The sequence below is a fragment of the Micromonospora cabrerizensis genome (genome assembly GCF_022230955.1).
Taxonomy (GTDB): Bacteria; Actinomycetota; Actinomycetes; order Mycobacteriales; family Micromonosporaceae; genus Micromonospora; species Micromonospora cabrerizensis.
Genome location: NZ_JAKKFI010000064.1, coordinates 1 through 93,754 on the forward strand (window position 1 = coordinate 1; position 93,754 = coordinate 93,754).

Genomic DNA, 93,754 nt, shown 5'->3' on the forward strand with positions numbered 1-93,754 from the left:
GGGGGGGGGGGTGCGGGCGGGGTGCGGGGCGGGCGGGGGGGGGTGTGGATCGGGCGGGTGGGCTGGCTGCGGAGCGTTGCGGCGGGGCTCTGGGGGCTGCGGACCGGCGGGCGGGCGCCGGCGGACGGTGGTCGGGGGGGGCTCCGGCGACCGCGGGCCTAGCTGACCGTCGGCCGCGTGCTGTTCCTCGCCGCCGCGCTCGCGGTCGGCTGACCCGCCGCGCGGCCTGATCCGCCGCGGCCTGACCCGCCGCGCGGCCTGACCCGCCGCGCGGCCTGACCCGCCGCGCGGCCTGATCCGCCGCGCTCGCGGTCGGTTGGCCCGTAGGCGCCGCCCGCCGAGCTTGCCCTCCGCATCTTGATCGACTCGGTTTTCAGGAAGTCGCGGTGTCCGGGTTGGCGCGAAACCACGGTTTTCAGGAAACCGAGTCGATCACCGCCGGGCCCGACCGCCGTCGGGCTGACCGCCGGGCCGAGTCGCCGCCGGGCCGGCGCGCCCGCCGCGCTGGCCCCGTGCTGGCCGTGCATCCCGCGCACTCCGCACCCGGGGGTGGGTGAACGGGCGAAGGGCGTACACTGGCCAACTGGCGACCGCCTCGTGCGGTCGACCTCGCGCGCCCTCTTCACGAATCGTCGTGGAGCGACGGCCTCCCTGGTCCCGATCCTGATCGGGAACACCATGGGTCGGCGACCAGGCGCCAGGACGCCCGGCCACCGGCCGGGCGTGACAACCAGGGATCTTGAGGAGTACCCCAACCATGGCCGTCGTGACCATGCGCCAGCTGCTGGAGAGCGGTGTCCACTTCGGGCACCAGACCCGGCGCTGGAACCCGAAGATGAAGCGCTTCATCATGACCGAGCGCAACGGCATTTACATCATCGACCTGCGCCAGACCCTCGAGTACATCGAGAAGGCGTACGAGTTCGTGCGTGGGACCGTCGCCGAGGGTGGCAGCATCCTGTTCGTCGGCACCAAGAAGCAGGCCCAGGAGGCGATTGCCGAGCAGGCGACCCGGGTCGGCCAGCCGTACGTCAACCACCGCTGGCTCGGTGGCATGCTGACCAACTTCCAGACGGTGTACAAGCGGCTCCAGCGGATGAAGGAGCTGGAGGGCCTGGGTGACCTCAGCGGCACCGCCGCCGGTTACACCAAGAAGGAGACCCTGCAGCTCTCCCGCGAGAAGATCAAGCTGACCCGCACCCTCGGTGGCCTGCGGGACATGCAGAAGCTTCCCGCCGCGGTCTGGATCGTCGACACCAAGAAGGAGCACATCGCCGTCGACGAGGCCCGCAAGCTGGGCATCCCGGTGATCGCGGTGCTGGACACCAACTGTGACCCGGACGAGGTCGACTTCCCGATCCCGGGCAACGACGACGCGATCCGCTCGGCCGAGCTGCTGACCAAGGTCGTGGCCGCCGCCGTCGCGGATGGTCTGATCGCGCGTTCCGGCCGTCGCCGGGGCAACGACGAGAAGCCCGAGGGTGTCGCGAGCGACGAGCCGCTGACCGAGTGGGAGCGCGAGCTGCTGGAGCCGAAGAAGGCCGACGAGTCGGCTGCCCCGGCCGCTCCGGCCGCCGCTGCCGCTCCGGCCGAGCAGCCCGCCGCTGCCGCCGCCGAGCAGCCCGCCACCCCGGAGCAGCCGGCGCAGGCCGCCACCGAGCAGCCGGCGGCCGCCACCGCGGAGTGATCGCACCGTCGCTGCCCGCCGTCCGTTTTCGCGAACGGCGGGCAGCGGCGGTACGCCGGGCACGATCCGCCCGGATCCGGGTAACCGGCACCTCTGACCATCCACACGCCGTCTCAACACCGAAGAGAGAGCCATGTCCCAAATCACCGCCGCGGACGTCAAGAAGCTCCGCGACCTCACCGGCGCCGGCATGATGGACAGCAAGAAGGCGCTGACCGAGGCCGAGGGCGACTTCGACAAGGCCATCGAGATCCTGCGCGTCAAGGGCGCCAAGGACGTCGGCAAGCGGGCCGGCCGTACGGCCGCCAACGGCCTGGTCGCGCACTCCGGCAAGGCGCTGCTCGAGCTCAACTGCGAGACCGACTTCGTCGCCAAGACCGAGTCGTTCATCGCGCTGGGCCAGCAGCTGGTCGAGCACGGCGAGCGCGTCGGCGTGAACACCGCCGAGGAGCTGCTCGCGACCAAGCTCGACGGCAAGGTCGTCGCTGACCTGATCCAGGAGCAGTCCGCCAAGATCGGCGAGAAGCTGGTGCTCAACCGGTTCGCCCGGGTCGAGGGCACCACCGCCGTCTACCTGCACCGCAAGGCCCAGGACCTGCCGCCGGCCGTTGGTGTGCTGGTGTCGTACACCGGTAAGGCCGACGAGGCGGGCGACGCCGACGCCCGTGGTGTGGCCATGCAGATCGCCGCGATGCGGCCGAAGTACCTCACCCGGGACGAGGTTCCGGCTGAGGTCGTCGAGTCCGAGCGGCGCATCGCCGAGCAGACCGCCCGCGAGGAGAACAAGCCCGAGGCGGCCCTGCCGAAGATCATCGAGGGTCGGGTGAACTCCTTCTTCAAGGACTACGTCCTGATCGAGCAGTCGTCCGTCGCCGACAACAAGAAGTCGGTGAAGCAGATGCTGGCCGAGGCCGGCATCGAGGTCACCCGCTTCGTCCGGTTCGAGGTCGGCCAGGCCTGAGCCGTCACCGGGCGCCGTGGGCGCCCGTGGGCAGAAGACGTCGACAAGGAGGCCGCCGGTGTACGTGACAGGCACCGCGGCCTCCTTGTCACATAGGGTCGGCAGCGGCAGGTTCGCGGTACGCGCCGCACGGGGCGTGCGCGTGGGGAAGGGCGGGGCGGATGACGCAGGTTGTGAGTGACCGGACGCTGGCGGTGGACGATCCGACGGCACCGCCGCCGGGGCGCGCCCGCCGGGTGGTGCTGAAGCTCTCCGGTGAGGTGTTCGGTGGCGGCGCGATCGGCGTCGACCCGGACGTCGTCCAGGCCATCGCCCGGCAGATCGCCACCGTGGTCCGTCGCGGCGTGCAGGTCTCCGTGGTGGTCGGCGGTGGCAACTTCTTCCGCGGCGCGGAGCTGCAGAAGCGCGGCATGGACCGGGCCCGCGCCGACTACATGGGCATGCTCGGCACCGTGATGAACTGCCTCGCGTTGCAGGACTTCCTGGAGAAGGAAGGAATCGAGACGCGCGTGCAGAGCGCCATCACGATGGCCCAGGTCGCCGAGCCGTACATCCCCCTGCGGGCGATCCGGCACCTGGAGAAGGGCCGTGTGGTCATCTTCGGCGCCGGCGCCGGGATGCCGTACTTCTCCACCGACACGGTGGCCGCCCAGCGGGCTCTGGAGATCCGGGCCGACGTGGTGCTGATGAGCAAGAACGGCGTGGACGGCGTCTACACCGCCGACCCGCGGATCGACCCCACCGCCAGCAAGCTCGACTCGATCACCTTCTCCGAGGCGCTGCGCCGCAACCTGCGGGTGGCCGACGCGGCGGCGTTCAGCCTCTGCATGGAGAACGGCCTGCCGATGCTGGTCTTCGGCGCGCAGGGTGACGACACCATCATCCGCGCGGTGGGTGGCGACAAGATCGGCACCCTGATCACCGCCTGAGCCTCGCCGACGGCGACGGCAGCGGCGGTCCTGACGACTTTCAGCAGAGCCAACCACGAGCACAGAAGGAGGCGAGGAGACCGGTGATCGACGACACCCTCCTCGAGGCCGAGGAAAAGATGGAGCGTGCGGTTGAGCACGCCAAGGAGGAGTTCGGCGCCATCCGTACCGGTCGCGCCAACGCCGCCATGTTCTCCAAGGTCATCATCGACTACTACGGCACGCCCACGCCGCTGACCCAGATGGCGTCCATCGCGGTGCCCGAGCCGCGGATGGCCATCATCAAGCCGTACGACAACTCGCAGATCAATGCGATGGAGAAGGCGATCCGCGACTCGGACCTCGGGGTGAACCCGAACAACGAGGGCAACCAGTTGCGCATCCTGCTCCCGCAGATGACCGAGGAGCGCCGCCGCGACATGATCAAGGTGGCCCGGCACAAGGGCGAGGAGGCCAAGGTGGCGATCCGCAACGTCCGCCGCCGTGGCAAGGAAGAGCTGGACCGGATCGTCAAGGACGGTGAGGCCGGCGAGGACGACGGTCGCCGCGCCGAGAAGGAACTCGACGACCTGACCCAGCGCTACGCCGCCAGCATCGACGACCTGGTGAAGCACAAGGAAACCGAGCTGCTCGAGGTGTGATCGTCCGCCTGTTGGGCGACTGAGGCCCGTTCCCGAGTCGGGAGCGGGCCTCGTGCCGTCTCTCAGCCAGGAATCCGGACGGTCCTGGTGCTCTCGGCGAACACCTCGCCGGTGTTCGCGTCGCGCAGCGAGAAGTGGGCGGTGGCCCGGCCGGGGTGCACCGCCGGGGTGATCCGCGCGAAGGCCATCCCGAGCTCGACCGTGCCGCCGTCGCAGACGATCTCGCCGGCGCCGTGGCCTGCGGTGGCCCAGAGGGTCGGCAGGCCGTCCTGCACCAGCGAGGCCGACATGAGCACGACGCCGGCCGGGCAGTGCCGGGCGCTGGCGGTGACGCTGGTCGCGGGGTACGTCACTCCCGGCTCACCGTAGGGCGGCTCGAACGGGAACAGCTCGCTGGCGTGGCGATCGATGGTGATCCTGGTCCGAGTCGTGGTCGCGGCGGCTGGTGACCCCGCTCCGAGGACCATGGCGCCCACCGTCAGCAGCGCCAGACTGATCTTGTACATGCGTGTGACCCTTCCCCCGTCGGCACACCGGCTGGGGCCGGCGCGTCACCAGCGGACCACGCCTCGTGTTTCGGCTCAGTACCGGATCGTGCAGGAGACGAGTCGGATCGACGGCTGCGGGTCCGCGTACCGGATGGGTGGGTATCGCTCCGCGGCGGCCCGCCGGCCAGGGGCGGCGCCGGTCGCGGTGCCTCGTCCGCCGTGCCGATCCGGCGGGTGCAGTAGGCTCGGCAGGATTCCCGGCCACCGGGCGGTGAACACCGGGAATCGACCGACCGTCGGGGCGGTCAATCGGAGGAACATCGCGCGTGTAGGGGATGCTTGTGGTCTTGCGTCATGTGGTGGTTCTCGCGCCCCGTCGCGGTGCGTGATGTCCCACCCCGACCCCTACGGCAGCGAGCCTCGCGGCTGGGACCGTCCGGAGCGCCCAGTGGCACTGCCCTGGCCCGAACAGGACCTGGATGCCGGCCAGTGGAGCCGCCGTCCCACCGCCGGCCCTGAGCTGTACGCCGACCCGCACACCCGGCCGTACGCGGAACCGAACCCGTACGACGAGCGCGGACGCGCCGTCCGCCCGGACGACCGGGACCGTTTCGACGACCGCGACCGGCACGACCGTTTCGACGACCGGGACCGTCGCGAGGACGACCGGAACCAACCCGACCGGTACGACGACCGGGGCCGCCCCGGCCGGTACGGCGATCGCCCGCCCGTCGGCCCGGACGACGCCTCGACCCGCCGCGGTGACCCGGTGCGGCACGACGAGCCCGGTGGGTACGACGAGCCCGGCGGTTACGACGGCCCGCCACCGTTCGACGGGCCGGTCCGTTACGACGACGACGCCGGCTACCCGACCGCGCAGCTCGCGCCCATCGGGGCCGAGATCGCACCGGACCCGGAGCCGGCGACCGAGCCGGAGCCGTCCTCGGGTCGACGGACGAGGGGCCGACGCCGGGCCAGTGTCGATCGACCGGCCACCCAGCAGTTGGGGACCGGTCGGGCCGGCCGCAACCTCCCGGCGGCGATCGGTGTGGGGCTCGGCCTCGGCGCGTTGATCGTGGTGCCGCTGGTGGTCTACCCGTTGGCGTTCCTGCTGGTGCTCGTCGGTGCCGTCGCCATCGGCATGTGGGAGATGGCCCGGGCGGTCCGACGCAGCGGCGCCCACCCGCCGTTGGTGCCGCTGATCGCCGGTGGCGTGCTGACCGTGGGCCTGGCCTGGTTCGCCGGCCCGGACGCGCTCAGCCTGGGGCTTCTGGTCACCGTGCTGGGCACCATGATCTGGCGGCTGGGTGACGGGCCGGCCGGCTTCCAGCGGGATCTCACCGCCGCCACCCTGATCGCGGTGTACGTGCCGTTCCTCGCCGGGTTCGCGGCGTTGCTGGCGGCGGCCCCCGACGACGGCCCGCTGCGCATCCTGGCCACGCTGATCGCGGTGGTCCTCTCCGACACCGGCGGGTACGCCGCCGGCGTCTCCTTCGGGCGACACCCGATGGCCCCGTCGATCAGCCCGAAGAAGTCCTGGGAGGGCTTCGCCGGCTCGGTCACCGCGGCGGCCCTGGGCAGCGCGCTGCTGCTGTGGCTGATGTTCGAGGTGGCCCCCTGGTGGGGTGCGGTGTTCGGAGTGGCCGTCTCCTGCGCGGCGGTCCTCGGCGACCTGGCCGAGTCGATGATCAAGCGTGATCTCGGCGTCAAGGACATGAGCAACCTGCTGCCCGGCCATGGCGGCCTGATGGACCGACTGGACTCGATCCTGTTCGCGGTGCCGACGGCCTACCTGCTGCTGGCCATCTTCGTGCCGGTGGTGAACTGAGGCATGATCACGGTGTCCCGGTCATCTGGCTGCGGCGGTCGCGGCCCGTTCGACGCCTCCGGACCGGCACCTGCCGCCGACGGCGTGACACACTAGACCAGCCATGACGAGCCTGCCCTTGATCCCCGCCATCTCGGACGCCCCCGCCGCGCGCCGGGCCTCCATGCCGCCGAAGCACCTCGCCGACCTGGACCTGGCCGGCCGCCAGGCGCTGGTCACCGAGCTGGGTGAGCCTGCGTACCGCGCCAAGCAGGTCTCGAACCACTACTTCGGGCGGCTGGTCCGCGACCCGCAGGCCATGACCGACCTGCCTGCGGCGACCCGCGAGCGCCTGTCCGAGCAGCTCATGCCCACCCTGCTCACCCCCGTGCGGGAGCTGGCGTGTGACGACGGCGCGACCCGCAAGGCGCTCTGGCGGCTGCACGACGGCGCTCTGGTGGAGAGCGTGCTGATGGGCTATCCGGACCGGGTGACCGTCTGCATCTCCAGCCAGGCGGGCTGCGGGATGGCCTGCCCGTTCTGCGCGACCGGCCAGGCCGGGCTGACCCGCAACCTGTCCACGGCCGAGATCGTCGACCAGGCCGTGTACATGGCCGGCGTGGCGGCCTCCGGCGCGGTCGTCGGCTCCCCGCCGCGGCTGTCGCGTGTCGTGTTCATGGGCATGGGCGAGCCGTTGGCCAACTACAACCGGGTGATCGGGGCGATCCGTCGACTGGTCAGCCCTGCTCCGGAGGGGCTCGGCCTGTCCCAGCGGCACATCACCGTTTCCACGGTCGGCCTGGTTCCGGCCATCCGCCGACTGGCCAGCGAAGACCTCTCAGTGACCCTTGCGCTGTCGTTGCACGCGCCCGATGATGATCTGCGCGACGAACTCGTGCCGGTGAACCAGCGCTGGAAGGTAGCCGAGGTGCTGGACGCGGCGTGGGACTACGCCGCCCGGACGGGCCGTCGCGTGTCGATCGAGTACGCGATGATCAAGGACGTGAACGACCAGCCGTGGCGAGCCGACCTTCTCGGGCGGCTGCTGGCCGGCAAATTGACCCACGTGAACCTCATTCCGCTCAATCCGACGCCGGGCAGCCGCTGGGACGCGAGCCCGAAGCCGGTTGAGCGGGAGTTCGTCCGGCGGTTGCGCGATGCCGGGGTGTCCACCACCGTACGGGACACCCGAGGTCGCGAGATCGACGGCGCGTGTGGCCAGCTCGCCGCCGCCGAGGACAACGACACCTTCACCGACCGCGCCGGAGAGGCACCGGCGTGACCGGGCGTGGCGAACGAGACCAGGAGACATAGTGGCGAGTCAGGGTCAGCGTTTCCGGCGCAAGGCGCTCCGCCGGGGATACAAGGTCGACGAGGTGGACGCCTTCCTCGACCGGGTCGAGGCGACACTCGACGGCCGACAGGTCGGCGCGCCGGTGGCCTCGCAGGAGGTCCACGACGTCGTCTTCCGGGTCCGGTTCAACGGCTACGACGAGTGGCAGGTGGACCTGCACCTGGACCGGGTCGAGCGGCAGCTGGCCGAGCTGGAGGAGCGCAACAGCGCCGGGCGCGGTGGCGACCCCCGGATGGGTGACCGGATGGGCCCACCGGACCGGATGGGGCCTCCGATGCGCGATGAGCGGGGCATGGTCCCGCAGCCGATGCCGCCTCGTCCGATGCCCGCGCAGGCCGGCCCGCCCGCCGACCGCTACGGCCGCTACGACGAGCCGACCGGTGCCTTCGCCGGTGGGTACGACGGCCCCCGCGGCGGTTACGACGCGCCGCGAGGCCCGGCCGGCCCTGGCCCGATGGGCCCGGGCGGTCCGATGGGCCCGGGTCCGATGGGCCCCGGTCCGATGGGTGGCCACGGCGCTCCGCCGCGCGGCCTCCCCGCCGGCCCTTCGGGATACGGCCAGGACGACCAGCGCTCGCCCGGTGGTTACGGCCAGGACGACCAGCGCTCGCCGGGCGGTTACGGCCAGGACGACCAGCGCTCGCCGGGCGGCTATCCGCCGGAGGAGCCGCGCTTCGACGGCTTCGAGGCCGGGCGACACGGCCGTGCCGACATGACCGCCGAGATCCGGATGCCGGAGCGGGACCTGCGCGACATGCGCCGGGGCCCGGCCGGTCCGCCGCAGTTGCCTCAGCAGGGCATCGGTGGCCCGCCGATGGCCGGCCCGCCCGCCGTGGCCGGCCCGCCGATGGGTGGTCCGCCGATGGCCGGTCCGCCCGGCAGCGACCTGTACCGGGTCGACCAGATCCGCCGCAGCTTCCAGGTACGCCGGTTCGGCAGCGGGTACGACCCCGACCAGGTGGACCGGTTCTTCGACACCCTGCTCGGCGGTATGCAGCGCCGCAACCCGATGCCGGTCGACCCGAAGGACCTGGACACGCTCCGGTTCGGGCTGGTGCCCGGCGGCTACTTCGAGGCTGAGGTGGACGCCGCGCTCAAGGACGTGCAGGACATCCTCTTCGGGCGCTGAGCCCGACGCGTACGGACGAGGGCCCGTCCCCCGGGTGGGGGCGGGCCCTCGGCGCGTCGTCCGGCGGTCGGTCGGGTCAGGAGCGCAGACCGTTGCGCCGGAGCACGATGTCGCCGATCACGATGATCAGCAGCAGCGCGGCCAGGCCGATCAGCCAGAGGTCCTCGACCCTGCCCTCGTGGTTGCCGCAGATCATCGCCAGCAGCGCCAGTGCGGACAGCACGGCGCCGATCTGCCCGGCCTTGCGGTGCCCGGGCTTGTGCTGGTCTGGCGACGTTACCGGCTCGCTTCCTGCCACTGTCGGTCCTTCCCTCGCGATCGGATCTTTGGTTAGTCTGGCACGCCTCCTGCTCGGTGCGGCGGGGTGGGGGTTTCCCGACCGTCGGGCCCTGCCCACCCGGGCCGTGCGGCACTACCGGCGTCGCGGGGCGACGGTCAGACTCCCTCCGGTAGCGTTTGGCGTACACCTGATTGTCTGTTTGAGGGGGACTGTGCGGTGCGAGTGACCGGAACCGGGCACGCCAGCATGCGGATCGACACGGCCGCGGGCAGCATTCTGTGCGACCCGTGGGTAAATCCGGCCTACTTCGCATCGTGGTTTCCTTTCCCGGACAATTCCCTGCTCGACTGGGAAACTCTGGGCCAGGTCGACTACCTGTACGTGTCCCACCTGCACCGCGACCACTTCGACGCCAAGCACCTGCGGGACTTCATCTCCAAGGACGCCACGGTTCTGCTCCCCGAGTTCCCCACCTCGGAGATGGAGGACGAGTTCCGGGCGCTGGGCTTCACCAAGTTCCTGAAGGCACCCAACGAGCAGGTCGTGGAGCTGCCCGGCGGCCTCAAGATCATGATCCAGGCGCTGACCAGCCCGACCGACGGTCCGATCGGTGACTCGTCGCTCTGGGTCGAGTACGACGGGGTGCGGCTGCTCAACCAGAACGACGCCCGCCCCACCGACCTGGGCGTCTTCGCCGAGCTGGGGCACGTGCACGCGCATCTGCTCCAGTTCTCCGGCGCGATCTGGTACCCGATGGTCTACGAGCTGCCGCAGGCGGCGAAGACCGCGTTCGGCAAGCAGAAGCGTGACCGGCAGTTCGACCGGACGTGGCGCTACATCGACGACCTGAAGGCCGACCACGTCTTCCCGATCGCCGGCCCGCCGTGCTTCCTCGACGACGCGTTGTGGCAGTTCAACGACATCCACGGCGACGAGGGCAACATCTTCCCCGACCAGTCCGTCTTCCTGACGGAGTACGCCAAGGTCGGCGGCACCAACGGCATCGTGCTGCTGCCGGGCAGCGTCGCCGAGGTCACCACCGAGGGTGCGAGCACCACGCACCCGGTGCCGGTGGAGGAGTTCTTCGCCAACAAGGTCGCCCACCTGGAGGAGATGCGGGAGCGCAAGCGCCCGGTCATCGAGGCCGAGAAGGCGTCCTGGCGACACCCCGAGGTGGACGTCCTCGGCGAGATGAAGCGGCGCATCGAGCCGCTGCTCGACGAGTCGATCTACCTCGCCAAGGGCGTGGGCGGGCCGGTCCGCTTCGACCTGGTCGGCTACGACGGCGAGAGCGTCGAGTCGATCGTGGTGGACTTCCCGGGCAAGGAGGTCCGGCCGTACGCCGACGAGAAGGTCCGCTACCGGTTCCGTACCGAGCGGTCGCTGATCGAGCACCTGCTCTTCATCGACGAGGTGGACTGGGTCAACTCGCTCTTCCTGTCCTGCCGCTTCTCGGCGGCCCGGATCGGCCAGTACAACGAGTTCGTCTACGCGTTCTTCAAGTGCCTCTCCGAGGAGCGTCTCCAGTACGCCGAGGGCTGGTACGACGAGCACGAGCGCAGCACCGACGCCGAGGACATCACCCTGGGCGACTGGGTGGTGCAGCGGCGTTGCCCGCACCTGAAGGCGGACCTGACCCGGTTCGGCATCGTCGACGGCGACCAGCTCACCTGCCAGTTGCACGGCTGGCGCTTCGACCTGCCCAGCGGCCGTTGCCTCACGAGCGTCGGCCACAAGGTGAGAGCCCACCGGGTGGACGCGGAAACCCCCGCCCCCGCCGGCGAGGCGGTGATCTGACCCGCGCCCTCCAAGCGCTGCAACCACCCCGTTGATCATGAAGTTATTGCCCGACGCCGCGGCGTGTAGTGACGATAACTTCATGATCAACGGGGGTGAGAGTCTGGGGAGCGGTGGGGTGGGGTGGGTCAGGTCGCCAGGTCGGACAGGATTTTTCGGGCGGCGTTGTGGCCGGCCGCGCCGATGACGCTGCCGGCCGGGTGGCAGCCGGCGCTGCCGGCGTACACGCCGTCGATGCCGGTGGCGTAGGGCATCCGGTCGGTGAACGAGACCGTGTTGTCGACGTGGTGGATGTGCCCGCCGGTGATGCCGAAGTGCTTCTCGATCCCGGGCGGGGGGAGCGGCACCGCGTCGGCGATCAGCTCGGCGGTGCCGGGGGCGTACCGCTCGACGATCCCGACGAGCCGGTCGACGTAGCCGGGTAGTGCCGCGTCCCAGGTGGTGCCGGCCAGCTCGTAGGGCACCGACTGGACGAAGAGCGCCGACGAGTGGTGCCCGGCGGCGTCGGAGAGCGACGGGTCGACGGTGGTGTGCAGGTACCACTCGATGGTCGGCTCCGCCGGCAGTCGCCCGGCCTGCACGTCCGCCCACATGGCGCGCAGCGCGGTCATCGGCGACGCGTCGTCCCCGCCGACGAGCGACGCGGAGCCGGGCAGCAGGTGGATGGTCGAGCCGAACGGGCTCGGCGTGCCGGTCGGCAGGCAGGAGAACCGGGGCAGCCCGCTGAGCGCCAGGTTGAGCTTGAGGGTGGTGCCGGGGCGGCGGACCGCCGCCATCCGTTCGCCGAGCGGCGCCGGGAGCGCGCCGTCGGGCAGCAGGTCCATCAACCGGTACGGGTCACAGGCGCCGAGCACCACCCTCGCTGCGACCTGTCGGCCGTCGGCCAGCACCACTCCGCTGGCCGCGCCGCCGTCCAGGGTCACCGCACGCACCGGCGTACCGGTCAGGATGGTCGCCCCGGCGGCGCGTGCGGCCTCGGCGAACGTCCGCGAGACCGTGCCCATGCCGCCCTCGGCGATCATCCAGGTGCCGCCGGAGCCGGGCAGTCGGCACATGTTGTGCACGAGGAAGTTGTGGCCGGTGCCGGGGTCGTCCGGGCCGGCGTTGAGGCCGGACAGCCCGTCGGTGACCGCGTACATGCTGACCAGCAGCTCGGAGCGGAACTCGAAGCGGGCCAGGTAGTCGGCCACCGAGCCCTGCACGAGGTCGACGAAGACCTGCCGCAGCGCCGGTCGTACGTGCCGCTCGGCGGTCTCCTGGACGCTCAGCGGCTCGGCGAGCCAGGCCGGGGCGAGATCCTCCCGCAGGGCGGCCAGCTCGGCCTGCATGGCGTCGTCGGCGGCCACGTCGGCGGGCGAGAAGAACTCGGCGAGTTGCGCCCGGGTGGCAGCGGTGTCGCGGCCGAAGAGCAGGTACGGCGAGCCGAGGCCACCGGGCGTGGGCAGGAAGTAGTGCGGGTCGCGGCGCAGCACCGGGATCCGTACGTCGAGCGTGGCCAGCAGTTCCGGTGGCATCAGCCCGAGCAGGTACGAGCCGGTGGAGTGCCGCAGCCCCGGCACCTTCGAAAACGGGGTCTCGGTGCGGGTCGCGCCGCCGATCACGTCGGCGGCCTCCAGCACCAGGACGTCCAGACCGGCGCGGGCCAGCAGGACTGCGGAGACCAGGCCGTTGTGCCCGGCACCGACGATCACGACGTCGGCGCGGGCCGGAATCTCACTGCTCATGCCGCGGCAGCCTAGTCCGTGCCAGCGGACCGGTGGGCTCGCCAGCGGGACAGGGCCAGGGTGGCGGAGTAGCCGGCCAGGACGATCACGTGGAACACGTAGAGCCAGAGGAGCACGGCCACGCCTGCGCCGATCTCGTCGAAGCCACCGAACGGCACCCCCAGGTCCAGGGGGAGCGAGGCGAAGAGCACGAAGCCGTGCAGGAAGCCGGAGAGGTTCGCGGCGGTGAACGACCCGATCCCGAGCGTGGAGAGCCAGTCCGGGGAGGCCGGCCCGACGACCCGGAACACCCACACCAGCACCGGAGTGAGCACCAGCCAGACCGCCAGGAACGACAGCACCACGCCCAGCACGCCGACCCAGCCACCCTGACGGACGAGACGGGTGGTGAGGGGGAGTGCCAGCAGGATCGACAGCAGCAGCGCGGGGGCCGGTGCGAGCAGCGGCAGCAGGAGGAGTCGGCCCCGCCAGCCGACCAGGTGCTCGTCGGAACGGGGTGCCGCCACCGAGACGAACGCGCGGCGCAGCCCCTCGCCGTACAGCGACGCGGGCAGCAGCGAGGCCAGCGCCAGCAGCGGGGTCAACTGCACCCCGGCGTTGACCAGCGCGTCCACCGCCCGGGGCGCGCCGATCGCGGTGGGCAGGGCCTCCACGGCGTACGAGGTGAGCCGGCGTACCCGGTCGGCGCCGGCGAGCAGGGCGGTGAGCCAGATCGCCAGCAGGGCGACCGGCACCACGGCGATCGCCCCGTAGAAGGTGATCGCGGCGGCGTGCAGCGACAGGTCCCGCCCACGGAGCGGGCGGAACGCGGCACTGGTGATCCGCTTCGCCTGCTGCCATCCGCTGCCCATCGTGATCCCTTTCCCTGTCGTCGGGGTCGGCACTCCTTAAGATCGCCGGTCATGACTGTTCTCACCACCGAACGCCTCATCCTGCGCGATTGGACCGACGATCCGGCCGATCTGGCCCGGATCTACGACATCTACTCCCGTCCGGAGATCGCCCGTTGGCTGGCCGTGTCGCCAGGGATGCCGATGACGGACTCGGCTCAGGCCGTCGAGCGGCTGCGCATCTGGCAGGACCGGCACGCCGCCGACGGTGGCCGGTACGGCACCTGGGCGATCGAGGTACGCGAGACCGGGCTGGTGGCGGGCACGGTGTTGCTCAAGCCGCTGCCGGGAACACCCGAGACGCAGCTCACCGAGCACATCGAGACGGGTTGGCACCTGCATCCGGACTCGTGGGGTCACGGTTACGCCACCGAGGCGGCCGGTGCGCTCATGGCCCGGGAGTTCGCCGCCGGAACCCGCGAGATCTACGCGGTCGTGTCGCCGGGCAACGAGGCGTCGATGGCGGTGTGTCGGCGACTCGGCATGGATCACGTGGGTCGTCGTACGGACTTCTATGGCGGCGAGGAGCTGGAGACCTTCGTCCGGACAGCACCAGATGCCTGATCGTTCCCGTACGACCTGACGCAAGATCCGCGCAACTTCGGGGAAGGTGTGGCCTCCGGTCGTCGGGAGGTGGCACCTTCCCGTCGTTGTGGGCAGGTCAGCAGAGGTGGCGGTCGTCGGGGCAGACAAGTCCGTCAATAGTCACGGTGGTCGAAGTGTTGACGCTCCCGTAGCACGTCAGTAACCTTTGGGCCAAAGTACCGCAAGATTTTGACAAAGACGTGCACGGTTCTGCGCACGCTCTCGGAAGATTCAACGGGCCTCCTGGGGAGGCCCGTTGATGGTCGTACCCACCTGGTGTTTGCAGGACGAGCGGTGCCCCCGCGCCGCCCGGACCACCCCCGTCTCTCCCCACACCGGCCCTCTCTCGGCGGCCGGCGCTGCACCGCACCCCCACCGCCGTGGTCGAGCCGCCGCGGCAACCGTCCCCCGACGACAAGGACAGTGATGAGACGAACGAATCTGTTCAGGATGGTGGCGGCGACAGCCGCGGCCACGCTGATCGCCACGGCAGGGGTCACCGCCCTCGCGAACCCGGCCGGCGCCGCCCCCCGCCCCGCCGACACGGCGGCCGCGCCGAGCACGGGCTTCGCCGCGGCGGCCACCAACCTCGCGCAGGGCCGGCCCACCCAGGAGAGCGGCCACGCCGACGTCTACGACTCGTCCAAGGTCGTCGACGGCAACGCGGGCAGCTACTGGGAGAGCGTCAACAACTCCTTCCCGGAGTGGGTCCAGGTCGATCTCGGCTCATCGCAGAGCGTCAACCAGGTCGTCCTGAAGCTGCCGACCTCCGGTTGGGGCACCCGGACGCAGACGTTGAGCGTGCAGGGCAGCGCCAACGGTTCGTCGTTCACCAACCTGGTGGGGTCGCAGACGTACACCTTCAACCCGGCCAGCGGCAGCACGGTCACGATCAACTTCGGTCAGACCTCCACCCGCTACGTGCGGATCACCATCACCGCCAACAGCGCCTGGCCGGCCGGTCAGCTCTCCGAGCTGGAGGTGTACGGCAGCGGCGGCACCACCCCGGACACCACCGCGCCGAGCGTCCCCGGCAACCTGTCGTACACCCAGTCGGGCACCACCATCAGCCTCAACTGGGTGGCCTCGACCGACAACGCGGGTGGCAGCGGCATCGCCGGCTACGACGTCTACCGCAACGGCGCGTTCCTCCAGTCCATCGGGAACGTGACCACCTTCAACGACACCCAGCCGACGACGGCCACCGTGTCCTACCACGTGCGGGCCCGTGACGCCGCTGGCAACCTCTCCGGCAACAGCAACACGGTCACCCGGACCGGCGGCGGTGACACCACCGCGCCGAGCACACCGGGGACGCTGTCGCACAGCACGTCGGGCAGCACCATCACGCTCAACTGGGGCGCCTCCACCGACTCCGGTGGCAGTGGCCTGGCCGGCTACAACGTCTACCGTGGCGGCAACCTCGTCGCGACGCTGGGCACCGTCCTCACCTATCAGGACACCCAGCCGGCCACCGCGACCGTGTCGTACCACGTCCGCGCCCGGGACGGGGCGGGCAACCTGTCCGGCAACAGCAACACCGTCACCCGGACCGGCAGCAACCCGCCGGCCTGCACCAACGTGGCGCAGGGCAAGAGCATGACGGCGAGCGGCTCCACCTTCAGCTTCACCCCGGACAAGGCCAACGACGGGCAGCTCACCTCCTACTGGGAGGGGGCGGCGAGCTACCCGCAGAACCTGACCGTGGCGCTGGGTGCCAACCACTCCATCTCCGGCGTCACCGTCAAGCTCAACCCGGACCCGGCCTGGGGCACCCGTGCCCAGACCATCCAGGTCCTCGGCCGCGACCAGGCCTCGTCCTCGTACACCAGCCTGGTGTCGGCGGCGACCTACCAGTTCGTCCAGGGCACCAACGTGGTGAGCATCCCGGTCACCGCGACCACCGCGGACGTGCAGCTGCGGTTCACCGGCAACACCGGCGCCCCGTCCGGCCAGGTGGCCGAGTTCGAGGTGTGTGGCACGCCGGCGCCCAACCCGGACCTGGTCGTCAGCTCGGTGACCTGGTCACCCACGTCGCCCAGCGAGGTCTCCCCGGTCACGTTCTCGGCCGTGGTGCAGAACATCGGCTCCGCCGCCGCCGCGGCGACCACGGTGAACGTCAGCCTGGCCGGCGCGGTCGTCGGCAGCGCCACGGTGGGCGCGCTCGCCGCGGGCGCCTCGACCACCGTGTCGCTCAACGCCGGCACCCGGCCGATGGGCAGCTACGCCGTCTCGGCGGTGGTCGACCCGACGAACACGATCGTCGAGCAGAACAACGGCAACAACAGCTTCACGGCAGCGTCGCCACTGGTGGTCGGGCAGGCCCCCGGTCCGGACCTCCAGGTGCTCAGCATCGCCTCGAACCCGCCGAACCCGGCGGTCGGGGCGTCCGTCACCTTCACCGTGGCGGTCCGCAACCGTGGCACCACCGCGACCGGCGCGACCACGGTCACCCGGGTGGTGGTCGGCAGCACCACGCTCAACACCAACACCGCCTCGATCGCGGCCGGTGCGACGGTCAACGTGGCCGTCACCGGCAGTTGGACCGCCACCAGCGGGGGCGCCACCATCACGGCGACCGCTGACGCGACCAACGCGGTGAGCGAGACCAACGAGACCAACAACGGGTTCAGCCAGTCGATCGTGGTCGGGCGCGGCGCCGCCGTCCCGTACGTCTCGTACGAGGCGGAGGCCGGTCGCTACCAGGGCACGCTCCTGGAGCCCGACGCGCTGCGGACCTTCGGCCACACCAACTTCGCCAGCGAGTCCTCCGGCCGCAAGTCGGTACGGCTCAACAGCACCGGCCAGTTCGTCGAGTTCACCTCGGCCAACCAGGCCAACTCCATCGTGGTGCGAAACTCCATCCCGGACGCGCCCGGTGGTGGCGGCATCGAGGCGACCATCAGCCTCTACGTCAACGACGTCTTCTCCCGGAAGTTGACGCTGTCGTCGCGGCACAGTTGGCTCTACGGCAACACCGACGGGCCGGAGGCGCTGACCAACACCCCGCAGGCCGACGCCCGACGGCTGTTCGACGAGTCGAACGCGCTGCTGGCGCAGTCGTACCCGGCCGGCACCCGGTTCAAGTTGCAGCGCGACTCGGGTGACTCCGCCTCGTTCTACGTCATCGACATGATCGACCTGGAGCAGGTGGCACCGGCGGCGAGCCAGCCGGCCGGCTGCACCTCGATCACCTCGTACGGTGCGGTCCCGAACGACGGGCTCGACGACACCGCCGCCATCCAGCGCGCGGTGACCGACGACCAGAACGGCGTCATCAGCTGCGTCTGGATCCCGGCCGGGCAGTGGCGGCAGGAGCAGAAGATCCTGACCGACGACCCGCTGAACCGGGGCATGCACAACCAGGTCGGCATCAGCAACGTCACGATCCGGGGCGCCGGGATGTGGCACTCGCAGCTGTACACCTTGACCGAGCCGCAGAACGTGGTGGGCGGCATCAACCACCCGCACGAGGGCAACTTCGGCTTCGACATCGACAAGAACACCCAGATCTCCGACATCGCCATCTTCGGTTCCGGCCGGATCCGTGGCGGTGACGGCAACGCCGAGGGTGGCGTCGGTCTGAACGGTCGCTTCGGCGCCGGCACGAAGATCAGCAACGTGTGGATCGAGCACGCCAACGTGGGCGCCTGGGTGGGTCGCGACTACGACAACATCCCCGACCTGTGGGGGCCGGCCGACGGGCTGGAGTTCACCGGTATGCGGATCCGCAACACGTACGCCGACGGCATCAACTTCAGCAACGGCACGCGTAACTCGCGGGTGTTCAACTCGTCGTTCCGCACCACCGGTGACGACGCGCTCGCGGTCTGGGCCAACCCGTACGTGAAGGACCGCAACGTCGACATCGCCCACGACAACCACTTCGTCAACAACACCATCCAGTTGCCCTGGCGGGCCAACGGCATCGCCATCTACGGCGGCTACGACAACTCGATCCAGAACAACCTGATCTACGACACCGCGAACTACCCGGGCATCATGCTGGCGACCGACCACGACCCGCTGCCCTTCTCCGGGACGACGCTGATCGCCAACAACGGGCTCTACCGCACCGGTGGCGCGTTCTGGAACGAGGACCAGGAGTTCGGCGCCATCACGATCTTCCCGGCCACTCGGGACATCGTCGGCGTCACGATCCGGGACACCGACATCATCGACTCCACGTTCGACGGCATCCAGTTCAAGAACGGTGGCGGCAACATACCGAACCTCGCGATCACCAATGTGCGGATCGACAAGTCCAACAACGGTGCCGGCATCCTCGCGATGAGCGGCGCGCGCGGCAACGCCAACCTGACGAACGTGACCATCACGAACTCGGCCGACGGCAACATCGTCATCCAGCCGGGCTCGCAGTTCGTCATCAACGGCGGCTGATCCCGGCCGGGGGCCGCTCCGGCGGCCCCCGGCCGTTCCACTCGCTCCTTGATCAACACGGCTTCAACGAGATCGGGGTATCCGCGGCACGCGGATACCCCGACCTCCGTGAGCCCGAGTCGATCATTGGTGTGCGTCCGCGGCGCAGGGTCCGTCCCGGGCAAGATGGCCCGGTGCAAGCAACTGAGGTGTTCCGCCGCTATTGCCTACCTGGTGGGCGCTACAAGAAGCTCATCGGGGGCAACTTCATCCGAACGCTGGCTGGTCAAGCCCTGATTGACTTCGGTGCGGCACTGGCCTCTGATGCTCGGTCAATCTCACGCGACGAGTTGTCTGAGTTGATGCGAGGGGACTGGCGTGAGCGACTGACCGGCGCCTGGCTCGCCGGATTTGCCCAGACGGAAGCGCTGCGTGACGAGATCTCCGCACTGCTGCTCGCGAAGGATGAGCCGTACGCGGCGAAGGGCTATGTGTTCGCTCTCGCCCGGTTCGAGTCCACGGCGGATGGATTGACTCTGCGTCGATACCTGGACACGTACCTGCACCGCGCGGAACTCCGCGCAGACCAGGCGTACGTCATGGGTGCGCTCCTCTTCGTTGACCGCCAACTGGGCTCGGAGTTTTCCTCCGGGTTGCTTGGCGCCGGCGGCCTGTGGGATCGCTGGGCCGCGCTGGATGAGGCTGCACGCCCTGATGAGCAGGAGAAATGTGCCGAGATCACGTCGTGGTGCGACTTCGCTGATCTCTGCATGCGGGCCGAGCCTCGACGCACGTGAATCTTGGACACTTACCGTTGCGAGCTGACGGAAAGTGTCCAAGATCTGTTCAGCAAGCGCCACATGCCGTTCCACCGGGCAGCTCTGGCGAGATCGTCAGGTCTTCCGGTTGGACAGCACAACGGGCCTGAGTGGACAGCTACTCAGGCCCGTTGGCATGTCGCTCCACGAGGGCGGGCTCAGCCGAAGGACTTGACCCCGCGCCAGTCGTCGCCCAGGACGACCTTCACCGGCCCACCGGTGTCGGTCTTGGACGGGTGATAGATCCGCATCATGCCGTCCGTGCCCGAACGGGTCCAGAAATCAGGCACCCGGTCGCCGCTGACGTCCGGAATGCTGATCATGGCGCTGATGTTGGCCTCGGACCATCCCGTCCCGTACGAGACGTCGCCGCTGCGCGAACCGGCGGCCGACTTGAGCGAATCGAGGTTCACGCTGCCCGGGGTCGAGCCGGGCTTGCCGTGCCGGACGTACATGTTGCCGTTGTCCAGGTTGCGCCAGAGCATGTCCGGCGTGCCGTCCAGATCGATGTCGGCGACGTTGACGACCTCCCGTCGGGCCCAGGCGGTGCCCTCCATCAGGGTCGCCTCCTGGAAGCTCCCACCGGTGTAGCCGCTCAGCGTCCAGAAGGCGGGCCCGGCCCGAAGGATCAGGTCCGGGAGTTTGTCGCCGGTGATGTCACCGACCGCCTTGATCTGGGTCCACGTGTCCGGCGAGGGCACCGAGGTACCGCCGACACCGGTGGACGGCAGCAGGACTCGCAGGCGGCGGTCGACGTCGAAGGTGCCGTAGCCGTCACCGGGGTAGAGCCAGAAGCCGCCGTCCGGGGTACGGGCGAACATGTCGGTCGTGCCGTCGCCCGGGTAGGTGTCGGAGTGCTTTGCCAGCAGGGCGGCCCTGCCCGTTTTCGGGTCGAACCAGTGCCCCGTCGGGTTCAGTTTGCTGCCGGCGTAGGAGCCGACGAGCCAGGCGTACAGCTCGCCGCCGGTGTCACCGGCGTAGTTGCGCAGGTTGCCTGAGGAGTCCACCAGGAGCAGGTCGGGAATCCCGTCACCGCCCGTGTCGCCAGGTCCGTCGGCCGTCGAGCGTGGCGGTAGGTAGAACGTGTAGTCGGTGCGGGCGCTGCGGTTGCCGACGGAGTCGAACGCGTACACGTGCAGGGTGGTCGGACCGGCGTGCCGGGGTGCCAGGTTGGGCACGGTGGCGGTGCCGCCGCTGGCCGGCACGCTCACGGCGCCGATGCTCTCGAACGAGTAGGTGAAGCTCGTGGCGCCGGCGGCGGTGAACGTGATGGGACCGGTCTCGCCGAACTTGATCGTCGCCCACGTCGCGCCGTCGGGGGTGGCCTGCTTGAAGACGGTGCTGGCGACGTCCGGTGCCGGGGGTGCGGAGGCGTCGACGGTGAGGCGGCACGGCTCGTTGCCGGGCGGGAAGAACGAGGACGAGGCACCCACCGTGTCCTCGGCGCTCACCTCCCACGAGTAGACCGCCTTGTCCTCCAGGTTGCCGGCGGGGATCGTCAGCGAGGCCCAGCCGGTGCTGGTGGTGGTGACCAGGGTGCCCGCCGGGACGGCCGTGCCGTTCTTCCAGAACCGGAATCGCAGGCTCTTCAGGTTGCCGTCGCCATCGGAGGAGGTCGCGGCCAGCACGATGTTGGTCTTCGCCACCGTGACGCCACCACCGGGACCGGGCACGCAGTTGCCGCCAGGTGAGCTCGTGCCGCCCGTCGGCTCGTTGGGCGGCCGGTTGTAGGTGACGCTCAGCTCAGCCGACGTGACCTTGAACTTGCGCCACGTGATCGTGTCGGATTCGCTGGTGGCGCGCATGCCGAGGGTGAGGTTCGACCAGCCCCCGTTCGCGGCGGCCTGGGCGCCCTTCTTCACGTCGAAGCTCACGTAGTCGTCGGTGCAGCTGCTGCCGTAGCCGTAGGCGAAGGACCGCCGCGACTGCTCCTCGACCCACGCCGGCTGCTTGTTCCAGGTGCTGCCGCTGGAGATGGAACCGGTGCGCCAGAGCTGCATCTCGCGGGCCGTGCACTGCCACGAGTGGTTGTTCAGCACCTTGAAGCTGGCCAGTGTGACCGTCGCTCCCTTCATCCGGGTGTCGAAGCCCATCCGCCAGAACGAGCGGGCGCGCAGCGGAGTGTCCTCGTCGTAGCCCACCCGGGCGTCCGTGGTTCCGGAGTTGAAGTTGGTGCCGTTGTAGGTGTTGGTGTTGGGATGCTGCGAATAGACCGTGGCCCAGGCCAGCTTGCCGCTGATCAGGGTCGGGTCCAGGAAGACGGGGAAGAGCACGTCCTCGCCGGTGAGCAACCCGGTGGCGGCGGCGTCCAGGTGCAGTCGGACGTCGCCGGTGCCGTCCCCGTCGAGGCGGGTGGGAATCTGTGCCTGCCGTGCGCCGGGCTCGCTGCCGACGAGGCCGGACAACGTCAGCACGTCGGCGGGCGTGGCCACGGCGGTGCGGGGGGCGGCCCCGGGGTTTTCCGGGTCCCGTCCCGCGGAGTCCCAGGCGAACGGGCTGGGGATCGAGCTGACCTCCTCGCCGCTGACCTTGTCGAGGGCGAGGACGCCGCCGGTCGTCGCGTCGTGACGGAAGACGACCGTCTCCGAGCGCAGGCCGTACGTGACCGAGTTGACGGCCTGGATCGTGGCGGCCGCCCGATTCTTGACGATCAGCAGTTGTCCGAAGCCGCCGTCGTCGCGCGCGACGACGAGCAGGTCCACCCCGGGGCGAACCTCGGGGTAGAGAGCGCGCGGACCGTCGAGCACCGGCTTCGGCAAGGTGCCGGGCCAGGTGTACGCGATGGTGTGGCCGTCGACGTCCATCTCGGTCAGCACGGTCGCGGTGCCGTCCTGCTGATTCGGGGCGCTGCCACCGGAGAACCGCACGGGCGTGGCGGCGTTGACGGGGCGGATGTCCAGCCCGCCAGTGGCGCCTCCGGCGCGGGTCAGCGTGTTGTCGACCGCCACCCACTGGCCGGCGGTGTTCTTCGCTCGCTGGGGGGTGGCGTGCATCGTGGTGCGCAGCTGCCCGCTCGGCATGGCCCAGGTGAGCGAGGTGGCGGTGGTGGCGGTGTCCACCAGCACCTCCGTGCCGGTCTTCAGGGCGTCTGCCATCGCGGTCGCCTCGGTGCGTGGTGCGGCCGGCACCGGTGCGAGAACGGTGTCGCGTGGGTGGTCGGTCCACCGCGACGGCAACAGGGTCGCGACGAGTGCGGCCAGCAGGACGCCCAGGGTGAGAGTCAGCCTGACGCGCGTACGCACGAACGGGCTGAGCAGGCGAGGCACGGTCACGGCGCTTCTACTCCCGTGGGGGGCCGGCGACAAGGGAAGGCACAGCAAGCAGCCCCGTTCGGCGGGCCGAGGGGCAAAATGCGAGCACACGATCGCACGACGTGAGGTCTTTTCGTCTATCCCGCCAACGTTATGAATCCGTTATGGACCTCCTCGGCGTCATCGTAAGTTCAGGCGGAATTCGATCTTGTGTACGTTTTGGTAACGCGGTTCGGACTGCCCTGAGATCACTTGCCCTGTTGGCACCTTTCCTGCCGTCCGCAGCCAACTGATCATCAATGGTGACGTGACCCAGGTCACTCCATGCCGCCTCGGTGGCGATCGCCGGGCCTTGAGTAGCAACCCCGCCTACCGCAGAGTGCTCACGCACGTGCCGATCCGGCACGTGCTTTTCGCGGTCTTCCGCGCCTTCTCGTTCGTTTTGCGCCTGGGTGGAGTCGACACGTATGCGTGGTATCGGGTTGCTGTCCCGGCGGTGGCATGGCCGGCGGACGCCGACGGAGGCAGCGCGCCCTCGTTGGCGGCGTCGTGCGCGCACCGCGATGGTGCTGGTCCTGTCCACGACACTCGTCGCGACCTCCGTGCCCGCCGCGGCGTGGGCGGTGCCCGGCGCGGGCATGAGCCGCGAGGACACCCAGGTCCAGTTGCCGGACGTCCCGGAGAGCAAGCAGGTCGCCCAGAACGGGGAAGCCGACACGGACCTGCTCACCGCCGACCAGGTGCCGGTGGTCCCGTACGTGCCCGGGTCCGTCGAGCCGTGGCAACAGGACAGCGGCGCCGTGGACCTGACCGGCGTCGCGGCCGGAGACACCAGGCAGGTCGACGATCTGCCGGTCTCCCTCGGCGTGCCGGACGGTGGTGACCCGGCAGCCCTCGCCGGGACCTGGACCGTCGATCTCGCCGCCCCCGAGGCGTCCCAGGCGGCCAGCGTGTCGGGCCTGATCATGAAGATCACGCCGCCGGTCACCGCCGACCCAACCGCCGAGGTCGCGCTCCACGTCACCTACACGGACTTCGCCGATCTCTACGGCCCACTGGCCGCCGACCGCTTCGGCGTCATGTTGCTGCCCGACTGCGTCTTCGACGCCCCCGACTCCGGCGAATGCGCCACCGGCGGCAGCGCGACGATGTCCGGTGCGGCGAGCGCCCAGGCGGTGCCCAGCGAGGTGAAGCTGGTGCCGGCCACGAAGGCCTCGGCCCGCACCACGGCCACCGCGGACGAGTCGACGCAGCGGGTCGTCACCGGCAAGGTGCCCGTGGGTTCGCTGCTCGGCGCGCAGGGCGAGCCCGGTGCCCGCGCGGCCGCGGCGGAAGGATCGAGTGTCGTCGGCGTGCTGGACACCGGAGCGTCGGCGGCCGGCGACTTCACCGCCACCCCGCTGCTCTCCTCGGGGTCCTGGGCGGCGGGTTCGTCGTCCGGCGCCTTCACCTACTCCTACCAGGTGCAGACCCCCGAGACCGCCGCCGGCCTGATGCCGAAGGTCGCACTGTCCTACTCCTCGCAGTCGGTGGACGGCCGCACCTCCGCCACCAACAACCAGGCGTCCTGGATCGGTGACGGCTGGGACTACAGCGCGGGGGCGATCACCCGCAGCTACGCCACCTGCCGGGAGGACTCCAAGAAGCCGGGTGCCAACAACTCCACGCACCGCACCGCCGACCTGTGCTGGGGCTCGAAGAACGCCACCCTGTCGCTCGCCGGCATGACCACCGAACTGGTGTGGGACGAGAGCAAGAGTGCCTGGTTCACCGCCAACGGCGACGGCTCCAAGGTCCAGTTGGTGCAGGACACCAGCCTGGCCAACGGTGACGCCGACGGTGAGTACTGGATCGTCACCACCCGCGACGGCACCCGCTACCACTTCGGCCGCAACCGCCTGCCGGGCTGGTCCGACCGGGGCAGCGCCGCGGACGACCCGGTCACCAACTCGGTGCTCACCGTGCCGGTGTACGGCAACCACGCGGACGAGCCCTGCTACAAGGCGGGCAACTGGGCCGGCTCGGTCTGCACCGAGGCGTGGCGGTGGTCCCTCGACTACGTCGAGGACATCCACGGCAACGCCATGAGCCTGTGGTGGGAACGCGAGACGAACCACTACGCCCGGAACTTCAACTTCAAGGACCCGGTCACCTACGACCGGGGCGGCTACCTGACCCGCATCGACTACGGGCAGCGCAAGGACACCCTCTTCTCCGAGGCGCCGCTGGCGCGGATCTCCTTCAGTGTCGCGGAGCGGTGCTTCGCCGAGGGGTCCCTCACCTGCACCGACGACAACTTCGCCAGTACCAAGCCCGACAAGTACCGCATCTGGTACGACACCCCGGCCGACCTGCGGTGCGCCGCCGGCCAGAAGTGCTGGAACGCCTCGCCGTCCTTCTTCACCCGCAAGCGCCTCGACAAGATCACCACGTCGGCGCAGCGGACGTCGGCCAAGACCCTCCAGACCGCGGACGAGTACCAGCTCAAGCAGTCGTTCCCGATCCTGAAGACCGGCCCGAACACCGCCCTGTGGCTGGAGTCGATCACCCGTACCGGCCACGGTCGCAGCGGCGACAAGATCGCGCTCAACGCGGTGCGCTTCGAGTCCAACACCGAGGACATGCCGAACCGCGTCAAGCGGGACAACCGCCCCGGCTTCTCCCGGCTGCGCATCGCTCGGGTCATCAACGAGTACGGCGGCGAGACCGTCGTCAACTACAAGGCACCGGTGGGGGACTGCAAGACCGGCACCGGGCTGCCCGGCAAGACCGACACCGCGTCGCTGAAGGCCAACGACCGGTTGTGCTACCCGGCCTTCTGGCATCCGGACCCGGCCGCCGAGGACATCGACTGGTTCCAGAAGTACGTCGTCGACAGCGTCGAGGAACTCCCCAACCTGGACGGCGCGTACACCACCATCACCAGGTACCTCTACGGCAAGCCGGCTTGGCGGCTCGCCGAGCAGGAGTTCACCAAGAAGTCCACCCGCACGTACTCCCAGTTCGCCGGCGTCGACCAGGTCACCGTCCTCACCGGCGCGGACGATCCCGACATCGGCAGCAAGCGGACCAAGTCCGTCACCCGTTACTTCCAGGGCATGGGCGACACCGTCTCGGTGAAGGACGCCGACGGCGTCGAGATCGCCAAGGACCGGGAGGCCTTCGCCGGCCGGGTCGCCGAGGAGCTGACGTACGCCGAGGCAGCCGACGTCGACGCCAACTGGCTCACCCGCAGCGTCACGTTCCCGGTCGCACAGCAACTCGCGGCGCGCCCACGCGACGACGGCCTGAGCCCGCTACAGGCATGGCGGGTCACCGAGCCCCGGCAGGCCTCGTACACCAGGGCCTCCGGCACCGGCGACGACACCCGCACCCTGCGGACGGTCGAGACGAGAACCACCCACGAGACGACGCACGGCCTGCCCACACACATCGAGTCGCTCGGCGACACCGGCAAGACCGGCGACGAGTCCTGCACGTACGTGGAGTACCTCAACCGCGACGACAAGAACATCATCGGGCTGACCAAGCAGACCCGCACCAGCCCGACGACCTGCGCCGCAGCCACCTTCGACAACCTGTCGACGCTCAGCTCGGCGGGCCGGGTCGCCTACGACGGCCAGGCGTACGACGTCGCCCTCGGCACCTCCACCCGCGGCCTGGCCAGCCAGACCTGGTCGCTGAAGGGCGACGGTTCGGGCTTCCAGCCCGACGGCACCACCGGTTTCGACGCCATCGGTCGCGTCGTCAGCAGCACCGACCCGGACGGCAAGACCTCCAGGATCACCTACACCCCGGCCACCGGCCAGGCCACCTCGGTGACCGAGGAGAACTCGCTGGGGCACAAGCAGGTCCGGGAGTTGGATCCGGGCCGCGCGGTGACGACGAAGACCACCGACCTGAACGACCGGGTCAGCGAGGCGAAGTACGACGCGTTGGGTCGTCTCGTCGAGGCGTGGGGCCCCGGGCGCACCCCGTCGTCCACTGCCGTCCCGGACTTCCGGGCCCAGTACGTCGTGCCCGCCGGAAAGCCTCCGGTCGTCACCACCTTCAGCCGTGGGCACGAGAACCGGGTCCAGACCGCCGTCACCATCTACGACGGCCTGGGCCGCGAACGGCAGAGCCAGGAAGAGGCCACCGGCAGCGGCCGGCTGATCACCGACACGGAGTACAACAGCTCCGGCGAGGTGTGGCGGACCAACAACGCCTACCTCGCCAACGGTTCTCCCAGCGGCCAGCTGTTCATGCCGTTCGTGGACCCCGAAAACCCGGCGCCCGTACCCAACGCCACCCTCTACACCTACGACGGCCTCGGCCGGGTGACCCAGGAGCTGCCCGTCCTCAACGGCACCGAGCAGCCCGCTCGTGCCACCCGCTACGCGTACGGCGCCGACCACTCCACGGTGATCAACCCGGCGGGTGCGACGTCCTACCGGCTGTTCACCGACGCCCTGGGCCGGACCACCCGCGTCGACACCTTCACCAACAGCGCCCGCACCGAGTTCACCTCGATGCGCTACCAGCACGACGCGCGCGGGCAGCTGGAGAAGGCCACCCACTCCGCCAACCCGACCCGCCCGTGGACCTGGACGTACGACCAGCGCGGCCGGATGGCGACCGCCACCGACCCGGACTCCGGCACCACCCGGATCACGTACGACCACCGGGACCGGCAGCTGACCTCCACCAACGCCCGCAACGTCACCGTCTGGAACGGCTACGACCAGTTGTCCCGCCCGACATCCCAGCGGCTCGGCAGCAGCACCGGAACGCTCCTGGGCGAGTTCACCTACGACACCGTCGCCGGTGGCAAGGGCCTGCCGGCGAGCACCACTCGTTACACCGACGGCCTGCCGTACACCCAGACGGTCGGCGGCTACAGCAACGACTACCAGCCCACGTCGGCGACGCTCACGCTGCCGCAGAGCGTCGCCAACACGTGGGGCCTGCGGAGCTCCTACACCTACGAGTACAACTACACCGACACGGGTCTGCCCGAGTCGACCACGCTGCCCGCCGTCGGCAGCCTCCCGTCCGAGAAGCTCCTCGTCCGCTACACGAAGGACGGTCTGCCACTCTCGGTCTCCGGCAAGGACTGGTACGGCGCGGAGACCGTCTACTCGCCGTACGGGCAGGTGCTGCGGTCCACCCTCGGCGCCCAGCCGTACCGGGTGTGGACGATGGCCTCGTACGACGACGCCAGCGGTGCGCTGAACAGCCAGCAGGTCTACCGCGAGCAGACTGGCGACAAGAGCATCGTGGGCGGCAACCTCGTCTCGAACCGCTCCTACGCCTACGACGACAGCGGCAACGTCCTCGCGATCCGCGAGGAGGCGACCGGGATCGAGGAGCGGCAGTGCTTCCAGTACGCGCTCGGCCGGTTGAAGACGGCCTGGACCGCCAAGAACCAGGCGCAGTGCTCGCCGGGGCCGGTGAACCCGGACGCCTCCCTCAACGTGGCGCTCGGTCCGGACAAGTCCGGCTACTGGCAGGAGTACGAGTACGACCTGCTCGGTAACCGCACCAAGCTGGTGGAGAAGGACCTGACCGGCGCGACCGCCAAGGACGCCACCACCACGTACACCTATGGCAAGGCCGACGGCAGCCAGCCGCGGACCCTCACCAAGGTGACCAAGAACTACGTCACCCCGGCCGGTGCCGCGATCACCGCGGCGGCCGAGCGGCTGTACGAGCTGACCGGCGAGACCAAGTCTGTCGCGTCGATCCAGAACGGCGACGAGCAGACACTGTCCTGGACCCATGACGGTCAGGTCGACCGGATCGTCGGTGCGGGCAGCAGGGGCAAGAGCCCGTACGTCGGTCTGGCCGACAAGTGCCTCGACCTCAGCAACGGACTCGCCGTCCCCAACCAGCCCCTGATGCTGTACCCGTGCAACGAGTCGCCCGCCCAGAAGTGGGCCTTCGCTGCCACCCCGAACCAGAGCAACCCCAACCTGGGCACGCTCGCCGCGTACGACAACTGGTGCGTTCAGCCGGCAGCCAACACCGCGGGCTCGGTCTTCGCCGTGCAGAGCTGCAACGGCTCGGCGGGCCAGCAGGTGGAACGCCTGTCGACCGGCCAGCTCAAGCACATTGCCTCCGGGCTGTGTGTCGCCGTCAAGGACGCGGCGACCGCCGACGGCACCCCGGTCGTGCTGGCCACGTGCGCCAACGTGCCCGCGCAGCAGTGGGAGGCGCAGGACGAGACCCGGCACATCTACGGGCCGGGCGGCACCCGCCTGCTGACCATTCAGCAGCGACAGGCCACCCTGAACCTGGGTGAGGCGCAGCTGACCGTGCAGAGGGGCGGGGTGCAGGTCTCCGCCCAGCGGTCCTACGCCGCGCCGGGTGGCACCGTGGTTCGCTACGCGAACCGTGCCGTCTCCGGCTCCAACCTGCTGGCCCTCGCCGGCGACCACCAGGGCAGCACGTACGCGGAGATCGGCCTGCACGACACGGCGATGCCGGTGCGGATCCGCAAGCAGGACCCGTTCGGCAACCAGCGGGGCACCGCTCCACTCGGCGTCAACATGCAGAACAACACCGGATTCCTCGGTGCCGTCCGTGATGACGCCTCCGGCTACACCCCGCTCGGCGCGCGTCTGTACGACCCGGCCGTGGGACGGTTCCTGTCCGCGGACCCGGTCCTGGACCTGGCCGACCCGGCACAGTCCAACGGGTACGCGTACGCCCACAACAACCCGGTGACCCACTCCGACCCGACGGGTCTGTCGGTGTCGCTGACCGCCTCGGAGACGGCGGCGGCGCTGGCCGGCGCGGGGCTGTCGGCGGCGATGATCTCCCAGGCGCAGGCCAACATGGGCCGTTCGCTGATGTCGGTGGTGCTCGACTCGGCCTGGTACATCCTCAAGGAGTTCATCGGCATCAACGACGCCATGAACTGCTTCGGCGGTGACATGTGGGCGTGCGGCAGCCTGATCATCGGGGCGATCCCGTGGGCCAAGCTCGGCAAGATCCCGGCCGTGATGCGAGCGGTGAATCGGACGATCGACGCCATCCAGGCCTGGCGGGCGGCGAAGAAGGCCGCCGAGGCTGTCCTGGCTGCCGCCCGAGCGGCGGAGACAGCGGCGCTCAACGCCAAGAAGTTGGCGATCGAGCGGGCGAAGAAGGCCGCGCAGGCGGCGAAGAAGAAGGCCGCCGACAAGGTCAACACGACAAGTAACAAGGCGACGAACGCCTCGAAGAAGACCGGTAGCCCGGTCCAGAAGAACGCCCAGGCCAAGAGCAATCCGAAGGGATCCTCGGCCGGGTCCAGCGGCGCCGGCAAGTCCGGTGCCGGCAAGGGCGACTCGAAGCCCGGCGGAAAAGCAGGTGCCTCCGAACGCAGTAACGGCGGCTCCAGCGGTGGATCCTGCAAGGCTTCCGGAAACAGCTTCGTGCCCGGTACCAAGGTCCTCATGGCCGACGGGTCGGCCAAGCCGATCGAGGACGTCAAGCCGGGTGACAAGGTCCAGGTCACTGATCCGGAGACGGGTCGGGTCGAGGTGGAGACGGTCACCGCCGCGATCAAGGGTGACGGTGTCAAACACCTGGTGAAGGTCACCATCGACACCGACGGTGAGCGGGGTTCGGACACGGCCGAGGTCACCGCGACCGACGGTCACCCGTTCTGGGTGCCGGAGCTGAACGAGTGGGTCGACGCCACTAATCTGCGATCGGGCCAACTGCTGCGAACCAGTGCCGGCACGCTCGTGCAGATCAGGGCGATCGAGCGCTGGACCACCCCTTGGGCTACCGTCCACAACCTCACCGTCGCCAACATCCACACGTACTATGTGATCGCCGGCCAAGAGTCCGTGCTCGTGCACAACTGCGGCACGGGGTCGGTTCAGCCGACCCGCACCTTCCGAACCGAATCGGCCGTCGACCAAGAGCCGCAAGGCCCGCTACCCGCGTCCTCCTTCAACGTGGACGGGCAGAACCTGGCGAACGGCGACCACCACTACGTGGTGATGCGGAACGGTTCGGTTCGGTCGATGCGCAGCGACGACATGTTCGCGATCGATGACACATCCGGCCACACCAGCTTGGCAGGGGGCGAGCCAGTATTCATGGCCGGGCACTTTCAGGTATCTGGCGGGCGAGTAGTCGAGTTCGACAACTGGTCCGGCCACTATTCGCCGAACGACGACGTTCTAGGCTATCGGCCGATTTCGGACGTCGCCAGGGAGGCCCTGATAAGTAACGGCTTCCCGGGTGCCCGAACCGCGAAATGGGATGATATTACGAAGTAGGATTTGAAGGCTCGATGCAGTGGGAGGCGACGGTCAATCAATGGGATCAGGTGGATGGACGGCAGGCCCAGAGAACTTCGTTGCGATGGTGGCTCGGCTGTCAGCGAAGCGGAGGCAGGACGTCGACAGCTTGATGCGTGCTGCCCAAGTCGATCAATCCGAGCTCGGTGCGGCCTTCAAGGGCGAGGTGTCCGGCCCGTCAGTCCTGCGACGACTCGCTCCCGCGCTCGGTGTGCATACGGCAGACCTCTTCGTCCTGGCCGGTCTAGATGTGCCGAGTGACCTAGCACCGTTCGCGGCTCCGCCCGACCCGATCCTGGACCACGTCGTGAGGACTGCTCTTCGTCTGCCCCTCGAGCGGTGCGAAGAACTGCTTGGAGTGGCCAGATCGATGCCACCACCGGACCCGATTGCGCCGATCGTACGGGAGCGCGACCCGTTCCCGTACGGTCCGGGCGCGGTGATCGTGCGCCTGCTCCGCAACCGGAATCTGAATAATCTGAACTCGGCGAAAATGCTGTACCGGTTGGCCGGAATCGGGCCGTTGTCGGCGGCGACTATCCAGGTGGTGGGCCACGGCCGTAGGGAACTGAGTCCGGAGCTGCTGTCCGGTTTCGCGACCGTGCTCTCCTTCCAGGTCGAGGAACTTGCCGCGCTGATCGATATCGAGTTGCCGCAGGCCTGCCCGCCTGCAGACGCCAAAACGCGTCAGGTGGCAGAGCTGATCTGGGAGGTGCGTCACCTGAGCTCAGCTCAGCTTCGCGCCCTGCAGGACGAGTTCGGGGCTGACGCCTGACTCGCCTGAACCGCGGGGGTTGAATGGTCGAATCCTCGGGCGTTCCTTCCGGGTCCTATGATGTGCCGAAAAACGCCCGCGGCGAGTTGCTCAGGCGTCAGTTGGCGCATACGGGGAGTGACCGCTGATGGGTGCATGGTCTGTTCGGATTTCTGAGGTTGATTTATGTCTGATCAGGCCGGATTTTCGGCAACCTATCGGCATGGCATTCCCTGGAGTACGCTTCGAATCGAAGGTGTGGGGACGTCTGGGGAGATCCCTGAGATCGACTTCTCTGAATCACTCTTCGCCTTCAGTGAAGGGTGCCTGACGCTTGCTGTTGCACCAGCGGAGGTTGAGGTTGAAATCAGGGTTTCAGCCGAGGGTCCGCCGCCTGGTCAGACGGTGATCTTCACAGGAGTGCTAGCGGTTCCTGACGGTGTGCTCGAGGTCGGCGATCTAGTCGGTGATGACTTTGTGCACCGATTCCGAGTTCCTGCCGGCGCGACGGAGATAGTCGTCTCGGTCGACGTTCCGGAGGAGGCTATAAAAGTCGGGATAACCGTGCCGGCGACTTTAGGTGATCTGCTCTGAGGAAGAACGTGGGTGACGGACTGGGTGTGCGATCCCGCGCAACTGGGGCTGCGGTGGTTAGGCTGACCTGAGCAGGATGGTCCGCTGAGGGGGTGAGCCCGGATGGCCCAGGCCGCGTTCGCGCCGGAGCCGGCGCCGCAGCACACCGAGCCGTCGTTCGACGTGCTGCGGTGGCACGACGAACCATGGACTGCGCAGCTCGCCCTCGACCTGTTGCCGGAGACCAACGGCCCCAAGGTTGAGGTCCTGAGCGGAAGCGTGATCGTGACACCACATGCCGGATACGACCATCAGGATGCGGAGCTGGACCTCGCGTATCACCTCAAGCAGGCAGCCCGCCGCGCAAAGCTGTGGCTCTATCTGGAGACGAACGTCGTCTCTGGTGAAGATCTCTTCATCCCTGACATCGTCATCCTCGATGCGCCGGGCGGTGGTCGGACGACGATGGACATTGGGCACGCCGTGTTGCTGGGCGAGATTGTCTCCCCCGGGAACCGGCGCAAGGACATCATTGACCGTCCGCGTGAGTACGCCGCAGTGGGCGTTCCCTTCTTCCTCCGCGTCGATCTGCGCAACCGGTTGCCCACCCTCGCGCTGTACGAGTTGATCGAGGGGGAGTATCGGCCGGTGGCCGCTGCGGCTGCCGGAACACGGTTCGTCATGCGAGAGCCCTTCGAGTTCTCCATCGATCCGGGCGACCTGCTGGGCGAGGAGGCGGCACCGACCGGGCCGGGGCCCGAGTCGGCCGACGAAGAGGCTTGATCGACACGGTTTCCTGGAAATCGGGGTGTCGGGGTGCTTGGGATGCCGCGACTTCCTTGAACCCGAGTCGATCATCGTCCGGCAGCGGCAGCGGCAGCGGCAGCGGCAGCGGCAGGGGACGCCTGAGGCTCCCAGCGGGTGTGCAGCGGGGGTGGGGGAGAATGGCGGCGTGACTTCCCCCCGCGACCTTGTCCTGCTCGGGTCCACCGGTTCGATCGGCACGCAGGCCATCGACATCGTTCGGCGCAACCCGGACCGGTTCCGGGTGGTCGCCGTGGGTGCGGGCGGCGGCAACGTCGAGCTGCTCGCCGCACAGGCCCTCGAACTGGGCGTCGAGGCGGTCGGGGTGGCCAAGGCGTCCGCCGCGCAGGACCTGCAACTGGCGTTCTACGCCGAGGCGAGCCGGCGCGGCTGGGCCACCGGCGACTTCAAGCTTCCCAAGATCGTGGCCGGCCCCGACGCCATGACCGAGTTGGCGCAGTGGCCGTGCGACATCGTGCTCAACGGGGTGGTCGGCTCGCTGGGCCTCGCTCCTACGCTGGCCGCGCTGCGTGGTGGTCGTACCCTCGCGTTGGCCAACAAGGAGTCGCTCGTCGCCGGCGGCCCGCTGGTCAGGGCCGCGGTGACGCGGCCGGGGCAGATCGTGCCGGTCGACTCGGAGCATTCGGCGCTGGCCCAGTGCCTGCGCTCCGGCTCGCGCGCGGAGGTGCGCCGGCTGATCGTCACGGCCAGCGGCGGCCCGTTCCGGGGCCGGCGGCGCGACGAGTTGACGCAGGTCACACCCGAGCAGGCGCTCGCGCACCCCACCTGGAACATGGGGCCGGTCGTCACGATCAACTCGGCGACCATGGTCAACAAGGCCCTTGAGGTGATCGAGGCGCACGAGCTGTTCGACGTGCCCTATGCCGACATCACCGTGATGGTGCACCCGCAGTCGGTGATCCACTCGATGGTCGAGTTCGTCGACGGGTCGACGATCGCCCAGGCCAGCCCACCGGACATGCGGCTGCCGATCGCTCTGGGCATCGGCTGGCCGGACCGGGTGCCGCAGGCTGCCACGGCGGTGGACTGGACGACCGCGCACACCTGGGAGTTCGCGCCGCTGGACGACAAGGCGTTCCCGGCCGTCGCGCTGGCCAAGGCCGCGGGCGAGGCCGGGCGTTCCCGGCCGGCGATCTACAACGCGGCGAACGAGGAGTGCGTGGCGGCGTTCGTGGCGGGCCGGCTGCCGTTCCTCGGCATCGTCGACACCCTCGAACGCGTGTTGGAGGACGCTCCGGACTTCGGCGAACCAGGTACCGTCGAGGACGTGCTCGCGGCCGAGTCGTGGGCGCGCGCGCACGCGCAGGAGATCATCGCGGGTTCGGTGGAAGGAGCTTGATGTCGTACCTGCTCGGGGTGGTCCTCTTCGCCCTGGCCATTCTCATCTCGGTGAGCCTGCACGAGGCGGGTCACCTGCTGACCGCCAAGGCGTTCGGGATGAAGGTCACGAAGTACTTCGTCGGCTTCGGCCCCACCATTTGGTCGTTCCGGCGGGGTGAGACCGAGTACGGGCTCAAGGGCATCCCCCTCGGCGGCTTCTGCAAGATCGTCGGGATGACTCCGCAGGACGACGACGTCGAGCCGGGCGACGAGTCGCGGGTGATGTGGCGCTACCCGGTCTGGAAGCGGACGATCGTGATGGCCGCCGGGTCGATCACGCACTTCGCGCTCGCCCTGATCACGATCTGGATCCTCGCCGTCTCTGCCGGCCTGCCCAACCCGGACTTCCCGACCACCGACGCGCAGGCCCGCCAGGAGCCCGCGGTCATCCAGCTCAGCCAGTGCGTGGTCCCGGAGAACGCGGTGCGCGCGTGCACGAGCGCCGACGCGGCCAGCCCCGCCGCGCAGGCGCAACTGCGCAACGGTGACCGGATCACCTCGGTCAACGGCACGCCGGTCAACTCCTACGGCGACCTGCTCACCACGCTGCGCGGGCTCAAGCCGGGCGACACCGCGCAGATCGCGTACGTCCGCGACGGGCAGCCGGGCACCACCAGCACGGTGCTCGCGCAGACCCAGCGTCCGCCGCTGGACAACCCGACCGGTGCCGCCGCGCCGGTCGCCGCGCTCGGCGTCGGGCTCGTCCCCAGCACGCCAACCCGCGTGACGTACGGGCCGGTCGGCGCCTTCGGCGCCACCGCCGACTTCACCGGTGAGCTGGCCGTCGGCACCGTCAAGGCGCTCCAGCGCCTCCCGCAGAAGGTGCCCGCCCTGTGGACCGCCCTCACCGGCGGCGAGCGGGACGTCGACACCCCGATCAGTGTGGTCGGCGCCAGCCGACTCGGCGGCGAGGCGGTGGAGAACAACGCCTGGCTGGTCTTCTTCATGCTCTTCGTGTCGCTGAACTTCTTCATCGGCGTGTTCAACCTGCTGCCGCTGCTCCCGGTCGACGGCGGCCACATCGCCATCGCCTGGTTCGAACGGGCCCGCTCCTGGGTCTACGCGCGGATCGGCCGCGCCGACCCCGGCCGGGTGGACTACCTCAAACTGATGCCCTTCACGTACGTGGTGATCCTGATCGGTGGCGCGTTCACGCTGCTGACCATCGCCGCGGACGTGGTCAACCCCATCACGCTCTTCTCAAGGTGAGTGCCTGAAGTGACCGCAATCAGTCTCGGTATGCCCGCCGTGCCGCCCCCGCCGCTCGCTCCCCGCCGGGCCAGCCGCCAGATCATGGTCGGTTCGGTGCCGGTCGGCGGCGGTGCGCCGGTGTCGGTGCAGTCGATGACCACGACCCTCACCTCCGACATCAACGCCACCCTCCAGCAGATCGCCGAGCTGACCGCGTCCGGCTGCCAGATCGTCCGGGTTGCCGTGCCCTCCCAGGACGACGTCGAGGCGCTGCCCGCCATCGCCAAGAAGTCGCAGATCCCGGTGATCGCCGACATCCACTTCCAGCCCAAGTACGTCTTCGCGGCGATCGACGCCGGCTGCGCGGCCGTCCGGGTCAACCCCGGCAACATCCGCCAGTTCGACGACAAGGTCAAGGAGATCGCTCGTGCCGCGGGGGCGGCGGGGGTGCCGATCCGCATCGGCGTCAACGCCGGGTCGCTGGACAAGCGGCTGCTGGCCAAGTACGGCAAGGCCACCGCCGAGGCGCTCGTCGAGTCGGCGCTGTGGGAGTGCTCGCTGTTCGAGGAGCACGGCTTCCGCGACATCAAGATCTCGGTGAAGCACAACGACCCGGTCGTGATGATCCGCGCGTACCGGCAGCTCGCCGAGCAGTGCGACTACCCGCTGCACCTCGGCGTCACCGAGGCCGGCCCGTCCTTCCAGGGCACCATCAAGTCGGCGGTCGCCTTCGGCGCCCTGCTCGCCGAGGGCATCGGCGACACCATCCGGGTGTCGCTGTCCGCCCCTCCGGTGGAGGAGATCAAGGTCGGCAACCAGATCCTGGAGTCGCTGGGCCTGCGCGAGCGGGGCCTGGAGATCGTGTCCTGCCCGTCCTGCGGGCGGGCCCAGGTGGACGTCTACAAGCTCGCCGAGGAGGTTACCGCCGGCCTGGAAGGGCTGCCGGTGCCGCTGCGGGTCGCCGTCATGGGCTGCGTCGTCAACGGTCCCGGTGAGGCCCGCGAGGCCGACCTGGGCGTCGCCTCCGGCAACGGCAAGGGCCAGATCTTCGTCAAGGGCAAGGTCGTCAAGACGGTGCCCGAGGCCCAGATCGTGGAGACGCTGATCGAGGAGGCGCTGCGGATCGCCGACGAGATGGGCGCCGAGCTGCCCGAGGAGCTGCGCGGGCTGATCGCCGGCCCGACGGTCACCGTGCACTGATTCCCCAGCTGGACAAAGCGGCCGTTCCCCACGGGGAACGGCCGCTCTGTGGTTCCCGGCCCGGTCGGTGCGGGGCGCGGTTTCGCGTGACTGCGGGGCGGCCTCGCGTGACTGCGGGCTCGCAGCGGCGGTGGTGGGCTCGCGTGACTGCGGGCTCGCGTTGCGGTGGTGCGGGTTTGCGTCACTGCGGGCTCGCGTCAGTGCGGGCTCGCGTTGCGGTGGTGCGGGTTTGCGTCACTGCGGGCTCGCGTCAGTGCGGGTTCGCGTTGCGGTGGTGCGGGTTTGCGTCACTCGGATTCGGCGAGGATCGCGTACAGCTTGCGCCGCGTCTCGTCGAGCACCTGGGCGGCCCGTTCACGCTGGTCGTCGGTGCCGTTCATCATGACCTGTCGTAGCGCGTTCATCGCCTGTGCGCCGGAGTCGCGGATGTCGTGCCAGCTGCTCACCGTGCCCTGGGCGACGTCCGCCCACGCCGGGGTCTGCGCGGCCTCGGTGGCCTCGGCCTGACCGGCCTCGGTGACCGTGAACCGCTTGCGCCCGCCGCCGGACTCCTCGGTGCTGGCGACGATCACGCCCTCGTCCTCCAACAGTTGGAGGGTGGGGTAGATCGAGCCCGGGCTCGGCCGCCACGCGCCGCCGGTGCGGGAGTCGATCTCCTGGATCATCTCGTAACCGTGCATCGGCCGCTCGGTGAGCAGAGCCAGCACGGCCGCCCGGACGTTGGGGCGTCGGCCCCGACCCCGCCCACGGCCCCGACCGCCCCAGGGGCCGCCGTGTCCGTGCTCGCCATGCCCGTGCGGGCCGGGCGGAACCGGCGGGAAGCCGAACCCCCGCATCCGGGCCTCGTGCATCGCGTGGTGCTGTCGATGGAACCTCATCGGGTTCTCCCTCTCGTCGTACTGTCGCTGATGCATCAACGATATATCGGCAATGCATCGTCGACAAGTCGCTTTTACAAACCGTACGTACGTCTTGTTAAGGTGTCGGCCATGCGCCTGCTTCCACCACCGGGCCCGGCCCGGGTCCTCACCCTCGGCACGCTGGTCAAGACCGTCGGGCGTGGCCTGTGGCTCGTCGCCAGCGTGCTGTTCCTGACTCGCTCGGTCGGCCTGTCGGTGACCCAGGTGGGCATCGGGCTGACCATCTCGGCACTCGTCGGCGTGCTGGCCAGCACGCCGAGTGGCTACCTGGCCGACCGCCTCGGCCCGCGCGGCGTCCAGGTCGGCGCACTGTTCGCCGCCGGCACCCTGACCGTCGGCCTCGTCGCCGTCCGGTCGTTCCCCACCTTCGTGCTGGTGGGAGCCGCCACGGCACTCGCCGACGCGGTCGAGCGCGGCGCCCGGGGAGCGCTGATCGCCGGAGCGATCCCGGCCGACCAGCGGGTACGCACCCGCGCCTACCTCCGGGCCACCACCAACGTCGGGATCTCCGTCGGGGCGGTCCTCGGCGGCTTCGCCATCGCCGCCGAAACCCGCAACGGGTACGTCGCGCTGATCCTGGCCGCGGCGGCGGCGTCACTGGCTGCGGCGGTGGTCTTCGTCCGCCTGCCCAGCTTCGCCCCGGTCGCCGCCCCGGCACACGGCCCCCGACTGGTCGCCCTGCGGGACCGCCCGTTCCTGGCCTTCACCCTGGTCGACGGGCTGATGTCCATGCACTTCAGCCTGCTCACCATCGCCCTGCCGCTGTGGATCGCCGGGCACACCCGGGCGCCCATCTGGATGATCTCCGCGTTGACGCTGGTCAACACCGTGCTGGTGGTGCTCCTCCAGGTCCGCGCCGCGCGTACCGCCGCCACCCTGCCCGCAGCCGCCCGTGCCGCCCGTCGAGCGGGGGTTGCCATCGCCCTGGCCTGCGTACTCTTCGCCGCCAGCGGCGCACTGCCCACCGCTGGCGCCGTCGGTCTGCTCGGTCTCGGGGCGGTCGCCCACGTGATCGGGGAGCTGTGGCACTCCGCCGCCGGCTGGGGGATCTCCTTCGGGCTCGCTCCCGCGGACGCCCAGGGGCAGTACCAGGGGACGTACGGCATGGGTTACGAACTGGGCAAGATGCTCGCGCCGGTGGTGGTGACCACCCTCGCGCTCGGTTGGGGCGTACCGGGCTGGCTCGTGCTCGGTGGCCTGTTCCTCCTGCTCGGGGCCCTGGTGCCGCCGGTCGTCCGGTGGGCCGGACGGACCCGGCCGCTCAGCGGGCCGGCAGAGCCGGAACCGGCCTTGTCACTCGACCGGCGGAGCGGGGGGTCGATCTGGCAGGCTAATAGTCGTGCTGACGGTGCCGGTACGCCAACTGGGGGAATCGGAGCGCCGCGCGGTCGAGCGACTACTCGACCATGACCCGTTCGCGGGCGCGCAGGTCGCCGAACGGATCGCCGCGCGCGGCCTCTCGTGGTGGCGCGCCGAGGGCAGAATCCTGGGGTACGGAGCACGGCGCAACCTCGAATCGCTGTGCTGGCTCGGCGGCAACCTGACGCCGGTGCTGGCGAGCGACGCAGCGGTGGCCGCCTTCGCCGACCTGCTCGCGGGCGAGGAGCGCTTGTGCTCGTCCATCGTCGGTCGGGCCGATGCCGTGCTCGGGCTGTGGGACCGGCTCTCCGACACCTGGGGGCCAGCGCGAGACGTCCGCCCCAACCAGCCGCTGCTGGCCGCCGACTCCCTGCCACCCGTGGCGGCCGACCCGGAGGTACGCCAGGTCCGCCCCGGCGAGGTCGACCGGCTCTTCCCCGCGGCAGTGGCCATGTACACCGAGGAAGTCGGCGTCTCCCCACTGGCCGAGGACGCCGGGCGCAGCTACCGCCGGCGGGTCAACGACCTGGTCCGCGCCGGTCGGGCGTACGCTCGCTTCGTCGACGGCAAGGTCGTGTTCAAGGCCGAGCTGGCCGTGGTGACCAAGCGGACGGCGCAGGTCCAGGGCGTCTGGGTGGCACCCGAGTGGCGCGGTCGAGGGATCGCCACGGCCGCCATGGCAGCGGTGGTCCGCGACGCGTTACTGCGGGTAGCCCCCACCGTCAGCCTGTACGTCAACGACTTCAACCTCCCGGCCCGCCGGGTCTACGAACGCTGCGGCTTCCAACCGATCGGCACCCTCGCCACCGTCCTCTTCTGACCTGAGCGTCCGGCCGCGCGCCTTGAGGGGAGGGCCGCGCGCCGTTGGGCCGTGCGGCCGTGGGTGTGGGCCGTTGGGGCTGTGGCCGTGCTCGGTGGGCAGGGGCTGCGGGCCGTGCGCCATGGGTTGTGGGCCGTTGGGGCGGTGCCCGTGCTCGGTGGGCTGGGGGTCGTGGGTTCTGCGCCGTTGGGTCTGCGGCCGTGGGTTGTGCGCGTTTGGGCCGTGCGGCCTTGGGTTGTGCACCGTTGGGCTGTGGCCGTGTCGGTGGGCCGTGGTTCAGGGCGTCATGGGTTGGGCCGTGGGGTCGTGCGCCGTGGGGTCGTGCGCCGTGGGGTCGTGCGCCGTGGGGTCGTGCGCCGCCGGGCGCGGGCAGCGTGCCGTGGGTCGTGCGTCGTCGGGCGTGGCAGCGTGCCGTGGGGTCGTGCGTCGTCGGGCGTGGCAGCGTGCCGTGGGGTCGTGCGTCGTCGGGCGTGGCAGCGTGCCGTGGGTTATGGGCCGCGAGCTGATCCCCGCCGGGTGTCGCGTGGGCCTGTCTCTGCCGCTTCCCCCTAGATCTTGGACAGTTTCCGTTCGGGGCTGACGGTAACTGTCCAAGATCTACCGGGGTTTGGTTTGCGTCCTGGTGTTCGTGGGGGAAATGCCGCTGGCCGGCACCCGGGTGGGGTGCCGGCCAGCGGTCGGCGGTCGGTGTCGTGCTGCTGCTGTGGTGCTGTGGTGGGGGTCAGCTGTTCCAGTGCTGGGCGACCAGGTCGGTGGCCTGCTGCTCCCACTGCGCGTACGCGTCCGGGTACGCCGAGACCTGCACGGTCTGGGCGGCGTCGGTCAGGGGCATGTCCTGCCACCCGTCGACCTGCTTGAGGCCCTTGAGGAACGCCGTCGTCGAGTACTCCGGGTTCGTGATCTGCTCCGGGGTGCCCCAACCGCTGGACGGGCGCTGCTGGAACAGGCCCAGCGAGTCGTGGTCGTTGGCGTCACCCAGGTGACCCAGGTTCTCCAACTTCGACTCCTGCAGGCTCGTCGCGATCGAGATGACCGCGGCGCGCTCGGGCAGGCCGGCCTTCTTCGTCGCGGCGATGATCGCCTTGACGTTCGCGGTCTGCTCGTCATTCAACGTGATTCGGGACTGGTCGCCCTGCGGCTTCGGCGCACCCGACTGCACCGCGACGGCGACGGGCTTGGCATCCACCGGGTTGGCGTGCGCGGCGATCGGACCGGCGAAGACACCACCGGCGAACGCGAGACCAGCAACGGACAGCATGCTCTTGCGGATGATCGTGTTCATGGGGGTAGCTCCTTCGGGGGTAGGAAACACCCGCACACCGATGGGGGTCGGCGGTACAGGGTGTGAGCACCTCGTCCGGCGCATCAGATTCAAGGGGAAAGTCTTGGGGGAGGTCGGCGCCTGACAAGCCGGGTTCATGGCGCCGGGTCGGCGGCCTGCGAGCCGGGGCTCGGGCACCGCAGTTCGGGGGCACAAGCCGGGGGCTTGTGGCGCCGGGTCCATGTGTAACGACCGGGGGGCCAGGGTCATTCCGGGGTTGGCCCATCCACCGGCACCCGATCGGGCAGGGCACTCGGGCGGTCGCTTACGGAAGGCTTCAACGACCCGGTGGGGCAGGCATTCCAACCCCGCCACCAGCGCCCCCGACCCCATGGGCGGGGTGGTGAGCCGGTGGTCCTGCGATCGTCAGGGTGTGTAACGACCCCGCCCCGGCCATCATTCCGACCCATGGGTGCGACCGGTCACAACCTATGGAACACCAGAACCCGACAAATTCCCCAAACACCTCAGACTGGCGGTCACAAACCCCCTGGCCGGGCGTGATCCACTCGTCTTTACAGAAATCGCGGCATCCGAGGCGTCTGGATGCCCCGACTTCCTGAAAGTCGAGTCGATCAAGACCAGGTCGTGGGTGCCACCGGCTCCACGAACCGGACGAACGCACCAGGTCGTCCCATTTCACCCCTACGCCACGTAAGCCGGGGGCAGCACTGCCCTGCGGTCCAGGGTGTTGGGGGCTCGGCTGGACATGGGTCGCCAGACAGGCACCCCAGGTGGGCATGATCCACTCAACTTTACGGATATCGCGGCATCCGGGACGGGCTGCCCCCCGGCTTACGGCAGTCGAGTCGATCACCGGCTCGGGGGCTGGCTGACACCCCGACTTCGCGGAAGTCGAGTTGATCACCCTGGTAGGCGGACGGGCTGACGCCGTGACTTCGCGGAGGCTGAGTTGATCACCCGGGTAGGCGGACGGGCTGACACCCACGCTTCACGACAGCTGAGTCGATCATCGGTCGACGGGGACTGATGCCCTGCTCAGGGCCGGAAATTCGGTTGAATCTAGGCGCGGACGCCGGCAGGCTGAAGTCTCCGCCACCCCACGTCCGGAGGACTTTCCATGCGCCTGCTCCGTGATCTGTGGGGCACCTCGGCACGTCGTATGACGGTCGTGGCCGTCCTGATCGTGCTCGGCGCTGCCGGTCAGGCGGGCGCCTCGGCGCTGGCCGGCGCGGTGCTGGTGCATCGCTCGGCTGGCTTCTTCGCCGTGCTGGCCGGGGCGCTGGTCGCCGTGGTGCTCAGCGACCTCGTGGTGAGCCTGCTGATGGCCGGTCTGACCGCCGACTGGTCCGCCGACGTACGCCGCCGGCTCTGCCGGGTCGCTTTCGGGCAGGATCTGCCGACCCTGGAGACCACCCCGGTGGGGGAGTTGCTCGACCGCATCGACGGGGATGTCTACCAGGTGGCGTCGGCGATCCGTAACCAGGGCACCCGGCTCGCCCAGGGTCTCTGCGTCGGCCTGTTGTCGATGGTGGTGGCGTTGGTCGTGTGGTGGCCGGCCGGTGTCGCGATGCTCCTGCTCACGGTGGTGCTCGCTGTCAGTCTGCGACGGCCCACGGCACGGATCGCCCCGGCCCGGATGGCCGAGGAGGAGGCGTGGTCCGACCTGGCCGCCGTGATGGAGGAGGCGGTGCACGGCCAGGACGACGTACGGACCAGCCTGGCCCGCCCGTACGTGCTGCGGTTGTACGCCCGGCGGGCCGCCGCCGTGCTGTCCCGGGGCGGCCTGGTCTGGGTGTTGTCCGCCCGGGTGGCCACGGCCGCCACCGCGACGATCCGGGCCGGCATCGGCGCGGTGGTGCTCGGAGGGGCCTGGGCGTTGACCACCGACCGGATCGACGCCGCCCGGCTCACCGCCATCTGGCTGCTCGCCCTGGCCTTCGGGGCCACCGCGGAGCACGTCAGCCGGATGGTGCCGGAGATCCAGGAGGCTCTCGGCGCGTGGGCCCGGGTGCAGTTGCTGCACAGGTCGCGGCAGGAGCCCGTGGGTGGCGCCAGCCCGACCGAGGGTGACCTGCGCATCCGCGACCTGACCTTCGGCTACCAGGTGAGTGGCCCGGAGGGCGGCCGCGGGGCCGCGCTGCGCGGGCTCAGCCTCACCTTCGCCCGCGGGCGCTCGTACGCGCTGATCGGGCGGACCGGCTCGGGCAAGTCGACACTCGCGAAGGTGCTCACCAGGGCGGTCGACGTGCCGCCGGGCACAGTCTTTCTGGGCGGCACCGACCTGTGTGACCTCGACGTCGAGCAGTTGCGCCGCTGGGTGGCGCTGGTGCCGCAGCGTACCGAGATCGTGGCCGGCACCCTCGCGGAGAACGTCGCGCTCTACGACCCGGAGCTGCTCGACGCCGCGGCCCAGGCACTGAACGAGCTGGGCCTCGCCGCCTGGATCGCCGAGTTGCCGGACGGGTTGGCGACCCGGCTGGGGGAGGGCGGGCACGTGCTCTCCGCCGGCCAGGAACAGCTGGTGGCGTTCGCCCGGATCCTGGTCCGTGACCCGCACGTGGTGATCCTCGACGAGGCCACCGCGCGTCTGGATCCCGTCACCGAGGCTCGGGTGCAGCGGGCCACCGAACGGCTGCTGCGCGACCGGATCGGCATCGTCATCGCGCACCGACTCTCCTCGGTGCGCCGCTGTGACGAGGTGGTCGTGCTGGCCGACGGCGCGGTGGTCGAGGCCGGCCCGCTGGAGACGTCGACGCGCTTCGCCGAGCTGCTGGCGACCAGTCACGCCGCCGCGTACGCCGCGGTCACACCGTCCGGCCGCGCTGGCGTCGGCACCGACCTGCTGGTCGGTCCCGACCCGGCCGACGCCTGGCCGAGCGAGCCCACCGCGCACGCCGAGCCCACCGCGCACGCCGGGCACCCCGAGCCCACCGCGCACGCCGAGCCCACCGCGCACGCCGCGCGCGTTGGGCAGGTCGAGCACGCCGGGCACGCCGGGCACGCCGGGCGCGCCGGGCCCACCACGCACGCCGAGCAGGTCGAGAAGGCCGGGCCGACGCGGGCCGACCCGCCACCGCTGCCGCCCGTGCCGCCGGCCCGGACGCTGCGCGAGATCTTCCGACTCTGCACCAACGATCCCCGGTACGGGTTGGCCGCGATCGGGTTGTTCCTCGGGCTCAGCCTGCTGGGGCTGGACGGCCCGGTGCTGCCCTGGCTCTGGGCCGACCTGGTGGACGGCACCGGCAACCCCTACCTGCCGGCGATCGGGATCGTGGCCGGGCTGCTGGTCACTCTGCCGCTGCCGTACTACACCCACGTCTGGTTCCCCCAGTGGTGGGTGCGGCAGATGCTGCGGATCGGCCTGCGGCTGGTGCACGGCCAGACCGGGCCGCGCCGGGTCAGCTCGCACACCCCGGCCGAGGTCGTGGCGCAGGGCGGCGACACCGAGCGGGTGGTCCAGCTCGCCGACAACGTGCTGGACCAGGCCGTCGCGCTGGTCCTGGTGGTCGCCATGACGGCGGTCACCGGCAGCGTCGTACCGGGGCTGTTCTTCCTCGGCACGATGGTGGTGTCCGGGCTGGCCGCGACGCTGTTCGGGCCGAAACTCGAACGTGCGGCCCGGGCGACGGTGGCGGCGCGGGCCGCCTTCGCGACGGCGCTGGTCTCCGCGCTCTCCGCGGCGCGGACGGTGAAGCTCGCCGGCGCGACCACTGCGGTGCTGCGTCACCTGGCCGGCCTGGACGTGCTGCGCAGCGACCGGCAGCGGAGGGAGATCTCGGTGCAGGTGTGGGCGCGTTCCACGCCGTCGGTGGCCAGTGGGCTGTTGCCGATCGGTGCGTGGGCGCTCTACCTGAACGGGTCGCTCTCCGCCGGGGCGGTGCTGGTGGCCGTCTCCACGCTGGGCGCGGCGCGTTGGTTCGCCTGGACCACCGCCTCGTTGATCTCCCAGCTGCCCTCGGCGCGGGTCTGGACCCGGCGCACGGCGGCGATGACCGGAGTGAGCGCGTACTCCGCGGGGGTTTCGGCCGTCGACCTGGCCGCCGGGACGGCGCCCGCGCCGACGCCACCACCCCGGCATCCGCTGCGCCGCCTGGAGCTGCGCGGCTTCGGGGTGGTGCACTCCGACGGTACGGTGGCCGTCCGGGACGTGGACCTGACCGTGCAGCGTGGGCAGTTGGTGCTGGTCGTCGGGCCGGTGGGGTCGGGCAAGTCGTCGTTGCTGCGGGCGCTCGCCGGGATCGTGCACCACACCGGTGAGCTGGCCTGGAACGGCGACCCGGTCACCGAGCCGGAGCTGTTCCTGCGCCCCAACCAGGTCGGTTACGTCGGGCAGTTGCCTCGGGTGCTGTCCGGCACCGTGGCCGACAACATCGCGCTCGGGCACCAGGTGGACGCGGCCGGGGCGGTCAGCACCGCCCAGCTCGACCACGACCTGGCCGCCGCCGGCGGTGGGCTGGGTCTGCTCATCGGGCACAAGGGCACCCGGCTCTCCGGCGGGCAGTTGCAGCGGTTGGCGTTGGCCCGCGCGCTGGCTCCGCGTACCGAACTGCTGGTCGCCGACGACGTGTCGTCGGCGCTGGACGTCACCACCGAGCTGGCGCTGTGGCAGGCGTTGCGCGACCACGGGGTGACCGTGGTCGGGTCCACCGCCAAGCGCGCCGCGCTGGTCCGGGCCGACCACGTGGTGGTGCTGCTCGGCGGGCGGGTGGCGGCGCAGGGCACCTGGCAGAACCTGGAGGGTCGCTGGTCACACCTGGCCGGCTGAGAGCGGGGCGACCGTCGGGCGGCTGCGCACGGCGGCAGCCGCCCGACCGGACGATCAGGCCGCGCGTGCGTACTGGGCGGGGCCGGAGTACGCGACGCCGAGCTTGGCGGCGGCCCGGCGCGGCCAGTACGGGTCGCGCAGCAGCTCCCGGCCCAGCAGCACCAGGTCGGCCTCGCCGCTGGCGACGATCTGTTCGGCGTGCTCGGGCTCGACGATCAGGCCCACGGCGCCGGTCGGCACACCGGCGTCGCGGCGGATCTGGGCGGCCAGCGGCACCTGGTAGCCGGGGCCGAGCGGGATGCGCTGGTGGGTGCTGACGCCACCGGAGGACGCGTCGACCAGGTCGACGCCGACGCCGGCCAACTCGCCGGCGAGCACCACGCTGTCCTCGATCGTCCAACCGCCCTCGACCCAGTCGGTGGCGGAGATCCGGGTCAGCACCGGCACGTCCTCACCGACGGCGGCGCGCACCGCGCGGGCCACCTCCAGGGTGAGTCGCATCCGGGCGGCCCGGTCGCCGCCGTAGGAGTCGGTGCGGTGGTTGGTCAGCGGCGAGAGGAACTCGTTGAGCAGGTAACCGTGCGCGGCGTGGATCTCCACGGCGGCGAAGCCGGCGTCCAGCGCACGCTCGGCGGCTGCCGCGAACGCCTGGACCACGCCGGCGATGCCGGCCTCGTCGAGGCTGGTCGGCGTCCGGTAGCCGGCGGTGAACGGCTCCGAGCCGGGCGCGACGGGCGTCCAGCCACCCTCGGTGTCGGGCACGCCGCCGCGTTCCGGAGCCCACGGCCGGTAGGTGGAGGCCTTGAACCCGGCGTGCGCGAGCTGCACGGCCGGCACGGCGCCGTGGGCGGCGACGAACGCGGTCACCGGTCGCCAGGCGTCGACGTGCGCGCCGGACCACAGCCCGGTGTCCTGCGGGCTGATCCGGCCCTCGGGGAGCACGGCGGTCGCCTCGGTCAGGATCAGGCCGGCGCCGCCGACCGCGCGACTGCCGAGGTGGATCAGGTGCCAGTCGGTGGGCAGACCGTCGGGGCCGGCCGAGTACTGGCACATGGGCGCCATGGCGATCCGGTTGGGCAGGGTCACCGCGCGCAGGGCCAGGGGGGCGAACAGGGAACTCATGGGGTCATCCTCTCGAAGACGGCGACGGGCCCCTCCGGGGAGGGGCCCGTCGCCGTCGGTGCCAACTGGATCAGGCGGGTACGGGGCTCAGCTCGTCCTGTCGGGCCGGCCGGGGGTCGGCGACCGGCTCCGGGTCGGTCAGGTCCCGCCGACCGGCGGACTCGTACGCGGCCCGGTCGAGGGTGCCCTCGCGGGCGGCGACCACGGTCGGCACGAGTGCCTGGCCGGCCACGTTCGTGGCGGTGCGGATCATGTCCAGGATCGGGTCGATGGCCAGCAGCAGGCCGGCGCCGGCCAGCGGCAGACCCAGCGTGCTGAGGGTCAGGGTGAGCATGACGATCGCGCCGGTCAGGCCGGCGGTGGCCGCCGAGCCGACCACCGAGACGAAGGCGATCAGCAGGTAGTCGGTCACGCCGAGCTGCACACCGAACACCTGGGCCACGAAGATCGCGGCGAGCGCCGGGTAGATGGCGGCGCAACCGTCCATCTTCGTGGTGGCGCCGAACGGCACCGCGAACGAGGCGTACTCGCGGGGCACGCCGAGCCGCTCGACGGAGCGCTGGGTCACCGGCATGGTGCCGACCGAGGAGCGGGACACGAAGGCCAGCTGGATCGCCGGCCAGGCGCCGGCGAAGAACCGCAGCGGGTTGAGGCGCCCAGCGAGGATCAGCACCAGCGGGTAGACCACGAACAGCACGATGGCGCAGCCGACGTAGACGGCGGTGGTGAACTTCGCGAGGGGGGCCAGCAGGTCCCAGCCGTACGAGGCGACGGCGTTGCCGATCAGGCCGAGGGTGCCGATCGGGGCGAGGCGGATGACCCACCAGAGCGCCTTCTGCACGATCTCCAGCAGGGACCGGTTCAGCGCCACGAACGGTTCGGCGGCGTCGCCGACCAGCAGGGCCGCGGCACCCACGACGACGGCGAGGAAGACGATCTGCAGGACGTTGCCCTCGACGAACGCGCCGACCGGGTTGGTGGGCACGATGCCGGTGAGGAAGTCGGTCCACGAGCCGGTGTTCTTCGGCGGGGCCGCACCACCCAGGTCGAGGGTCACGCCCCTGCCCGGGTTGGTGAGCAGGCCGAGGCCGATGCCGATGCTCACCGCGATCAGGGCGGTGATGCCGAACCACATCAGGGTCTTGACGGCGAGCCGGGCGGCGTTGGCGACGCCGCGCAGGCTGACCACGCTGACCACGATGGCGGTGAAGACCAGCGGAGGCACGGCCAGCTTGAGCAGCTGGATGAAGAGGCTGCCGACGGTGTGCAGGGTGCTGGTCAGCCAGCTCAGGTCGTTGGCGCGGGCCAGGAAGCCCAGCGCGACGCCGAGCACGAGGCCGAGCAGGATCTGCACGGAGAAGGGAATCTTGCGCAGGCCGAAAGGCATGAGACGTTGTCCAATTGTCTGGTTCCGAGCGGGTGGGCGTAGGTGGTGCGGCTACGCCGGACAGACGCCGCTGGCCTGCAGTCGGAGATCGACGTACAGGCGCTCGGTGAGGCCCCAGACATTGGTCATCGCTCGCCGACGTTACGCCGATTCCCGCGCAAAGGAAGGGGTGATCGGCGTGAGGCTCCTTACATCCCGTCGCGCGTCGCCCTACCGGCGGGCCAGGGCGAGGATGGTCCCGGTCGCGACGCCCCACAGCACCGCGACAGCGAGGACCAGCCGCTCCAGCACGCCCACCACCGGACCCCGGCCGAGGACGAGCATCGCCAGCCCCACCGTTGCGCAGAGCGGCAGGGCCACCACGGCGGCCATGCCGGCCAGCCGACGGAGCACCGGGCCCGCCGGCCCGGACACCGCGAGCGTGACCATGGCGAGGACCACCGAGGCGGTCGCCGCGATGCTCGTGCCACCGTGCACCAGATCCGCCGCCGTCGCCCGCTCGAACGGTGGCAGTGGGCAGCCGGCGGAGCAGGTCACCGCCCCGGACACGGCGGTGAAGACGGCGCCGGTGGCGAGCAGGGCCGGTGCCGCCCACACCCCGGGAGGCAGCGCCGCGCCGACCAGCAGCAGAGCGGCAGCCAGGGCGAGGATCCCGATCCGGTACGTCGTGGCGTGACCGCTGCCGGCGATGCCCGCCTCGCTGACGTACCCGGTGAGCCCTGGACCGGGACCGGCGATGACGGCGGCGGTCACCGCGACCGCACCGGCCAGCGCGCAGCCGGCCGCGGCGGACCCGGCGACGCGGCGGGCGACGTCGGCGTAGGCCCTCGGCGCGGTCGTGGTGCCGGGCCGACCCGGCTCAGCCACGCCCGTGCGGCGTGCTCCACCCGGAGTCGTCAGGCCCGAGCGGCACGATCCCGCTCGGGTTGATCTCCCGGTGGGTGCCGTAGTAGTGCCGCTTGATGTGGTCGAAGTCCACCGTCTCGCCGAAGCCCGGGGTCTGGAACAGGTCCCGGGCGTACGCCCAGAGCACCGGCATCTCGGTCAGCTTCTGCCGGTTGCACTTGAAGTGGCCGTGGTAGGCGGCGTCGAAGCGGACCAGCGTGGTGAACAGCCGGACATCGGCCTCGGTGATCGCGTCACCCATCAGGTAGCGCTGCCCGGCCAGTCGCTCGGACAGCGTGTCCAGCCGGGCGAAGAGTGCCCGGAACGCCTCGTCGTACGCCTCCTGGGAGGTGGCGAACCCGCACCGGTAGACGCCGTTGTTGACGTCGGTGTGGATCTCGGCCATCAGCGCGTCCATCTCGGGGCGCAGCGCGACCGGATACAGGTCCGGCGCCCCCGCACGGTGCAGCGACCGCCACTCGGTGGAGAGGTCGAGGGTGAGCTGCGGGTAGTCGTTGGTGACGACCCGGCCGGTCAGGGTGTCGACCAGCGCCGGCACGGTCACCCGGCCGGTGTAGTCCGGGTCGGTGGCCAGGTACGCCTCGGAGAGGAAGCTCACGCCGAGGACCGGGTCGAAGCCGTCCGGGTCGAGGGCGAACGCCCAGCCCCGTTCGTCGCGGATCGGGTCGACGGTGCCCAGCGAGATCGCGTCGTCCAGCCCGAGCAGGCCCCGCACGATCCTCGCCCGGTGCGCCCACGGGCAGGCACGGCACCAGATCAGCCGGTACCGGCCGGCCTCCAACGGCCAACGGTCCTGCTCGTCGGGCCCGCCACCGGGCGGGGAGGTCGAGTCGGCGGTCACCCGACCGGTGAACCGGTTGGGCTGACGGACGAACGCGCCGCCGCCGCTGGTCTCTGCGCTGAACTGGGCCCGGGCCATGCCGTCAACCTATCCGCTGCCGACGCGGATATCCTGGCGGCCGGCAGCCCCCGCGACCCGGTGGGTGTGCCCCACCCCCGCCGTCTGCACCCCCGAAGGACTCGCGATGACCGTGGCATACCTGGTGGCCGGTGTCCGCACCCCGATCGGCCGGTACGCCGGCGCGCTGGCCGGCGTCCGCCCCGACGACCTGGCCGCGCACGTGATCCGCGAGTTGGTCGCCCGCCACCCGTCGGTGGACTGGGCGCGGGTGGACGACGTCGTGCTCGGCTGCGCCAACCAGGCCGGCGAGGACAACCGCAACGTGGCCCGGATGGCGGCGCTGCTGGCCGGCCTGCCGCAGGAGGTGCCGGGCAGCACCGTCAACCGGCTCTGCGGCTCGGGCCTGGACGCCCTGGCCACCGCCGCCCGGTCCATCGTCGCCGGGGACGCGGAGCTGGTGGTCGCCGGCGGGGTGGAGAGCATGAGCCGGGCCCCCTTCGTCATGCCGAAGGCCACGTCGGCGTACTCCCGCTCGGCCGAGGTGCACGACACCACCCTGGGCTGGCGGTTGGTGAACCCGCTGATGCGCGACGGGTGGGGCGTCGACTCGATGCCGGAGACGGCGGAGAACGTGGCCGCCGAGTACGGCGTCAGCCGCGCCGAGCAGGACGCCTTCGCGTACCGCTCGCAGCAGCGCGCGGCCAGGGCGCAGGCCGAGGGCCGGTTCGCCGAGGAGATCGTGGCGGTGTCCGTGCCGGCCGGCCGTCGGGAGACCCGGCTGGTCGAGGTCGACGAGCACCCCCGGGAGACCACGCTGGAGAAGTTGGCCTCGCTGCCAACCCCGTTCCGCGACGGCGGCACGGTGACCGCCGGCAACTCCTCGGGCGTCAACGACGGGGCGGTGGCCCTGCTGGTCGCCAGCGAGGCGGCGGTGCACCGGTACGGCCTCACTCCACTGGCCCGGATCGGTGGGGCGGCGGCAGCCGGCGTACCGCCCCGGATCATGGGGATCGGCCCGGTGCCGGCCACCCGCAAGCTGCTCGACCGGGTCGGCGTCGGGCTGGGCGCGGTGGACGTGGTGGAGCTGAACGAGGCGTTCGCCGCGCAGTCCGTGGCGGTGTTGCGCGAGCTGGGGCTGCCCGTGGACGCCGAGCACGTCAACCCGAACGGCGGCGCCATCGCGCTGGGGCACCCGCTCGGCGCCAGCGGCGCGCGGCTGGCGCTGACCGCCGCCCTGGAGTTGCGCCGTCGCGGTGGTCGCCGGGCTCTGGCCACCATGTGCATCGGTGTCGGTCAAGGGATCTCGCTGTTGCTGGAGTCAGCCGCCTAGAGTGGTCCACACCACACGACCCGCGGGTCGACCGGTGCCCACGCGTGCCCGCTGCGCGCCCCGACGCCGGTGCTGTCCCGCGCCGCGGCGATGAACTGGGGAGCACGCTGATGCCGGACGGACTGCCGACCGAGATCGATCTGACCAGGCCCAGCGCGGCCCGGGTGTACGACTACTTCCTGGGCGGGGCGCACAACTTCGAGATCGACCGGCAGTTGGCCGAACAGATCGCCAGCATGACCCCGAATCTCGCCGCCACCATGCGCTCCGGCCGGGACTTCCTGCGCCGGGCCGTCCGGGTGCTGCTCGACGCCGGCATCGACCAGTTTCTCGACATCGGCTCCGGAATTCCCACCGTGGGCAACGTGCACGAGGTGGCCCAGGGGGTCAACCCCAAGGCCCGGGTGGTGTATGTCGACATCGACCCGGTGGCGGTCGCGCACAGCCGGGAGCTGCTGGCCGGCAACGAGCTGACCGGGGTGATCCACGCGGACCTGCGTGAGCCGGAGCGGATCCTCGCCGAGACCCGGCAGCTCGGGCTGATCGACTTCAGCCGGCCGATGGGCATCCTGCTGGCCGGGGTGGTGCACTTCATCCCCGACGGCGACCGGCCGGAGGAGATCCTGGCCACCCTGCGGGCCGCCGCCGCGCCGGGCAGCTTCCTGGTCGTCTCGCACTCCACCTTCGAGGACCAGCCGCAGGAGATGCTGGACGCCCAGCGCCTCTCCGCGCGGACGGACACCGAGATCACCCTGCGTTCCCGCGCACAGGTCACCGGTTTCTTCGGGGACTGGACGGTCCTCGAACCGGGCGTGGTGCACATGCCGCTCTGGCGTCCCGACTCACCGTCCGACGTGGACGAGCACCCGGAGCGGTTCGGCGCCTTCGGGGGCGTCGCCCGGTACGACCAGCGCGCCGGCTGATCCCGTGGCCGCCGTCCCGGACCCCGCCGGGGTCGATGCCGGCCGGGACCCCGCCGGGGTCGACGCCGGCCGGGACCCCGCCGGGGTCGACGCCGGCCGGGCCGATGCGCAGGGGTACGCCGCCGACTGGGCCCGTGCGGTACGCCGCCTCGGGTTCGTGCCGCTCAGCGCGGCCGAGACCGAGCGGCTGCTGCTGGTGCACACGATCCGGCTGGCGCAGGCGGTGCGGGCGGAGCCGTTCACCGCCCGCACCGCCGAGGAGGTCGGGTGGGCGCTGGTGGAGGCGCACCTGACCGAGCCGCAGGCCCTGGACTGGACGCTGCACGCCCTCGGTGCGGATTTCGCCGACCGGGTGCTGGGTGCCGTCGACCGGCCGGTGGACCTCACCGACCGGGTGGCGGCGATGCAGGGCGCGTTGGCCGCCGGGTTCGCCCGCGCGCTTCGCGACCGCACCTTCAGTCAGCAGGAGCGGATCGCCCGGTCTGCCTGGCAGGCGCGCGACGAGGTCGAGCAGGCGCTGCGCGACAGCGAGGCACGGTTCCGGGCCGTCTTCACCGGCGCCGCGATCGGGATCGGCATCGCGGGCGTGGACGGTCGGATCATCGACGTCAACCAGGCCTTCGCCGACATGCTCGGCTACTCGATCGAGGAGTTGTGCGAGACCAACGTGGCGGCACTGTTCCACGCCGACGACGCCGCCGGGATGTGGGAGCTGTACCAGGAGCTGATCGAGGGCAAACACGACGCGGCCCGGGTGGAGAAGCGCTACCACCGCAAGGACGGCAGCGTGGTCTGGACGGATCTGGCCGTCTCACTGATCCGGCACGACGACGGCCGCCCCCGGTTCACCGTCGCGATGATCGAGGACATCACCCAGCGGTACGAGCTCCAGCAGCGGCTGCGCTTCCAGGCCCTGCACGACCCGCTGACCGGGCTGCCCAACCGCACGTTGTTCTTCGAGACGCTGGGTCGGGTCCTCGACGGCGCGGGCACGGGGCGGCGGGTCGGGGTCTGCTTCCTCGACCTGGACGGCTTCAAGGCGATCAACGACAGCCTCGGTCACGACCTCGGTGACCGGCTGCTGGTGATGATCGGCCGGAGGCTGGCCGCGTGCGTGGCCGACCGCGGCCACCTGGTCGCCCGGATGGGCGGCGACGAGTTCGTGATCCTCGTCGACGGAGGGGACGACATCGACGACGCGATCGCCGTCGCGGAGGCCGCACTGGAGGCCGTCGCGTCCCCGGTGCACGTCGGTGACCACCAGTTGGCTGTCTCGGCCAGTGTGGGCATCGTGCAGTGCCCGGCCGCGGAGACCACCCCGTCCGAGCTGATGAAGGCCGCGGACACCACGCTGTACTGGGCGAAGGCGGCGGGCCGGGGCCGGTGGGCGGTCTACGACCCGGAGCGCAGTGCCCGGGACATCGCACGGTCGGCGCTGGTGGCCGGGCTGCCGGCCGCACTGGAACGGGGCGAGTTCGTCCTGCACTACCAGCCGATCGTGTCGCTGCTGGAGGGCAGGATGCTCGCGGTGGAGGCGCTGGTCCGGTGGGAGCACCCGGAGCTGGGCCTGATCGGGCCGGACCGGTTCATCGGCCTGGCCGAGGAGACCGGCCTGATCATCCGACTCGGTGAGTGGGTGCTGCGGCAGGCCTGTCACGACGCCGAGCGGTGGTGGCGGGAGTTCCCCGAGGCCAGGCTGGTGGTCAGCGTCAACCTGGCCGGGCGACAGGCCGACGACCCGGCGATCGTGGAGACCGTGGCCGACGCACTGCACACCAGCGGGCTGCCCGCGGATCTGCTCCAACTGGAGCTGACCGAGAGCGCGGTGATGGGCAGCGCCGACGAGCCTCTGCGCAGCCTGTACCGGCTCGCCGCGCTCGGTGTCCGGCTGGCGGTGGACGACTTCGGCACCGGGTACTCCAACCTGGCGTACCTGCGGCGGCTGCCGATCCACTGCCTGAAGCTCGCCGGCCCTTTCGTCGAGGGCATCCGCGCCGACGGGACCGACGTCGCCGCCGACCACCGCGACGAACGGATCGTCGACGCGTTGGTCCGGTTGGCGCACGCGTTGGAGCTGTGGGTGACCGCCGAGGCGGTGGAGACCGGGGTGCAGGCGGAGCGGTTGCGGGCGCTGCGCTGTGACACCGGGCAGGGACGATTCTTCGGTGCCCCGGCCCCGGCCGACGCGATCACCGCTCGGCTCCGTGGCGGGGTGACGGCGTGAGCGGGGGACCACTACGGTTCGGTCGGCACCGATGGCGACGATGGAGGGTGGCGACGTGAGCCTGACGGACTCGCAGACCGTGGTGACGGTGGTGGCCGGGCTGGCCATCCTGGCCGGGTTGGCCGGCGTCGTGGTGCCCGGCCTGCCGGCGTTGCCGCTGTGCTGGGGTGGTGTGCTCGTGTGGGCGGTCTTCGGCGGTGCGGGCATGGGTGGCTGGGCCGTGTTCGCCGCTGCCACGGTGGTCGCGGCGGGCGGCGCCGTGATCAAGTACGCGTGGCCCGGCCGGAACCTGAAGCGCACCGGTGTGCCGACGTCCACACTGCTCGCCGGCGGGGTGCTCGGCATCGTCGGTTTCTTCGTGGTGCCGGTCGTGGGGCTGGTGCTCGGCTTCGTCGCCGGGGTGTGGGCGGCGGAGCGGCTGCGGCTCGGCAGCAACCAGCTCGCCTGGCCGTCCACCGTGCAGGCGCTCAAGGCAGCCGGTCTGTCGATGCTGGTCGAGTTCCTGGCCGCCTTTGTGGTGGCGGCCCTCTGGGTGACCGGCCTCCTCCTGACGTGACCCGCTGCCCTCGTTCGGACGAGTTCGGGGCGGGCCGGCGGCGCCGCGGCGGCTAGGGTCGAGGCCATGCGCGTCGTGGTGCTTGGCGGTCTTGGTGGCTGGCCCACCGCCGAGCAGGCGTGTTCGGGCTTTCTGGTCGAGCACCAGGGCTTTCGGCTGTTGATCGATCCTGGCTACGCGACCCTGCAACCGCTGCTGGCCCGGCTGCCCGCCTCGGCGGTCGACGCGGTGTACGTCAGCCACGGCCATCCCGACCACTGCGCCGACCTGCAGCCGCTGCTGCGGGCACGGGTGTTGCCCGACCGTCCCGCGCCGGCCCTGCCGGTGTACGCGCCTGGCGGCAGCCTCGACCCGTTGCTCGCGATCGACGAGTCCGGGCTGGTCGACACGGCGTACGAACTGCACGCGTTCGCGCCCGGTGACACCTTCGACGTCGGCCCGTTCACGGTGCGGACCTGGTCCCTGCCGCACTGGGTGCCGAACGCCGGGGCGCGTTTCTCCGCCGACGGGACGGTGCTGGCCTACACCGGGGACACCGGGCCGAGCCCGGCGTTGGTCGAGTTGGCCCGTGACGCCGACCTGCTGATCGCCGACGCGACATACGTCGACGAGATTCCGGAGCGAAACGTCGGATTCTTGTCGAGCGCAACCGAGGTGGGTCGCTATGCCACTGCGGCAGGGACCAGAGCGGTCCTGCTGACTCACCTGTGGCCGGGCACCGCGCCCGACGCGGCGGTCGCCGCGGCCCGGCGGGCGTACACCGGTTGGGTCGGCGTGGCCCGTCCGGGCCTGCTGGTCGACCTGCCCGCCTGAGCGTGAGGGCTCGTCGTGCCGGGGTTCGGGGGCGCGGGGCACTTGTCGGGCACGGCGGATCGCCGCGCTGAGAGAGAGGTTGTGCCCCGCGCCGCCGCGGTCCGGGCGGTCCGAGCGCCCGGGGGTGAGCCCTGCTGTCGGGCCAGGTCACAGGCTCAAGGATGCGGCCGGCGTGGCCGCAGCGGCAACACAATTAGCCGCCGGCGGTGACATTCCCGGCGGGTATGTATTGACCGTCTTGATCGCCCGGGATCACACTTTGCCCACTCGCACGCGGAACCACCTCAGGGAGGTGTGCAGTGGCAACGACCCCCGTGCCGACCGCCGAGCAACCGATGGACGACGACGCCCGACGGCTCGCCGAACTCGGCTACAAACAGGAGCTGCGCCGCAAGTGGAGCGGCTTCTCCAACTTCGCCATCTCGTTCTCGATCATCTCGATCCTGGCCGGCTGTTTCACCACCTTCGGGCAGGCGTGGAACAACGGTGGACCGGTCGCCATCTCCTGGGGCTGGCCGCTGATCTCCCTGTTCATCCTGATCATCGGTTTCTGCATGGCGGAGCTGGTGTCGGCGTACCCGACCGCGGGTGGGATCTACTGGTGGGCGGCCACCATGGGTCGCCCCGTGCACGGCTGGTTCACCGGCTGGCTGAACCTCATCGGTCTGGTGGCGGTCACCGCGTCGGTCGACTACGGCTGCGCCACGTTCCTCAACCTCACCCTGTCGGCGCTCTTCGACGGCTGGGCCGGGACGCTGCGCCAGGCGTTCTTCCTCTTCGTGATCATCCTGGTGCTGCACGGGCTGATCAACATCTTCGGGCACCGGATCATCGACGTACTCCAGAATGTCTCGGTCTGGTGGCACGTGGCCGGCGCGGCCGTCGTGGTGGCCATCCTGGTCTTCGTGCCGGACAACCACCAGAGCTTCCAGTTCGTGTTCACCGAGCGGTTCAACAACTCCGGGTTCGGTGACGGCGACATCGGGGGGTTGACGTTCTGGTTCTACGTGCTGCCCCTGGGTTTCCTGCTCACCCAGTACACGATCACCGGCTTCGACGCCTGCGCGCACGTCTCGGAGGAGACCCGGGGCGCCTCGCAGGCCGCCGCGCGGGGGCTCTGGCAGTCGATCTTCTATTCCGCGGTCGGCGGCTGGATCCTGCTGCTGGCGTTCCTCTTCGCGGCCACCGACGTCGAGGCGGTCAACGCCGCGGGTGGGTTCTCCGGAGCCATCTTCGAGTCGGCGTTGACGCCGGTCTTCTTCAAGATCGTCATCATCATCTCCACCATCGGCCAGTTCTTCTGCGGGATGAGTTGCGTGACCTCGATGAGCCGCATGGCCTACGCGTTCAGCCGGGACCGGGCGGTACCCGGGTGGCGGCTCTGGTCGAAGGTCGACCGCAACGGCACCCCGGTCAACGCGATCATCGGCGCCACCCTGGCCGGCCTGGTGCTGACCCTGCCGGCGCTCTACGAGAGCTCGGCCGGCATCCCGGTCGCCTTCTACGCGGTGGTCTCGGTGGCGGTGCTCGGGCTCTACCTGTCCTTCCTCATCCCGATCGCCCTGCGGCTGCGGATGGGCGACCGGTTCGTGCCGGGGCCGTGGACGCTCGGCCGCAAGTACAAGCTGCTCGGCTGGATCGCGGTGATCGAGATCGCCGTGATCGCGGTCTACTTCGTGCTGCCGATCGTGCCCGCCGGGGTGCCCGGCAACGACGGGTTCACCTGGTCGGCCGTCAACTACGCGCCACTCGCCGTCGGCGGGGTGCTGCTGGTGGTCGCCGTCTGGTGGTACGCCTCGGCCCGCACCTGGTTCACCGGACCAGTCCGTACCGTCGAGGAGCCGGCCGCCAGGTCAGAGCCGGCGGCGGTCGACGGCGCCGATTGACCCGCGCCGGGCCCGGCGCGGGGTCAGGGCTGCGCGGACCGGACTCCGACACGACCGGCGGGCGGCGGCTGCCGCTCGCCGGTCGTGAACCGGAGGATGCGGTCGTCCTGCGGCCTCGGCGTGCCGTTGCCGTCGCGGTTGCTGGTGGCCACCCAGAGAGAGCCGTCCGGGGCCACCTCGACGGTACGGAGCCGGCCGTAGGCGCCCACCAGCTCGGCGGACGGTGTGCCGACCGTCCCGGCGGGGCTGATCGGGACGGCCCACAGCCGGGCCCCGCGCAGCGCGGCGACGAACAGGGTGCCGCCGGCGAAGGCAGCACCACTCGGCGACGCCTGCACCGGGGGCCAGACGACCACCGGGGCACGGAACCGGGGATCGGTGCTCGGGCCCTCCACGACCGGCCAGCCGTAGTTGCCGCCCGGGACGATGCGGTTCACCTCGTCCCAGGTGGCCTGGCCGAACTCCGTGGCGAACAGGCGGCCCTGCGCGTCCCAGGCCAGACCCTGCACGTTGCGGTGGCCGTAGCTGAACACCGGCGAGCCGGGGAACGGGTTGCCCGCCGGGACACCACCGTTCGGCCGGATCCGCAGGATCTTGCCGTTGCGGCTGGCCAGGTTCTGCGCGTTGGCGGGGACACCGGCGTCACCGACGCCGACGTAGAGCATCCCGTCGGGGCCGAAGGCGATCCGCCCGCCGTTGTGGATGGAGGCCCGCACGGGGCCACTGAAGATCACCTGCTGGCGTTGCGGCGCGTTCAGCCGGAACCGCGCGACCCGGATGTCGGACGCGGTCGTGAAGCAGACGTAGACCCACCGGTCCAGGCGGTACCGGGGCGAGACGGCCAGGCCGAGCAGGCCCCCCTCGCCGCCGCCGACGACTCCCGCGATCCGGGCGACCTGCACCGTCGGCTGGCCGGGTCGGACCCGCAGCACGGTGCCCTGGTCGCGCTGGGCCACCAGGGCGCTGCCGTCGGGCAGGAAGCCGAGCCCCCAGGGCGCTTCGAGCCCGGTCGCGACGACCTCCGGCTGGGCGAGGTCGAACCCGCCGACGCCCACGGCGGCGACCGACCCGTCCCGCGGACGAACGCCCGCCTCGGCGCTCACCGCCGTGCCGAGCGCGATGGCGAGAGTGACGACGGCCAGGACTGCTCGAAGACGCATGACAACTCCTCGCGTGGTTTGCCGCCGACCACGCCGGGGGCATTGACGGTGATCCGGTTTGCCAGTAGACCTTGGTGATGGAGGCCCGCTCATGAGCAGAACGCCGTTGACGCTGGAAGAGTTGCGGGTCGCGGTCGAGGCCGGCGAGATCGACACCGTGGTGCTGGCCCTGGTCGACATGCAGGGCCGCCTGCAGGGCAAGCGGTTCCACGCGCCCTTCTTCCTCGACCAGGTGGTGGCCAACGGCAGCGAGGGCTGCAACTACCTGCTCGCCGTGGACGTCGACATGAACACCGTCGACGGGTACGCGATGTCGAGCTGGGAGCGCGGCTACGGCGACTTCGCGATGGTGCCGGACTTCGGCACGTTGCGCCGCACGCCCTGGCAACCCGGCTCCGCGATGCTGCTGGCCGACCTGACCTGGCTCGACGGTTCGGGCGACGTGGTCGCCTCGCCCCGGCAGATCCTGCGCCGGCAGCTCGACCGGCTGGCCGAGCACGGGCTGACCGCGTACGCGGGCACCGAGCTGGAGTTCGTGCTGTTCCGCGACTCGTACGAGGACGCCTGGCAGCGCGGCTACCGCGATCTCACCCCGGCCAACCAGTACAACGTCGACTACTCCCTGCTCGGCACCGCCCGGGTGGAGCCGCTGCTGCGCCGGATCCGCACCGAGATGGCCGCTGCCGGGCTCACCCCGGAGAGCGCCAAGGGCGAGTGCAACCTCGGCCAGCACGAGATCGCCTTCCGCTACGACGAGGCGGTCGCCTGCGCCGACCACCACGTGATCTACAAGAACGGCGCCAAGGAGATCGCCGCCCAGGAGGGCATGTCGATCACCTTCATGGCCAAGCCGAACGAGCGGGAGGGCAACTCCTGCCACATCCACTTCTCGCTGCGGGACAGCAGCGGTGGCTCGGCGATGCTCGGCGACGGGCCGGCGCACCTGTCACCGACCGGGCAGCGGGTGCTCGCCGGGCTGCTGGCAACCATGCGGGAGTTCAGCCTGCTCTTCGCCCCGAACATCAACTCCTACAAGCGCTACCAGCCCGGGTCGTTCGCCCCGACGGCGCTGCGCTGGGGAGTGGACAACCGCACGTGCGCGCTGCGGGTGGTCGGGCACGGGCAGGGTATGCGGGTGGAGAACCGGGTGCCCGGCGCCGACGTCAACCCGTACCTGGCCATCGCCGGGCTGGTCGCCGGCGCGCTGCACGGCATCGACCGTGAGCTGGAGCTGGGCGACGAGTGCACCGGCAACGCGTACGACGACCCGGAGGCCGAGCGGGTCCCCGGCACGCTGCGCGACGCCCTGGCCCTCTGGGAGGGCTCCACGGTTGCCCGCGAGGCGTTCGGCGACGAGGTGGTGGCCCACTACGCCAACCAGGCGAGGGTGGAGCTGGCGGCCTTCGACGCGGCCGTGACGGACTGGGAGCTGACCCGTGGCTTCGAACGCCTGTAACGCACCCCACCCCGCCCCCGCCCCCGCGCCCCGCCCCGCCCCCGGCCGCGTCGATCATGGACTTGTGGTGCCGGGAGTGCGGCAGATTGCGGCTTTGGTGGGGCACCACAAGTCCATGATCGGCAATGAGGGGCGGGTGGGGGTGTGACTCTGGTTGTGGATCCGGCCACCGGGGTGGGGTTTCGGGACGTGGCCGGGGCCTCGGTGGCGGAGGTGGACGGGGCGATCTCGCGGGCCGCCACCGCGTTCGAGGCCTGGCGCAGGGTGGCTCCCGGGGACCGGGCGCGCCTGCTGCGACGGTTCGCCGCCGTGATCGACGCGCACCTGGACGAGCTGGCCGCGCTGGAGGTCCGCAACTCCGGCCACACCATCGGCAACGCCCGGTGGGAGGCCGGCAACGTACGGGACGTCCTGGACTACTACGCCGGGGCGCCCGAGCGGTTGACCGGGCGGCAGATCCCGGTGCCGGGCGGGCTGGACGTCACCTTCCACGAGCCGCTCGGCGTGGTCGGCGTGATCGTTCCCTGGAACTTCCCGATGCCGATCGCCGCCTGGGGGTTCGTCCCGGCTCTCGCCGCCGGCAACACCGTGGTGCTCAAACCCGCCGAGTTGACCCCGCTGACCGCGCTGCGGCTGGCCGAGCTGGCCCGTGAGGCGGGCCTGCCCGACGACGTGTTCACCGTCGTACCGGGCGAGGGTGCGGTGGTGGGGGAGCGGTTCGTCAGCCACCCGGCGGTCCGCAAGATCTGCTTCACCGGCTCCACCGAGGTCGGCACCCGGATCATGGCCGGCTGCGCGGCGCAGGTGAAGCGACTCACCCTGGAGTTGGGCGGCAAGAGCGCGAACATCGTGTTCGCCGACGCCGACCTGGAGCGCGCCGCCGCGACCGCGCCGGGCGCGGTCTTCGACAACGCCGGCCAGGACTGCTGCGCACGGTCGCGGATCCTGGTCCAACGCCCGGTGTACGACCGCTTCCTCGCGCTGCTCGAACCAGCGGTACGCGCGGTGCGGGTGGAGGACCCGTCCCGGGACACCGCCGAGATGGGCCCGCTGATCTCCGCGGCCCAGCGCGACCGGGTCGCCGGCTACCTGACCGGCGCAGACGTCGCCTTCGCCGGCTCCTGCCCCGACGGCCCCGGGTTCTGGCACGCGCCCACCGTGCTGCTGGCCGAATCGCCGGCCGACCGGCACTGGCGGGAGGAGATCTTCGGCCCGGTGGTCTCGGTGCTGCCGTTCGACGACGAGGCCGACGCGGTCCGGCTCGCCAACGACACCGAGTACGGCCTCTCCGGCTCGATCTGGACCCGGGACGTGGGTCGGGCCCTCCGCCTGGCCCGCGCCGTCGAGGCGGGCAACCTCAGCGTCAACTCGCACTCCTCGGTGCGCTACTGGACCCCGTTCGGCGGGATGAAGCGTTCCGGGCTCGGCCGTGAGCTGGGCCCGGACGCGCTGCACTCCTTCACCGACGTCAAGAACGTGTTCATCGCGACAGAGGAGTGACGCCAGTGCAGGGTCGATTGCAGGACCGGGTGGCCGTGGTCACCGGAGCGGGCAGCGGCATCGGGTTGGCCACCGTCCGGCGGTTCGCCGCCGAGGGGGCCCGGGTGGTCTGCGTGGACATCGACGTGGCGGCCGGCGAGAAGGCAGCCGAGGAGTGCGGCGGCGAGTTCGTCCGCACCGACGTGGCCGACGAGTCGGCGGTACGCGACCTGTTCGACGGGGTGGTCGAGCGGCACGGCCGGGTGGACGTCGCGTTCAACAACGCCGGCATCTCGCCACCGGACGACGACTCCATCCTGGACACCGGCCTCGACGCGTGGGAGCGGGTGCTGCGGGTCAACACCACCAGCGTCTACCTCTGCTGCAAGTACGCCATTCCGCACATGCGCCGCCAGGGCAAGGGGTCGATCATCAACACCGCCTCGTTCGTGGCGCTGATGGGCGCGGCGACGTCGCAGATCGCCTACACCGCGAGCAAGGGTGGCGTGCTGGCGATGACCCGGGAGTTGGGTGTGCAGTTCGCCCGTGAGGGCATCCGGGTCAACGCGCTCTGTCCCGGCCCGGTGGCCACCCCGTTGTTGCTGGAGTTGTTCGCCGCCGACCCGGAGCGGGCCGCCCGCCGGCTGGTGCACGTGCCGATGGGCCGCTTCGGGCAACCCGAGGAGATCGCGGCCGCGGTGGCGTTCCTGGCCAGCGACGACGCCTCGTTCATGACCGCCGCGCAGTTCGTGGTCGACGGCGGCATCACGGGCGCCTACGTCACTCCCCTGTGAGCGCGAGGAGTGAGCCGGTCTTGCGAGCCCCGCAGTCGCGAACGACGCCAGCCCTGTGAGCGCGAGGAGTGAGCCGGTCTTGCGAGCCCCGCAGTCGCGAACGACGCCGGCCCTGTAAGCGCGAGGAGTGAGCCGGTCTTGCGAGCCCCGCAGTCGCGAACGACGCCAGCCCCGTGAGGCCGCTGATCGGGATCAGCGCGTACGTCGAGCCGGCCGACTGGGCGGTCTGGAGAGGGGTGCCGGCCGTGTTGGTGCCGGCGGCGTACGCGCGGGCGGTGACGGCGGCGGGTGGTCGGGCGGTGGTGCTGCCGCCGGACGACGTGGACGGTGAGGTGGTGGCCGTCCTGGACGGGTTGCTGCTGGCCGGTGGCGCCGATGTGGGTCCGGGGCGGTACGGCCAGCGACCGGATCCGCGTACCGAGGACCGGCCGGACCGGGACGCCGGTGAGTTGACCCTGCTGGCCGCCGCGCTCGCCGCCGAGCTGCCGGTGTTGGGGGTGTGCCGGGGGATGCAACTGCTGGCCGTGGCCTACGGCGGGGCACTGCACCAGCATCTGCCCGATGTGGTCGGTCACGAGGCACACCGCCCGGCGCCCGGTGTCTATGGCAGCCATCGGGTGCGGTTTGCGCCGGGCAGCCTGGCGGCGACGGTGCTGGCCGGGGTGGACCGGGTCAACTCGTACCACCACCAGGCGGTCGCCGACCCGGGCCGTTTGTCGGTGACGGGTTGGGCGGAGGACGGCGTGGCCGAGGCGGTGGAGGACCCGGCCCGGCCGTTCGTGCTGGGCGTGCAGTGGCACCCGGAGAACGAGCCGGATCCTCGTCCGATCACCGCACTGGTCGGGGCCGCCGGCCAGCGGCGTCACGGCGGGTGTGACGTACATCGCCCCGACGCCCTGGTGCCGCCGGTGGGAGGATCGGCGCATGGGCAAGGTCTATCCGGAGATCGACGCTCGACTGCGTGACTTCATCGCGGCCCAGTCGGTCTTCTTCGTGGCCACCGCGCCGTCGGGTGCGGAGGGTCACGTCAACGTCTCGCCGAAGGGTATGCGGGGCACGTTCGTGATTCTCGGGGCGCACCGGGTGGCCTACCTCGACTACCACGGCAGCGGGGCGGAGACCATTGCCCACCTGCGGGACAACGGCCGGATCACGCTGATGTTCTGTGCGTTCGACGGGCCGCCGAAGATCGTCCGGTTGCACGGCCGGGGGAGCAGCGTCTCCGTGACCGAGGACGCCTTCGCCGACCGGCTCGCCGAGTTTCCCGCACCACCGGACGTGCACGCCGTCCGGGCGGTGATCACGGTCGAGGTGGAGCGGGTCAGCGATTCCTGCGGCTACGCGGTGCCATTGATGGACTTCCGCGCCGAACGCGATCTGTTACTCACCTCACACTCCCGCCGCACGGCCGACGACCTGGTGGCCTACCGGGCCACCAAGAACGCGGCGAGCATCGACGGGCTGCCTGTCTTCTGACGTGCCGGGGCGCTCCGGCGGCCGCCGTCCGACGCCTCCCCGGGCTCGCGGTGTCCGGTGCCCGACCGCTCAGGCGAAGGTAAACAGCGTCCGCCTGTCGTGATGCGTTACGTTGCTGGTCCGCTTGGGTACAAGTCGAGGCACGGCGGGTGAAGATCAACGGCCGAGGGGTACGGCCGGAGCGGGGAGGCTGCATGAGCTCGGCCCAGGGGGGCGCGGACATCGGGCATCCCGTCGTGTCCGGCCGCGAGGTTCCCCCGATGCTGGCAGCCGCGTTCGCGGCCGGCGGTGAGATGGGCGAGCGGCTGAGCAGCTTCGACTGGTCCACCACCTCGCTGGGGGAGCCCGGTCGCTGGCCGTTGGCGCTCTCCAACGCGGTCGGCATGATGCTCGCCTCCAGCGCGCAGATCGTCATGTTCTGGGGCGACGAGCAGTCCGCCTTCTACAACGACGCCTACCGGCCGACCATCGGCGCCAAACACCCGCACGTCATCGGCCAGCCGGCCCGCCAGCACTGGGCGGAGACCTGGGCGGTGCTCGGCCCACTGCTCGACGGCGTCCGGAGCACTGGTCGTTCCTACCGCGGCGAGGATCACCCCTTCCTGCTGGACCGTTCCGGCTTCGTCGAGCAGACCTACTTCAACGTCTCGTACGACCCGATCCGGGGTGACGACGGCTCGGTCAGTGGCGTCTACTGCATCGTCAACGAGACCACCGGGCGGGTGCTCGGCGAGCGCCGGCTGCGGGCACTTGCCGAGCTGGGTGCCGAGCTGAACGGCATCGGCAGCGCCGTCGAACTCGGCCGGACCGCCGCCGAGGTGCTCGGCCGACATGGGGCGGACGTGCCGTTCGCCCTGATCTACCTGGCCGACGACAGTGGCCAGCTCGCCCTGGCCGGCGCCACCGGCGCCGCCCCGCCCGCCATGGACGTCACGTCGCAGGTGCTGGCCCGGGTGACCGCCGACGGGGCGCCCACCACGGTCGAGGTGGCCGAACTGCTCGACCCACCGCCGGCCGATGCCACCGACCAGGCCCTCGTGCTGCCGCTCACGGCGACCAACCAGACGGTCGGCGCGCTGGTCGTCGGCGTGGCCCGCCAGCTGCCGCTCAACGACGACTACCGCGACTTCCTCGACCTGGTCGCCGCCCAGATCTCCCGGGCGGCAGGCACGCAGCGGGCTCACGAGCAGGAACGGGCCCGCGCCGCCGAGTTGGCCGCGTTGGACCGGGCGAAGACCAACTTCTTCGCCAACGTCAGCCACGAGTTCCGCACCCCGCTGACCCTCGTGCTCGGCCCCCTGGAGGACATGCTGGCCGACCCGGAGCTGCCCGCCGCCGACACCGAGCGGCTCACGATGATGCACCGCAACGCGCTGCGCCTGCTCAAGCTGGTCAACACCGTGCTGGACTTCTCCCGACTGGAGTCCGGTCGGCTGGCCGCCCGCTATCAGCCCACCGATCTCGCCGGCTACACCGCCCGGCTGGCCAGCACCTTCCGCTCGGCCACCGACCGCGCCGGCCTGCGGCTGGTGGTGGAATGCCCGCCGCTGCCGGCACCGGTCTTCGTCGACCGGGACATGTGGGAGAAGATCGTCCTCAACCTGGTGTCGAACGCCGTCAAGTTCACCTTCGACGGCGAGATCCGGGTGCGGGTCCGGGCCGTGGACGGCGTGGCCCGACTGGACGTGACGGACACCGGCATCGGCATCGTGCCGGACGAGTTGCCCCACGTCTTCGAGCGGTTCCACCGGGTGCCGGGGGTGCGCGCACGCACCCACGAGGGCACCGGCATCGGCCTGGCTCTGGTTCGGGAGCTGGTCGAGATGCACGGCGGTGAGGTTGGGCTGACCAGCGAGGTCGACGGGGGCAGCACCTTCACGGTGAGCGTGCCGTTCGGGTCGGCACACCTGCCCGCGGACCGGGTGGCGGCGTCTCGCCCGCTACCCGCGGGGGAGCCCGAGCAGGCCCGGCTCTACGTGGCGGAGACCGCCCTGTGGACCGGCGTCGAGCCGGCGGCCGAGTCCGGCAGCCGACCGACGACGGCCACGCCGGCCGGCCGGATCCTGGTCGTCGACGACAATGTGGACCTGCGCGAGCACGTCACCCGGCTGCTCTCGCCCACCTGGGAGGTGGTCACCGCCAGCGATGGGCTGGCGGCGCTGCCGCTGGCCCGCGAGGGCGGGTTCGACCTGGTGCTCACCGACGTGATGATGCCTCGGCTGGACGGGTTCGGGCTGGTCAGCGCGTTGCGCGCGGATCCGGGTACCCGTCATGTGCCGATCGTGCTGCTCTCCGCCCGGGCCGGCTCCGCGGAGGCCGTCGCCGGCCTGTCCGTCGGTGCCGACGACTACCTCACCAAGCCGTTCACCGGCCAGGAGCTGATCGCCCGGGTCCGGTCCAACGTCGAGCTGGGTCAGCTCCGTGGGCAGATCATCCGGCGGCTCCGGGCGCTGGCCGACGCGGCGGTGGACGTCAACACCGCCCGTTCCACCGGCGACGTGCTCCAGGTCGCCGCCGGGCACGCGCTCAGCCTCGCCGAGGCCGCCCGCGTGGTGATCACCGCGACCGGCGCCCGGGCCGAGGCGGACACCGGCGGCGAAACCGTCACCGACCCGTCCTTCGTGGCCGAGCTGACCGGCACCACCGGAAAGCCGCTCGGTGAGCTGCGGGTCTGGGGGCCGGCCGCCGATGACACGCAGGCCGACGAGGCCGCGCTGACCCAGCTGGCCCGGCTGGTCGGGGTGCGGCTGGAGAACGCCCAGCTCTACGAGGCCGAGCACCGCATCGCCAGCACGTTGCAGCACAGCCTGCTGCCCCGGTCGCTGCCTCGGCTGCCGGGCGCGGTCGTGGCCAGCCGTTACCTGCCCGGCAGCGCCGACGTCGAGGTCGGCGGCGACTGGTACGACGCGATCGCCCTCGAAGAAGACGAACTGGTGCTGGTCATCGGCGACGTGGTGGGCAAGGGCGTCCAGGCCGCTGCGGCGATGGGGCAACTCCGCAACGCGCTGCGGGCGTACCTCTTGGAGGGCTACGACCCGGGCGAGTCACTGACCCGCCTCAACCGGCTGGTCGTGTCCACCGAACGCCGATCCTTCGCCACGGTGGTCTGTCTGCTGTTCAACCCGCGCACCGGCCGTCTGCGGTACGCGAGCGCCGGCCACCCGTCGCCGCTACTGATCACGGGAGGCGACGTGACGTTCCTGCACGACCGCGCGCTCGGTCCGCCGGTCGGGGCCATCCCGACCGCGACGTACGAGGCGGTCGAGGGGGAGTTGCCCCCCGGCAGTCGGCTGCTGCTCTACACCGACGGGCTGATCGAGGACCGCCAGCTCGACATCGACGCCGCGCTGGCCCAGCTGCGCGTCGACGCGGCGGCCCCCAGTGAGCACATGGCGGACCTGATCGACGCGGTGGTGGAACGGGTCTCCGGCCGGCCGCGCCGCGACGACGTGGCGGTCCTCGCGCTGGAGGCGGTGGAGCTGAACCGTTTCGCGTTGCGGCTGCCGGCGGACCCGACCCGGCTGAGTGTGCTGCGCAAGCGTCTGGAGGACTTCCTGGTCGCGCACGCCGTCGACGAGACGGACGTGTTCGACCTGACCGTTGCGGTCTCCGAGGCCGCCGCGAACGCCATCGAGCACCCGATCCACCCCGCCGAGGCCGTGATCGGTGTGGAGGTGGCCATCGAGGATCGGACGGTGACGGCCACCGTGCGCGACAGCGGGCAGTGGCGCGAGTCGACCGGCTCCGGGTTCCGGGGGCGCGGCCTGGCCCTGATCAAGGCGCTGGGCGACCTCACGGTGCGGCGTACCGATGAGGGCACCGAGGTGACGCTGCGCCGGCAGCTGCGGGACTGACCGGGCGGCCGGCGGCGTCGCTCAGGCCGGGTCGAGCCAGGTCTGCTCACCCAGGCCGGAGATCTCCAACACCCGGCGGACCTGCCGGGACGGCAGGACGGTGAGCGCGTTCGGAAACTGCTGGGCGAGCCGGACCAGCGCATGGATGGCGGCCGAGTCGAAGAAGGTGACCGCGCTCAGGTCCAGGGTGATCTGCCCGGCGGGTTCGCGCAGCGCGGTCTGGAGCATGGTGTCGGCGGTGGCCATGTCGACCTCACCGGCCACCACCACGTGGAGGTGGTCACCATCGATCTCCGCGCTGGCGGAGAAGACTGGTGGTGCTCCCCCTTGATCCACGCAGACACCATGGCACAGCCGGCCAGGCTGGGCAACAACCCCTCCCGAGTGGCCGTGGCGCGGGTCACCGGCGGCCCCGGCGATAGGCTTGTCGCATGACCGTTCGCCCGCCGCTGACACCAGGCACGCTCACCCCGCTGCGACCGGTGCCATCCCAGATCGCCCGACCGGAGTACGTGGGCAAGAAGCGCCCGCAGGAGTGGCGCGGCTCGCACGTGCAGACGCCGGAGACCATCGAGAAGATGCGGGTAGCCAGCCGGCTCGCCGCCCAGGCGACCCAGCTCGCGGGCGAGCACTGCAAGCCGGGCGTGACCACCGACGAGATCGACAAGGTGGTGCACGAGTTCCTCTGCGACCACGGCGCGTACCCGTCGACGCTGGGCTACAAGGGCTTCCCGAAGTCCTGCTGCACCAGCCTCAACGAGGTCATCTGCCACGGCATCCCGGACTCCACCGTCCTGACCGACGGCGACATCATCAACGTCGACGTGACCGCGTACATCGGTGGGGTGCACGGCGACACCGATGCCACCTTCTGTGTCGGTGAGGTCAGCGAGGAGGCGCGGCTGTTGGTCGAGCGCACCCACGAGGCGATGATGCGCGGCATCCGCGCCGTCGCCCCGGGGCGTCAGATCAACGTGGTGGGCCGGGTCATCGAGTCGTACGCCAAGCGGTTCGGCTACGGGGTGGTCCGTGACTTCACCGGCCACGGCATCGGCGAGTCCTTCCACAGCGGGCTCTACGTCCCGCACTACGACAGCCCGCGCCCCACGGACATCATGGAGCCGGGGATGACGTTCACCATCGAGCCGATGATCACGCTCGGCACCTACCAGTACGACATGTGGGACGACGGGTGGACCGTCGTCACCAAGGACCGCAGGTGGACGGCCCAGTTCGAGCACACCATCGTGGTGACCGACAGCGGTCACGAGATCCTGACCCTGCCGTGAGCGCGAGGAACGCAGCGAAGCGAAGTCCCGCAGTCGCGAACGAAGGGCAGGCGCCGTGACCGACGCCCCGGCAGCTCTGCGCGAGGCGCACCACGCGGACGTGTCCGGCGGTTGGCTGCGCCCGGCCGTCTTCGGCGCGATGGACGGCCTGGTCACCAACATCGCCCTGATCGCCGGTGTCGGCGGCGGCGGGGTGTCGTCGCACAGCATCGTGCTCACCGGTTCCGCCGGCCTGGTCGCCGGCGCGATCTCGATGGGGCTCGGCGAGTACACCAGCGTGCGCTCCGCCAACGAGCAGGTCGCCGCCGAGGTCGCCAAGGAGCGACGGGAGCTGGAACGGCACCCCGAGGCCGAGGCCCGGGAGCTGGCCGACGCGTGGGTGGCCCGCGGTCTTCCGCGGGATCTCGCCACCCAGGTCGCCGAAGCCGTACGGCGCGACCCGGAGGAGGCGCTGCGGGTGCACGTCCGGGAGGAGTTGGGGGTCGACCCCGACGACCAGCCCAGCCCGTGGGCCGCCGCGATCTCGTCGTTCCTCTTCTTCTCGCTGGGTGCCCTGATTCCGCTGCTCACCTACCTGTTCGGCGCCACCGAGCTGTGGCTGGCACTCGCCGTCGGCGGGCTCGGGCTGTTCGTCGCGGGCGCGGTGGTGGCCCGCTTCACCCACCGGCCCTGGTGGACCAGCGGCCTGCGCCAGCTGCTGCTGGGCGCCGCCGCGGCCGGCGCCACGTATCTGATCGGCTCGCTGATCGGCGTGCAGGGCGGGCTGTGACACCGGTCAACCGGTGAGCAGCTCGTCGATGGTGCCGTCCACCGCGCGACCACGGGCGGCCAGCTCCTCGGCCTGCCGGGTCAGCACCACGCCCACCTCGGTCATGTCCGCGCCGGCCAACCCGGTGCGTCGGACGGCGTCCCCCGGGTCACGGAAGTAGGTGCGGCTCAGCAGGCCGGTCACCGTGGCCGCCGCCAGCCGGGCCTCACCCAGCATCAGCAGGGCCTGGTCGGTCTCGTACCACTCGGCCAGCCGGGCGGCCCGGGCGTGCGCCGCACTGCCCCGGTACCAGGCCTGCCGCGCCGCGGTGCTGAACTCCGCCGGCCGGGCCCGGGCCAACCGGCCGAGGTGCTCGTCGCGCAGCGTCCGCAACCAGCCCGTCGGGTCGTGCAACGCCTGCGTGGTGACGTACCGGTCGGCGGTCAACGGCCACAGTGGGGAGAGCACCCGGGCCTGCGCCAGGTAGTCCTCGGCCGCGGCCACGGTCAGGTCGACCAGCACCCCGTCCACCCGCCGGGTCGCGGGCGGTGGCCCCGCGCCGGACCGGTAGGTGACCACCAGCATCCCCGCCTCGCGGTCCCCACCGCCGTCGTCGTCGCCGTGCGCCAGGGGCCCGTGCACCGCCACCGCCAGCACGTCGGCCGGAAACCGCCGTCGGACCGCCTCGGCGACCCGCTCCGCGACTGTCCACCGACGATCGTCGAGGCCCCGCTCGCCAGTCGGCTCACTCCTCGCGCTCACGGGACCGCTGCTGTTCGCGGCTGCGGGGCTCGCAAGCCCGGCTCACTCCTCGCGCTCACGGGGTCGCCTTTGTTCGCGACTGCGGGGCTCGCAAGCCCGGCTCACTCCTCGCGCTCACGGGGTCGCCTTTGTTCGCGGCTGCGGGGCTCGCAAGCCCGGCTCACTCCTCGCGCTCACGGGACCACCTCGCCTCGGCTACCGTGCGTCAGCCTAGCCAGCCGACGGCGGGCCGGCAGGTGCGCCGCGCCCGGCCGGCACCAGCCGGAAGATGCGGATCTCCCGGCCGCCGGCCCGCTGCACGTAGGTGCGGTACGCGGGCCACTCCATGACCAGCAGTTGCCACAGCCGGTCCCGTTCGGCACCGGACGCCAGGTCGGCGCGCACCGGGACCCGTCGGCCCTTCACGTCCACCTCGGCGGTCGGATCGGCCAGCAGGTTCATCGCCCAGCCGGGTTGGGTGGTCTGCCCCCAGTTGGAACCGATCACCACGTACGCGTCGCCGTCGGGCACGTAGAGCAGCGGGTTGCTGCGTGGCTTGCCGGAGCGGCGGCCGGTGGTGGTGATGACCAGGGACGGGATCAGGCCGAGTGCGACCACCCGGCCCCGGGTGAGCCGACCGACCACCCGGTCGGCGGGCACGAGAAGGCGTGCGGCGGCACCGAACCAGCGATGATGACCGACTCGACGGGTGAGAGTTCCCAGCACTGACACGCGGGTCAGTCTGCCGGCTGTCGGCCTCCGGCGGCACCCCCCGTACGCGCCCGGATCGCCGACCGGCCGGCCACCGCGCGACGGTCAGTCCATCTGCCGCTCGATCGGCAGGCGGGCGCGGGTGAACAGGCCGGCCCCGAGCATCGCCACCACCGGCACCAGCACCAGGACCCCGAGCGCGGGCCACGGCACCAGGATCGGGTACGGGTCGACCAGCGGCCAGTCGTCGGCGTACTGCCGGTTGGCCGAGAACAGCACGATCGCCGCGGTGCCGAGCCCGGCCACGATGCCGAGCACCGAACCGAGCCCGGCGATGACCCCGGCCTGGCAGATCGCCAGTAGCCGACGCAACGCGGGTGCCGCGCCGACGGCCGCGAGGGTGGTCAGCTCGGCGCGTCCCTCGGCGGCGGCGAGCGCGGTGGCGATCCCCGCCGCCCCCACCGTGATCACACCGGCCGCCGCCGCGAGGAGCAGCAGCAGCGGTGACACGTCACGGGGCGCACCGCCGTACTCCACGGTCAGCGAGACCGTCCCGAACGACCGCAGGGCGGTGGCGAAGCGCTTTCGATGGTCGTCGTCGGGCGGGCTGGTGGTGCCGATCACCCAGCCGGCCGGGGACCAGCTCAGGCCGAGTTGTCGGGCCGCGGCCTCGGACAGCAGCAGGCGGGGCTGGCCGACCGCCCGGGGCAGCGCGTACCCCGGGAGGTCGCGGACGGCGACCGCCCGGTCCGGTCCGGCCTCCACCTCGTCGACGCGTACGGTCACCAGGCCGTCATGCAGGTAGCGCGGGTCGGTCACCACCACGCCACCGGCGCGCAGGACCACCGCGGCGGCGGCGGTCGTCGCCGGGTCGGCGCCGGTGAGCAGTGGCAGGGCGGTCCCGTCGTCCACCCCCGTCTGCACGTACCCGCCGAAGTAGTCCGCCTCGCGGATGCGACAGCGGGGGTCGGCGCGGGCCTGCCGGCGGTCCGACTCGGTAAGGTCGTCCCGGGCCTGCCAGGGGCAGGCCCGCTCCACCGGGACCACGGGCGTGACGTCGCAGTAGCCGGTGCCCTTCGGCCCGCAGCCCAGCGCGTGCAGCGGTGCGACAGCGCCGGTGCCCAACTGTTCCCGGGCCGCGGCGGCGACCTGGGTCAGCGTGGGCTGCCGGGTCGAGTCGATCGGGTCGACCCGCACGTGGCCGGCTGGCAGCGCCGGCTGGTAGGCGCGCGCGTCGCGTGCGCCGTCGCTGGCGAGGTACCCGCCGAGCGCGACGCTGCTGGCGACGGCGGCCATCACGGCACAGATCGCCGGCGCCGCAGCGGCCCGGTTGCGGCTGGCGTCCCGCAACGCGATGCGTGGTGCCAGCGGCAGCACCCGACCGAGGCGGGCGAGTGCCCCGATCAGGGTGGGCGTGCAGCACACCAGGCCCAGTTCGCCGAGGATCAGGCCAGCGAGGATCACCGCCGGTGAGGTCCGGGTGGCCCCGACGGCCGCCAGCCCGGCCCCGCCGACCACCAGCCCCAGGCCGAGGGCCAGCCAGCGGGCCCGGGACGCCGGTGGGGTGCCTCGCCCGGTGAGCCCGGCGCTGACGTCCTGCCGGGCTGCCGACCACGCCGGTGCCAGCGCGGCGAGCACCCCGGCCAGCACCGCGACCCCACCGAGCAGCACCAGCGCGGCTGGCCAGCAGCGATAGCCGCCGAAGCGGGCGCCGAACACGTACTGCTCCACCAGCGGACGACCGGCGAACGCCACGCCGACACCGACGAGCAGGCCGGCGGCGGCGCCCAGCACACCCAGCACCACGCCGTCGGCCAGCACGACCCGGCGGAGCTGGGCGGCGTCCCCGCCGGCCACCGCGACGAGCGCCAGATCCCGCCGACGGCGGCGGACGCCGACGGCGAACGCCGGCCCGACCAGGAGTACGACCTCCAGCAGCCCGAGGCCGGCGATCAGCACGCCGGTGCTGAGGTCGTTCGTGTCGCCCAGACTGACCGAGCCGAGCCACGACAGGCCGGGCTCGGTCGCCGCGTCGGCCGGCGGACGCGGGGTGACCACCACCCCCCGCTCGTTGAGCCGGGACACCAGGGCGGCGTCGACGGCTCCGGGTACGTCCGCCAACCACACGCTGTCGATCTCCGGTCCGGTCGGCGGCACAGCGCCCGGATGCAACGCCACCACCGGGCCGAGATCATCGGGGAACTCGACCACCCCGACCACGGTGTACGCCCTGCTCCCGTCGGCCACGGCGACGGCATGGCCGAGGTGGAGGTCCAGTCGGCGCAGTGCCACCGGACTGACCGCGACCTCGCCGGGCTGCTGCGGCGCCCGGCCGGCCCGGAACCGGACGAGCCCGCGGGCCAAGGGGTCGCCGAGGTCCAGCACCCGACCGCTCACGTCCTCGTCGCGGTGCGGGCCCCGCAGCGTCAGGGTGATGTACGTGCGTACCTCGGTGACCCGGCTGCCGGGCCCGAGCAGCGCGGTCAACTGGGCCGCGTTGGCCTTTGCGGGCGGCAGGTACGTGTCGTCCCGCGTGAACCAGCCCTCACCCCGCTCGTCCTGTCCCACCGGGTTGTCGGCGATCCAGCGCAGCTCCGCGTCGGCCACGCCGAGCCGGCGGTCGACGCGTTCCTGCGGAGTCAGCTCGGCCATGTCGTAGCTCGCCGCCAGGAAGGCCAGCACCGCCACCGGCAGGGCGATCATCGCGAGCACCAGGGCGGTCCGTCGTCGGGCCCGACGGGACTCCCGCCGGGCGATGCGCAGTGCCGTCCGCCAGGAGCCGGTCAGCTCGGCGATCCGCCGCCGGCCGACGAGGGCGGGTGGCTCGACCGGCCGCGCCGTCGGGGTGTCGACCCGGTCCGGGGCGTGCCTCGTCCGCCGGATGGTCACCGGTCGCTGCCGGACAGCAGTTGTTCCACGCTGCCCAACGGTGCCGTGGTGTCGACCAGCACCCCGTCGCGGAGGAACACCACCCGGTCGGCCCAGCCGGCATGTCGCGCCTCGTGGGTGACCAGCACGCCGGCGGCGCCCGCGTCGATCCGGCGGCGCAGCAGGTGGAGGACCGCCTCACCGGTCTGCGAGTCCAGTGCCCCGGTGGGCTCGTCGGCGAGCACCAGCCGGCGTTCTCCCACCAGTGCGCGGGCGATGGCCACCCGCTGCTGCTGACCGCCGGAGAGCTGGTCCGGGAAGCGGTCACCCAGTGCGGGCAGCCCCACTTCGGTGAGCGCCGCCATGGCCAGCGCCCGGGCCCGGCGTCCGCTGGTGCCGTCGAGTTCCAGGGGGAGCGCCACGTTCTCCAGTGCGCTCAGGCTGCCCAGCAGGTTGAGCTGCTGGAAGATGTAGCCGATCCGGCGGCGACGCAGTTGGGCGAGCCCGCGGCGGTCCAGTGCCCCCAGCGGTTGGCCCTCGACCCGGACCTCGCCGCCGGTCGGGCGGTCCAGCCCTCCGGCGAGGGCCAGCAACGTCGACTTCCCGGAGCCGGACGGCCCCATCACGGCGACCAGCTCACCGGGCCGGACGGTCAGGCTGACGCCGCGCAGCGCGTGCACCGCCGCCGGTCCGACGCCGTGGGTGCGGTGGACGGCGCGGAGTTCCAGCACCGCGTCGTCCGACCCGCTCACCGTCGCGCCTCCTCGCCGGCCCATCTGGCAGCGGCACGTGCGTCGGCGTCACCCGGTCGGGGAGGTGCGGGTGCCTGGTCACTGGGCTGGTGCCGGACCAGACTTGTCTCGCAGTGGTCCAGCCAGCGCACCTCGGCCTCGGCCTGGAACACCATCGAGTCCAGCACGAGACGCCAGGGGAGGTCCTCCGGTCGGTTGCTGCCGTACTTCAACCGGGTCAACTCCTGCAGGGCCCGCATGGTCGCGCTGCGCTGGGCCTGCACCACGGAACGGACGTCGACGCCGGGGGTGGTCAGCGCCAACGCCAGCTTGATCGCCAGCTCGTCGCGGGGCCGGTCGGTACGGCTGACCGGCGTCGCGAACCACAGCGCCAGGTCCGCCCGGCCGGCGTCGGTGATCTGGTACGGGCGCTGCCCGGCCTCGCTCTCCGGCAGCGGGCGCACCAGACCGTCCCGTTCCAGCCGGGACAGCGTGGTGTAGACCTGCCCGATGTTGAGCGGCCAGGTCGAGCCGGTCGACTCCTCGAACGCGGCGCGCAGCTGGTAGCCGTACATCTGGCCGCGTTCGAGCAGGGCGAGCAACCCGTGACGGATGGACATGGCAACGGAGTATGCATACCTGGTATGCGCACCGCAACCGGAGCGGACCCACTCAGGCCGGACGACCGGGAAACGGGACAGTCAGCGGGCTCGACCCGGCCGTCCTGCGCCACCGGGTGGCGCGCACGGCGTACTCGACCAGGGCCGCCAGCGCCTGGTCGCGGTCGGCGCCGGTGGTGGACGCCAGAGCCGCCCGCCAGTGCGCGGCCGCGCGCTCCTCCACCTCGGCGGCGAGTCGCAGGGCGCTCGCCCGGTCGGTGACCGGGAAGGGCAGCGCGTACCCGGCGCGGTCCGGGGGGACGACGCCGCCGGCGGTGGTGAGCTGCACCACCAGGGTGTCGCGTCGGCGTCGATGCGCGGCCTCCGCCTGGTGCGCCGCCTCCCGGGCGGCGCCGGTGAGCCGGACACCGATCCGCCCGTAGGCGTAGATGGCCGCGTACTCGGCGGACAGGGCGGAGGCGAGGGCCTCGCCGGAGGACGGCTGCCTCACTTCAGTGCCTCCTGGTGGGTTGCTCGGGCGGCGACGATCGACCCGAGCAGCGCGGCCCGTTCCGCGGGCGCGGCGGCGCAGGCCTGGGTGGCGGACTGCTGGGCGGTCTTCTCCAGGGCGCGCAGCGCGGCGAGCGCGCCGGCCGGATCGGCCGCCGGGGCGGTGGTGGGGGCGGTGGCCGCCGCCGACGGCAGGGCGACACCGATCACCCGGGCCAGCTCGGTGGCGTGTGCGGTGTGCGCCTCGGCGATCGGGCCGAGCCGGTCGGCCAGGTCGGGATGGGCGGTTGCGGCGCCCCGGTACGCCTCGGCCAGCGCCAGTGACTCGTCCACCATCGGCCGCAGCGGGTCCGGTGGTGGCGCCGGCTGGTCGTCACGGTCGAAAAGATCACAGCCGGTCAGCGGCGCGGCGGCGCCGCCGAGCACCAGCAGCGCCCCGCCGCGCAGCAACTTTCGCCGGGAATGTCCGGATGCCTGGTCGCGCTGAGTCCTTCTGCCGATCCCCACCGGGCAAGTCAACACCATCCGCGTCGCTCCAGGGGCGACCGGCGTCGGTGCGCCGCCCGGTCCGCTGCCGGGCAGGCGCGTTACGCTCTGCGCAGCCACCGGCGTGTCCGCTCCGGTGGCGTGCCGGCATGGCGGTACGACCGATCACCGTCGACCAGGGAAAGGGTGCGGAGATGACGCAGCGTGGCCGTGCCACCAGGCCGACAGGTCGACCCCGCGATGCCGCGGGACCCCGCGGCGGTGATCTCGCCGGGCGACGTGCCCGACTACGAACCGTGATCGAGCCCGTCGTCAACGACGCTGGCTACGACCTGGAGGACCTGTCGGTTTCCCGGGCCGGTCGCCGGCACGTGGTGCGGGTGATGGTGGACGCCGACGGCGGGATCGACCTGGACGCCGTCGCGGACGTCTCCCGGGCGGTCTCGGCCGCGCTGGACGCCGCGGAGGAGGCCGGCGGCGACATCGTCGCCGGGGAATACCAGCTGGAGGTCAGCTCGCCGGGCGTCGACCGGCCACTGACCCTGCCCCGGCACTGGCGGCGCAACGTGAGCCGGCTGGTCAAGGTCACCGTCCGGGGCGCGGCCGCGCTGCCCGAACAGCGCGGCGAGCTGCCCACCGGTGACCGCCAGCTGACCGGTCGGGTGATCGCGGCCGACGACGAGGGCGTGCAGCTGGAGACCGAGGACGGCCGCACCTCCTGGGCGTACGCCCAGCTGGGCCCGGGCCGCGTGCAGGTCGAGTTCACCCGGCTCGCCGAACTCGGTGAGCCGGACGAGGAGTTCGACGACGCGGACGATTCAGACGAGATCGACGATTCAGACGACATCGACGACGAAGATGATGTGGAGGACGAGGAGAGGTGAACATCGACCTCGCGGCGCTGCGCGCACTCGAGCGCGAGCGGGAGATCCCGTTCGACACGATTCTCGCGGCGATCGAGACCGCGTTGCTGACCGCCTACCGGCACACCGACGGCGCCGAGCCGCACGCCCGGGTGGAGATCGACCGTAGGTCCGGCGCCGCCCTGGTGTACGCGCAGGAGATGGACGCCGACGGCAGCCTGGTGCGGGAGTGGGACGACACCCCGCACGACTTCGGCCGCATCGCCGCCATGACCGCCAAGCAGGTGATCCTCCAGCGTCTGCGGGAGGCCACCGACGAGGTGCACTTCGGCGAGTACGTGGGCCGCGAGGGTGACCTGGTCACCGGTGTGGTGCAGGCGCACGAGACGCGCACCGAGAAGGGCATCGTCAGCGTCGACCTGGGCAAGCTGGAGGGCGTGCTGCCGCAGTCCGAGCAGGTGCCCGGTGAGCGGTACGCCCACGGTGAGCGGGTCCGTTGCGTCGTGGTGCACGTGGCCAAGGGCATGCGCGGGCCGCAGATCACCCTGTCCCGGTCCCACCCGGCGCTGGTCAAGAAGCTGTTCGCGCTGGAGGTGCCGGAGATCGCCGACGGCACGGTGGAGATCGGCGCGATCGCCCGTGAGGCAGGTCACCGCACGAAGATCGCCGTACGCTCCACCACCCCCGGGGTGAACGCCAAGGGCGCCTGTATCGGCCCGATGGGCCAGCGGGTGCGGGCCGTGATGAGTGAGCTGCACGGCGAAAAGATCGACATTATCGACTGGTCGGACGACCCGGCCACCTTCGTCGGCAACGCGTTGTCACCGGCCAAGGCGCTGCGGGTCGAGGTGGTCGACCTGGCCAACCGGGCCGCACGGGTGACCGTCCCCGACTTCCAGCTCTCGCTCGCCATCGGTCGGGAGGGGCAGAATGCCCGACTCGCTGCCCGCTTGACCGGTTGGCGGATCGACATCCGCTCCGACGCGGAGCAGACCGCCCCCGCCGCGCGAGGGTCGGCTGATCACGTGCGGGAGCCGGGCGGAGCGATCTCGGGCAGCTAGGGGTAGACTTCCTCCAGTGGTACGACGCGCGCAGCCGGAGCGCACCTGTGTGGGTTGCCGGCAACGTGCGCCGGCCAGCGAATTGCTGCGGATAGTCGCGGTCAGGGACGAGGCTGGTCACAGTCTCCGGCCTGATCCGCTTCGCAGGCTGCCGGGTCGGGGAGCGAACATGCACCCGGATCCGGCCTGCTTCGCGCTGGCGGTGCGGCGCCGCGCCTTCGGGCGTGCGCTGCGCATCACCGAGGTCCTTGACCACGGTGTGCTGGCGGAGCACGTCGATGCGCCAACCACTACGTCCGGTCAGCCCGACCGGGCGAGGGTCGCTAGCAGGGTAGGACGACCGACATGAGCACACGATGAAGTCCCTGAAATGACCAGGCTTCAAGTGCACGAGTGAGGTCGCTGCGGGTGCTGCCCGCACGACCTCGGAGTGAGGAGTGCAGTGGCAGGCAAGGCCCGCGTACACGAGCTTGCAAAAGAGCTCGGGGTCGAGAGTAAGACCGTTCTCGCCAAGCTGAAGGAAATGGGCGAGTTCGTGAAGTCCGCGTCGAGCACCGTCGAGGCGCCCGTCGCCCGGCGACTGCGTAACGCATTCGTCGCGTCCGCCGGTGCTCCGGCACCGGCCGCCGCCCCGTCGGCGCCCGCGTCGACGCCGGCTTCGACCCCGACCCCGACGACGGCCCCGACCCCGGGCGCGCCCCGGGTCTCGGCCAAGCCGATGCCGCCCCGGCGGCCGACCGCGCCGGCTCCCGGCCCGAAGCCGAAGGGTCCGGTGCCTGGTGCGCCGCAGCCTGCGGCTCCGGTCGCCAAGCCGGCGAGTGCCCACGACATCGAGGTGGCGGCCGCGGAGGCGCGTGCCGCCGCGCTGAAGGCTGAGCAGGAGGCCGCGGTCAAGGCCGCGCAGGCCGCCCGCCAGCAGCAGCGGGACAACCCCGTTCGCCGGGAGCCCCCGGCAGACGGCAACCGCCCCGGCCCTCGGCCGGGTCCGGCCGCGATGCCCCCTCGTCCCGGTTCACCGGCAGCTCGTCCGAGCACGCCGGCCCCGGGTCCGGGTGCCCGTCCCGGTGGTCGCCCGCCGGCGCGTGGCGCCGGTAACAACCCGTTCGGCATCCAGGGTGGCCAGCAGCAGCGGCCCCCGGCCGCGGGTGCGGGTGGCCCCCGGCCCAACAGCCCGGCGGGTATGCCGCCGCGGCCCAGCCCGAACTCCATGCCGCCGCGGCCCAGCCCGGCGTCCATGCCGAGTCAGCGTCCGGCTGCCGGTCGCCCCGGCCCCGGTGGCGCTGGTCGTCCCGGCGGCGGTGGCGCTGGTCGTCCTGGCGGCGGTGGCGGTGGCTTCCGTGGCGGTCCCGGCGGTGGCGCCGGTGGCGGTGGCGGTTACCGAGGCGGCCCTGGTGGCGGCGCGGGTGCCGGCGGTGGCGGTGGCTACCGTGGCGGTCCCGGCGGCGGCGGCGGTGCTCCCGGTGGCGGTTTCCGTCCGGGTGCTCCGTCCGGTGGCGGCGGTCGTCCGGGTGCGGGTGGTCGTGGCCGTGGCGGCGGTGCCGCGGGTGCCTTCGGGCGTCCGGGTGGCCGGCCGACGCGCGGTCGCAAGTCCAAGAAGCAGCGCAGACAGGAGTTCGACAACCTGTCGGCTCCGACCATGAGCTCGGGTGCTCCCCGGGGTCAGGGTCAGATCGTCCGGCTCTCCCGTGGCGCCTCGCTGTCCGACTTCGCGGACAAGATCAACGCCAACCCGGGTTCGCTGGTCCAGGAGATGTTCAACCTGGGCGAGATGGTGACCGCGACCCAGTCCTGTTCTGACGACACCCTGCACCTGCTGGGTGAGCACCTGGGCTTCGACATCCAGATCGTCAGCCCGGAGGACGAGGACCGCGAGCTGCTGGCGCAGTTCAACATCGACCTCGACGCGGAGGTGGCCGAGGAGCGTCTGGTCAGCCGTGCGCCGGTGGTGACCGTCATGGGTCACGTCGACCACGGTAAGACCAAGCTGCTCGACGCGATCCGCAAGGCGAACGTCGTTGCCGGTGAGGCGGGTGGCATCACCCAGCACATCGGTGCCTACCAGGTCCACGTCCCGCACGAGGGCGAGGACCGGGCGGTCACCTTCATCGACACCCCGGGTCACGAGGCGTTCACCGCCATGCGTGCTCGTGGCGCCCAGGTCACGGACATCGTGATCCTGGTCGTCGCGGCCGACGACGGTGTGATGCCGCAGACGATCGAGGCGTTGAACCACGCCAAGGCGGCCGACGTGCCGATCGTGGTCGCGGTCAACAAGGTCGACAAGCCGGACGCCAACCCGGACAAGGTCCGCCAGCAGCTGACCGAGTACGGCCTGGTCGCCGAGGAGTACGGCGGCGAGACCATGTTCGTCAACGTGGCAGCCAAGCCGGGCATCGGCATCGAGGAACTGCTCGAGGCTGTCCTGCTGACCGCCGACGCGTCGCTGGAGCTGACCGCTCCGATCGACGGGCCGGCGCAGGGTGTGGCCATCGAGGCACACCTGGACAAGGGCCGCGGTGCGGTGGCGACGGTGCTGGTGCAGAAGGGCACCCTGCGGGCAGGCGACTCGATCGTCGCCGGTGGGGCGCACGGCCGGGTCCGGGCCATGCTCGACGAGAACGGCAACCAGCTCACCGAGGCTGGGCCGGCGCGTCCGGTCATGGTGCTGGGTCTGACCGCGCCTCCCGGCGCGGGCGACACGTTCCTCGCCGCGGCGGACGACCGCACGGTGCGGCAGATCGCCGAGCAGCGGCAGGCACGGCGGCGGGCGGCGTCCTTCGCCAACTCCCGTGGTCGGGCCACCCTCGAGACGCTCATGGAGCAGCTCAAGGAGGGCGAGAAGACCTCGCTCAACCTCATCCTCAAGGGCGATGTCTCCGGTTCGGTGGAGGCCCTGGAGGACGCGCTGTTCAACCTCGACATTCCCGAGGAGGTTCAGCTCAAGGTCCTCGACCGGGGCGTGGGCGCGATCACCGAGAGCAACGTCATGCTCGCGAGTGCTTCGTCCGAGCCGGTCACGATCATCGGCTTCAACGTGCGGGCCTCCAACAAGGTCCGCGAGATGGCCGACCGCGAGGGCGTGGAGATCCGGTACTACACCGTCATCTACCAGGCCATCGAGGAGATCGAGGCAGCGCTCAAGGGCCTGCTCAAGCCGGAGTACGAGGAGGTCGAGCTGGGCAGCGCGGAGATCCGCGACGTCTTCCGCTCGTCCAAGATCGGCAACATCTCCGGTTGCATCGTCCGGTCCGGTGTCCTTCGGCGCAACGCGAAGGCGCGCCTGCTGCGAGACGGGGCGGTCGTGGCGGACAACCTCACGATCAGCTCGCTCAAGCGGTTCAAGGACGACGCCACGGAGGTCCGCGAGGGCTTCGAGTGTGGTCTGACCCTGGGTGGTTACAACAACGTCCAGGTCGGCGACGTCATCGAGACCTTCGAGATGCGGGAGAAGGTTCGCGCCTGATCCGGCAGTGACACGCTGATCAAGGGGTTTACGCCGTACGGCGTAAACCCCTTGATCATGCGGGGCGGGTTGGCGGTATCGTCCGGGGCGATGTTTACCGGAACCGCGGTCTTCGACCTGCTGCTGCCGGGTGACTCCCGGTCGCTCAAAGCCAAGAGATCATATGTACGGCCGATCGTGGCGGCGCTGCGCCGCTTCGAGGTGTCGGCCGCCGAGGTGGGTGCGCTCGACCTGCACGGTCGGGCGCAGATAGCGGTGGCCGCGGTGGCCGCCGAGGCGGCGCACGTCCGCGAGGTGCTCGACTCCTGTGAGCGCCTGGTGGCGGCCCGTCCCGAGGTCGAGCTGCTGTCGGTTGGACGCCGGTTGTACGGCGTGGACGACGACTGACGGCGGTGCCGGCTGTGCCGGGCGACCGGCGCGGCCGCGAAGGTAGTGTTCGAGATGTTGGCCGGTCGGCCGGCGGCCCCCGGGTCGCCGGGTCGGCCGGGAGCAGGACGCCGTGGAGGTGGCGAGATGTCTGATCCGGCCAAGGTACGCCGGCACGCGGAACGGGTGCGTGAGCTGGTCGCGTCGGTGGTGCGGAGCCAGATCAAGGACCCGCGGCTCGGGATGATCACCATCACCGATGCCCGGATTACCGCTGACCTGCGTGACGCGACGGTCTTCTACACGGTGCTCGGTGACTCGGTGGCCCAGGCGGACACCGCGGCGGCTCTGGAGAGCGCCAAGGGGCTGCTGCGCAGCACCGTCGGCAAGGCGCTCGGGCTGCGTCACTCGCCGACCCTCACGTTCGTCCTCGACGACGTTCAGGACCAGGTCAAGCACATCGACGACCTGCTCGCCGCCGCCCGCAACGCCGACGCCGAGGTGCAGCGGATCGCCGCCCAGGCGAAGTACGCGGGTGAGGCCCAGCCGTACCGGGTGGACGACGACGAGACGGACGAGGCCGACGAGACGGACGAGGCCGAGGAGGCCACCGACGTCAAGGAGACCCCGCGGGGTGGGGAAACGCGGTGACCAGCACCGCCAGCGTCCCGCTAGCCGGGGCGGCCGTGCTTGTCCCCGCCGAGGCGGACTGGGCCGCGGCCGAGGCGTTGCTGCGGGCTGTGCCGCCGAACGGTCGGGTGCTGCTGATCTGTCACGTCAACCCGGACGGCGACGCGCTGGGCAGCATGCTCGGCTTCGGTCTGGGTCTGCGGCAGCTCGGCGTACGCGAGGTGCAGGCGACCTTCCCGGGGCCGCCGGAGGTGCCGGAGCCGTTCCACGGGCTGCCCGGGCTCGACCTGTTGGTCCCGGCGGACGCCGCGGACGTCGCACCCGATCTGGTGATCTGCTTCGACGCGGCGAGCGAGTCGCGCCTCGGTGAGTTGGCCGGGCGGCTGTCGTCCGCGGGTGCGGCGCTGGTGCTGGACCACCACGCCTCCAACCCGGGCTTCGGCACCGTCAACCTGGTCGACCCGGGTGCCGCGGCGACGTCGGTGGTGGCCGAGCAGTTGCTGGCCCGGCTCGGGGTCGTGGTGGATCGGGCCATCGCCGAGTGCCTCTACGTGGCCCTGACCACGGATACTGGTTCGTTCCGGTTCGCGGCGACCACTCCGGCGGTGCACGAGATGGCCGCCCGGTTGCTGGCGACCGGCATCTCGCCTGGTGACATCTCCCGGCGGGTCTTCGACACGCGGCCCTTCGGCGCGGTCCGCCTCTTCGGTGAGGTGCTCGGCCGGGCGCAGCTGGAGCCCAGCGCTGCCGGCGGCCGGGGGTTGGTCTGGACCTTCGCCACCCTCGACGACCTGGCCCGGCACGACCAGCGGCCGTACGTGCTGGAGGCGTTGATCGACTCGGTGCGCTGCACCGCCGAGGCCGATGTGGGCTGTGTGTTGAAGCAGACCACGTCGGGTGAGTGGGCGGTGTCGATGCGCAGCAAGGGCGCGGTGGACGTCAGCCGGGTCGCGGTCGCGCTGGGCGGTGGTGGGCACACGTTCGCGGCCGGGTTCACCGGTCGGGGCAGCGTCGAGCAGGTGGTCGAGTCGATCCGCGGCCAACTGGACGAGGCGCTGGTCCGCCCCGCACGCTGACGCGGCGTTCGTCGCCATCGATCCGTGATCCGGAAGATCAGGGTCAGCTCCGGGGAGTGTTGGTCTTCCCGCGCTCCGTGAGACCGGGAAGAATTGCGGGATGGAGCAGCCGCACGACCTCACCGTGGAGGCCCCCCGCGCATGGGACCGGCCCGCCGTCTCCGTTCCCGTCCTGGTCTGCCTGTCGCTCGTCGGTGGCCGGTTCGCGTCCTTCTCCACCGAGGCGAATCTGTTCACGCTCGGCACCGGCGGGGTGCTGATCTGGCTCGGTCTGAGCAATCGGGTGCCCCGCCGACCGGCGCCGCGTCGTCTGGGTCCGGGAGCGGCCTGGTGGGCGGTCCCGGTGGTGGTCTTCGGCGTCTTCGAGGGGGCGACCTTCGTGCTGGCGGTCGGCGATGACTTCCCCACCTTCTCCCGGCTGGCCGACCCTCTCCTGGAGGACCACCTGACCCGCTCGGCGGTCTGGTTCGCCTGGCTGGCCGCCTTCTGGGGGCTGGTGCGGCGATGATGCGGGCTCTCGCGATCGGCGGTTTCCTGACCTCGCTGGTCCTCTTCGCCGTGGTCGAGTGGATGGCTCGGCGGGAGGGCTCCCGGATCCCCACGCTGGGCGAGGTCTGTGCCTACGTGATGCGCTACGAGGTCGGTCCGGTGCCGGTGGGCCGGATCGGTCTGTTCGGGTTCTGGTGGTGGCTGGGCTGGCACTTTCTGGCCCGCTGAGGCTGGTTGCCGACTGTCCAGATGGCGGGAACCGAGAGCAGCATGTGGACCTGAACGATAACTTGGGAGAGGGCCGGCGCCGCACGGCGGCGCAGGTCATGGGTGGTGGTGCCACACCTCGTGCCGCCTCCCTCCAGGGTCGCACCGACCCGGGCTCACGCTGCCCAGTCGGCTGCTCCGGTAATCCCGGACCGCCGTGGGGCGCTCAGCAGGACCGCCCGTGAGGGCCGCCGCGTGCCGGTGGCTCGCTCCCTGGAAGGACCCCACCATGCCGAACAAGCCCAAGCCCGAGACCACCGACGACGCCCGCGAGCAGGCCCGCCGCGCACTGCAGACGTCGATGGACACCCGTCAGTGATTCGACGCGTCCGGCGGTGATGTCGCCGACGGCCTCCGTCGACCGCGTCACCGCCTGACCGGCCACCCGCCCGGCGACCGTCTGGCCCGGGCTGGCCCACCGGTTCGTCGACCACTGACCCGGCAACCCCAGAGCCACCCCCGGTAAGTGCTGCTGATCCTTGCGATCCTTACTCGGGGCGTGACAGGATCGCCGGCGATGAACACCAGCACCCTTGTCGCGTCCCCTCGGCGGATCGCCAGCCTGGCCCTGCCGGCCCTCGTGGTGCTCGCCGCCGAGCCGCTCTACGTGCTGGTCGACACGGCCGTGGTCGGTCACCTCGGCCGGGTGCCGCTCGCCGCGCTCGCCGTCGGGGGCACCGTGATGACCCTCACCGCATGGGTCGGCACCGTTGTCGCGTACGGCACCACCGGTCGCGCGGCCCGCCGATTCGGCGCGGGTGACCGGGCCGCCGCGGTGGCCGAGGGCGTCCAGTCGTCCTGGCTGGCGTTCGGTGTCGGTCTGCTGATCGCGATCGGCATGCAGTTCGGCGGCGGCGCGCTCGCCCGTACCCTCGCCGGCGGTGGTGGCGAAGTGGCCGACGCCGCCGCGCACTGGCTGCGGATCGCGGCCCTCGGCGCCCCCGGCCTGCTGCTCGCCGCCGCCGGCAACGGCTGGCTGCGCGGCGTGCAGGACACCCGCCGCCCGTTGTTCTTCGTGCTCGGCCCCAACCTGCTCTCCGCGCTGCTCTGCCCGCTGCTGGTCTACCCCGCCGGGCTCGGCCTGATCGGCTCGGCGGTGGCCAACGTCGTCGCGCAGACCCTCTGTGGCGCGCTGTTCGCCGCGGCGCTGGTCGCCGAACGGGTGTCGCTGCACCCCCGGCCCCGCGTGATCCGCCAGCAGTTGGTGCTCAGCCGGGACCTGCTGATCCGAGGGCTGGCGTTCCAGGCCAGCTTCCTCTCCGCGACCGCCGTCGCCGCCCGCTTCGGCGCCGCCGCCGTCGGCGCCCACCAGATCGCCCTGCAACTCTGGTTCTTCACCGCGCTGGTGCTCGACGCGCTGGCCATCGCCGCCCAGTCGCTGGTGGGCGCCGCGCTCGGTGCCGGGGACGACGCGGAAGCCCGGGCGCTCGCCCGCCGGATCGGGCTGCTCGGCGGCGTCTGCGGCGTCGGCTTCGCGCTGCTCATCGCCGCCGGCGCCGGCGTCGTACCGTCGTGGTTCAGCTCCGACACGGGGGTACGCGAGCAGGCCATGGCGGCCTGGCCGTGGTTCGTCGTCATGCTGCCGCTGGCCGGGGTGGTGTTCGCCCTCGACGGCGTGCTGATCGGCGCGGGAGACGTGCGTTACCTGCGCAACCTCACCATCGTGGCGGCGCTCGGCGGCTTCCTGCCGGCCATCTGGCTGGCGTACGCCCTCGACCTCGGGCTGGGCGGTATCTGGGCCGGGCTCACCCTGTTCGTGGTGATCCGGCTGGTCGCCCTGCTGCTGCGCCTGCGCAACGGCGGTTGGGCGGTCACCGGCGCGGTCCGCTGACCGGGTCGGCGGCCCCGCCGGTCAGCAGCGCGTGGTCGTCGGCGTGGGCGCGTCGAGGTCGAAGATCGTACCCGGGTCGCCCGCGGGAATCCGGTCCTGGTGCGCGGAGGCCACCCAGAACTGCTCGTGCACCCAACCGTCGCGCAGCGCTGCACAGTCCGCGTTCCAGGTCACGGCGTCTGCCGAGGTGATCCAGAGACCCCGGGCGGGTGCCGGCACGTCGTCCGGGTGCGGCACCTGCCACACGACGCTGTCGCGCACTGCCACCAGGCTGGCGCCGGCGGGCGCCCGCAGGTCCACGTCGAAGGGGTACGCCCAGACGAACTCCGTGGAGACCTCCAGCACCCGGATGCCGTTCGCCCTGGTGGCCCGGTAACTGATCCGGCCGTCGGCGCGGGCGCCCGGCTCCCACTCCGACGGCGACGCCATCCGCGTCGCGTACCGCAGGAAGCTGTTGTTGGAGAAATCCGACCGGAGCTGCTCGCGGGCGTCCGGGGCGAGCAGCGCGAGGAACGGCTCCGGGTCGCCCAAGAACATCGACGTGTCGACCCGGCTCTCGATCAGCGCCTTGCGCACCGACTCCAGCGCGGTCCGCACCTGGCCCTCGGTGAACGGGCCGGTGCCCTTGGCCGCCGGCATCCGCACGGCCTCCTCGGCTGGGGCGAAGGAGGCCGCCGGCGACCCGGCGAACAGGTCGCGCGGCTCGCCGACCCTGCTCAGCGGTGGCGTGGGGCTCGCCGAGGCGGACGCGCCGCCACCTCCGGAGATCCGGCCGACCAGCACCACGCCACCGACGACCATCAGCAGCGCCAGCACCGGCCCGAGGCCGACCATCAGCGCCCCGTTGTGCCGGGCCGAGAAGAAGCGGACGCGGTCCCATCCGGTGGGCTGGCGCTCGGTCTGCGACGACCGCATCCACTCCGGTAGCTGCACCGGGTTGACCTGCGCGACCGCGGCCGGTGGCGGCGGCTCGACCGGGTCCGTCGGGGTGGGCTCGTTCGGCGACGTGTGCTCCATCGTTCCTCCGTCAGTATTCGCCGCTGATGGCCAGCGCAAGCAGGTAGTAGGCGCCGGCCACCAGCGCGGTCCCGAGGACGGCCGCCACGACGAACGACAGCACGGCGACGAGGTTCGGATGCGACTCGCTCCAGCGGACCCGGCCGCGCCAGTGCCACACCGCCCGCCGGACGCTCCGCAGCGCCGGCCAGCTCTCGATCAGGTCGTCGACGTAGCGCGCCAGGGTCCGTCGCCTCGGCGCGGGATGCCGCATCCACTCCGGCAGGTCGACCCTCTCGCGGTGCTGGTGGGCGCGACGGCGGTCGGGGGTCATCGGCGGTCCTGATCTCACGTCGGGGTCAGCGGACGGATGATCTTCGCACCCGTCGGGGCCGGCCGGCTGCCCCGGCCTGACAAACCGCCTGATCGGCACCTCGGCCCGACAAAGCCGCTCAGCCCGGCGGGCGGAGGCTCGGGTCACGCCGGGCCTGCCCACACACCGCCGGGTGCCGGGCATCTGGCAGGCTTGGCCGACGTGAGCACCGATGGTCTGATCGTGGTCGACAAGCCCGGCGGCATGACGTCGCACGACGTGGTGGCGCGGATCCGCCGACTGGCGAAGACCCGGCGGGTCGGGCACGGCGGCACCCTCGACCCGATGGCCACCGGAGTGCTGGTGATCGGCGTGGGCCGCGCCACCCGCCTGCTCACCTACGTGATCGGCGCGGGCAAGAGCTACACCGGCACCATCCGGCTCGGCCAGGCCACCGTCACCGACGACGCCGAGGGCGACGTGATCGCCACCGCGCCCGCCGGTCACCTCACCGACGACGCGATCCGGTCGGCGTTGACCGCGCTGAGCGGCGAGGTCGACCAGGTGCCGAGCGCGGTCAGCGCCATCAAGATCGACGGGCAGCGGGCGTACAAGCGGGTCCGCGACGGGGAGAGCGTCGAGCTGCCCGCGCGCCGGGTCACCATCTCCCGGCTGGAGGTGCTGGCGATCCGCCGTACCGAGCCGGACGTGGTGGACGTCGACGTGGACGTGACCTGCTCCTCCGGCACGTACATCCGGGCCATCGCCCGCGACGCGGGCCTGGCGCTCGACGTCGGAGGCCACCTGACCGCGCTGCGCCGCACCGCGGTGGGCGGCTTCACCCTCGCCGAGGCGGCGACCCTCGACGAGTTGGAGCAGCGCGCCCCGGACGTGGTGAACCTGCCGCTGGACGCGGCGGCCGACCGCTTCTTCCCGCGCCGCGAGGCCACGCCCGAGGAGGCTCGGGTGCTCGCCCACGGCGGGCCACTGGACCCGGCCGGCCTCAGCGGCCCGTACGCCGTCTTCGGGCCGGCCGGCGGCCTGATCGCTATCGTCAGCGAGCGGGACGGGCGGGCCCGCGCGGAGATCGTGCTCGCCCCGGCCTGACAACGGGGAGCAGTCCGCCGGCCCGGAGCCGGCGGTGTCGACCCGCCGGCCGGCGGGACAGCAGGGAGGAACGGCATGCAGCGGTGGCGGGGGTACGACGCGGCGCCCGGTGGGTGGGGGCGCTCGGTCGTCACCATCGGCGTCTTCGACGGCGTGCACAGGGGGCACCAGGCGACCATCGGGCACGCCGTGGCCCGGGCCCGGGAGTTGGGCGTGCAGTCGGTGGTGGTCACCTTCGACCCGCACCCGGCCGAGGTGGTCCGCCCCGGTTCGCATCCGGCGGTGCTCACCGAGCCGGCCCGTAAGGCGGAGCTGATCGAGGAACTCGGCGTGGACGTCCTCTGCGTGGTGCCGTTCACCCCCGAGTTCTCCCGGCTGCCGGCCGAGCAGTTCGTGCACGACGTCCTGGTCGAGCACCTGCACGCGGCGCTGGTGGTGGTCGGCCGCAACTTCCGCTTCGGGCACCGGGCAGCCGGCGACGTGGCGCTGCTGGAGCGGCTGGGGCAGACCTTCGGCTTCGGCGTGGAGGGCGGCCCGCTGGTCGCCGAGGACGGCACCGTCTTCTCCTCCACGTACATCCGCTCCTGCGTCGACGCGGGCGACGTGGGTGCGGCTGCCGCCGCGCTGGGCCGCCCGCACCGCCTGGAGGGCGTGGTGGTCCGCGGCGACCAGCGGGGCCGCGAGCTTGGCTTTCCCACCGCCAACCTGCTCTGCCACCGGTACGCGGCGGTGCCCGCCGACGGGGTGTACGCCGCCCGGCTGATTCGCCGTGGGCAGCGTGAACCGCTGATGGCGGCGGTCTCGGTCGGCACCAACCCGACGTTCTCCGGCCGGGAGCGGCGGGTGGAGGCGTACGCGCTGGACTTCTCCGGTGACCTGTACGGCGAACGGCTGGCCCTGGACTTCGTGGCGCGCCTGCGGGGCCAGATCCGCTACGACTCGATCGAGCCGTTGATCGCCCAGATGAACCAGGACGTCACGCGTACCCGGACCGCTCTGGCCTGACCGGCACCGGCCGGCGGGGCCCTGCCGAGGCCCTTGGCCGGGTGTTACCGGCGAGTGCTGGTAGTCTTGCCGAGACGTCGGGTGACCGGCGTGGGGCCTCGCGTGCCTGCTCGACGCCGCGGGTGCGAGGTACCGGTCCGTTCCCGGTCCATCGGGACGACGGACACCTACTTGATCAACCCATCGAAACAGGGAGAACATGGCGCTCGACCAGGAAGCCAAGGCCAGCATCCGCGCGGAGTACGCGACCGCCGAGGGCGACACCGGTTCGCCGGAGGTTCAGGTCGCGGTCCTCACCAAGCGGATCGCCGAGCTGACCGAGCACCTGAAGGTGCACAAGCACGACCACCACAGCCGCCGTGGGCTGCTGCTGCTGGTCGGCCGTCGCCGTCGGCTGCTCAACTACGTTCAGAAGAAGGATATTGCGCGCTACCGGTCGCTCATCGAGCGGCTCGGCCTGCGCAGGTGACGTGACGGGGGAGTGGCCGACCGGCCGCTCCCCCGTACCGCGTCCCACCTGAGGAAACACGGGCCGCGCGACCACCCGAGAGGGAGCCGGTCAGCGTACCGGTCTCCGGTAGTGGCCCCCGGGAACCCCGGCATCATGCCGGCCACCCGGGCGCTTCGATCGAAGACCGGCCGGCTGAGCAGCTCCCCGATGTCGTGGGCCCACGACGCGAAGGAGCACGACAGCACATGACCGAGACCAAACTCGGCACCGAATCCCGCACCGCCGTGATCGACAACGGGTCCTTCGGCACCCGTGAGATCACCTTCTCCACCGGTCGGCTGGCTCGCCAGGCCGCCGGTTCCGTCATCGCCCAACTGGGCGAGACGGTCGTTCTCTCCGCCACGACCGCCGGTAAGCACCCGAAGGAGCAGTTCGACTTCTTCCCGCTGACCGTCGACGTCGAGGAGCGGATGTACGCCGCGGGCCGCATCCCCGGCTCGTTCTTCCGCCGTGAGGGCCGGCCGAGCGAGGACGCGATCCTCACCTGCCGCCTGATCGACCGGCCGCTGCGCCCGTCCTTCGTGAAGGGCCTGCGCAACGAGGTCCAGGTCGTCGAGACCATCCTCGCGCTGGACCCGCAGCACCCGTACGACGTCGTGGCGATCAACGCCGCCTCGATGTCGACCAAGCTCTCCGGCCTGCCGTTCTCCGGCCCGATCGGTGCGACCCGCGTCGCCCACATCGACGGCCAGTGGGTCGCCTTCCCGACCCTGGAGGAGCTGGCCCGGGCCACCTTCGACATGGTCGTGGCCGGCCGCACGCTCGAAGACGGCGACGTCGCGATCATGATGGTCGAGGCCGAAGCCACCCCGAACGCCGTCGCCCTGATCTCGGCCGGTGCCACCGCACCGACCGAGGAGGTCGTCGCCAGCGGCCTGGAGGCCGCCAAGCCGGCGATCCGTGAGCTGTGCCGCGCGCAGAGCGAGCTGGCCGAGGTCGCCGCCAAGCCGGTCACCGAGTTCCCGGTCTTCCTGGACTACCAGGACGACGTGTTCTCCGCCGTGGCCGACCTGGCCCGTGGCGACGTGACCGAGGCGATCACCATCGCCGGCAAGGCCGACCGCGAGGAAGCCCTGGACCGGATCAAGGCCCGGGTCGCCGAGGAGCTGGGCGCCCGGTTCGAGGGTCGGGAGAAGGAGCTCAGCGCCGCCTTCCGCTCGCTGACCAAGTCCGAGGTGCGCAACCGCGTGCTGCGCGAGCAGGTCCGCATGGACGGCCGCGGCCCGCGCGACATCCGGTCGCTGACCGCCGAGGTCGGCGTGCTGCCCCGGGTGCACGGTTCGGCGCTGTTCGAGCGGGGCGAAACCCAGATCCTGGGCGTCACCACGCTGAACATGCTCCGGATGGAGCAGATGGTGGACACGCTGTCCCCCGAGAACCGCAAGCGCTACATGCACAACTACAACTTCCCGCCGTACTCGACCGGTGAGACCGGCCGGGTCGGCTCGCCGAAGCGTCGCGAGATCGGCCACGGCGCTCTCGCCGAGCGCGCGCTGATCCCGGTGCTGCCGTCGCGCGAGGAGTTCCCGTACGCCATCCGGCAGGTCTCCGAGGCGCTCGGCTCCAACGGCTCCACCTCGATGGGTTCGGTCTGCGCGTCGACGCTGGGCCTGCTCTCCGCGGGTGTCCCGCTGAAGGCGCCGGTCGCCGGTATCGCGATGGGGCTCATCTCCGACGAGGTGGACGGCAAGACCCAGTACGTGACGCTGACCGACATCCTCGGTGCCGAGGACGCGTTCGGTGACATGGACTTCAAGGTCGCCGGCACCCCGGAGTTCGTCACCGCGCTCCAGCTCGACACCAAGCTCAACGGCATCCCGTCGGACGTGCTGGCTGCCGCGTTGCAGCAGGCGAACGAGGCCCGGCAGGTCATCCTCGGTGTCATGAAGGCCGCGATCGAGGCTCCGGCCGAGATGTCGGACTACGCGCCGCGGGTCACCACCGTCAAGATCCCGGTGGACAAGATCGGCATGGTGATCGGCCCGAAGGGTCAGACCATCAACGCGATCCAGGACGAGACCGGCGCCGAGATCTCCATCGAGGACGACGGCACGATCTACGTCGGCGCCACCAACGGCCCGTCGGCCCAGGCGGCCGTCGACCGGATCAACGGGATCGCCAACCCGACGCTGCCGAAGCAGGGCGAGCGGTTCCTCGGCACGGTGGTCAAGACCGCCGCGTTCGGTGCGTTCATCTCGCTGCTGCCGGGCCGCGACGGCCTGCTGCACATCTCCAAGGTGGGCGACGGCAAGCGGGTCGAGCGCGTCGAGGACTTCCTCAACGTCGGTGACCGGGTCGAGGTCGAGATCGCCGACATCGACGCCCGCGGCAAGATCTACCTGGACAAGGTCCGGCCGGAGGGCACCGAGGCGCCCGCCGCCGGCGAGGCCGCCGGTGGCGACCGGCCGGCTGGTCGCGACCGTGGCGACCGGGCTCCGCGTGACCGCGGCGACCGCGAGCGTGGCGGCGACCGGGGCGGGCGTGGCCCGGAGCGCGGCAACGGCGGCGGCGAGGGCGGCAACGGCGGCGGCGGCGAGGGTGGCGAGGGCGGCGAGCGTCCGCGCCGCCGGACCCGGCACAGCTAATCGTCGTACCTCGCATCACCCACCCCTCGTCGAACCGGGCGCAGTACGTGAGTCGGGCCATCAGCGCTCCGTTTCCACCGGATCGTCGGGGGGTGGCCGCTCGGGACACCCGGGCGGGCCGCTCCGGCGGCACCGCCCGCCGGTGGGCCCGACCGCGCGGCGGCTACCCGCC

Annotated in this window: 71 protein-coding genes; 49 read left to right on the top strand and 22 right to left on the bottom strand. The window is 71.4% G+C overall.

From position 1 onward, the window contains the following. Positions 1-757 precede the first annotated feature (757 nt). The 4 genes from rpsB (at position 758) to frr (ending at position 4,218) form a co-directional block, all read left to right on the top strand. Complete coding sequence (rpsB, locus tag LADH09A_RS15285; RefSeq protein WP_238645818.1) at positions 758-1,687, top strand: 30S ribosomal protein S2; 930 nt, start codon at positions 758-760, stop codon at positions 1,685-1,687. Between the two features lie 133 nt (positions 1,688-1,820). Then, positions 1,821-2,648 (top strand): translation elongation factor Ts, encoded by an 828-nt coding sequence (gene tsf, locus LADH09A_RS15290; protein ID WP_238645820.1) that lies wholly within the window; start codon positions 1,821-1,823, stop codon positions 2,646-2,648. 161 nt (positions 2,649-2,809) lie between these two features. Continuing rightward, the gene (gene pyrH / locus LADH09A_RS15295; RefSeq protein ID WP_088946657.1) at positions 2,810-3,577 is read left to right on the top strand and encodes a UMP kinase; all 768 of its coding nucleotides are present in this window, start codon (positions 2,810-2,812) and stop codon (positions 3,575-3,577) included. Between the two features lie 83 nt (positions 3,578-3,660). Next, entirely contained in the window at positions 3,661-4,218 is a 558-nt protein-coding gene (gene frr / locus LADH09A_RS15300; RefSeq protein WP_124817958.1) for a ribosome recycling factor, read from the top strand. Positions 4,219-4,280: 62 nt separating this feature from the next. On the opposite strand, the gene LADH09A_RS15305 is transcribed toward frr, so the two are convergent. Beyond that, positions 4,281-4,724 (bottom strand): hypothetical protein, encoded by a 444-nt coding sequence (locus LADH09A_RS15305; RefSeq protein WP_238645822.1) that lies wholly within the window; start codon positions 4,722-4,724, stop codon positions 4,281-4,283. A gap of 370 nt (positions 4,725-5,094) precedes the next feature. On the opposite strand from LADH09A_RS15305, the gene LADH09A_RS15310 reads away from it, so the two are divergent. The 3 genes from LADH09A_RS15310 (at position 5,095) to LADH09A_RS15320 (ending at position 8,996) form a co-directional block, all read left to right on the top strand. Next, positions 5,095-6,534, top strand: coding sequence for a phosphatidate cytidylyltransferase (locus LADH09A_RS15310; protein WP_238645824.1), 1,440 nt, complete (start codon positions 5,095-5,097; stop codon positions 6,532-6,534). Between the two features lie 103 nt (positions 6,535-6,637). Further along, complete coding sequence (rlmN, locus tag LADH09A_RS15315) at positions 6,638-7,795, top strand: dual-specificity RNA methyltransferase RlmN (protein ID WP_238645825.1); 1,158 nt, start codon at positions 6,638-6,640, stop codon at positions 7,793-7,795. A 31-nt stretch (positions 7,796-7,826) separates the two neighbouring features. Then, positions 7,827-8,996 carry a DivIVA domain-containing protein gene (locus LADH09A_RS15320; protein WP_238645826.1) on the top strand — a complete coding sequence of 390 codons (1,170 nt, stop codon included), beginning with the start codon at positions 7,827-7,829 and terminating at the stop codon, positions 8,994-8,996. Between the two features lie 76 nt (positions 8,997-9,072). Here LADH09A_RS15320 and LADH09A_RS15325 read toward each other — a convergent pair whose 3' ends face one another. Further along, complete coding sequence (locus LADH09A_RS15325; protein WP_088946662.1) at positions 9,073-9,294, bottom strand: DUF2631 domain-containing protein; 222 nt, start codon at positions 9,292-9,294, stop codon at positions 9,073-9,075. Positions 9,295-9,492: 198 nt separating this feature from the next. Here LADH09A_RS15325 and LADH09A_RS15330 point away from each other — a divergent pair, with 198 nt between their 5' ends. Next, positions 9,493-11,073, top strand: a complete 1,581-nt coding sequence (locus LADH09A_RS15330) for a Rieske 2Fe-2S domain-containing protein (RefSeq protein ID WP_238645827.1) — start codon at positions 9,493-9,495, stop codon at positions 11,071-11,073. Positions 11,074-11,201: 128 nt separating this feature from the next. On the opposite strand, the gene LADH09A_RS15335 is transcribed toward LADH09A_RS15330, so the two are convergent. Together LADH09A_RS15335 and LADH09A_RS15340 are read right to left on the bottom strand one after the other, a co-directional pair. Next, positions 11,202-12,797, bottom strand: a complete 1,596-nt coding sequence (locus LADH09A_RS15335; protein ID WP_238645828.1) for a phytoene desaturase family protein — start codon at positions 12,795-12,797, stop codon at positions 11,202-11,204. An 11-nt stretch (positions 12,798-12,808) separates the two neighbouring features. Continuing rightward, positions 12,809-13,648, bottom strand: coding sequence for a YhjD/YihY/BrkB family envelope integrity protein (locus LADH09A_RS15340; RefSeq protein WP_238645829.1), 840 nt, complete (start codon positions 13,646-13,648; stop codon positions 12,809-12,811). Between the two features lie 51 nt (positions 13,649-13,699). Here LADH09A_RS15340 and LADH09A_RS15345 point away from each other — a divergent pair, with 51 nt between their 5' ends. From LADH09A_RS15345 to LADH09A_RS15355, 3 genes are all read left to right on the top strand, one after another. Further along, positions 13,700-14,251: a GNAT family N-acetyltransferase gene (locus LADH09A_RS15345; RefSeq protein WP_238645830.1), complete on the top strand. Its 552-nt coding sequence runs from the start codon at positions 13,700-13,702 to the stop codon at positions 14,249-14,251. 447 nt (positions 14,252-14,698) lie between these two features. Continuing rightward, positions 14,699-18,673 carry a CARDB domain-containing protein gene (locus LADH09A_RS15350; protein WP_238645832.1) on the top strand — a complete coding sequence of 1,325 codons (3,975 nt, stop codon included), beginning with the start codon at positions 14,699-14,701 and terminating at the stop codon, positions 18,671-18,673. A gap of 173 nt (positions 18,674-18,846) precedes the next feature. Then, positions 18,847-19,449 carry a DUF6000 family protein gene (locus LADH09A_RS15355; RefSeq protein WP_238645834.1) on the top strand — a complete coding sequence of 201 codons (603 nt, stop codon included), beginning with the start codon at positions 18,847-18,849 and terminating at the stop codon, positions 19,447-19,449. 179 nt (positions 19,450-19,628) lie between these two features. On the opposite strand, the gene LADH09A_RS15360 is transcribed toward LADH09A_RS15355, so the two are convergent. Next, positions 19,629-22,742: a DNRLRE domain-containing protein gene (locus tag LADH09A_RS15360; protein ID WP_238645837.1), complete on the bottom strand. Its 3,114-nt coding sequence runs from the start codon at positions 22,740-22,742 to the stop codon at positions 19,629-19,631. 446 nt (positions 22,743-23,188) lie between these two features. Between LADH09A_RS15360 and LADH09A_RS15365 the strand changes: the two genes are divergently transcribed. From LADH09A_RS15365 to ispG, 7 genes are all read left to right on the top strand, one after another. Beyond that, positions 23,189-30,976: an RHS repeat-associated core domain-containing protein gene (locus LADH09A_RS15365; protein ID WP_238645838.1), complete on the top strand. Its 7,788-nt coding sequence runs from the start codon at positions 23,189-23,191 to the stop codon at positions 30,974-30,976. A gap of 85 nt (positions 30,977-31,061) precedes the next feature. Continuing rightward, entirely contained in the window at positions 31,062-31,772 is a 711-nt protein-coding gene (locus LADH09A_RS15370) for an XRE family transcriptional regulator (protein WP_238645839.1), read from the top strand. A 165-nt stretch (positions 31,773-31,937) separates the two neighbouring features. Further along, positions 31,938-32,345 carry a hypothetical protein gene (locus LADH09A_RS15375; RefSeq protein ID WP_238645840.1) on the top strand — a complete coding sequence of 136 codons (408 nt, stop codon included), beginning with the start codon at positions 31,938-31,940 and terminating at the stop codon, positions 32,343-32,345. Positions 32,346-32,447: 102 nt separating this feature from the next. Beyond that, positions 32,448-33,107 carry a Uma2 family endonuclease gene (locus LADH09A_RS15380; protein WP_238645841.1) on the top strand — a complete coding sequence of 220 codons (660 nt, stop codon included), beginning with the start codon at positions 32,448-32,450 and terminating at the stop codon, positions 33,105-33,107. Positions 33,108-33,276: 169 nt separating this feature from the next. After that, positions 33,277-34,488, top strand: coding sequence for a 1-deoxy-D-xylulose-5-phosphate reductoisomerase (gene dxr / locus LADH09A_RS15385; protein WP_238645842.1), 1,212 nt, complete (start codon positions 33,277-33,279; stop codon positions 34,486-34,488). Continuing rightward, positions 34,488-35,738 (top strand): M50 family metallopeptidase, encoded by a 1,251-nt coding sequence (locus LADH09A_RS15390; RefSeq protein ID WP_238645843.1) that lies wholly within the window; start codon positions 34,488-34,490, stop codon positions 35,736-35,738. Before dxr ends, LADH09A_RS15390 begins: the two co-directional genes overlap by 1 nt. Positions 35,739-35,747: 9 nt before the next feature. After that, on the top strand, positions 35,748-36,920 hold the full coding sequence (gene ispG, locus LADH09A_RS15395) for a flavodoxin-dependent (E)-4-hydroxy-3-methylbut-2-enyl-diphosphate synthase (RefSeq protein WP_238645845.1): 1,173 nt from the start codon (positions 35,748-35,750) through the stop codon (positions 36,918-36,920). 287 nt (positions 36,921-37,207) lie between these two features. Here ispG and LADH09A_RS15400 read toward each other — a convergent pair whose 3' ends face one another. Then, the gene (locus LADH09A_RS15400) at positions 37,208-37,798 is read right to left on the bottom strand and encodes a PadR family transcriptional regulator (protein ID WP_238645846.1); all 591 of its coding nucleotides are present in this window, start codon (positions 37,796-37,798) and stop codon (positions 37,208-37,210) included. Positions 37,799-37,909: 111 nt separating this feature from the next. Here LADH09A_RS15400 and LADH09A_RS15405 point away from each other — a divergent pair, with 111 nt between their 5' ends. Both LADH09A_RS15405 and LADH09A_RS15410 read left to right on the top strand, forming a co-directional pair. Continuing rightward, entirely contained in the window at positions 37,910-39,250 is a 1,341-nt protein-coding gene (locus tag LADH09A_RS15405; protein ID WP_238645847.1) for an MFS transporter, read from the top strand. Continuing rightward, positions 39,180-40,019, top strand: a complete 840-nt coding sequence (locus LADH09A_RS15410) for a GNAT family N-acetyltransferase (RefSeq protein ID WP_238645848.1) — start codon at positions 39,180-39,182, stop codon at positions 40,017-40,019. Before LADH09A_RS15405 ends, LADH09A_RS15410 begins: the two co-directional genes overlap by 71 nt. A gap of 721 nt (positions 40,020-40,740) precedes the next feature. Here the strand turns inward: LADH09A_RS15410 and LADH09A_RS15415 are convergent. Next, positions 40,741-41,301, bottom strand: coding sequence for a hypothetical protein (locus LADH09A_RS15415; protein ID WP_238645849.1), 561 nt, complete (start codon positions 41,299-41,301; stop codon positions 40,741-40,743). Positions 41,302-42,421: 1,120 nt separating this feature from the next. On the opposite strand from LADH09A_RS15415, the gene LADH09A_RS15420 reads away from it, so the two are divergent. After that, positions 42,422-46,069 (top strand): ABC transporter ATP-binding protein, encoded by a 3,648-nt coding sequence (locus tag LADH09A_RS15420; protein ID WP_238645850.1) that lies wholly within the window; start codon positions 42,422-42,424, stop codon positions 46,067-46,069. A gap of 54 nt (positions 46,070-46,123) precedes the next feature. On the opposite strand, the gene LADH09A_RS15425 is transcribed toward LADH09A_RS15420, so the two are convergent. From LADH09A_RS15425 to LADH09A_RS15440, 4 genes are all read right to left on the bottom strand, one after another. Next, positions 46,124-47,191, bottom strand: a complete 1,068-nt coding sequence (locus LADH09A_RS15425; protein ID WP_238645852.1) for an NADH:flavin oxidoreductase/NADH oxidase — start codon at positions 47,189-47,191, stop codon at positions 46,124-46,126. Positions 47,192-47,261: 70 nt separating this feature from the next. Then, entirely contained in the window at positions 47,262-48,566 is a 1,305-nt protein-coding gene (locus tag LADH09A_RS15430; RefSeq protein ID WP_238645899.1) for a dicarboxylate/amino acid:cation symporter, read from the bottom strand. A 222-nt stretch (positions 48,567-48,788) separates the two neighbouring features. Next, on the bottom strand, positions 48,789-49,445 hold the full coding sequence (locus tag LADH09A_RS15435; RefSeq protein ID WP_238645854.1) for a DUF998 domain-containing protein: 657 nt from the start codon (positions 49,443-49,445) through the stop codon (positions 48,789-48,791). Next, positions 49,438-50,403 (bottom strand): glutathione S-transferase family protein, encoded by a 966-nt coding sequence (locus tag LADH09A_RS15440; RefSeq protein ID WP_238645855.1) that lies wholly within the window; start codon positions 50,401-50,403, stop codon positions 49,438-49,440. The genes LADH09A_RS15435 and LADH09A_RS15440 overlap by 8 nt, the downstream gene beginning before the upstream one ends. Before the next feature lie 106 nt (positions 50,404-50,509). On the opposite strand from LADH09A_RS15440, the gene pcaF reads away from it, so the two are divergent. From pcaF to LADH09A_RS15470, 6 genes are all read left to right on the top strand, one after another. Then, the gene (gene pcaF, locus LADH09A_RS15445) at positions 50,510-51,715 is read left to right on the top strand and encodes a 3-oxoadipyl-CoA thiolase (protein WP_238645856.1); all 1,206 of its coding nucleotides are present in this window, start codon (positions 50,510-50,512) and stop codon (positions 51,713-51,715) included. 110 nt (positions 51,716-51,825) lie between these two features. Next, positions 51,826-52,638, top strand: a complete 813-nt coding sequence (locus LADH09A_RS15450; protein ID WP_238645857.1) for an SAM-dependent methyltransferase — start codon at positions 51,826-51,828, stop codon at positions 52,636-52,638. Between the two features lie 4 nt (positions 52,639-52,642). Further along, positions 52,643-54,862 carry a putative bifunctional diguanylate cyclase/phosphodiesterase gene (locus LADH09A_RS15455; RefSeq protein ID WP_238645858.1) on the top strand — a complete coding sequence of 740 codons (2,220 nt, stop codon included), beginning with the start codon at positions 52,643-52,645 and terminating at the stop codon, positions 54,860-54,862. Positions 54,863-54,917: 55 nt separating this feature from the next. Further along, positions 54,918-55,418, top strand: coding sequence for a DUF456 domain-containing protein (locus LADH09A_RS15460; protein ID WP_238645859.1), 501 nt, complete (start codon positions 54,918-54,920; stop codon positions 55,416-55,418). Positions 55,419-55,484: 66 nt separating this feature from the next. After that, the gene (locus LADH09A_RS15465) at positions 55,485-56,231 is read left to right on the top strand and encodes an MBL fold metallo-hydrolase (protein WP_238645860.1); all 747 of its coding nucleotides are present in this window, start codon (positions 55,485-55,487) and stop codon (positions 56,229-56,231) included. 299 nt (positions 56,232-56,530) lie between these two features. Continuing rightward, the gene (locus LADH09A_RS15470) at positions 56,531-58,117 is read left to right on the top strand and encodes an amino acid permease (protein WP_238645861.1); all 1,587 of its coding nucleotides are present in this window, start codon (positions 56,531-56,533) and stop codon (positions 58,115-58,117) included. 23 nt (positions 58,118-58,140) lie between these two features. On the opposite strand, the gene LADH09A_RS15475 is transcribed toward LADH09A_RS15470, so the two are convergent. Next, positions 58,141-59,277, bottom strand: coding sequence for a PQQ-dependent sugar dehydrogenase (locus tag LADH09A_RS15475; protein ID WP_238645862.1), 1,137 nt, complete (start codon positions 59,275-59,277; stop codon positions 58,141-58,143). A gap of 91 nt (positions 59,278-59,368) precedes the next feature. Between LADH09A_RS15475 and LADH09A_RS15480 the strand changes: the two genes are divergently transcribed. From LADH09A_RS15480 to LADH09A_RS15505, 6 genes are all read left to right on the top strand, one after another. Then, positions 59,369-60,733, top strand: a complete 1,365-nt coding sequence (locus LADH09A_RS15480; protein WP_238645863.1) for a glutamine synthetase family protein — start codon at positions 59,369-59,371, stop codon at positions 60,731-60,733. 144 nt (positions 60,734-60,877) lie between these two features. Then, on the top strand, positions 60,878-62,233 hold the full coding sequence (locus LADH09A_RS15485; RefSeq protein WP_238645864.1) for an aldehyde dehydrogenase family protein: 1,356 nt from the start codon (positions 60,878-60,880) through the stop codon (positions 62,231-62,233). Between the two features lie 5 nt (positions 62,234-62,238). Beyond that, positions 62,239-63,006 (top strand): 3-oxoacyl-ACP reductase, encoded by a 768-nt coding sequence (locus tag LADH09A_RS15490; protein WP_238645866.1) that lies wholly within the window; start codon positions 62,239-62,241, stop codon positions 63,004-63,006. Positions 63,007-63,179: 173 nt separating this feature from the next. Next, positions 63,180-63,971 (top strand): gamma-glutamyl-gamma-aminobutyrate hydrolase family protein, encoded by a 792-nt coding sequence (locus LADH09A_RS15495; RefSeq protein WP_238645868.1) that lies wholly within the window; start codon positions 63,180-63,182, stop codon positions 63,969-63,971. Further along, positions 63,931-64,482 (top strand): pyridoxamine 5'-phosphate oxidase family protein, encoded by a 552-nt coding sequence (locus LADH09A_RS15500; RefSeq protein WP_238645870.1) that lies wholly within the window; start codon positions 63,931-63,933, stop codon positions 64,480-64,482. Before LADH09A_RS15495 ends, LADH09A_RS15500 begins: the two co-directional genes overlap by 41 nt. Before the next feature lie 194 nt (positions 64,483-64,676). Further along, a complete protein-coding gene (locus LADH09A_RS15505) occupies positions 64,677-68,336 on the top strand; it encodes a SpoIIE family protein phosphatase (RefSeq protein WP_238645872.1) in 3,660 nt (1,219 codons plus the stop codon). A 21-nt stretch (positions 68,337-68,357) separates the two neighbouring features. Here the strand turns inward: LADH09A_RS15505 and LADH09A_RS15510 are convergent, their stop codons facing one another. Further along, complete coding sequence (locus LADH09A_RS15510; protein WP_238645875.1) at positions 68,358-68,672, bottom strand: STAS domain-containing protein; 315 nt, start codon at positions 68,670-68,672, stop codon at positions 68,358-68,360. Between the two features lie 95 nt (positions 68,673-68,767). Here LADH09A_RS15510 and map point away from each other — a divergent pair, with 95 nt between their 5' ends. Together map and LADH09A_RS15520 are read left to right on the top strand one after the other, a co-directional pair. Then, positions 68,768-69,625, top strand: coding sequence for a type I methionyl aminopeptidase (gene map / locus LADH09A_RS15515; RefSeq protein ID WP_238645877.1), 858 nt, complete (start codon positions 68,768-68,770; stop codon positions 69,623-69,625). 55 nt (positions 69,626-69,680) lie between these two features. Beyond that, a complete protein-coding gene (locus LADH09A_RS15520; protein WP_238645879.1) occupies positions 69,681-70,394 on the top strand; it encodes a VIT1/CCC1 transporter family protein in 714 nt (237 codons plus the stop codon). A gap of 6 nt (positions 70,395-70,400) precedes the next feature. Here LADH09A_RS15520 and LADH09A_RS15525 read toward each other — a convergent pair whose 3' ends face one another. The 7 genes from LADH09A_RS15525 to LADH09A_RS15555 all read right to left on the bottom strand — a co-directional run bounded on the left by LADH09A_RS15525 (position 70,401) and on the right by LADH09A_RS15555 (position 76,983). Then, complete coding sequence (locus tag LADH09A_RS15525) at positions 70,401-71,135, bottom strand: nucleotidyltransferase domain-containing protein (RefSeq protein ID WP_238645880.1); 735 nt, start codon at positions 71,133-71,135, stop codon at positions 70,401-70,403. Positions 71,136-71,345: 210 nt separating this feature from the next. Then, positions 71,346-71,846 carry a nitroreductase/quinone reductase family protein gene (locus tag LADH09A_RS15530; protein ID WP_238645881.1) on the bottom strand — a complete coding sequence of 167 codons (501 nt, stop codon included), beginning with the start codon at positions 71,844-71,846 and terminating at the stop codon, positions 71,346-71,348. An 84-nt stretch (positions 71,847-71,930) separates the two neighbouring features. Continuing rightward, positions 71,931-74,714 (bottom strand): FtsX-like permease family protein, encoded by a 2,784-nt coding sequence (locus tag LADH09A_RS15535; protein ID WP_238645882.1) that lies wholly within the window; start codon positions 74,712-74,714, stop codon positions 71,931-71,933. Further along, the gene (locus tag LADH09A_RS15540) at positions 74,711-75,445 is read right to left on the bottom strand and encodes an ABC transporter ATP-binding protein (RefSeq protein ID WP_372492276.1); all 735 of its coding nucleotides are present in this window, start codon (positions 75,443-75,445) and stop codon (positions 74,711-74,713) included. The genes LADH09A_RS15535 and LADH09A_RS15540 overlap by 4 nt, the downstream gene beginning before the upstream one ends. Continuing rightward, complete coding sequence (locus LADH09A_RS15545; RefSeq protein ID WP_238645883.1) at positions 75,442-76,044, bottom strand: PadR family transcriptional regulator; 603 nt, start codon at positions 76,042-76,044, stop codon at positions 75,442-75,444. Before LADH09A_RS15545 ends, LADH09A_RS15540 begins: the two co-directional genes overlap by 4 nt. A gap of 52 nt (positions 76,045-76,096) precedes the next feature. Further along, positions 76,097-76,534, bottom strand: a complete 438-nt coding sequence (locus LADH09A_RS15550) for a ferritin-like domain-containing protein (protein WP_238645884.1) — start codon at positions 76,532-76,534, stop codon at positions 76,097-76,099. Next, complete coding sequence (locus LADH09A_RS15555; RefSeq protein WP_238645901.1) at positions 76,531-76,983, bottom strand: hypothetical protein; 453 nt, start codon at positions 76,981-76,983, stop codon at positions 76,531-76,533. The genes LADH09A_RS15550 and LADH09A_RS15555 overlap by 4 nt, the downstream gene beginning before the upstream one ends. A 230-nt stretch (positions 76,984-77,213) precedes the next feature. On the opposite strand from LADH09A_RS15555, the gene rimP reads away from it, so the two are divergent. From rimP to LADH09A_RS15605, 10 genes are all read left to right on the top strand, one after another. Continuing rightward, positions 77,214-77,903 carry a ribosome maturation factor RimP gene (gene rimP, locus LADH09A_RS15560; protein ID WP_238645903.1) on the top strand — a complete coding sequence of 230 codons (690 nt, stop codon included), beginning with the start codon at positions 77,214-77,216 and terminating at the stop codon, positions 77,901-77,903. Beyond that, complete coding sequence (gene nusA, locus LADH09A_RS15565) at positions 77,900-78,943, top strand: transcription termination factor NusA (protein ID WP_238645886.1); 1,044 nt, start codon at positions 77,900-77,902, stop codon at positions 78,941-78,943. Before rimP ends, nusA begins: the two co-directional genes overlap by 4 nt. Positions 78,944-78,959: 16 nt before the next feature. After that, entirely contained in the window at positions 78,960-79,292 is a 333-nt protein-coding gene (locus LADH09A_RS15570; RefSeq protein WP_238645889.1) for a YlxR family protein, read from the top strand. A 93-nt stretch (positions 79,293-79,385) separates the two neighbouring features. After that, a complete protein-coding gene (infB, locus tag LADH09A_RS15575) occupies positions 79,386-82,406 on the top strand; it encodes a translation initiation factor IF-2 (RefSeq protein WP_238645890.1) in 3,021 nt (1,006 codons plus the stop codon). 90 nt (positions 82,407-82,496) lie between these two features. After that, positions 82,497-82,793: a DUF503 domain-containing protein gene (locus LADH09A_RS15580; RefSeq protein ID WP_238645891.1), complete on the top strand. Its 297-nt coding sequence runs from the start codon at positions 82,497-82,499 to the stop codon at positions 82,791-82,793. Positions 82,794-82,919: 126 nt separating this feature from the next. After that, positions 82,920-83,423 (top strand): 30S ribosome-binding factor RbfA, encoded by a 504-nt coding sequence (rbfA, locus tag LADH09A_RS15585; RefSeq protein WP_238645892.1) that lies wholly within the window; start codon positions 82,920-82,922, stop codon positions 83,421-83,423. Continuing rightward, a complete protein-coding gene (locus tag LADH09A_RS15590) occupies positions 83,420-84,478 on the top strand; it encodes a DHH family phosphoesterase (RefSeq protein WP_372492277.1) in 1,059 nt (352 codons plus the stop codon). The genes rbfA and LADH09A_RS15590 overlap by 4 nt, the downstream gene beginning before the upstream one ends. A 100-nt stretch (positions 84,479-84,578) precedes the next feature. Beyond that, entirely contained in the window at positions 84,579-84,986 is a 408-nt protein-coding gene (locus tag LADH09A_RS15595; protein ID WP_238645893.1) for a hypothetical protein, read from the top strand. Continuing rightward, positions 84,986-85,195, top strand: coding sequence for a DUF6186 family protein (locus tag LADH09A_RS15600; RefSeq protein ID WP_238645906.1), 210 nt, complete (start codon positions 84,986-84,988; stop codon positions 85,193-85,195). The genes LADH09A_RS15595 and LADH09A_RS15600 overlap by 1 nt, the downstream gene beginning before the upstream one ends. A gap of 556 nt (positions 85,196-85,751) precedes the next feature. Continuing rightward, a complete protein-coding gene (locus LADH09A_RS15605; protein ID WP_238645894.1) occupies positions 85,752-87,065 on the top strand; it encodes an MATE family efflux transporter in 1,314 nt (437 codons plus the stop codon). Positions 87,066-87,086: 21 nt separating this feature from the next. Here the strand turns inward: LADH09A_RS15605 and LADH09A_RS15610 are convergent, their stop codons facing one another. Both LADH09A_RS15610 and LADH09A_RS15615 read right to left on the bottom strand, forming a co-directional pair. Next, positions 87,087-88,082: a hypothetical protein gene (locus tag LADH09A_RS15610; RefSeq protein ID WP_238645895.1), complete on the bottom strand. Its 996-nt coding sequence runs from the start codon at positions 88,080-88,082 to the stop codon at positions 87,087-87,089. Between the two features lie 10 nt (positions 88,083-88,092). Then, the gene (locus tag LADH09A_RS15615; protein ID WP_238645896.1) at positions 88,093-88,395 is read right to left on the bottom strand and encodes a hypothetical protein; all 303 of its coding nucleotides are present in this window, start codon (positions 88,393-88,395) and stop codon (positions 88,093-88,095) included. Positions 88,396-88,596: 201 nt separating this feature from the next. Between LADH09A_RS15615 and truB the strand changes: the two genes are divergently transcribed. The 4 genes from truB to LADH09A_RS15635 all read left to right on the top strand — a co-directional run bounded on the left by truB (position 88,597) and on the right by LADH09A_RS15635 (position 93,582). Further along, on the top strand, positions 88,597-89,481 hold the full coding sequence (gene truB, locus LADH09A_RS15620; RefSeq protein WP_372492278.1) for a tRNA pseudouridine(55) synthase TruB: 885 nt from the start codon (positions 88,597-88,599) through the stop codon (positions 89,479-89,481). Between the two features lie 75 nt (positions 89,482-89,556). Then, positions 89,557-90,486: a bifunctional riboflavin kinase/FAD synthetase gene (locus LADH09A_RS15625; RefSeq protein WP_238645897.1), complete on the top strand. Its 930-nt coding sequence runs from the start codon at positions 89,557-89,559 to the stop codon at positions 90,484-90,486. Positions 90,487-90,685: 199 nt separating this feature from the next. Next, the gene (gene rpsO / locus LADH09A_RS15630; protein ID WP_030337594.1) at positions 90,686-90,955 is read left to right on the top strand and encodes a 30S ribosomal protein S15; all 270 of its coding nucleotides are present in this window, start codon (positions 90,686-90,688) and stop codon (positions 90,953-90,955) included. 227 nt (positions 90,956-91,182) lie between these two features. Then, positions 91,183-93,582, top strand: a complete 2,400-nt coding sequence (locus LADH09A_RS15635) for a polyribonucleotide nucleotidyltransferase (protein WP_238645898.1) — start codon at positions 91,183-91,185, stop codon at positions 93,580-93,582. The last annotated feature ends 172 nt before the right edge of the window (positions 93,583-93,754 follow it).

Excerpts from the sequence above, each read along its gene's own strand:
- LADH09A_RS15505 (WP_238645872.1), top strand. The coding sequence starts at position 64,677 with ATGAGCTCGGCCCAGGGGGGCGCGGACATCGGGCATCCCGTCGTGTCC.
- LADH09A_RS15415 (WP_238645849.1), bottom strand. The coding sequence starts at position 41,301 with ATGAACACGATCATCCGCAAGAGCATGCTGTCCGTTGCTGGTCTCGCG.
- tsf (WP_238645820.1), top strand. The coding sequence starts at position 1,821 with ATGTCCCAAATCACCGCCGCGGACGTCAAGAAGCTCCGCGACCTCACC.
- LADH09A_RS15390 (WP_238645843.1), top strand. The coding sequence starts at position 34,488 with ATGTCGTACCTGCTCGGGGTGGTCCTCTTCGCCCTGGCCATTCTCATC.
- LADH09A_RS15375 (WP_238645840.1), top strand. The coding sequence starts at position 31,938 with ATGTCTGATCAGGCCGGATTTTCGGCAACCTATCGGCATGGCATTCCC.
- LADH09A_RS15465 (WP_238645860.1), top strand. The coding sequence starts at position 55,485 with ATGCGCGTCGTGGTGCTTGGCGGTCTTGGTGGCTGGCCCACCGCCGAG.
- LADH09A_RS15425 (WP_238645852.1), bottom strand. The coding sequence starts at position 47,191 with ATGAGTTCCCTGTTCGCCCCCCTGGCCCTGCGCGCGGTGACCCTGCCC.
- rimP (WP_238645903.1), top strand. The coding sequence starts at position 77,214 with ATGACGCAGCGTGGCCGTGCCACCAGGCCGACAGGTCGACCCCGCGAT.
- LADH09A_RS15345 (WP_238645830.1), top strand. The coding sequence starts at position 13,700 with ATGACTGTTCTCACCACCGAACGCCTCATCCTGCGCGATTGGACCGAC.
- LADH09A_RS15440 (WP_238645855.1), bottom strand. The coding sequence starts at position 50,403 with ATGGCCCGGGCCCAGTTCAGCGCAGAGACCAGCGGCGGCGGCGCGTTC.
- LADH09A_RS15595 (WP_238645893.1), top strand. The coding sequence starts at position 84,579 with ATGGAGCAGCCGCACGACCTCACCGTGGAGGCCCCCCGCGCATGGGAC.
- LADH09A_RS15625 (WP_238645897.1), top strand. The coding sequence starts at position 89,557 with ATGCAGCGGTGGCGGGGGTACGACGCGGCGCCCGGTGGGTGGGGGCGC.
- map (WP_238645877.1), top strand. The coding sequence starts at position 68,768 with ATGACCGTTCGCCCGCCGCTGACACCAGGCACGCTCACCCCGCTGCGA.
- LADH09A_RS15600 (WP_238645906.1), top strand. The coding sequence starts at position 84,986 with ATGCGGGCTCTCGCGATCGGCGGTTTCCTGACCTCGCTGGTCCTCTTC.
- LADH09A_RS15545 (WP_238645883.1), bottom strand. The coding sequence starts at position 76,044 with ATGTCCATCCGTCACGGGTTGCTCGCCCTGCTCGAACGCGGCCAGATG.
- LADH09A_RS15635 (WP_238645898.1), top strand. The coding sequence starts at position 91,183 with ATGACCGAGACCAAACTCGGCACCGAATCCCGCACCGCCGTGATCGAC.
- LADH09A_RS15365 (WP_238645838.1), top strand. The coding sequence starts at position 23,189 with ATGCGTGGTATCGGGTTGCTGTCCCGGCGGTGGCATGGCCGGCGGACG.
- LADH09A_RS15500 (WP_238645870.1), top strand. The coding sequence starts at position 63,931 with ATGGGCAAGGTCTATCCGGAGATCGACGCTCGACTGCGTGACTTCATC.
- LADH09A_RS15335 (WP_238645828.1), bottom strand. The coding sequence starts at position 12,797 with ATGAGCAGTGAGATTCCGGCCCGCGCCGACGTCGTGATCGTCGGTGCC.
- LADH09A_RS15475 (WP_238645862.1), bottom strand. The coding sequence starts at position 59,277 with ATGCGTCTTCGAGCAGTCCTGGCCGTCGTCACTCTCGCCATCGCGCTC.
- rbfA (WP_238645892.1), top strand. The coding sequence starts at position 82,920 with ATGTCTGATCCGGCCAAGGTACGCCGGCACGCGGAACGGGTGCGTGAG.
- rpsO (WP_030337594.1), top strand. The coding sequence starts at position 90,686 with ATGGCGCTCGACCAGGAAGCCAAGGCCAGCATCCGCGCGGAGTACGCG.
- rpsB (WP_238645818.1), top strand. The coding sequence starts at position 758 with ATGGCCGTCGTGACCATGCGCCAGCTGCTGGAGAGCGGTGTCCACTTC.
- pcaF (WP_238645856.1), top strand. The coding sequence starts at position 50,510 with ATGACCGTGGCATACCTGGTGGCCGGTGTCCGCACCCCGATCGGCCGG.
- LADH09A_RS15605 (WP_238645894.1), top strand. The coding sequence starts at position 85,752 with ATGAACACCAGCACCCTTGTCGCGTCCCCTCGGCGGATCGCCAGCCTG.
- LADH09A_RS15380 (WP_238645841.1), top strand. The coding sequence starts at position 32,448 with ATGGCCCAGGCCGCGTTCGCGCCGGAGCCGGCGCCGCAGCACACCGAG.
- LADH09A_RS15400 (WP_238645846.1), bottom strand. The coding sequence starts at position 37,798 with ATGAGGTTCCATCGACAGCACCACGCGATGCACGAGGCCCGGATGCGG.
- rlmN (WP_238645825.1), top strand. The coding sequence starts at position 6,638 with ATGACGAGCCTGCCCTTGATCCCCGCCATCTCGGACGCCCCCGCCGCG.
- LADH09A_RS15370 (WP_238645839.1), top strand. The coding sequence starts at position 31,062 with ATGGTGGCTCGGCTGTCAGCGAAGCGGAGGCAGGACGTCGACAGCTTG.
- LADH09A_RS15405 (WP_238645847.1), top strand. The coding sequence starts at position 37,910 with ATGCGCCTGCTTCCACCACCGGGCCCGGCCCGGGTCCTCACCCTCGGC.
- LADH09A_RS15610 (WP_238645895.1), bottom strand. The coding sequence starts at position 88,082 with ATGGAGCACACGTCGCCGAACGAGCCCACCCCGACGGACCCGGTCGAG.
- LADH09A_RS15480 (WP_238645863.1), top strand. The coding sequence starts at position 59,369 with ATGAGCAGAACGCCGTTGACGCTGGAAGAGTTGCGGGTCGCGGTCGAG.
- LADH09A_RS15580 (WP_238645891.1), top strand. The coding sequence starts at position 82,497 with ATGTTTACCGGAACCGCGGTCTTCGACCTGCTGCTGCCGGGTGACTCC.
- LADH09A_RS15450 (WP_238645857.1), top strand. The coding sequence starts at position 51,826 with ATGCCGGACGGACTGCCGACCGAGATCGATCTGACCAGGCCCAGCGCG.
- pyrH (WP_088946657.1), top strand. The coding sequence starts at position 2,810 with ATGACGCAGGTTGTGAGTGACCGGACGCTGGCGGTGGACGATCCGACG.
- LADH09A_RS15305 (WP_238645822.1), bottom strand. The coding sequence starts at position 4,724 with ATGTACAAGATCAGTCTGGCGCTGCTGACGGTGGGCGCCATGGTCCTC.
- LADH09A_RS15340 (WP_238645829.1), bottom strand. The coding sequence starts at position 13,648 with ATGGGCAGCGGATGGCAGCAGGCGAAGCGGATCACCAGTGCCGCGTTC.
- LADH09A_RS15420 (WP_238645850.1), top strand. The coding sequence starts at position 42,422 with ATGCGCCTGCTCCGTGATCTGTGGGGCACCTCGGCACGTCGTATGACG.
- LADH09A_RS15310 (WP_238645824.1), top strand. The coding sequence starts at position 5,095 with ATGTCCCACCCCGACCCCTACGGCAGCGAGCCTCGCGGCTGGGACCGT.
- LADH09A_RS15615 (WP_238645896.1), bottom strand. The coding sequence starts at position 88,395 with ATGACCCCCGACCGCCGTCGCGCCCACCAGCACCGCGAGAGGGTCGAC.
- LADH09A_RS15350 (WP_238645832.1), top strand. The coding sequence starts at position 14,699 with ATGAGACGAACGAATCTGTTCAGGATGGTGGCGGCGACAGCCGCGGCC.